The sequence below is a fragment of the Brevibacillus brevis genome (genome assembly GCF_001039275.2).
GTDB classification, from domain to species: Bacteria; Bacillota; Bacilli; order Brevibacillales; family Brevibacillaceae; genus Brevibacillus; species Brevibacillus brevis_C.
On the sequence record NZ_CP030117.1, the window covers coordinates 6206370 to 6321712 of the forward strand.

The window sequence follows — 115343 nt, forward strand, 5'->3', positions numbered from 1 at the left end:
GAGTGAAACTGGCGGAATGGAACCAGCCACACCTGTCGTGACAAACGGAGATTTGCGCGGGGTATGGATATCTACGGTCTACAATTTGGACTGGCCATCTTCCGGTTCTTACACAAACCCAGCGAAACAGCAACAAGAATACATACAACTGCTCGATGAGCTGCAGGCCATGGGAATGAACGCTGTTTTCGTGCAAGTGCGTCCATCTGGAGATGCGCTGTATCCTTCTACACTCACCCCATGGTCGAGATTTTTGACGGGAACCCCGGGGAAAGATCCTGGCTACGACCCGCTTGCATTCATGGTAGAAGAAACGCATAGACGCGGGATGCAATTCCATGCTTGGTTCAACCCGTTCCGTGCCACTACGGATGCCAAAACAGATCAATTGCCAGCGAATCACGTGATCAAGCAGCACCCTGACTGGATTGTGAATGCCAACAAAAAGCTATACATCAATCCGGGTATTCCGGCGGCACGTCAGCAAATTATCAATGAAGTAATGGAAGTCGTGCAGCGCTACGACATCGATGGCGTCCATTTGGATGATTATTTCTATCCTTCCAATGTCGCCTTTGCAGACGATGCAGCATTCAAGGCTTACAACAGCAAAAAAATCGTGTCCAAAGCAGACTGGCGCCGCGATAATATCAATCAGTTTGTTCAACAATTGAATCAGTCCATCAAGAGCGTCAAGCCTCACGTTCAGTTCGGGATCAGTCCATTCGGTGTATGGCGCAACAGCAACGTCGATCCAACCGGCTCCGATACAAAAGCTGGCGTTACTGCGTATGACCACATGTTTGCCGATGTGCGCACATGGATTCAACAAGGCTGGATCGATTATGTAACTCCGCAAATTTATTGGAGCTTTTCCTTCGCCCCTGCCCAATACGACAAGCTCGTTACGTGGTGGGCAAACGAAGTACAAGGGACGAACGTCAAGCTTTACATCGGTCATTCCCCTTACAAGCTGGGAACGGCTGAAGCTGGCTGGCAGAGTGCCCAGGAGATTATCAACCAGTTGAATTACAACGCGATGGTTCCTCAGGTTCAGGGCAGCATTTTCTTTAGTGCCAAGGACTTGCGGAAAAATCCATTAGGTCTGCTCCCAGCTCTTAGCAGCTATTACAACCGCTAGATAAATAGCAAAAACCCCCGAATACTCGTAGCAGGGCAAACTTGCTACATGTGTTTCGGGGGTTTTTGCTTCTACGTTCATTTTTCTACAATAACCTGAGTTGCGCTTCCAAGGAGATCGGATCATTATTGGTGAACGGCTCGATGTTCCTTCGTCCACGCTTTCGATACCATCCAGCTTCCCTTTAAAATACGGGTTTCCCATAGCATGGTCCGAGATACCTAGGGGGGGTGGGACTGTGGATGGTGAGTTATGTCCTGCTTATTTAGTTACTTTGTGAAGACCAAACAGCATGAGGACATCATTATCGCTGGTCTCATACTCTTTTACTTCACCTTTAAAGGAAGTTTCTTTGACAATAATCTTGCTGCCTGTCGCATTTGGTTTCATTTCGATGATATGTGAAGATAGATTAAGATCATCTGCCTTGATACCTAACTTTTCGGAGAGATCTTTAACCGTAGCCTTGAAATCACCTAATTTACTGTCTTTAATGGTTACTCCCTGGCCATCCTCAGAAAAAACGAAAGAAATTCTTAGGTCCAGGTTACTTTTTTCCGTTACGTTTGCTTTAGCATCTGCTGTTGTGGTTGCATACGGTATAACCGTACCAATCACCCCGGTAAGTAACAAAGCTGATGCAGTTGTCATCCATTTCTTTTTCATTGGTCTCGCTCCTTTTCATTTCCTTTTTTGTGTGCAAGTAAATCTCTTACCTGCTAAATCTAGGGTAAGAGGAAATATTAAACAAAATCGTGGGGTAAAACTAAAATTTTCCTTAATTCATCGCGCATTCTTGGTTCTCTGAGATACACTTCACAATTCGCCACAAAAAATGCCGCGAAGCATGTTCGCGACATTGGTAGCTTTATTTTTTCGGCATCATGGCATTTACAAACTCACTGATGTTTCCTTTACTTAATACGTCTCCAGTCGCGACTACTTCATACTGCATTTTCTTTCCAGCATACTCCATCACCCACATGATGCTCTTGTCAGTCCGGTCTTTTTTGGCTTCCTCTGTATAAAGCACCTCGATTTGTCCTACTTTGACTACCTCTTTTTTCTGTTGATCCAGATTGGCTACATAAGTTGTACTTCCTTCTACTCCCTCATAATTCGTGATGTTCAAATTAATATAGCTTTCTCCAGATTGATATGTCGTGTACAGATACTCCAATTCATTTGTCCACGCTAACGGCTGCATGACGTATTCTTTCTTCTCTTTTTCCGCCTGCTGATACAAGGCAGCTTTGTCATATTCGTTCTTGATGCCAAACTCGAGTCGGGCATCCAAAAAAGCATGGCGTCCTGGCAAAGTTTCTGGCAAGAATATCTGCTCTCCCACTTTCTGTTGAACATCAGCCAAAGTCTTATAATCAAATGGAGCCGTCATCGTCACGATTTGTTTTTGAGGATTGTGAGGAACGATGTAGACAGCTGCGACAGTTCCCGGCTCCATATTATCCTCGATTTCCCAACGTTTATTTAAAAAGGCATCCATTTCTTGATCTGGCTCTTTTACTGTTTTGGCGCCTGATTCTTTTACATCTTTCTCTTGATACAACACCTCTCCTTGCGGGCTCTTCAACTGATAGAATTGAACAGCAGCATACCCCGACGAAATACTTGCGATTAATCCGATCGCAACCAAAATACTCACCTTGTATTTCACAAAAAATCTCTCCTTCTCTCGTTTGATTTTTGTCATCACCTGATGGCTAATGTCAATCTCCTGCGGGATGCGCGGGTCGTTGAACAGGTCCTTAATACTCTCGTGCGATTTGTTTGGACTCATCGTGAGCTGACCCTCCCTTCCCTAAAGGAGAATAAGCGGATCGGAACTTCGATGCCGTACGCTCGAATTTTTTGCGCAGACTCGCAGCGTTTTTGTTCATGATCAAGGAAATTTCCTCGTACGTCTTTTCTTCCACGCCTCGCAGTAAGAGAAGCGTTCTTTCCTCTACCGAGAGTGTCTGCATCGCAAGAAATACATCCTCACTGAAATAAACATTTTCAATATGCCGCTCGATGTCAGATTGAGAGTCTTTGTTCTGCATCAAAAATGGTAACATCTTTGTCCATTTCCTTTTTCTGATGAGATCGATGCAATGGTGATAGGCTATTTTATAAAGCCAAGCTGCGAACGGCATGGTTGGACTGTATTGTTTCAAGTTGCGATAAGCCTTGAAGAAGACCTCCTGTGTAGCATCCTCCGCTTCGCATCGATTCCCCAAGATGTGATAGCAGTAGTGAAATATCGGGGTTTGGTAGCTTTTCATGATGGCAGCATAGCGGTCATCTGCTCCCTGAATGATCTCATCCACGAGTTCTTCTATCTGTTTCGTGTCCACTCTCTCCCTCCTTCCAACTGGTATAACGTACCACATCACCCTGTATGTGACATCGCGTGCAAAAAAAATGCCGCGAAGCAAATTCGCGACATGTGAAAGCCTTATTTTTTGCCGAGCTCCGGCTTGTCTTGGTAAAAGAAATTCGGCGTATGGATTGTGTTGTCGTACTGACTATGGAAAATGTGTGTAGCTGTTCCGGAGATCGGCGGAACCAGCCATGTCCAGTCACCAGTAACGGGTCGACCACATTTCTCTTCTCTTTCCTCAAATCGCTTGAATTGCTGGCTCGCCGTATGGTGATCGACTATCGATACTCCTTTTTCCTTGAAGGAATGCAGGACGGCTACGTTCAGCTCGATAAGCGCTTTGTCTCTCCACAGTGTCGCTTCCCTGCTCGTATCAAGCCCCATGACCTCTGCGACCTTTGGCAGCATGTTATATCGTTCTTGGTCAGCGAAATTGCGCGCGCCTATCTCCGTTCCCATGTACCAGCCGTTAAAAGGCGCGGCCAAATAGTCGATACCGCCAATCTCCATGCGCATATTCGAAACAATAGGAACCCCATACCATTGCAATTCCATATCAGCAAAGCCCGGCAAATCGGGATGCACGATCGGCACCTCCAAGACCAGCTCCTGAGGAATCTCAAAAAACTGCGGCGTCCGATCTCCAATCTGCACGACAAGCGGTAAAACGTCGTAGTTTGTGCCTTTCCCTTGCCATCCCAAGCTCTCACATAGCTTCGTCAACGAAAGCGAAATCGGGTCACCCAGTACGCCGTACTCTGTCTCGTATCCCGCGTAGCGAATCAGTTGGTCATTCCAGATGCGCATGGGAGCTCTGCCTGCCACAGCAGGTGCAAAAACCGTGATGGTCGGGCGAATTTTACCGTCATTGGTGGCAAATTCGATGTGGCGGAGCATGGCCTGCGCCATCTCTTCTTCTGTTTCGACGTGCCGCTCATCTATCACAAGTAACGATTCCCAAAAGAATCGCCCAATACATCGATTGCTATTGCGCCAGGCCATTTTCGCTCCGTGACGAAGCTCCTCGGCCGTATGCTCATAGTATCCCTGCTGGTGAATCATCTCTCGTACTTCTTGCAGCCGTTGCTCGGTTTCGTCCGTTGTCTTGTCCAGTTCACGATAGCATGTCCGGATAAATTGCTCTGCCGCTTCCATCAGTTGAATTGGTTCCATATTACCCTCTTTTCACGCTGAAGGGTGTCACTTCGCTGTTATTTTCTTCATCGTAGAATTTTGTTACCTACATTATAAAATTACTCGGGCTTGATTACCAATCATGTAGGCATATGGACACATATCTGTAAGAAACATGGACGAAAGAAAAGACAGGTGCATTCACACCTGTCCATTCTCCTAAACTGTCATATGGTGATTCCACATCTCCGACTTACTCAACGAAACAGCATCTGCTCCACCCTTCAACGCTTCGTTGACCTGCTCCATATTCCAAATCAACCCGCCCAAAATAATCGGCTGCGACAAATGCTCCTTGATATAAGAAATAATAGAAGGCGCTATCCCCGGCATGATTTCAATCGCATCTGGCTGGTTTTCCAAGACGTTTTTGATGGTCGTCGTGAGGGAGGTCGAATCGATCAAAAAGACTCGCTGGATCGTCAGCATCCCTTCCTTTTTGGCTGCGCGAATCATCGGTCCTTTGGTAGTGACAATGCCCGTTGGTTGGATATAGGTCGACAAGAAACGAAAAGCCTCCTTGTCATTGGACAGGCCATTCATGAGGTCTGTGTGCAAAAAGATCGGCTTGCTAGACTGACGGATGGTCTCGGCTTCCTCCATCAGCTTGGTCAGCTTTCCGTACATCAAAAGGATCGCGCATGCCCGGGACGCCATCGCCTCTCCCAAGCGATCCTGTTCGGTCGCCGCAATAACCGGATTCGTTTTCAAAATCGTATGCATGTCCATGTTATTCGCCTCCTGCCCTCAGTAGCCGTTCCACACTTACCTCAGCGCAGCCAAGCTGCTTTGTCTCTACCACCCAATGACCCGCGAATCCGTTGTCTTTTAATAGAGACAGGATCGATTCGAATGGGATCGTTCCATCGCCTATTGCCAAATGATCGTCCAGCTTGCCAAAGTTATCACTCAGGTGAAGAGCGGATAAATAAGGAAGCACCTCCTGCAATGCATCGATCGCATATCCCGGACGAATCAAATGAGCATGGCCTACGTCGTACACGATCCCCACGCGAGATGAGTTTACATGACGGCATATACGCACGAGATCCTCGACGTTCCACCCCAGCACTTTTGGATAAGGAGGAACATTTTCGACCGTCAGTATGGTTTTACCCTCTGCGGACAGCTCGGAGGTCAACACGCGGAGTGCCTGACTCACATTTTCCACACCTCTGGCACGCTCGCCTTCCGCGAGTCGATCTTCTACCTCCCCCGCATGCATCACGACGTGGGTGCAGTCGAGAAAGCTGGCAATCTCCAGGCAGCGTTTCATCGTGTCCATTGTTTGATCCCGGGTTGGTCCTGTATCCGCCGCCAGATTGCAGCCACTAATCGGTGCATGAATCGACCAGGCAATCCCTCTCTCGTCTCCCAGCTTCTTCAACTCTTTCAACTGCTCCCAGGACCAGTCCAAGAGGTCGGCATGATTCTCTTCACACATAATCTCGATGCCCTTCCAATCATGCTGCAAAAGCTGAAAAATAGCATTGCGCAAGGACAGATCAAATAACGCATAAGTGGATACGGCAAACGAGCTTTTGTCTCTCATCTTTCATGACCCTCCCTCTTATTTCACGCCGGAGTGGATGAAGCTGTTGATAAACTGCCGCTGGAACAACAAAAATGCCAGCAACAACGGGAAAATCACCATGACCGTCGCTGCACTTACCTCGGCCCACTGCGCCCCTGTCTCAAACGATTGGGCAAAAATCGCCAGACCGACTGTCAACGGGCGATTTTCCACGGAATTCGTAATAATCAGCGGCCACATGAAGTTGTTCCAATGGTAGCTGACCGAGACCAAACCAAACGCAATGTAGGTCGGCTTCGCTAACGGAACGTACACTCGCCACAAAATCTGGAACCAGGAGCAGCCTTCCATCCGTGCCGCCTCCTCCAGCTCGTGCGGGATTGTCTTGAAGGTTTGTCGCAATAGAAAGACCCCGAAGGCTGAAGCGAAGTACGGCAGCATAATGCCGATTTTCGTATCCAGTAAAGACAAGTCACGCAGGACGTTATAGTTGGGGAAAATCAAGATATCTGCCGGGACCATGAGCTGGATCAGGAACAGGACAAACAGCACATCCTTCCCCCAAAATTGCAGCTTCGCAAAGGCATAGGCAGCCAGTGTAGCCGTAATCATTTGCGCCACCAAAATACCAGTCACGATCAAAAAAGTGTTGATGTAGTACTGGTCAAAGGGCGCTGCATCCCACACCTTCGCAAAGTTATCGAGTGTAAAATCTGTACTGAACGACCACGAAGTCGCCAGCTCTCTCGGGCGAAAGGAAGTCCAGACCGCCCAGAGCAAAGGAAACAACCAGAGAACGGCCAAGCCGTACATTCCAGCCGTTGTGATTTTGCGAAGCATCTGCCATCCCACCCTTAGTTGTAATGAATCTTTTTATCCATACCAAAAAACTGAAATGCAGCGACTAACAGCAGCAGCACGACCATGACAATCGTCAATGCCGAAGCCATTCCTTGATCCCAGAAAGAAAACGCCGTCTCGTATATGTAGTACAGCAAGAGATTGCTGGCATTATCCGGTCCGCCTTTGGTCATGATCACCAAATGATCAACCAGCTTGAAAGAGTTGGTGAAGGCGATAATACTGACAAACATCGTCGTTGGCATAAGCAGCGGAAAGGTGATGCGGCGAAAAACCGTCCACGATGATGCCCCTTCCATGGAGGCGGATTCGTATAGCTCCTGTGAAATGTTTTGAAGCCCGGCCAAATAAAAGATCATGAAATAGCCCGCTTCCTTCCAAATGACCATGAAGATCATCGCCCACATCACATTTTTCTGATCGCCGAGCCAGTTCATGTCGCCTTTTCCGAACCACTCCATCACATGACTAAGTGCTCCGTACTCCGGTGTGTAAATAAACAGCCAGATGTTCGCCACGGCAATCATCGGAACAACTGTCGGGTAAAAATAAGCCGTGCGGATAAAGCTCTTCCCTCGTAATGCCTTGTTGGCGAACAGAGCCATAGCTAGCGCGAGAGCCACACTCGTCGGCACCGTTCCGATGGCAAACCAGATATTATTGGTCAGCACCTTCCAAAACACTTCATCTTCCACCATTTGTTTATAATTATCTATCCCGTTAAAAAACGGCTCTGGAGAACCCAGATCCGCTTGATGAAAACTGAGTATGAACGTTTGTATAACCGGATAGAAGGTAAACAAGAGCAGGAAGATGAGGGAGGGAAGGAGCAAGAGCCAGGCGTACATGTTCACTTTCCATTTTGCGCGTAGTTCCCCCATTGTCGCTCCCCCATTGCCTTGCTTGATTTATTTGTTAAACGGCGCCAGCATCTTGTCCGCTTCTTCCTGCGCTTTTTTCAATGCTTCCGCAGGCTCGGATTGACCAGTGATCACGGATTGTAGCGTGTCGTTCAAGAGCTTTGTCACTTTGCCGTTATTGTGTGTAGACAGCTCAGCATGACCGAATTCCAGTTGGTCGCGAGCCACTGCTGCTGCCGGGAAGTCCTTGACGTATTGCTTCATCGCCTCTTCTTCATAAGCAGACTTGCGTGTAGCAACATAACCTGTATCAACACTCCACTGTGCAGCGCGCTTAGGCTCGGTCATAAAGCGAATGAACTTCCATGCCGCTTCCTGTTTCTTTGCATCCGTTCCTTTAAACATGTAGAAGTTTCCGCCACCTGTCGGGCTGCCGTAGTTCTTTTTCGCTGGCAAAAACGCTACGCCAAAGTCAAACTTCGCGCTTTTCTTCACGTTCGTCAGGTTCCCTGTCGTATGGAACATCATCGCCGTTTTGCCTTCCAAGAAATCAGACGGTACAGTCGCCCACTCGTTGACACCTTCAGGCATGACTTGATGCTTTTTGGACAAATCTACCCAAAATTGCAGAGCTTCTACATTTTCTGGCGTATCAAAAAACACTTTTTTCCCATCTTCGGACATCAAGTTCTTGCCGTTTTGCAGGGCCAACGCTTGGAACATCCAATATGTGAAGCTCGAGGAAGGAATCTCAACACCGTAACGTCCGTCCTTTTTCAATTTGGCCGCGTACGAAACCAGCTCGTCCCATGATGTCGGCGGCTTTTCCGGATCAAGCCCGACTTCCTTGAACGCGTCCTTGTTGTAATAGAGCACGATGGTGCTGCGCTGGAATGGAATGCTGTATGTCTTGCCGTCTACTTGGGAATTCGCCAAGAATCCCGGGAAGAAATCATTTACGTAGTCGCTGCCGCCATCCTTGGCAATGAAGTCGTCCATCGGAAGGATTGCATCCATATCCATCATCGTATGCAGCTCAGTCGAGAGCATCACCGCTACGTCGGGAGGAGTTTTGCCCTGTACAGCTGCCTGTACTTTTGTCGTCGTATCCTGATAGCTGCCCGTATAGACCGGTTTGACTGTGATATCTGGGTTTTCTTTGTTAAATTCCTCTGCCATACCATCCACGATCTTGGTCAAAGGACCGCCAACCGCGACCGGATAATAGAAGGACAGCTCTGTTTTACCTGATGAATTGGCTCCTTGCGCCGCGTTGTTCGTGGACGAAGAATTACCACTGGAGCAACCCGTGATCAGACTCATACTCATAACGACCGCAAACAAGCTTTTGACAACTTTACGCATCGCAGTACCTCTCCCTTTTCTTTTCTCAATTAGTCGTAACTGCTAGATTTTTTCCGGTTTCTCCTTCAAACACGTTCACCTGAGCTGGATCAAAACGAACATGCATGGTTTCGCCTCGTTTGCAATGCCATTGCCCGTTCCATTTGGCCTTCCACAGCTTGTCTCCCACGGTGAATTCCACAATGGTCTCAGAACCGAGAATCTCTACTCCCTGCACAGTGACAGGGAATTGGCAGGAAGCATCAACAGATTGCCCTTCAAGGGCGGGTTGAAGTGACTCTGGACGCAAACCGAGAACGACCGGGGTCTGGTCCTTGATACCGTGAAACATAGGAAGTGGCAAAAAATGCTGACCTGCCAGCTCAATTCCTGCTTGATCGCCTGCCCGCCAAATGGCAGGTACCGTATTCATCGGGGGTGCCCCCGTAAACTCCGCCACGAACAAATTCGCTGGATGGTTGTAAACGTCGAGCGGTTTTCCGACTTGCTGGACCTCGCCGTCGCGCAGGACCATCATGCGGTCTGCCATCGTCATCGCTTCCACCTGATCGTGCGTCACGTAAATCATCGTGATGCCCAGCTCTTGCTGCAAGCGACGGATTTCCGTGCGCATGTGCCCGCGCAGCTTGGCATCCAGATTGGACAAAGGCTCGTCCATCAGGCAGATAGGGTGCTGACTGACGATAGCCCTTCCGAGTGCAACACGCTGTCGTTGTCCCCCGGATAATTCCTTCGGCTTGCGTTGCAAAAGATGCGCGATACCCAGCATCTCTGCTACACGTTCCAACCGCTTGCCCTGCTCCGCTTTGTCTACTTTTCGAACCTGCAAACCAAACAAAATATTATCTTTTACCGTCAAATGCGGATAAAGTGCGTAATTTTGAAACACCATGGAGATGTTTCGCCCGCTCGGAGGGACTTGGTTCATCGGCTTGCCGCCAATCAACAGCTCTCCCGTGCTGATCTCCTCCAGCCCGGCAATCATGCGCAGTGTGGTTGATTTCCCACAACCAGAAGGCCCTACCAGCACGAAAAATTCTCCTGGTAGAATACGAGCACTCACTTCATTGACTACCTTCTGGCCCCCATACATCTTGGAAATGCGCCGCAATTCCACTTCAGCCACGACTTTCCCCCCTGAACCTCTCGCTGTTTTTTACGTATCACTCGACTATAACAATTGCTTACTAAGGTAATATTTGGTCATTGTAAAGTTTCTGTGCATAGTCGGTAATAATCCCGCCGACTCCCGCCTCGGTTGCCCGCTTCATATCTGCTTCCTCGTTAACGGTATACACGGTCAAAATGATTCCCCGATGCTTGGCAAAACGAATTAGCTCTGGCGTGACAATCTGATGGTTGATAAAGTATTGGGCATTCAGTTGAACCGCGTCTGTTACCTGCTTTTCGGCATACTGTTCCAGCTGTTCCTTTGGCTTGGTCCCGCTCAAGGTAAAGCCCAGTCCCAATTCCGGATTGAGCTTGGCGAAACGCTCCAATACTTCTGAGCTGAAGCTGCTGACAATTACATCTTCAACCATGTCGTGCTCCTTGATAGCCTTCGCCATTTCCTTTTCGTACCCAATCCCCTTTGCTTCCAGAATGAGCACCGCTTTGCCCTTGGCCGCTTCCAGCAGTTCATCCATAGTAGGGATGACAGCATCGGTAATCTCAGGCTGGTACCAGGAAGGATTTGCTGGATCGAGCTTGTTCGCGTTCAATTCGCGCAGTTCCTTCAGCGTGAAATCCTTTACCTTCCCTGTACCGTTGGTCGTACGCTCCAGATCAAAGTCGTGGATCAGGACAAGGTGGCCATCCTTTGTTTTGTGAACGTCTGTCTCGATAATTTCCACACCCAGCTCCATCGCTTCTTCAAAGGCGTACATCGTGTTTTCCGGCTTTAAGGAAGGAATACCTCGATGCGCCATCACCATCGGAGGTTGCGTGATGCTTTTCTCCGGGTATGCATTAAGCAGCTCATGTACCTCTTTTGGATCGTGTGAGACAACCCCCGCCACACCCATCTCGATCATTTCACTCGCTTGGCTCTTGTTCGCCCGATCAATTCCCCACACGGACAACCCGCGATTGCGGAAGTAGCGAATGACATCCTCCGTCATCGCCGTTTGCGAGAGAACGATCACATTGGAACGACTGCTCCTGGCTGAGCGCACGAGCTCCTTTTGCTTCTTTTCGTTCAGCTTGCCGTCGATATACACGAGGGCACCACGGTATTCATTGTTTTTCTCCCGCATCTCTTGGACGATTTCCGGTCGGGAAGACACAATGTGCACATCAGTGAGGTTCTCTTTCTGGAGCAGGCGGTCGACCTCCGCTACCAATTTCTTGTCCTCGATATGAATCACCGGGATCGCCTTGCCCTTGATCTGCTCCAGTACCTCGTCCAGTGATGTGCCATCCTGAGTGACGACTCCGTTCTTCCCGGATTTTTTCACCGGAATAAAAATGGACGACGCTTCTGCTTCCAGAATCGCATCGATCTCGGACTTCTTGTCGTACATGGCAATCACCGTCGGCGGAAGGACAATTCCCGTCTTAGGTTCAGGGACAATCAGCACGTCTTCCTTCAGATCAGAGACCGGAATCTTGTCTTTTCGGGCATTCGGTCCAAACAACAACTCACCAGGGGTCGGCTTGGGCTGATCGACAAAATCTCTGGACGCATCATTCGTATCCTTTTCCGTCAGGCGTTCCATCGAGTGTCCGCCAGCTACTCCCGGATGAGAGGTAACTCCCGGAACCTTCGCATCCATATAAGCCATCGAATCCACCACATTGTACTCAGGGTCCATCAAAATGACGTGGTCGCCGCCATTCGCCAAATAAATGCTGCCTGTCGCCCAATCTGTCGGCAATAGCTCAGGGACGTCCTCCATGGAATCGAACAATTCAAAATCAGGCGTGACGTCATGGCGTTCCACGATTCCGTCAGCATAGCGGGAAATGACAATCGTCTGGTAAGGATCAATCATGGTGCCTTCCGGAAACGCATGCATCCCTTCATTTCCTCCACGCTTTTCCTCGTCGCCGATCATGTATCCACTCAAATCAATCGGATCGTCGGAGATATTGGTGATTTCGATAAACTCGCCTGTGCTTTCATCAAAGAGAGGATCATTGACAACTTCTGTGATGAGCAAGGTTTTGCTCACCGCGCTTTGTGCCATCACGGACGGCATACTGCCTGTCACCAGACTTGCTGCCATTAGTGACCACAACCACTTTTTGCTGCTCTTTCCCAACTCCATCTCCCATGCCTCCTCGTTTTCCTACTCGACTTGCACCATGGCTTCCATCGTCGGAAGGATGTAATCTGGCTGAATCTCTGTGGCTTCCAGTTCGCGGCTGGTTGTCACACCTGTCATGACCAGCGCCGTTTTCATGCCGCTGTTTTTCCCAAGTAAAATGTCTGTTTCCAAACGGTCACCCACCATGACGCATCTTTCTGGCTGCACTTGGAGCTGTTGAAAAACCTGATCGGCGTAGTACCGGGACGGCTTGCCAGTCATCGCCCAGACAGAGGCTCCACCAGCCGTTTCAATCGCTCTCGCCAACGCCCATGTATCAGGAATAGCTCCCCCTGGCACCGGACATAGCGGATCGGGGTTCGCTACGATCAGGTGTGCTCCGTTTCGCACAGCGTCAGCAGCCTGTTGCAGCTTTTCATACGTAAATGCACGGTCCATTCCAACCAATACATGCGTTGCTTCCTCCGCATCTTGCACCTGCTTTATATGAAAGCTCGCAATCTCTTCCTCCAAGGCAGGCTCCCCAATGATCAGGACACGCGCTTGCTCCGCATTTTCTTGAAGATACAATCCCGCCGCATAGGCAGCCGTCATGATTTCTTCCCGCCGAGCAGCCAATCCGAGCTTCTGGAGGCGAGTCTGACAAGCTGTTCTTGTCTGTACCGTCGTATTGGTCAAAAACATGATTTTTTTCTGCTTCTCCCGCAGCGCGGCAAGTGTCTTTTCCACCCCAGGAAGCAGTTCATTCCCGAGAAAAATCGTTCCATCCAAATCAAAAAAATACGCATCGTACCTATCTGTATCTAGCAAATCCCCTGCTCGCTCCTTTCATTCGAAAACACAAAAAGCCCTCATACACGGCAATAGCACAAAGAAACAAACCGATCGAACGGTCTTTTTCGAATCTATTGCTGTATGAGGGCTTTCTCCACGTCTCGACCCACTTACAGACGTTATTCATTTGGTTGATAGATCGATCATAACAAGACATTGTTAAGGGATTGTTGAGCTACTTTTGGTTTTATGTGAACAACGCCAAAACTAACCAAGTGATTGATGCCAAAAAAAGATTGCAAACTGTCTAAGAAAGAGTAAAATTCTTTGTGGATGATAATGATATTCATTATCGAAATATAATCATATAATTATACACTCATATCATATGAAGGGATGTCTTTTCATGATTCAAAAATGGGGTTATCCAATCGCCGCAGTTGTTCTCAGCTCTTCCTTGCTCGCCGCTTGCGGAAACGCACAAACACAAACCGAAGAGAAAAAACCAGAAGCCGCTCAGCCTGACAAGCCTGCCGCTGCTGATCAGTCTGCGTCAGCGAGCACTGCTTCTGCTCCTTCTCCTGAGCTGCAAGCTTCTATTGATCAATACCGAAAATGGGTCGTCGACCAAACCGACCAATTCGTAAAAGCAACAGAAAGCTTCACCACCGCCGTCAAAGCAGGCGATATGGAAAAAGCGAAAAAGGAGTATGCTCCAGCCCGTGCGTACTTTGAGAGAATCGAACCTATCGCAGAATCTCTCGGCGATTTTGACCCGTGGATCGATGCTCGCGAAGGCGATGTGCCTGATAACGAATGGCGCGGCTATCATAAATTGGAGAAAGCACTCTGGGAAACCAAATCGGTTGCTGACCAAGGAAAAGTCGCGGATCAACTGCTGCAAGATGTGAAGCAGCTCCGCGTAAAAGTAGAGAGCGTCGAAATCGATGTGCCTATGCTGGTAACGGGTGCGGTCGAGCTCTTGAACGAGGTATCGACAAGCAAGGTGACTGGCGAGGAAGAACGCTATTCCCATACGGACTTGTACGATTTCGCTGCGAACGTGGAAGGCGCTCACGAAATTTACAAAGTATTGAAGCCTGCTGTTACAGCGAAAGACTCTGCTCTTGCTAATGAAATTGAAGCTCGCTTCGCTGATTTGGATAAAGCACTCGCACCATACCGCAAAGGCGACGGCTATGTGCTGTACACGGAATTGAAGGAAGACCAGGTGAAAAAACTGAGTCAGTCCCTCGATGCATTGGCTGAACCATTGTCCAAAATGGGTACGATCGTAGGAGGCTAACAAGATGAATGACAAGCATCTCGCAAACACCACAGCGAACAAATTCACACGTCGAGAAGCTCTGAAGTTGGCTGGTGTCGGGGGGATTGGACTGCTGTTGGGGGCGACTGGGGTCAATAGCCTTTTATCCTCCTCTCCTAAAAATGAGCAGACAAGTGCCACTCCGACCGGTGCAGATGAGGTCATTCCCTTTTATGGCAAGCATCAGTCCGGGATCATTACACCTATGCAGGATTTTATCTGCATGGGTGCTTTTGATTTGACGACGACCTCGCTAGGGGATGTCCGCACCTTGTTTCAAAGCTGGACGCAGGCAGCAGCACGCTTGACTGCCGGCAAAAATGTCGATGAAGAGAGCGATAACACCCTTCTTCCTCCTGTCGACACTGGGGAAGCCATGGGCCTGCGCCCAATGAAATTAACGATCACATTTGGGCTTGGTGCTTCCTTCTTTGATGAGCGCTTTGGCCTTACAGCCAAACGCCCAGCTCCTTTGGTCGATTTACCTCGTTTCAACAGTGATGAAATGCGAAAGGAATGGTCGGGTGGCGACATTGTCGTGCAAGTCTGTGCCAACGATCCACAGGTCGCCTTCCATGCCCTGCGGAACTTGGCCCGGATCGCTCGAGGCAAAGCTGTCCTCCACTGGCTACAGGAAGGCTTCCAGCGTACCAGCGCATCCGACCCGACTGGCTCCACACCGCGAAATCTGATGGGCTTCAAGGATGGCACGAACAATCCGCAGGTGAACGATCCCGCTACCGCAAATGAAGTCGTCTGGGCTAACACTGCTGAAAGTCCCGCGTGGATGGCAGGCGGAAGCTACATGGTCATGCGTCGAATCCGCATGCGGATCGAGGTGTGGGATCGCTCCACCCTCACCGATCAGGAGAATACGTTTGGCCGTCACCGTTTAACCGGAGCTCCGCTTGGCAAAGCAAATGAGTTCGACGAGCTGGAGCTGGATCGCAAGGATGCCAAGGGCAAACCCGTTATTCCTGTGGATTCCCATGTCGCCTTGGCCCATATGGAGGGCAAGGTGAAAATTTTGCGGCGCGGTTACTCCTATTCGAGTGGAATGGATCTCAAAACTGGTCAGCTCGATGCTGGGCTTTTGTTCATTTGCTTCAATCGTGATCCGCGCAAGCAATTCATTCCGATGCAACAAAGGCTCGCATCCGTCGACCTGCTCAATGAATATATCACCCATGTTGGCAGTGGTTTGTACGCCTGTCTTCCTGGTGCAAGTGAGGGCGGATACATCGGGGACACACTATTTTAACCAACTACCAGGGATGGAGTGAACACCTTGAAACGCTATCTGTTTATCATTTGTACCTGCATGCTGCTATGGACATCTGCTCTGTCTGCTGCTGTAGCCGCGCCGCTGGTGCCAGAGCAGCTCAAGCAAATAATCGCCCTCTCTAGCGATGCCCTGATTAGCAGTGGAGATAACAACTGGGAAGAAGCAGCTAAAGCGATCAGCAGTATGAAGAGCATCTGGGAGGGCAATTCGGAAGAAACCTCCGCAGATGCACAAGCATTGACGCAAGCAATCGTGGAAGCAGAACAAGCCCTTGCCCAAGCGAAGGCGAATCCTGACACTGCAAAAGCAGCCATCTCCAATCTGGCAAAAGCAACGGATCGTTACGTCTCATCCAAAGAAGAAGGCGGTCAGCCAAAAGAACGCGCGCACAAGCAAATTGCGGCATTGCTACCTCTCTTGCAAAACAGCATGACAGCCATCACGGAAGGCGATCTGACGAAAGCCAAGCAATCGTACAACAGCTTCGTCACCGGCTGGTACAAGGCAGAGGGTCTTGTACGAGCGGAAAATGCCGCAATCTACGGGGATATGGAAATCAAAATCAGCAGTGCACGCATTGCCTTGAATACAGAACCACCCGACCCTAAAAAGAGCGCAGAGAAAGTACAGGCACTCATTACTACCGTTGACAATTATTTGTCAGGAAAAGCAGGCCAACAGGCAGCTACGAATGCTTCTACTGAGCAGCCGTCCATCTCGTCTCTCCTGGAACTCCTTGCCTCGGTAGAAACAGATATCGCCAATCAGGATGCAACCGCTGCTTCGGACAAAATGGAGACCTTTATCACCGCTTGGCCCTCTGTGGAAGGCGTGGTCATGACGAAATCGCAAGCTACCTACAGCAGCATCGAAGCCAAGATGGTCGCCATCCCGACACTCATCCTGTCCAATCCCCCGCAATGGGAAAAGGCCACGGCTCATCTAGCGGAAATGAAGACAGAGCTGGCGCCGTTTGCGACAACGTCCTCGTACACCGCTTGGGATGCGGGACTCATCTTGTTCCGCGAAGGACTGGAGGCTATCTTGATCATCGTCTCCCTGCTCACTGTCCTGAACAAGTCAGGCAATGCCGACAAGCGCAAATGGATTTGGTCTGGGTCCATTGCCGGGATCGTAGTTTCCGCCATTCTTGCCGTCATCCTCAGTTTCGTTTTCTCTAACCTCTCCACAGGTAACTCGCGAGAAACGATTGAGGGAGTAACTGGACTGATTGCCGTCTTCTTTATGGTGACGATTGGTGCCTGGTTGCATAAGAAGTCCAATTTGCAGGCATGGAATCAGTTTGTCGAGAAATCTATCGGCTCTTCTTTGGCAAAAGGAGCTCTGTTGTCACTCTCATTCACTGCCTTTCTCGCTGTCGCCCGCGAAGGGGCAGAAACGATTATCTTTTATATGGGGATGGCCGCTACAATCTCCATGACAGACCTAGTGATTGGCATTTTGAGCGCACTTGTCGTCCTAGCCGTGATTGGTTTGGTCATCATCAAGCTCAGTGCACGCATTCCGGTTCGTCCGTTCTTTTTTGTAGCCAGTCTCTTGCTCTACTACATGGCGTTTAAATTCGTTGGCGTCAGCATCCATGCTTTACAGGTGACCGGAAGCTTATCTGCACACAGCAGCGATTACTTGTTGTATGCACCAACTCTCGGCATTTACGCGAGCTGGGAAACGACGATCCCGCAATTGATCATACTCGTGATCGTTCTCGTCAATTTGTTCCTGTATTCGCGGAAAAAAGCAGCCACTCCGATTCCGCGGGTAAACTAAAAGAGAGAAAACCTGAAAAACGCAGCTCCTTCATGAGGGCTGCGTTTTCTTGTAAACCCCGATATTATTTTTGGCAATCATTCTTTATCGCAAGTTCACATTTTTTCTGTTATCGTTAAATATTTATGGGACAAGTTATGTTACCATATTACAGGTGTAACCTTCTTTTTACATTTTTCGTCATTAGAAGGTACGAGATTCGATACTAGGATAGGAGTTAGATATGGGGGCAACATCAAATTCTGTTAAAGTTGACGTCAAAACAACGCCACGCGTTCGACAAAATATGGTCTACCTATTAGTGAAGCAGCTTCGTCCACATCAATGGACGAAAAACCTGCTTGTCTTTGCTGCCTTGCTATTTTCCTTGCACAAAGTAAGTCCGGATGTCATTGGAAAATCAGTGCTGGCCTTCCTGCTGTTTTGTTTTGTATCTGGCTGTGTCTACATCCTCAATGATTTTGTCGATATCAAAAATGACCGAAATCACCCGGAAAAACAGTTCCGGCCCATGGCTTCTGGTGCATTGCCTCCAGCGCTCGCATTGGCATTCGGTGCGTTTTTACTACTGGGTTCCCTTTTCAGTGCTTATTACTTTGACCGATTATTCGCGCTCGTACTGCTCGTTTACTTTGTGCTCAATGTCGCTTACTCGTTGAAGCTGAAGCATGTGGTCATTCTGGACGTCATGATTATTTCAGCCGGTTTTGTTTTGCGTGCCATCGGTGGAAGTCTGATGATCCAAACGCCGTTCACCCCGTGGTTTTTGCTCTGTACGATGCTGCTCGCGCTGTTTTTGGCCATCAGCAAACGTCGCCACGAGCTGATTTTGTTGCAGCAGGATAAAGGAACGCATCGCAAAGTGCTCGACAGTTATTCCTCCGAGCTGTTGAATCAGTTGAATACGATTGTGACGACCATGACGATCATCAGCTATTCCTTGTTCACTTTTACATCTGGACGCACGATTCACTTGATGTGGACCATTCCGCTCGTGATCTTTGGTATTTTCCGTTACCTGTATTTGATCACCGTCGCAGGCCAGGGCGGCAGTCCGGAAAAAGTTTTGTTGCAGGACAAGCCGATTCTCATTACGGTGTTCCTGTATGTTGTCATGGTGGCCGGGATTATTTACGTATTTGAATTTAAATAAGGTTATAAGGAAGTTCAAAAAGTTGTCTTTTGATCACGAAGTAGTCTAAAAAGCTATTTCGACAACGAAGATGGCGTTCACCTCCGAAGTCCGGTGCTCATGTAGTTTACCTACACTGCGCTCCTCCTTCGTTCGGTTCTCGCCATCTTCTCGGTGCTGAAAAGCCAGCTTTTTGAACGTGTTTTTAAGTAGGAAGTTACTTGCACAGATAGGTTGTGGATCAGGCTATGCCATCAATTGTTCTAATCATCATTTCCGTGGTCCTCAGTGCGTGTGGACAAGTCGCGATGAAGATGGGCGCATCCTCGCTCACCAGCAACAATGACATGCTGCTACTGAAGTTCCTGCACTATTTCACGAACCTGCCGATTATGGTGGGACTTGCGCTTTACGGACTTTCTGCGTTTATCTGGATTGCTGCGCTGGAAAAGGTGCAGCTCTCCTATGCTTATCCCATGGCAGCACTCGGATACGTGTTGGTAGCTGTGCTGTCCTTCTTGGTCTTCAACGAACCATTGTCCCTTACACGTATTGTCGGTCTGGCGATTATCGTTGTGGGCGTCGTCGTCATTTCCCAGTCGTAATCATCATGTAGAGGAGTTTTACCATGTTATATGCAGTAGCGCCGTTCATCGGCTGGCTTGTGTCCGGAATAACCAAATTTTTGATTAATTACCTCCGTTTTGGGTCCCGGGCCAAAGAAATGGTCGGGAACGGCGGGTTTCCCAGCACGCACACAACTGTTATGGTCACAACTGTGTTTTTGATTGGTTTGCAGGAAGGCTTTACTCATCCTGCATTCGGGCTGGGTGTGGCTGTGACGTTTATTGTGATCATCGATGCGACTGGATTGCGCAGAGCGGTAGGAAAACATGCAGAAGCACTCAACAAGCTCGCAAAGGAACATCCGGACGTGTTTCCCACCAAACCTTTGCGCGAAAGCATGGGACATACCAGATGGGAAATTGCCGGGGGGCTGGTGCTCGGGGTACTGCTTGCGACCATATTGCATCTGCTGGCAGCGAACCTCCCTAACCTCATTGGCTAGTAGATTCGTAGACAGGAGATTATGTTCATGAATAACCGTACAGCTACGTACTCGTTCCTGCTCGGGACGGCTTTGCTATTGTTTATGGCTACGATTGTGCTTAGCACATCGGTTTTATTTTTATTCGGCGTATCCGTGACGGCCGCCAGCTTTTGGATTGGCCTCGTTGCGGCTTTGGCGGCGATGGGCGGGATGGTGTCAGTCTTCGTAAGTTCACGTCGTCGGGCCTGGTTTTTCTCCCTGTTGGCTGGACTGGCGATTGTGTCAGGCATCAGCTACTCTATCAGCGCCAATACGTTTGATCTCTCTTTTGACGGACAAACGTATCATCAAGAAGCAATCGTGAAGATAACCGAAGGCTGGAATCCGGTTCATGACCAGCCTATCCTCAAGCCTCCTGGTTCAAAAGAAGTGGAGGAGATGGATAATAGAGAGGTTCTCTCGGCCTTTCACCTGTGGATCAATCATTACGCCAAAGGTCCTTGGATGCTCGATGCCGTCATGTATAAACTGACTGGTCAGATCGAGGTTAGCAAAATATTTAACCTGTTGTTGATTGCATCGTCCTTTTTCCTGACACTCGCTGCCATCCAGACCGCTTTCCCAGAGAAAAAAGGGACTGCGATTGCCTTCGCCCTGCTCGCAGCGTTCAATCCAGCGGTGATCACGCAATCAACTTCCTTCTATATTGACGGACAGCTCGGGTCACTCGTGCTCATCATCTGCGCTCTCGGCTATCTGCTGTATAAGCGCTACCATGTTTGGACGCTACTAGCGCTGTGCGCAACACTCATGCTGCTGGCACAGATCAAATTCACGGCATTGGGGTATGCCGGATTGCTCGGCTTGGCGATTCTCGTGCTCTTCTTTTTCTACGATCGCCGTCAGCACATCAAGAGCATGCTCGTGTGGCTTTCGGTTAGTCTGGTTATCACGGTAGGGGTTGTTGGGTACAATCCGTATGTCACCAACACGCTAGCAAAGGGACATCCGTTTTATCCGTTGGCGGGTAAAGGCGCCGTTGATATCATGACCTCGAACAGCCCGCATGGCTTCAAAGACAATACGAGCATAGAAAATCTGGCTATTTCCTTATTTTCCAAATCGGAAAACATCGCAACTCCCCATAGCCCTACATGGAAAGTGCCATTTACGGTCACAGGGAAAGAGCTCGCCGTGTTCTACTCTCCTGACGTGCGTGTAGCCGGATTCGGACCGCTTTTCGGAGGAGCTATGATTGTCACATGCCTGATTCTCGTCGCCTTGCTTTTGGGGACTCATCGAAAAAAAGCGGCACCTTTCTTGTGGATCAGTCTGGCGCTCTTCGTGACTGTGCTCATTAATCCGGAAAGCTGGTGGGCGCGCTATGTTCCGCAGCTTTGGGTGATTCCACTCTTGATTGCGCTGGCAGTTTGGGATCTCCAGAAGGGCTTTTTCCGCCATGCGGGCAAGGTTTTGGTCGTCATCTTACTCGCCAATATGGTGATGGTAAATGCTTCTCATATCATTGGACAATCTGGCGCCAATGCGTTTGTGAAAAAGCAGCTTGAAGAGCTTAAGGCAAGCAACAAAACGCTGGTCGTAGACTTCCACCATTTCAATGCGGTGAAAGTACGTCTGCAAGAAGCTGGCATTCCTTTCGTTGAGCAAAAGCTGGATAAAGGCGAAGAAGTCAAAGGATTTATAACTACGCGTGCGGTTTACCTGTTGAAATAAAAGATAGAAAGGGCGTCTCTAAGTCGGGAAATCGACATTTGAGACAGCCCCTTTTTTATTTTTAAGTTTGTGTAGTGGACGAGACATCAGATTGCACAAATGTAAAAATTTTCATAATGGTTTCTGGAAGACTATGGTAAAGTTTACTTGTGTTGATTATCCAGAAGGGAGTGTGCATCATGCCTGTTGAAACATTCAAAGCAACTGCACATCTACAAAAGGGAATGGTTGTGAAGGCCAGTTCCAGAAATTTCGAGATAACCATCGATGAACCGAAAAGCTTGGGGGGAACGGATACTGGGATGAACCCGGTTGAACTGGTACTCTCCGCATTAGGCGCATGCCAATCTATCGTTGCCAGAGTATATGCCAGGAAGTTTTCTATTCAACTCGACGATTTTTGGGTAGAAGTCGAAGGCGATCTCGATACAGATGGCTTCATGAACAAATCTGATGTTCGACGCGGGTATTCCGAGATTCGATACACCTTTCATATCAAAACCGATGCTCCTAGAGAGCAAGTAGAGTCTTTTGTGGAGTTTTTGGAACAGACATGCCCGGTTGGAGATACGATTGCGAATCCTGTTACCCTTAAGTTAAACGGAATTGTTATTGAAAAGCCGAGCGAGATAAAGGCGAATGATTAAAAATAAGGCTCCCTATTGGGAGCCTTTGTCGTATTTTTGATTTTTACATAAACACAAAGTAAATGACCGCTGCCAGCACCAAACGGTAAATCGCAAACGGTGTCAGCTTAATGCGATTGATCAGCTTCAGGAAGAAACGGATCGACAGAAGCGCGAACACAAACGCGCTAATAAAACCGACGACGAAAAACGGAATGCTGTCCATCGTAATCGCATCCCAACGCTTCAACAGCGACAAAAAGCTTGCGCCCGCCATGATCGGCACAGCCATAATAAACGTGAAGTCTGCCGCCGCCCGATGGCTCATACCCAACAGTACGCCCCCCGAGATCGTGGAACCCGAACGGGAAAAGCCAGGCCACAGGGAGAAGCATTGAATAAGTCCGACCAGAAACGCTTGCTTGTACGTAATTTGGTCAACCGACTCGATCTTGGCACGCTTTGGTCGGAACCAATCCGCAGCCAACATGAGCAGAGCGCCCAGCACCAGACCGATTACCACGGTCTTCGTCGAGAACAAATACTCATCGATGTAGTCGTCAAACAAAACACCCAGAATCCCCGCCGGAATCAAACCGACAATGACCGTAGCCAAATTCAGCCGAGGTCCTGCCTGAACCTCACGCTTACCAGCCAGTCTGTTGAGGCCGAGCAAGCTCATGAACCGATCCCACATCAAAACGACAACAGCCAAAATCGAGCCGAGCTGAATGACAATCTTGAAGGTGTTCGCCACTTCTGGTGAAAACATCTCCTTCGTTTGGAACAAAAAGTCATCAACAATGATCATGTGACCCGTAGAGGAAACAGGGGCAAACTCAGTCAAACCTTCTACTAGCCCCAGCACAATCGCGACAAAAGCTTCCCAGAGACCCAAAAATTCCACGCTCCTATGAATGATGTCCAAAATCAATATGCAGCAGCCACCCTGTAAAAGAGCAGACTACTGCTTCTAGCATTATAACGTTCATCTCCGGTACAAAGTTACATTGTGATAGAAAAACATTCTAGTAAATTATTGATGGGATTTCCCACAGTGAAAGCCCTCATGTTTTTCTTTATTCATTTAACTCTACAAGATGTGAATCGAAAAGCTGCGCAGGAAGAAGCGAATTTCCAGTCCAAGCGCCTCTGGAGCCCGCCCCAGCTTCGGAATAAATGGCGGGGAATTTCAGCTTCACTTATGAAGGACATCCTCGAAACTTCTACGTTTGAAGCGCTCCCACCATTTATTCCGAAGCGGACAGTCATACCCCTTGCGGGGCGTAGGCCGAAGCGTAGACTTGAAATTCGCTTCTTCCCCCACCAAAAGCCCCTACCGGTTCACATATTGCAATGTCCCTTCCCCCATGTCACCTAGTCGCCAAAGCGCGATTTTCTCGATGCCCGCCTTCTTCGCAACTGCAACCCATTGAGACAGTGTCTCTTCATCCGCATACCAAACTGTGTGCTTTTGTCCGTCTTCACCCATATAGTCGAAGTACAAACTGCCACTTGCTTTATCCCGCTTTGGCGGCTCGATGCTGGAGATAGCAAAGTCTGCTGCCTGTTTTTCCGTCACAGCCGTCACTTTTCCATCAGAAGCCCAATCAAATCCACCTACAGAAAGGGCCATGATTTTGTCACTCGGCACTTTTTGCATGCGCTGGGCAAGCTCCTCAATAAATGCATGATCGGCTTTGGGACCTGGCTCTGTATTCATACCGTACAAATTATACGCCATCATGACGTAAGTAGGCCCCTTTGGCAATGCCAACTCTTCAATCGGCGCGCGCGGCTCCAATACGATGCGAAGCGACTTTTCCTCCTGCTCCATTTGCTGGTACAAGGTATGGATAAAAGTAAGGAAGTTGTCCCAGTCTTTCTCGTCAATTCTCTCATAATCGATTTCCAAACCATGAAAGCCATTCTGGATCACGGCATTCTTGATCTCCATAATGTGCTTGGTACGGCTATCTTCTGTCGCCATGAGCCTGCTGACAATCGACGGGTCCTTTTGAATCTGCGTACCATCACGGTTAAGACGATCATTCACAATGGTCAAATCGAGATCGACATAGCTGCCCTGCTTCGAGGCTTCCTTGATCTCAGGCATCGCCTTGGTCATGCGGTCTGTAAAATGTAGCTTGTCATTTTCATCAAAATACGCCGCGAAGACTTGCACACTGGACAAGCCATCCGTCATCCTGCGGAAATCCTCCAAGCCGGATTCCCACTGCCAGTCTACTACCCAGGCAGACAATTCCGTCGTTTTGTTGGCAGCATCTACAATCTCCAAGTTTTCAGTATCATTCCATTTCATCATGTACCACACGAGGGTGATACACACTACTATCAGAAGAGCAGTCAAAATGATCGATCGTTTCTTGATGTTTGACACCTTACACGGATCCCCCTTGTTTCGGATTTAAAAGGTGTCGATGACCCAGTCCATTGTGGTAGAAAAAGCTTTCTTGATCGAACTGACGACTCCTGCAAGCCCTGTCTGCACATTACTGAACAGCATCTGCTGGTCACCATTCGGTTGCGCCAAGGACTCTATCTTTACGTCCGCAAACACCCCGTCATAAATGTCGTCCTTTTTGTTCCCTTCACTATAGGCCGCTTCCAATGCGACACCACCGCTGCTAATGCTTGGGCCGATCTGTTGCTTTTCCAAGAGCGGTATCTTGTCCACGGAAACACTGAGATGGTCACCTTGAACCATAATTTCGAATGGACGCGTATTTTTAATGTTGATCGGGTATTTTTCCAGCTCGGGAGCACCAGACTCGCCTTGCTCTCTCGTATAAACTGACGCACGGTCGAAGGTCAAATCCTCAGGATTCCAAATCACTTGGCTCAATTCCGTCTTGAAAAGCTCCTGAACCTCTCCTTTTTCCTTCTTCTGCTCGACGCGCAGCTCATTATCATGCAGGACGACCCGTACAAAGCTACCTTTTTCCTGATCATAGCGCAAATAAATCGACTGTTTGCCGATTACATTCCCTTCCAGCTTGGCAGAAAGCTTGATATCTTCCTGGCTGTCGCTGTTTTTTAAATATAACATGCCAGAGCCAGTAGCTGGAGAGGTCAGGACGATCTGATCCTCCATAAATTGCGCGGCGCCACCGAGACGATCCCACTCTTTAGCCTGCTCTTCATCGCCGCGAACGAAGCGAATCTTTTCGTCGGTGTCTTTTTGGATGCGCATCAACAAATGATTCGTGTACCAGTAAGGCTCTGGCTGCACGCGAGTCAGGTTGTACAGATCACCCTCCCTGTCGTTGTAGGCGTTTCCTTCCCGGTTAAAGTGCATCGTAAAATACTTTTTGATATTCGCGTCGTTCGCATCTGCTACCAAGCGATTCATTCCGCCATACAGGGTGTTCGCATGCATAATCATATAGGCACCCGGGACAAAGCCCAATTGATCCATATACGTATCATTCATCAGCTTGTAGTCTGCGTTGATTCTCGCTTCCATCTTGTTTCTGTCTTCTATCGGGATCATATTGCTGTCACGGATAAAGTCCATCAAGTAGTGGTTATAGTAGCCCACCTTTGCTTTATTCGTTAATTCACTCTCATCCTTTACCCCGATGAAATTACCCTGATCATCAAACACATTGATATACGTCAACCGATAGCCGTTGGAACCGAGCTCCCAGAAGCCATTTTCCATCATTTTTTTCAAGTCTTCCGGCTGCAGGAATTTGTTCTCGCTGTTTCCCATCTTGTTGCCGTAAGACAATGCCGTTGCTTTGAAGTTGTACTTCTCCAAAAACGTCTGCGCAAACAAGCTCGAATCGTTGCGACCATCTTCAAAGGATAAGAACAGTGCCTTGTCAGGAAGTGGCTTATTCTTCTTGTAAAAGTCCAAGATATCTTGTTGCGAGATCGTTTGATAGCCCTGGTCATACAACGCCTGAAGCTGCTCGTCCAATTGCTTCTTGGCTACTAATTTCGGTGTACCTGAACGACCTACGCCAAAATAGGAGATGGCGATAAAGCCTTTTTCATTCGTCCAGCTCGCTTTATTCGGTTCCTCGTACTTTTTCCAATCAAATACGGCATTGAATAACATGACGCCCAAGACGACTAGGATAGCGACCTGGATCAGCGTCTTGATGAATTTATTGCGATCTTTTTTCCGATAGTCCAAGACATCGCTCGTCGTTTTCCCCATAACTCCTGACACCCTCACTCCCTTTGTCTTTCCCTCTTAAAATGGCAGGCCAAAGCCCTTCTTGTTCTTCTTTCGGGCTTCCTTTTTCAGTCTCGCTTCGACATCCTGTGGCGTTTCTCGCGTACCCCAAGTAGATTTCCAGAATGTCACCCAAGCTACTGGCATCTGCCATAACAGCACCAGCTCATAAAACACACAAAAGACAATCCCGAAAACCCACAGCTTGCTTCGACGAAAAAACAGATGGGCCAAGCTCATTAAGAGCGCCATCAACAGCAAGCCTATTAAAAACGTACCCGGGAAAATGTGATGAACGAGCGGAACGTATACGAGGTTGTACAGTACGATGACGGGAGCAGCGATAGGAACAATTAGACCAATGTAAAAGAAGATCGCCATAAAAGGCTCCTTGCGCCAAATAAAACCGCTGGCACGCAAAGATTCTCTCAACCACGAACGCTTCCAGCGCATCTGCTGCTTCAAAAATACGTTCATGTCTGACGGCACAATCGTCGAGCAAATCGCAGAATCCTGATAACCTGTCCGATGTGTTCGCAAAATAAAGTTGGTCATGCTTCGGTCATCGCCAAAAGTGGCGGGCTGCCCGAGAAACTTCTGATTCAGCCATGCTTCAGAATGCTGCAAAATCAATTCCTTGCGATAGCAAGACAGCGGCCCAGACAAGCAAGTGACACTGTCAAACCACGACTCAGCCGCCTTCATGATACGAAAAGCAATGTAGTAACGAACCGTTTGCAGCTTGGTGATCGCGTTGGTGAACTTGTTTTCCACATCCGTACGCCCTGCGACACCACCCATTTTCGGGTCTTGGAAAGGCTGTACGAGGTTGCGAATCGCAGTCGGTTCCAAAAAGCTGTCCGAATCAACGAAGACTACCAAATCGTGCTTGGCCATTTCCACACCTTTTACCAAAGCGACCCGTTTCCCCCCGTTTTCCGGAAGAATGTGCATCTTTACGCGTTCGCGGGTCATATAGCGCTCGGCCTCGTTATGAATCATATCGATGACCTTTTGAATCTCTTCTGCCGATCGGTCCGTCGAGCGGTCGTCTACCACGATGACCTCCAGCTTATCAATCGGGTAGTTCTGATTCACACAACTCAAAATCGTCCGGTGAATCCACTCCTCTTCGTTAAAACACGGAATAATGATGCTCACGCCCGGTGTATAGTCAGGATTGACGGGAACCTCCCGATAAAGAGCACCGAATAAATACCGTGTCAGCAAAAAGGCAGCGGCAATCAAGCTGTACAAATACAAGTACATGTTGTATTTGAAATAAATCACGCTCTCCGCGCGCATGAGCACGATAAACGCCGCAGCGAAAAACAGGGAAGCACTTGCGATATAAATGGCGTATCCCCAGCGCTTTTTGCGAAAATACTCGGTCAGCGGTTTGGAAAACTCAAAGGCGAGCATGAATTTCTGACGCCCGTCCTCTTCCTGCGTAAACCGGCGAACAACAGTTGCATCCAGCTTCACCGTTGACTCATAGCCTTCTGGCATTGTGCCTGGTGGGATCGTGCAATGGATCATAAACACTTGTCCCACCTGGATATCTTCCATCTCCGAATCTAGTTCAACTAATAGGCCCGTCGAAGAAATATCGACGGCTCTGGCCTTGATTCCATCCTGGACCCGCTGTTTCTTGGTCAATAGCGTCACCGGGAAATCCGCCATATAGCGCAGACTCAGCATCCGAATGCGATTCAAATATTCCGGGTCCTCTAGCTGTCCTGGCTCATCCGTATCTTTCGCACCGCGTCGGTCCACTTGGACACGAATTTTCTCCGGGTCTGGCACATTCGATAGCATGCGTCTCTCCGTTTTGGAAACCGTCAGCACCTCTTCGATTTTCTCTTTCTTTTTCGGCTTTATTTTCTCTATCAACTGTTTCATCCCTGTCGCTCTCTCCCCTCCACTGCCTACAAGCTCCAGTAATGAAATCCACTGTTTTCAAAGTCAGCTTTGGAATAAATCTCTTTTATATCGATCATGATTTTCGCTTCGTTCTTGCCGTACATCGCGGCAAAATCAGCGACTTCCATCTGGGCAAAGGGAGTATGCGGTACCGCTACAACCACAATGTCCAAGTCATGGAGAGCCTTCGTTTCTGACAGCTCGATGCCGTATTCCTCGTATGCCTCCCGAGGATCTACCATCGGGTCTACGACTAGTGGGTTGATCCCGTATTCCCTCAGCTCCTCAATGATATCCGTCACCTTGGTATTTCTGATATCCGCGCAATTCTCTTTGTAGGACAGTCCGAGTATGCCAATCCGTACATCCTTGAGGTCGAGCTTTGAACGAACAGCCATTTTGATAATTTGTTGGGCCACATATTTCCCCATGCCATCGTTAATGTGTCTGGCCGCCAAAATAATGCGGGAGCGATAGCCGCTGTCTTCTGCTTTGTATGTTAAATAGTAAGGGTCGATACCGATGCAATGCCCGCCGACCAAGCCCGGTGAAAAAGGGAGGAAGTTCCACTTGGTTCCTGCCGCTTGCAATACTGCTTTCGTCGGAATATCCATCTGGTTGAACAGCATGGCCAGCTCATTCATAAACGCAATATTGACATCCCGCTGAGCATTTTCAATGACTTTCGCCGCTTCCGCTACCTTAATGCTTTCTGCTCGATAAACGCCTGCCTTGATCACGAGCTCGTAGACGCTTGCTACGATTCCCAGTGTTTCTTCATCCATCCCCGATACGATCTTGACGATGTTTTCCAGACGATTTACTTTGTCTCCCGGGTTGATGCGTTCAGGTGAATAGCCGACCTTGAAGTCTAGGCCACAACGCAGGCCCGATTCCGCCTCGATGATTGGCAAGCAGACGTCTTCGGTTGCCCCTGGATAAACGGTGGATTCAAAGACAACGATTGACCCTTTTCTCAACTGTCTGCCAACCATGCGGGATGCACTTTCTACATATTTCAAGTCGGGGACATTGCCGCTTTTGACCGGAGTAGGTACTGCCACGATAAAAAATCGCGCTTCCTGCAATCTATTTTCATCTGAAGTGAATTCAATAGCGGTGTCACTCGTCAGCTCCTGATCCACGTCAGCATCATGAAAGTGTCCCTTTTGATAGGCTGCTACTTTCTCTTTGTTTACATCGAATCCAATCACAGCAGCACGCTGGGATAGTGCCATCGCAATCGGCAAGCCTACGTACCCAAGACCGACGACAGCAATTTTTTCTTTCCTCTCCACAATCCCTTCGTACAAACTCATAAGCTAGCTCCCTCTCCCTGTTCTATTTTGGCTTTATTGGCCAAACATCGCTGTCATGGGTACAAGCGTGTATCCCTTGCTTCTAAGCTGATCAATTACGATTGGTAGCGCCTCTATTGTGTGAATGTCATCGAGCATGTGCAGCAGAATCACACTTCCGCTCCGCGTCTGCTCCATAATGGTTTTGACGATATCGTCGGTACTCCGTTTCTTGTCGTAATCGGACGGCGTCACATCATAAATCGTAATATCCTCGTAGCCCGTCGCTGCAATCGCCTTGAGTGTCTGTTCGTCAAACGCCCCGGTTGGCGGTCTGAAATACATCGTCGGCTTCTGCTGAATCGCTTCGGTAATAATCTGATGGGCTTTGACAATCTCTTTTTGCAATGATTCCGGCGCTATTTTGGTATTCACCGGATGAGAATAGGTGTGGTTGGCTACGTCGTGTCCCGCTTCCGCAATCGCTCTCGCCAAGTTTGGATTTCGCTCTACACCATCTGCACGAAGGAAAAACGAAGCCTTTACTCCTTTTTTGTCCAAGATATCGAGAATCTTCGTAACTGTTTGATCCGTACCCCAATCATCGAAGGACAAGGCAACCATCTTCTTGTCTGTTTCTTTTCGATAGATGAGATTTGGCTTGGACTCGTGATACGCCGCATTCATTTTTGCTGCATCAAAACCCGGAATTTCTTGCAGCGGCTTACGCTCCCGGCCTTGTGCAATCAACTCGTGTAATGGGACGAATCTGTATCCGACATCCGTAGCTGCTTCTGAGAGAAGACGGATGTTTTCGATTACAGACTTGTTCTCTTCTGTGTCCATCGCGATGATACCGCCGCGATTCATGTACTTTCTTAAGTAATGATTTTTTTGCTCTTCCGTCTCTTTTTGCCAATTGTGCAGAAACAGACTGGAGGACACGACCGCTTCTTGTCCATTGTGAGCGGCTGCCAATCGAAGATCGTCGGAGTAATCGCCCGACTTCGTTCTGATATACTGCGGTGTTTTATCGGTCTCTCTTTTGATGACCTCATTAGCCAATTTGATATCTTCGTACATTTTCTCGTAAGGTTGGCCCTGCAAATCCGACTTGTTCAACGTATTGTTTTCGATCTCGTGACCTCTGGCGACAATTTCCCGCGCAATGTCAGGCTCTTCCGCTACTCTCATTCCTGGCATGAAAAAAGCTGCCTTGATGTGGTACTTGTCCAACTCATCGAGCAGTCTTTTCATCGTGTCCTTATCTGCCATCCCATTAAAAGTAAGAGCAAGCTGTCTTTGCGTCGTGTAGACCATAGACACCGCCTTGCTCTTTTCCCCTTGGTAACGCTCGATTTTTTCAGGTTTGGCTGGCGCTGGGCCGTTATCTGCACCGTTTTCTTTCCCCTGAAACGGTGAACAGCCTGCCAACAATGCCACGATCGCTACCAGGGAGATCCAGTGAAATAATTGGAACCCACTGGCCCCTTTTTTATGACTAATCATGATTGTCCCCTTTTCATGTAAGAAATGCCCTTTACGCATAAAAAAACGACTATTTCATCTGCGTAACAAGTAAAGTGTAATCAAACACTCTTCCGCAAAAATGAACATAGTCTACCTCCACACGCTAGACTAACATAACCACCTATACCAAACAACTTTATGAAGCGGTTTCAAATATGACAATTTATGGGGAACATAAAAAAAGACGAGCCTCATCAGGCCCGTCATTCGCTGTTACAGTTTGATCGCGATTAATTTTAGTTCCGTTAACTCCTCGACCGCATACTTGATACCTTCGCGGCCAAAGCCACTGTCTTTTACACCGCCGTACGGCATGTTGTCCACGCGGAACGTCGGAATGTCGTTGATCATCACGCCTCCGACCTCCAGCTCTTCCGCTGCGCGCATAGCCGCGTGAATGTCACTCGTATAGATGCCTGCCTGCAAGCCGAATCGGGAGTCATTTACCGCCTCAATTGCTTCGTCCATCGTCTCAAACGGTGTAACGACAACGATTGGACCGAATACTTCTTGGCAAGAGACAGCAACATGTGCGCCCACATTCGTCAGAATCGTAGGAGCAAAGAGGTTGTCGCTGACAGCCTTCCCGCCAGTAACTACATGTGCCCCTGCTTCTACTGCTTCCTGTACCCATGCTCCCATGCGTTCATGATCCTTGGCGGAGATTACAGAAGACATGTCTGTCTCTTCGTTCAGCGGATCACCCAGCACGAGCTTTCCAGTGCCAGCCTTAAACTTCTCCAGGAACTCTTCGTACTTGCTCTGGTGAATATAGACGCGTTGCAGTGAGATACACACTTGACCACTAAAGGAGAAGGCACCTGTCACACAACGATCAATCAACGCTTGCGTGATTTCCACGTTGTGGTCGATGATTACTGCGGAGTTGGAGCCAAGCTCCAAGGTCACGCGCTTGAGTCCCGCTTTGTTTTTCATCGCAATTCCAACCGCAGGGCTTCCCGTAAAGGTGATCGCGGCAATTCGGCTATCACTGACCAGCTTTTCGCCTACGACTGCGCCTTTTCCAGGCAAAATATTGAGCGCTCCTGCTGGCAAGCCTGCCTCTGCGAAAATATCGGCCAGGATCAGCGAGCTAAGCGGCGTCTGACTCGCTGGCTTCAGCACGACGGTATTTCCTGCGGCAATAGCAGGCCCGACCTTGTGTGCTACGAGGTTAAATGGAAAGTTAAAAGGCGTGATCGCGCCGACTACGCCGATTGGCTTGCGTACCGTAAAAGCAAGACGTCCTTCACCACCCGGTGCTGCATCGAGCGGCACCGTCTCTCCGTGAATACGCTTCGCTTCTTCTGCTGCGAACTTGTAAGTCTGGATTGTCCGAGCGATTTCTACACGACCCGTGCGAAGTGGCTTGGCGGCTTCCTGTGCGAGGATGACCGCCAGTTCCTCCTTTCGTGCTTCCATAATCGCAGCGGCTTTTTCCAGTATCAAGGCGCGCTGACTGGCTGGCATTTTCGCCATGACTTTGGCAGCAGCTTTTGCCGCCTTGATTGCCTCGTCGACATCATGATCGTCTGCCTGAGCGATTTCTGCCAGCAGCTCCCCGGAGTAAGGGGAATAGAGTGACGCGTATTCTTTTGCTTCTTTCCATTGTCCGTTGATGTAGAGATGCTTTTTCATGAGTATGGAGAACCCCCTCGGGCGTTTTAGTTCGTCACGTATTGGCTTTTCAGAACATCTGTCATAATATCCAGTGCCTCTTCCAATTGCTCGTCTGTAATAACCAGTGGAGACAGGAAGCGCAGTACATTGCTGTGGACACCAGCAGAAAGCACGATGACGCCAGACTCGTAGCAGCCTTTGGTCAAGCCAGCAACGAGCTCTTTCGCTGGTTGTTTGGTTGTTGGATCGATAAATTCTACAGCGCACATCGCCCCCAGCCCGCGCACTTCTGCGATCACAGGGAAATCTTTTTGCAACGCGTGGAAATGTGCCTTGATCTTGTCCCCGATCACCTGTGCACGACCAGACAGGTCTTCGCGCTCCATTTTTTCAATGACTGCCAAAGCCGCTACACAGCCAAGCGGGCTTCCTCCATAGGTACCGCCAATCTCACCTGGGTTTGGCGCGTCCATGATTTCTGCGCGTCCCGTAACCGCAGAGATGGGTAAGCCTGCCGCGATGGATTTGGACATGGTGATGAGATCTGGCTCGATACCGAAATGGGTAGAAGCAAACATGGCACCAGTACGACCGAAGCCTGTTTGAATCTCATCGGAAATAAATAGGATTTGATGCTTTTTACAAATGTGATAGACACCTTGAACGAAGGACACAGGCGGAACGATAAAGCCGCCTTCTCCCTGAATCGGTTCCATAATTACAGCAGCCACTTCTTCCGGTGCAACCTCAGTCAAGAGGAAGTCCTCGAACTGACGCACGCAGAATTGCGCGTACTCATCATCTGTCATGGATTCCGGCTTGTTCAGTGGATACGGGAACTGCGCTTTATACGTAGCTGGAGCGAATGGACCCATCTGGAATTTGTACGGCTTCACCTTGGAAGTCAGTGACATGCCCAGAAGCGTACGGCCGTGGAAGCCGCGGCTAAAGGAAATGATGCCTGGGCGTCCTGTGTATTTGCGGGCGATTTTCACCGCGTTCTCGACTGCTTCTGCTCCACTGTTTGCGAGCATCGTCTTCTTTTCAAAGCTGCCTGGCGTGATTTGCGTCAGCTTCTCAGCCAAGGCAACATAAGGCTCATACATCCCTACGTGGAAGCAAGGATGGATGTATTTGTCTAGCTGCGCTTTTAGTGCCTCGACTACTTCCGGCGGACAGTGTCCGGCATTCAGTGTACCGATCGCTCCGGCAAAATCGATGTACGTATTGCCATCTACATCCGTAACCAATGCACCTGAAGCTGACTCTACAAAAACAGGGGTGTTGTTGCCGACACCTTTTGGAACGAACTGCTTTCTTTTTTCAATCAGGGCCGCTCCCTTTGGACCTGGCACACCAGCAGCTACGTTTACAAATTGACGTTGTTTGGACATATCGTTTCCTCTCCTCGTTCGAGATGGTATTAGTTGAATGCTTGCTTGTAAACTCAACCACGATATGTAGCAATACCTATGCCAAACGCCAGAGCTTGATGAAATCGCGTTTCCGGCGCTACGGTCACATCGAATTATTCAAAAATGAATCAAAACACCAGAATGATCGATTCATTTTTGAATTAACGATTCATTTTTGAATTACCTGGAACGAATCCGATATTTTTGCAGCTTGCGTACGACAGAAGGCTGGCTAATGCCGAGAAACTCCGCGATTTCTCCCGTGGTCCGGCAGTGCTCGGATGCATAACGCAGCCATTTTTCCTCTACCTGCTCCAGTGCTTCGCGAAGCGACATCTTGGAAGTAGCCAGATTCGGCTCCATCGCTGCCTGCTCTTCCCCTGCCAACCTGATTTCCGCGGGCAGATGCTGAGAAGTGATCACCTCTTCGTCCGCTGTGACCACCATTCTCTCCAAGACGTTCTCCAGCTCGCGCACATTGCCGGGCCACTCATACTGCATCAAGCCATGTGTTGCAGCAGGGTCCAGACGCTTGTCCATTCCGTATCGTTCATTGAGCGAGCGCACGACGCGCTTCAGGAGAGCGGCGATATCCTCTGGCCGATTTCGCAACGGCGGGACGTGGATCGGGACAACATTCAGGCGAAAATACAGGTCCTGCCGAAACTTCCCTTCCTTTACCATCTTCTCCAAATCGCGATTGGTGGCGGCAATCAAACGAAAATCCACATCGCGGTACTGTGTGCTTCCAACGCGTTGCAACCGTTTTTCTTGAATCACCTTCAACAGCTTTGCCTGCAAGGTCAGCGGCAGTTCCCCCAGCTCGTCCAAGAGGAGAGTCCCCTGGTTCGCCATCTCGATAATCCCTTGCTTGCCCTGCTTGGCGGCGCCTGTAAACGAACCAGCCTCATAGCCAAACAGCTCCGATTCCAGCAAGCCCTCCGGGATCGAGCCACAGTTGATCTCCACGAATTGTCCACCTGCACGACGGCTATTGCGATGAATTTCTTTTGCGATCACGTTTTTCCCGACACCCGATTCCCCGAGGATCAGGACAGTCGAATCGACAGCCGCGACTTTCTTGATGAGACGCTCAATGGCTTGCATCGGCTGACTCACTGCCACAAAGCCCTCCTGATGCTTTTCGCGCAGCTCCTCAATCTCAGTTTCAAACTGCTTGAGCTGCTCTGTCAGACCTTCGTAGCGCCGTTTCAATTCCATAATTTCAGTCAGGTCATGGGAATAGCTGATGATCGAATGCATACTGCCATCCTCGTTCCAGACGGGAAATGCCGTCACCATCAGCTTTCGACCGCCGGGTATTTCCTGCATGATCGTCTGCGGTATCTTGGCATCCATGACTTTTCGCGTGACAGATGGAGAAAAGACCTTCCTTTTTTCCAGCTCGATGACGTTTTTGCCCAAGAGCTCTTGCTTTCCAATGCCGTATATTTCATAGGACGAATCGCCAACCAGCCGGATATAGCCCTCAGGGTCCGTGATTAGCAAATGATCGCGAGACGTTTCAACAATAGCTTCCAATACGCGGCTCATCCACTTCTGTGTGCTCTCTTCTCTCTTCATTTCTTCGCCGCCTCTCGTTGGTCACGACTATTTTATATGAGAGGGACACATGTAAAACCTGCAAACATCCCCCTAATGTTCATCTATATACCCATCAATGTACACGTGCCTTCCTTCATTCTAGCAGAAAATGATTTTCACAAAAAATTCATATTCAAAATTACAATTTATAACATTAATTCAAATGATTTTATTACATTAACGATAGAAAAAAGGGAGGCGATACCATCATTAGAATACTCTTAGTTGTTATTCTTGGGCTTTTGGCATTCCGTTTCTTTGATCTTGACATCAACATGGGAATAGACAGAAAGATTACCGTAAGCATTACAGTCGTTTTGGTTTTTTGGATGACCTATCTTCAATATAAAAATCAAAGGAAAGGCAAATGAATGAAAAACAAAGAAGCTAGGAGAAACCGTTTCGTTTTATCCCAGCTTCTTTTTTGTCCCTTTGGGTTTAATAAAAACCGCAAGAACAACGACAATGTTTGAAAAATATGTAAAAATAACAGTAACAACAGCCTTGCGAGATGGAAAGGATGGTAGGAATGACGCCCACAGTCGGAGACATCTACTGTGTTTTTGTCGAGAAGCTGCAAAAGTACACAGCTTGCCAGGTCACATCGATAAAAGAGCCTGACACGAGCAAATCCAACCTCATCAGTATCCTCGAGCTGGACTGGAGCAGCGATACACTGCCTGATGAATCAGAGCTGCACCAGATGAAGCCCTTATATTGCGATTACTTCTTCTGGAACAACAAGCTCGATCACATCTATGTTGATCCGGCGGTGCCCAAAGGCTACATAAAAGTAGGGAATGTACCACCTCTCGTGACAGAAGAGACAAGGAGTTATGGCAGTTGGGATGTCGGAGGGAGCTTTTACCGTCAACACAAATGGAATCAAATTCCCGAGAAACGTCGCCAGCAGTTCAAACAGGCAGCAAATGATGACAAGATGATTTCGCTGGGCGGGAAGAGCCTGCGCCGATCTAACAACGTCATTCATGCTGATATCCTTCAAAGCCTGACGGACATCTCTGAATTGGAAAAGCTCCCTTGCCTGACACGCATCCATGCAGAGGAGCCCACCGATTCCTTGCTTGCCTTTGTCAAAAGTAATCCGTTTATTCTGGAGCTGCACCTGGAAAAAGCCAATGGCCCCTCACTTGATCTGACAGGAAGCCATCTCAGTAAATTCTCTCTCCAAAACGCGGACGGGCTGGAGTCATTGCATCTGAATGATTGTCTAAAAGAGCTCATACTGGGTAAGTCGCTTTCACCGAACCTGTTCATAGAAGCCGAACAGAATGGATATTGGCTGACCGCCTCATTCTCAGATTCGCTACCGCTTCACCGCGGACTCGACCAGCTAGGAGGACTCCATCTGCGCAATGTGACGGAACTGGACTTGCAGCCACTCGTCCAACGCTATCCCTCGCTTCAGAACATCCGTCTGTGGGGCAAGCCTGGCACCCTCCGCAATCTGGGCAGTATCAAGCACTTGAAGGAGCTACTGACGTTTACGACCTACGATCTGTTTGGCTTCTCCGGGGACGAGTTCCCTTCGCCAGATCAATGTCCCAAGCTCTCCTCGCTCTGGATGACGAGCCTCCCGGCAGAAGCGGCCAAGACCATTAAAGCCGCCTACAAAAAAGAAGTAAAAAATGGGCTGGATTTGTCCATCACCAAGCCGCGTAAGCCCGAATGGCTGGCGAATAATTTGACCAATCCGTTTCGCGATTGGGATGGCAGGGAGCACATCACAACAACCAACGCCAACAAGGCTGCCAGTCTTTATAAAAAAATGAACACCACGATCAGTGCGCTTGAAAAACAAAGCAGCGAAGACGCGACGAATGCGGAAGAAATACAAACCGCTTTGCGTGCATTGGTCAAGGAGTACACAGAGACTTTCAACAAAATGGATCGCCGAACTGGCTTTATCGAAACGGTTGAGCGGGAAGAAATTTTCGTTGTACTCGATGAGCTGCTTCAGTCGGCAAAACGGAATTTGGCTACAGCGGGTGTGGAAGTAGATGTGGACGAGCTTTTTGCTATTTTTGATCAGACACGTGATTTTTGAGTGAGAAAAAAGACGCCGCCTTTCCTACAGGAAGGCGGCTTTTGTGCTTAGGCATTCTTTTTGATTACCCACGTACTCATGCAACGCTGTCCAGCTACGTTCACCGTTTTGATTGGCTCCAGGAACACGCCTTGCAGTTTTTCTGTCATGCCCACCATCGTCCGTTCATTTACGAGAAAACGGGTGCTTCCGTCCGGCAACAAATAACATTCGTTCCCTAGTGGCTGCACAGCATCCTCAATCCCAATCGAGGACGCAAGACGCATGAATAGAATGCCTTCTGGTTTCAGTACCCGCCACAGCTCCTCCAGCATCTGGCGAAAATGCTCTTCGTTTTCAGCAAAATGTAGAACGGCATTACTGATGATGAAATCAAAGCTTTCGTTTTCAAAGCTCATGCTCTCAATCGGTTCCACACGAGCGCGCTCCGCTGACCAGTCCATTGTCAGTTGCGATGCCATTCGCTGTACAGCCTCGATGGCTTTTGCCGATTGGTCAATCGCATACACCGAATAATCATTTCGCAAAAAGTAGACCAAATTCCGCCCCGAACCGCAACCGGCATCGAGTATCTGCATTTCCTTCGTAACCCTTCCCTTTAACAACTGATCAAACAAGTAAATATCCATATCGCCAAACTGCTCGGCCAGATTCATGTTTATCACAGCCTTTATCCGATTTTTCTTCAGTGTACCAATTCGCTCTTCATCTTCCAATGATGGTCACATGGAACGGATTTACAAAAATGATTGTTGACACCCTTTGACTACAAGTGTAATCTTTAAAACAGAATCAACGACTACAAATGTAATCGAAGGAGGTGTCCTACTTGGACGAGCAACCGCGAATCTCGGATGCCGAATGGGAGATTATGAAGGTCATCTGGGCTAAGTCACCCGCTACAGCAGCCGATGTCATCCACGCCCTGCGAGACAACAAGACGTGGAAAGACAACACAATCAAAACCTTGCTCAGCCGCCTATTGCAAAAGGGCATTCTCACTTATGAGCAGGTCAATCGAGTCTACTATTACTCTCCTGTGCTCACTGAGGAAGAATGCAAACGCCAAGAGCGCCATTCCTTTTTGCAGCGCGTGTACGGCGGGGCCTTAAAGCCCATGCTGGTTCACTTTTTAAAAGAGGAAAAGCTCTCGTCCCATGAGATTGACGAGCTGAAAAAAATCCTTTCTGAAAAGGAGAAATAAGCTGGTGGATTGGCAATGGCTCTCACTCACCCTCAATCAAGCATTTACATGGACACTGTATAACTCCATCGAGGCCAGTCTTCTTGTGCTCCTGATCTTGCTCTGCCAGCAGCTCGGCAAAAAGCATTTCCCCATCCGCTGGCACCATGCCGTGTGGTTCCTGCTTCTCTGGAAGCTCGCGGTTCCTTGGTCGATAGACAGCACGATCAGTTTGTATAACTGGCTACCTACTTCGTCCTGGACATCCATGCAGGAAGCACACCCGCCTACAGAACCGATTGTTCTCGCAACTGAGGCACTAAATCGGCATGAATCTGCCTTCCAATCAGATGCCTCTTTAGTAAACAAAGCGAGCTTTTCCTGGATCAGCCTGCTTTCTCTCATCTGGATCTGCGGTGTCACCATTTTCGCTGGCACCATGACTCTCAGTACATACCGATTGCTCTCTCCGCTAAAAAACGATGAGTTCGTACAGGATGTAGCCATTTTGCGCGTCTTTTCCCAATGCCAAAAACAGATGGGCATCTCCAAATCCATTCCCCTGCGCATGAGTCCCCAGATGACAAGCCCTGCCTTGATGGGAATCTGGCGACCGCAAATCTGGCTGCCCACAAATCTTTTGGACAAGCTCAACGAGCATGAGCTGCGCCACATCTTTTTGCATGAGCTGGCGCATTGGAAAAGAAGAGATATTCCTGTAAACAGCGTCATGAGCGTGCTGCTGATCCTCAACTGGTTCAACCCGCTGTTATGGTACGCTGCTTCCCGCATGCGTCAGGATCAGGAAATGGCTTGTGATGCCTTGGCTTTGACTTATTTGCAGGAGACAGAGGTACCCCGCTATGGATACACCATGATCAAAATGCTCGAGCTGTATGCCTGTCCCAAACAGATTCGCTTCACAGCCGGGTTCTCCAGCTCCAAAAAACAGGTGAAAAGGAGAATAGAAATGATTCGTCACTTTCAAAAACGGGCTTATACGTGGACCCTATCTGGTATTGTGGTCGTCTTGGCTTTAGGCGTCTTCACTTTGACTGATGCAAAAAAAGCACTAGGGAACGAGGCTACCTTCGCCGTCCCCGCAGAAGGTACAATCAAAAGCCCTATTGATCAAGCAATCGGCTTGAGAATCGTAAACGACCTGAATACGCCCGTTCAGGCAGCAGCGGCTGGCAAGGTAGTCAAGGCTGAATACGATACAAAGACAGGGAAAGGCAACCAGGTCATTCTGGAGCATGAAGGCGGGTATCAAACCGTTTACTCTCATTTGGAAAAGCTGGAGGTCACCGCTGGAGTTGCTGTGACCCAAGGCCAGCTCATTGGTCTGTTGGGAAGTACGGGACGCAGTACGGGACCGCATCTTGCTTTTCAGATTCTCGAAAATGGTATACCTGTTGATCCGACGAAGCTGTTAGTAGACATAGAAGCAAAAGAATAAAGACCAAAGGCCACAGAAAAAAACATCTGTGGCCTTACTTGTTACGCTTATTGATTCGTAGACAAATCTTGTTTGTTACCTGAAAGCACCTTGTACAGAATAAGTGCAGTCACCAAGGCAATACAACCGTTCAGATAAAAAGAGGTCGCCGCGCCAAACTCTTGCCATACCCAACCGGTAAGAAGGGATGCAGGCAACAAACCGATTCCTGTAACCATCGAGTACATGCCCAGTGATGTTGCTTTCAAATCTTTCGGTGCAGAGGACGCAACCAATGACTTTTCTATTCCCTTCGTCAACGCGATATAAAAACCATACAGAATGAATAACAACCATAAGCCTGTTATCGAGCTCACCATTCCGAATCCAATATATACGAAGCCATAAAGGATATAGCCAACGGTTAAAATGACTTTGTGTCCGAACCGATCGGAAATGGCACCTGATGTGTAGGAAAACAGCGAAGCAACCAAATGAAGGACTAAATACAGCAACAATACACTCGTAGCAGAAAGCCCGAGATCAGTTGCTCGCAGCAATAAAAAAGAATTGGACGAATTGGCAACCGTAAACAGCATAATGATCAAAAGCAATTGCTTGGTCTCACGATTTAACTTCTTCCAGCTTGGTTTTGTTTTCGGTTCACGCGAAATCACCTTCGTATTTTCCCGCTTCTCCTTGATGGCAAAGAGCAGGCAGAAGCCAATGCCGACAGGAACCAATGAATACAAGAAAACACTCTGGAAATCTTTATTTCCATCCATCGTTAATAGGAGATATGCGATGCCGATTCCAATCGCCGCCCCGAGCATATCCATCATTTGATGCAAGCCAAATGAGCGTCCTTGCTTTCGTTTTCCCCCTGCTTCCGAGATGATCGCATCGCGGGGAGCTGTTCGTATTCCCTTACCGGTACGATCGATCAGCTTCCAGACAAAAACACCTACCCATGAACTGGCTATTACAAGGACTATCCTGCCGATCCCGGATAGTCCGTAACCCAGTATGGCTAACGATTTTCGTTTCTTGGAACGATCGGAAACATAACCTGAGACGAACTTGAGCAGACTGGTCAGAGCCTCGGAAACTCCATCGATGATCCCGATAATCATCGGACCCGAAGAGGCAAGAAAGATCGGAATTAACGGGGTAACCATGTATGTACCCATGTCTGTGAAAAAACTGACGAAGCTGAGCAGCCATACGTTATTCATGATTTGTTACAACCCAAAATGCTGTTTCGCCAGCTCTTTGAATCTCGCCTTGTCGATTTCCTCTTTGGTAACGACTCCATCCACCCATTGCGTAAAGGACGTACTCGTCAACGTAACATTGCCTCTCTCTGTCAGTTGCGTAAGCAAAGGGCTTTTGTTGAAGGGAGACTGTTCATGGTTAGCGATAATCGTCTGAATCTCGTTTAATTCCGTTTCATCCGTCACCAGCTTCTGCGAATCAAACGTATAGCCGATCCTCCAGTCCTTATCCTTGTGCCGCAGCTTCATTTCGAGTACATAATCGCCATACTCCGTCTGCTCTTTCTTGATCCGAAACTCACCATTGCGCGAAGAGACGGTCTCTCCGGTTAACGGAACAGGCTTCAACGGCAGGTTCGAACCGAAGCCCGTGTCGAGCAAATACGTTTGCCCCTCATGTGTAAGCAAAATCGTGGCATGCGTCCGACCAATCGTGTAATACTCGCCAACGTCATGCCTGTAAACAACTCCGCGAGTCAGATGGGCGTCAAAGCCATTTTCCAGCAAGAAGAAATAGAGCATCGGATTGAGCTCGTAGCAAAGACCGCCTTCGTTTCTGACCAGTAGCTTCTCCATGACGGACTGTCTGGAGATTACGCTCGTTCGCTCTTCCACAATGCACAGGTTTTCAAAAGGAATCGCCAATGCTGTCAGATCAAGGAGGCGATCCAATGTATCGAAGGTAATTGTTTCGTTTTCTGGCATACCGATTCTTTTCCGAAATAAGGCATTCAGCTCACTCATGCTTCTTCCTCCCACATCGTTTCTCCCACAAGTTTACACCAGGTCCTGCCCGAATGCCTTAAATACCAAGCAGCTTTAGCTTCCGATACAAGGTGCGAAGCCCGATCCCGAGTTCTTCTGCTACCCGCTGCTTTCCTTTCAAATCGCTGCCATGCTTTTGCAGCGAAGCGCGAATGGCGTCCGCTTGTGCATCGGCGACCCTTGCTTTGATAGCTGGACCTGAATGCGAAGGAGCCACTGTAGGACGAGCACGAAGGCGCGGAGGCAAGCTGTCCGCAGTCAGAACCGTGTCTTGCTCCATGTTCATGGCGTACTCGATGGCGTTTTCCAGCTCCCGCACATTGCCCGGCCAGTGATAGTGCGTGAGCAGGCTCATTGCCTCCCGAGCTATTCCGAAGAAGGTACGTCCTGCTTGCTCTCCGTACTTCTCCATAAATGAAACAGCCAAGAGCTCGATGTCTTCCTTGCGCTCTGCGAGTGACGGGACGTGTATTGGAATAACGTTCAACCGATAGAACAAGTCGGCACGAAACGCTTTTTTCTCCACGAGCTCCTCCAGGTTCTGATTCGTCGCCGCGATGATTCGTACATTGATGGGAAACGACCGTGTGCCGCCGATGCGTTCCACGACCTTTTCCTGCAAGACTCGCAGCAGCTTGGCCTGCAACGAGAGTGGCATATCGCCGATCTCATCCAGAAAAAGCGTACCTCCCTCTGCCAATTCGAACCGCCCTGGCTTTCCTCCCTTTTTGGCTCCGGTAAACGCACCGTCCTCGTATCCGAACAATTCGCTCTCGAACAGATTTTCCGGAATGCTGGCGCAATTGATCGCGACAAACGGATAGAATGCTCGCGTGCTTGCCTCGTGAATCGCTTTTGCCAGATGTCCTTTGCCTGTCCCTGTTTCTCCGGTAATCAGTACCGTAGAGCTGCTGTTACCGATTTTCATCGCCATTTCTTTGACCTGTTTGATGGCTGGGCTGTTTCCCACGATTTGAGCCAGGCTATCCGTTTTGCCAGACGAACGACTCCCTTGATGATCGATCAAACGCGGAACAGTTAACGATCCCCTCTGCACGCGAAGCACACCGCCAATGAGCTGATTGTTGACGATAATCGGAGTGGCCTCGGTCGGAGCATCCAGCTTGTCAACGAGACAATTGGCGATCGGCAAGGAATGCGCAGCCATCCCGGATAACGACGGCAGCAGCATCCGTGAAATCTCCGCTGGCAGCAGCTCATGCTGGGACAGCAGTCTACGCGCGCTGGCGTTCGTGTGAATGACATTGCCACTTCGGTCAAAGGTGAAATACGCATCGGCAACGGTATCCAGCGCTCCCTCCAACAGCCGTATAGAGTCATGAGACGATTCGATTTGTCTCGTCGCATGGGACTGTACAATCGCCGTAATCATCTCGCTGACTTCTGTCAGGATTTGCTGGTATCTCTCTGTATGCTTGGACAGGCGATTTTGACCTTCCTTCGTAAAGGATGTGAGGGAAACGACCCCGATTGCATGATTGGCTACCTTAATAGAGGAGAGCAGTTCGACTTTGGCGGGGCAACTGTCGAGAAAACGGCATCCTTTACACATTTCCATGGAGCCGGGTTTGTCTACCACATACTGACCTTTTGCCAACACGAATTCAATCGAGGGCACATGCACGTTTTCGCCTTTTTGTTTCAAATAGCGCTCTGTACTCACGACCAAGAGGCCGCGCTCGTTAATTACCGCAGCATCTACGTTCAATATATCTGAAATGCTTGTAATGACCTTTTCGATGGCTGGTTTGCACAGATCCAACGAAACCATGGATATCCTCCCTGCTTATTGTCCTTGCTCTCTATTTTACGAAATATTTAGATAGTTCACAAACGTTTTACCACTGATGTTTGTCAATAATGACAACTTATTGCCACTTTTGTCACTGTCATGACGGTACGAAACACAGTCGGAACCTCGTAAAATCAGCTTTTTTACGATCAACCAAGGAGCATGTTACCCCGCGCGGTTCATTCCACACTTGGCACAGTGATTGCATTATAAACTTTTCAACTAGGGGGAGTGATCAACCATGGTAAACACGAACGAGGTATTCAATCTGCAAGGAAAGGTAGCCTTGGTGACAGGTGCTGCTTCCGGTATCGGACTTGCAACAGCGAAACGACTGGCCCAATTCGGAGTAAACGTCATGCTGCTTGATATCAACGAGGAGCTCGGGGAAAAGGCGGCACAAGAAATCGTAGCGGATGGCGGGTCAGCCCGTTATTTTACATGCAATGTAGTTTCCCAACAGGATTGTCGTGCAGTAACGCAAGCGATCGAGGAAGCTTACGGTCGCATCGATATTTTGTTCAACAACGCAGGCGTGATCAGAAGAAAGACAGTCGTCGAGCTGGAAGAAGACGATTGGGATCTGGTCGTCGATGTCTCCTTGAAGGGTGCTTACAACCTCTCCAAATTCGTCATTCCTGTCATGGCGAAAACAGGAGGAGGCAGCATCATTAACACAGGCTCTGGCTGGGGCATCAAGGGCGGTGACAAGGCGGCGGCCTACTGCGCGGCAAAAGCAGGCGTCGTCAATCTGACACGGGCAATGGCGATTGACCACGGTCCGGAAAACATCCGTGTGAATTGCGTGTCACCCGGCGATACCGACACACCTCTGTTGCGTGAAGAAGCGCGCCAGCTTGAAAAAGATGAAGGAGCATTCCTCGTCTCCTCCGCCCAAGGGCGTCCGCTGGAGCGTCTCGGTTCTCCGCAAGATATTGCCAATGCTGTCCTATTCTTTGCCAGCGACTTGTCATCCTGGGTGACGGGCTCCGTACTGGTCGTCGACGGCGGCGGTTTGGCTTAATGTATCGTTATTTCGACTGAATATTCCAACGAAGAAATGGAGGAACCATGTGATGAGCGTACAGCGTTATGCCCACCCGTATATTCCGAATTCTGCACCTGCAGTTAAAGAGAAAATGCTTGCCGAAATCGGCTTTTCCAGCATCGAGGATATCTATGCGGACATTCCCGGGGAGCTGCGCCTAAAAGAAAAAATGAACATCCCGAAAGCTTTGACCGAATACGAGCTGGAACGCCACGTCAACCAGCTCATGAACAAAAACCAAACCACAAAAGAAAATATCAGCTTTCTCGGCGCAGGTTGCTGGCCGCATTTTGTTCCGGCTGTTTGTGATGAAATCAACTCCCGCGCAGAGTTCGTGACCGCGTATGCTGGCGAGCCTTACGAAGACAAGGGGCGCTTTCAGGCGCTGTTCGAGTATCAAAGCCTCGTAGCTGAGCTGGTCGATATGGATGTCGTGAATGTTCCGACCTTTGACTGGGCACAGGCCGCTTCGACTGCTCTGCGCATGGCAGCACGCATTACCAACCGTACAGAACTTTTGGTCTCGAAAAATATCCATCCCGACAAGCTCTTGATCATCAAAAACTACACGTCTCCTGATCTTACCGTCACCTTGATCGATTTTGAGAACGAAACAGGCAGACTTGACCTGAATGATCTAAAAGCAAAGCTCAGTGTAGATACAGCAGCAGTTTACTTCGAAAACCCGACCTTCCTCGGCTCCGTGGAAGTACACGGGCAGATGATTGCGGACTTGGCTCATGCAGCCGGTGCCATTTGCGTAGTCGGCGTCGATCCCATCTCTCTTGGCGTGATGGAATCTCCGGCGAATTACGGCGCGGACATCGTGTGCGGAGATTTGCAACCGCTCGGCGTACACATGCATTACGGCGGTGGGCAATCCGGCTTTATCGCGACGCATGACGACCCGACCTACGTCATGGAATATCCGTCCCGCCTTTTTGGAATCGCTCCGACAGAGGTCGAAGGCGAATACGGCTTCGGAGATGTCGCGTACGACCGCACCTCTTTTGCCAAACGCGAAAAAGGCAAGGAGTCCGTCGGAACGCAAACCGCGCTATGGGGCATTACCGCAGGCGTGTACTTGGCGACGATGGGACCCGTGGGCATGGAAGAAGTCGGGCAAGGCATCATGCAGCGCTCCCAATACGCCGCCAAGCAGCTCTCTTCCATTCCCGGCGCCGAGGCCAAATTCTCCGCTCCTTTCTTCAAGGAGTTCGTGATCGACTTTTCGCAAACAGGCAAAACCGTCAAAGACATCAACGCTGCGCTTCTCGCCAAAGGAATTTTCGGCGGAGTTGATTTGACTGAACACTACCCGGAATTGGGTCAATGTGCACTCTACTGCGTCACGGAGGTTCATACCCAGGAGGATATTGATACACTCGTTGCCGCAATAAAAAACATCGTGTAAAAGGAGGAAACCGCCCATGAAAACATCCGAAGGAACAATCGGCAAAATGAAACGGATTCCGAGAGACCATAAGGTACGCCGCTTTCACCAAGCAAAGTGGGATGAGCCTGTCATTTTCGAGCTGAGCCAGCCCGGCGAGCGTGGCGTCGAGGTCCCGCCCGTCGAGCCACAAATTGTGGAGACCGTAGGCGATGGCATCTCTCAGCTACCAGACAGCCTGCGGCGAAAAAAACGGCCGAATCTTCCCGAGATCAGTCAGTACCGCGTGATCCGTCATTACTCCCGCATTTCGCAGGAGGTTCTGGGGTCGGATTTCAACGTAGAGATCGGGCAAGGCACCTGCACGATGAAATACTCCCCGAAAATCAATGAACGCTTCGTGCGCTCGCCGAAAATGGCGGAGCTGCATCCGCTGCAAGACGAATCCACTGTCCAAGGGATGCTGGAGATGACCTATCAGCTCGATCTGTACCTGCGCGAGATTTCGGGAATGGACAAATTCTCGTTCCAACCGGGCAGCGGCACACAGGCGTTGTTTACCCAGGCCTCTATCGTGCGCAAATACCACGAATCTCGCGGCGAAGGAGAGCAGCGCAACGAGTTTATTACCACCCATTTTTCCCACCCGTCCCAAGCCGCGACGGCAGCAGTCAAAGGCTTCAAAATCATTTATGTACCTGCTGACGAAAACGGCTACCCTGATCTGGAAGCGCTAAAGGGCCTCGTCTCGGAGCGCACCGCCGCCTTTGCCGTAGCGAATCCAGAGGATACAGGCATTTACAACTCCCGCATCAAGGAGTTCACAGACGTCGTTCACGCCGCAGGAGGGCTGTGCTGCTACGACCAAGCAAACGCCAACGGCTTGCTCGGCATTACACGCGCGCTGGAAGCAGGCTTTGACATGTGCTTCTTCAACCTGCACAAAACCTTCTCCGTCCCACACGCTTGCGGCGGACCTGCAACAGGTGCCATCGGGGTCACTGCCGAGCTTGCGCCATTCCTGCCAGGACCGATCGTAGACTTCGACGGAGAGCGTTACTTCTATAAGCGTGATTTGAAAAACAGCATCGGGAAAGTCCGCAGCTTTTACGGCGTACCACCTGCTGTCCTGCGCTCCTACGCTTGGGTCCGGGCGCTTGGTGCTGACGGCTTGAGGGAAGTTGCCGAAATCGCTTGCCTCAACAACAACTATCTCTATCACAAAATCCTGCAAATCCGCGGTGCGAGCGCACCCTATATACAAGGCCGACGCCTGGAGCAGGTTCGCTATAGCTGGCAGCAGTTAAAAGAAGACACCGGCATCACGACATACGATGTTCAGCGTCGGATGGTCGACTTTGCCCACCATTACTGGACCAGTCACCACCCGTACGTCGTGCCAGAGCCGTTCACTCTGGAACCGACGGAGTCTTACTCCATGGCAGAGCTCGACGAGTACATTGCGGCACTGACCCATATTTCACAGGAAGCCTATGAGAATCCGGAGATCGTCAAAACAGCACCGCACAATAGTACAGGTCACCGTGTCCTAGAGTCCGTGCTCGATGATCCTGATCAATGGTGTATCACTTGGAGAGCTTATCTGAAAAAGACGGCACAAAATTAGTTCATCTAGGGGCAAGGGCGGCATGTACGCCCTCCCCCTTTTCCTCTAGAGGCAGCATACTTTTTTGTTTCCTAGCTGGGTCAGCAAGACGTTTTGCACACCATATCTGTTAGGGGGATTCTCGTATGAGGAAGAAAGGTTTGTTTCCTGTCACTCTTTTGGTCAGTTCGCTCGTGCTCTCTATTTTGGGAGGCTGTGCTTCCAATGCCGCCCCACCACAATCGCCAACAAATGCAACCCCTTCCACCACTCCCTCTACTCCCTCCACTACACCAGAACAGCCTGCTTCTGATGTGAAACTCAAGCTCGTCCATGAAGGAAAACTGACATTTGCGATGAGCGGTCTGCTCAAGCCACTCAACTACAAAGACACGAATGGCGTACTGACCGGATTCGATGTGGAGATCGGCAATGAGATCGCCAAACGGATCGGACTCGAAGCCAATCCCGTAACCAATCCGTGGGAAACGATTCTGCAAGGGCTGAAGGGCGGGAAATACGATGCCATTATCGGCAGCATGACGCACACAGAAGAACGTGCCAAGCAAGTAGACTTCACCGAGCCCTATTACATCTCCGGCGGGCAAATTTTCATTGCCGAGACCAATGACTCGATCAAAACGCAGGACGATCTGCAAGGCAAAGTCATCGGTGTCGTCCAGGCAAGCACTCACAAGGAGGTAGCCGAAACCTTAACGGATAAGACAAAAGTAAAAGGCTATCCCACAGACATCTACGCCTTGCAGGATCTGGTCCCCGGTCGGGTCGACGCCGTAATCACAGACCGTGTCGTCGGAACCTCTGCGATCAAGAATCAAGGTCTGAAAATCAAAGCGACAGGCGAGGTTTTGAACAAGGAAAACATTGCGATCGCCGTAACCAAAGACAACCCTGAGCTGACCAAAAAAATCAATGAAGCCATCAAAGCCATGATTGAAGACGGCACCTACGAGCAAATCAGCGTGAAATGGTTCGGATCGAACCTGTTGAAATAACGTGGGAGGTTGAGCAGCCATGGGTTTTGTAACCAGTATCATTGATATATTTACGATTCATGGAAAAGCTTTTTTGGAGGCCGCTTGGATTACCGTTTCGCTCACGGCTGTATCCTTGGCGATGGCCTCTGTGATCGGACTCGTCTTCGCCTTTTTCAAAGTATCCGGGATTATCGTCCTGCAAAAGCTGGCCGACACCTATATTTTTATCGTGCGCGGCATGCCGTTAATCGTCCAGCTCATGTTCCTCTACTACGGGATATCCAGTGTCATCGTGCTCTCTGACTTTACGGCAGGGGCACTCGCGCTTGGCATCCACTCTGGCGCTTACATTGCCGAGATTTTCCGGGGAGCCATCCAATCGATTGACCGTGGACAGATGGAGGCAGCACGTTCGCTCGGGATGCCGTATAGCCTGGCGATGCGTCGAATTGTTTTGCCACAAGCCTTCAAACGTGCCATTCCGCCGCTTGGCAATCAATTCATCATCGGACTGAAAGACTCTTCACTCGTCGCGTACATTGCCGTAACAGAGCTGTTTAACCGTGCCTTGTCTGCACAAGCAGAGAACTTCATGCCTTTTGAAACGTATTTCGTCGTCGGACTGTATTACCTCGCACTCGTCGCCATCTTTTCCTTTCTTTTAAACCGTGTGGAAAAACGTCTCGATACTGGTAGGACGTCCGTCAGCACTCCAAAACCAAAAGAGGTGGCAGCATGATCAAGGTACGCAATCTGGCCAAGTCATTCGGGAACCTGCATGTACTTAAAAACATCACGCTGTCGATTCAAAAATCAGAAGTGGTTGTGCTGATCGGAGCGAGTGGGTCAGGGAAAAGCACGCTATTGAGATGTCTGAACTTTCTGGAAATAAAAGACAAAGGTGATATCGAGATCAACAATCAGGTCATCGATGTCAAAAACAGTGACTTGAACAAAGTACGCGAGCATGTCGGCATGGTTTTTCAGCATTTCAATCTGTTCCCGCATATGACCGTGCTGGAAAACGTGATTGAAGCACCGATCTACGTCAAAAGGAAAACCAAGATGGAAGCGACCGCAAAAGCCATGGAGCTATTACGGCGCGTCGGATTGACAGACAAAGCAAACGCCTATCCCGAGCAGCTCTCCGGCGGGCAGAAGCAGCGTGTCGCGATTGCCCGTGCTCTGGCGATGGAGCCGGATGTCATGCTGTTTGATGAGCCTACTTCTGCCCTGGACCCTGAGCTGGTAGGCGAAGTGCTCGCTACAATGAAAGACCTCGCCCGCGATGGCATGACAATGGTCGTCGTAACGCACGAAATGGGCTTTGCCCGCGAAGTAGCTGACCGAGTCATTATGCTAGCGGACGGAGAAATGGTCGAAGAAGCCCATCCCCATGAGCTCTTCACCAATCCAAAGCATGAACGTACCAAGCGGTTTTTACAACAAATTTTGTAAGCCAAAGACGAGGTGGAACCCATGCTACAAAGCCGTGAATCGATCCTGCAATTGACCGATGAATTAGTCAGCATTGAAAGTATCGTGAACACGACCGGAGAAATCGCCGTTGCTACCCATCTATACGAGCATCTGAAGTCATTCCCCTATTTTCAAAAGCATCCAGATCAGTTGATTCTCTCCCGCACGGTCAACGACGAGGTGGAGCGCTACAACGTCCTCGCTTTTGTCAGAGGAACCAAGGAGCCGAGCGCCAAAACCGTTATTTTAATGGGGCACACGGATACGGTCGGCATCGAGGATTACAACCACCTGAAGGACAAAGCCTGCCATCCAACTGCACTCATGGACGCCTTGAAAAACGAGCCACTGCCTGCACTGGTGAGTGAGCAGCTGGAGTCAGGTGATTGGCATTTTGGGCGTGGCGTGCTCGATATGAAAAGCGGCGTAGCGAGCCACGTTTACTTGCTGAAGTACTATTCCGAGCACCCGGAAGAACTGGCGGGCAATCTCATGCTGCTTGCCGAATGCGACGAAGAAGACAGCTCGCATGGCGTCCTCTCCTCCTTGAAGAACTTGAAAAAATGGCGGGAGGAGCACAATTTTGACTATATCGCGCTGATTAACTCCGACTTCGTCGCCCCGCGCTACGATGGGGACCCGAATCGCTATATCTATAAGGGTACTGTCGGCAAGCTGCTGCCCTCCTTTTATATCACGGGCTACGAGACGCATGCGGGCTCTGCTTTTGAGGGACTCGATCCCAACTTTATCGCCGCAGAGCTGACTCGCCAGATCAGTTACAATCCTGACCTGTGCGACGAAGCCTACGGCGAGACACCTGTGCCGCCTGTATCTTTGAAGCAGACAGACTTCAAGCCGACCTACACGATCCAGACCGCCCTGTCAGCCTATGTCTATTACAATTTCTTCATCCATTCCTGGTCTCCGAAACAAGTCTTGGCACTACTAAAGGAGCAAGCCGAGATCGCTTTCGAAAACGCACTGACTCTGTTGCGTGAGCGTCATCGCCGCTTCTGTGAAAAGAGCGGTCAAGCTTGGACTCCACTCCCTTGGAAGACCCGAGTTTTGATCTACGAGGATATGAAAAAAGAGCTGATCGCCGAGCATGGGGACGCCTTCCTCTCGCACATGAAGCAGTTTAAAGAGGCCCTTTTGCAAGACAAAACCTTGGATGTACGCATGTTCTCAGCTCGTGTGGTTGAGGAGGAGGTCAAGTGGATGAAGGACAGAAGCCCCGCCATCATCTTGTTCTATTCCTCACTCTACTCTCCCCGCATCGAACTCGTTGGCAAGGACGACCGGGAGCAAAACTTGATAGAGGCATTGGAACAAGCCGTTGCGGCTGTCCAGCCGGATTATGCACACCCAATCGTGACGCGCAACTTTTTCCCGTACGTTTGCGATATGAGCTGCGTGGCGCTTTCAGACGATGAGGAAGGCATTCTCGCGATCGAAGAGAACAACCCGAGCTGGGGCAGCAAGCATTACGTCGAGTATCAGGACATTCGGGACATCAATGTACCTTGCATCAACATCGGTCCGTATGGGTACGATGCGCATAACCGTTTTGAACGGATGGAGATTACGTATTCGACAGAAGTGGTTCCCTCTGTGACGAACGAGATTATCAAGCGTCTATTGAAATAAGAAAAACGCCAGCTCGGATTGCACCAGGAGCTGGCGTACTTTTTTGGATTGTTGTTAGAACTGATTCGGGAACTGCTTAATGATGCCTGCTGTCAGCACATCAGCGAATGAGATGATATGATCCTCACCTTTATCAAACGCAGCAATATCCGCTTCCCAGTCTTTTTTCAATCTCGCCTGGAGATTATCAGTGAGTAGCTTCAGATGCGTGTACATCATCTCTTTTAGTTCTTTCTCGTTCCAATTGGGGTTGGCACTGCTCAAGAACTTGGCGATCTCATCCGCATTCCGGTGCCAGTCCTTATCGAGCTTTGCCACAGCAGCCTGATCACCTTTTTTAGCTGCGTCAATGATTTTGCCGCCTATGGTAATATGAGCCGTCAGCAATTCGGTAAGCTTTTTACCTGCTTCCTCTCCGTAATACGGCTTGATTGCGTTCCCGATATCCACCTGGTTTTTCAAGAGACGTGCCTGTACGGCGTCTTTGTCTTCCAGCCCTGCCAAGGCGCTGACCATATAGGTGTGATCCCACAGCAAATGGTCGATCCAGAGCCTGCGCATATCACCCTGAAGCTTTACTTCTTTCGGCTTTATACATTCTGCCTGCTGTACATTCCCTTGTGATTCCTTGGCTGCTGCCATACCCGGCACACCAAGTAATGCCATGCAAATCATCAACAATGTTGCTTTCCTGAGCATTGTAGTCATCTATTCCTTCTCCTTTTTTGGTAAGTAGTGAATCCCGCTTGTTATTTTGAGCAAATTTGGCTTTTTCATGCGTTCAACATATCAGCCCTGCAAATTGACACTTGTCGGAACCATCCTTATAGTTGTCTTATCAACAGTTGCCCTGACTGCCTAACCTAGGAGGCTTCGCAATGAAATTGGATGAGTATATCGGCGTCATCGTGAAACGAACGGATTTAAAACTGAACAACTATTACCAAAAAGTATGTAATCCGTATAACATCACCATCGATCAGTGGATGATTTTTGTCGTGTTATGGGAAGAAGAAGGTCTGACCCAAAACGAGTTGGCAGATCGCACCTACAAGGATAAAACGAATATAGCGCGGATGCTTTTTCTCATGGAAGAAAGAGGGTTCATTCATCGCGAAACAGATAAAAAGGATCGCCGCTCCCTTCGTGTCTATCTGACGGAAAAAGGACGACTTTTAAAAGACGAGGTGCTTCCTCCCTCCATTGAAGCGTACGAGAAAACCATTGCAGGATTGACCGAAGAAGAAGTGAACCAATTTCGAAGAACACTCAATATCATTTATGAGAACGTAAAAAACTTGTAAAAATAAAAACCATTGCAGGATGTCACTTTTTGTATATAATTAGTTGTTGTAGCAACAGTTTTTATAACAACTTTCAAAACAAACTATATACAAATAAGGAGTGAAAATAATGAGCACAGAAGGGATTTGGAGCACGCATTACCGAGCGTTGACGATTGGTATTATTCTTGTGGTGACTGCTACTGCATTTGAAGGCTTGGCTGTCACGACAATCGCCCCCGGTCTTTCCCGAGAGCTACAGGGTGAGGATCTTTATGGGTGGGTATTCAGCGCTTATTTGTTGGCTCAACTGATTGGAACCGTAGTCACAGGTCAATTCGTCGATAGAAAAGGGCCTGCCCAGCCTTTTATTGTCACGATCGTGCTCTTTGCTCTTGGCATTGTAGTTGCTGCAATCGCGCCAGACATGCTTACTTTACTGCTTGGGCGAGTGATGCAAGGATTCGGAGCCGGTGCCTTGGTCAATTGCGTGTATACCATGATTACTTTGCGTTACCCTGATTCCCTTCGCCCACAGATTCTTGCTGTCTTCTCCAGCGCTTATATCCTTCCAGGCCTGTTCGGACCGTATGTTGCCGGGATTATTACCGAACAGTTGTCGTGGAGATATGTCTTCTGGTTGATCCTTCCCTTTATCTTTCTGTCTGCACTCTTAACCACCCCCTCTTTCCGAGGCTTACAGCCGCCAAAAGCAAGCGCGGCCAACAATCGTAGTCTTCTTCTGCCTTTTTTCTTGGCCCTAGGGACTGGTGCCTTGCTTTTTGGACTCGGCAAAATTCCCTCGACCTACGGTTTCCTGTTATCCATCGCGGGTTTGCTCACCCTTAGTGTCCCATTGTATAAGCTGATGCCTAAAGGAACGCTCCTCGCACGTCCAGGCTTACCTGCTGTCATCGCGTCCCGGGGGCTTTTTGTCGCTGCCTATTACGGCACACAAACGTATCTCGTCCTGGGACTTACTTCGATTCTAGGATTAACCGCGGACAAAGCTGGTTTAGCGGTTGCCTCGGCAGCAATCAGTTGGTCGCTGGCAGCCAATGTACAAGCAAAGCTGGACAAAAAAGACCAAGGGGCCGGTCGAAAAAAACGAATCATCATCGGTCTCGTCATTATGCTCATCGGAGTCGCTTGCACTGTACCGCTGACGTTGATTCAACAAGACCTTTTCGGTATCGTGGTTGCGATTGTTAGCCAGATCATTATGGGCTTCGGAATCGGTTTGGCTCACCCGACAAGCGGTGCCATTGCGTTTTCTCTTGCAAAGCCTGGTGAAGAAGGAAAAGTATCTGCTGAAATATCTATCGCTGATACGTTCACACCAGCGATTGTCATTGGCGTGGGAGGAGCTATCATATCTGTGATGACCTCCTTTGCGTTTGCACTTTCTGTTGGTATTACCGTTTCCCTGCTCCTTCAGACGTTCATCGTTCTACTCGGGCTGGCATCTGCTGCCCGACTGGCGACTCGTTCCGTACCTGTTCAAGAAAAACGGACACCTTAAAAGGTGTCCTTTACTCGTGTAGAAAGGATATGCCTCCTATTCTTATTTTTCAGGTGGCATGTCTTTCTTTTTTTGTCTGGATATGTACTGTTCTCCGACTCCTATCATCTGCTCCAAGATGGGAGCCAAGCTTTTGCCAAAGTCCGTTAACGAGTATTCTACTTTTGGCGGCACGGTCGGGTACACATGTCGTGCAATGATTTCGCTGTTTTCCAGTTCTCGCAACTGCACGGTGAGCACTTGTCGCGATACTCCCGGGATCAACCTTTGCAATTCTCCAAATCGTCTCTTGTCCTTGAGCAGTTCATAAATAATGCGAGGCTTCCATTTTCCACTCATCAAATGGAGGCCTACCTCGACAGGACATCCAAACTGGTCATCTTGATACGGCATCTCGACCTCCCAATAGTCAGCTTTTTATGACTAGGTCATTTTTTTGTGCGTACTTTTCGCTCTGATTGCCTCGAGCTATGCTTAACAGGCAGCTTAACGATGCCAAAAAGGAGCGTTCCTATGCCATTTTCTCAACGCATTCAACCAGTCATAAACCCGGAAGATATGAACCCTGCCTTCGCAGAAGCGTTCAATTCCGGGGACATCATGAATCTTCTTACTCTCTATGAACCGCAGGCTATCCTCATTACGCAAGACAACGAGCAGAGCCAAGGAATCGAGCCAATCCGCCAAAAACTGGAGCAATTACTCCAAGTACAAGGTAAGATGGTTTCCACCAATGTATTTTGTATTCCGTTTGAAAATATTGCTTTATTACGGGCTCACTTTATCATTCATACCACAGATGACGCAGGCAATGCCATGAAAATAGAAGGGCACACCTCTGAAATCGTACGAAAGCAGCCAGATGGTAGTTGGCTGTATGTTGTCGATCATCCATTTGGCGTGAATCAGCCTATCTAATAAAAAAAGATGAGGGCACCAGCAGTAGGTGTCCTCTTACCAATTTGTACAACTATATCCGTGTATCCTTTACCCAATAATCTTGGTCTTCTTCGCATTCTCCATCGACTTTTCAATGATTCCGCTCAACGGACGCTTCAGCACGAGCGCCACAAACAGGCTGATACCGATAAAGCCGAATAGTACGAGTATATCCCGGATCGCCGTTTCCCAGAGGATGCCGCCCACCCCTTCACGCAACAGGCTGATTGCATACGTGAAAGGCATGTATGGGTTCAGTGCTTGGAAAAACGGTGAAGTCATGCTGATCGGGAACGTGCCCCCCGAACTGGAGAATTGGAAAACCATGAAGATGATCGCTATGCCTTTACCCACGTTGCCGAACACGGACACCAGCGTGTACGTAATCGTGACGAACACCAGGCTGATCAGCATACCGAATAACACAAACGGAGCTTTATCCGCTACATAGGCCCCCAGAATGTAAATATCACCGAGCGTGACGAACAACGCCTGAAGCAGCCCGATGGTCGCAAAAGTTCCCAAGCGACCCAGGTACAACTGATACGGCTTGTACACTCCGTCTGGATTTTCCGCATTCGGCTTCAGCAAGGAAATCAACAAGGTCGCACCTACCCAAAGAGAGAGCACACCGTAAAACGGTGACATGGCTGAACCATAATTCGGTATCGGGTAGAGGCGGTTTTCCTTGATCTGCACGGGACTTGCGAGGAATTCGCTCTCTTTTTTAATGTCGCCGCGCAATAGCTTGGCAAGGTCGGCGAAGTTGTTGTTCGCCTCGACCTCTCTCAGCTTGTCTGCTGCTTGCCCAATGGCACTCTCCAGCTTAGGCAGATCATCGCGAACCAATGCAGCAACTCTGTGGACTCCTGCCTCCACCTCCGGGAGCTTGTAGCGCACAAAATCAGCCAGCTTGGTCAAATCCGCCTCCGCTTTGGGCAGATCGTTCTGGACAAATGCCGCTGCCTCGTCGAGCTTTTTCCCAATTGTAGGAAGATTCCCCTTCAGGAATGGCGCTGCTACGCGAATGGCATTTGCAAAAGCATCCGACTTGCTTCGGAGCGTTTGGGCCAGCTCGTGGACTTGCGCCCGTATTTGCGGCATCTCCTGCTGGATTCGTTTCAATTCTGCCAATCCCAGCTCCAAGCCCGTTTTTGTCTCTTGGAGAATCGCTTCGATATCCGGAAGTTTTTCTTGGGCCTTATGCAGTAGATCGGCGGATTCTCCTGTGATCACCTTCAGCCTATCAATGCCCTCGGATATTTTCGGGACGATTTCACTATCGTAACGGGACAGAATGTCTCCCAATTCCGCGCTGGTGTTTTTCGAGAGCTGATTCAAGCTCTCCACCAAATCTTTCGCTGGCTGCTTGCCGTTTTCCAGCGCGCTTGCAATCATGCCGAGAATCTCGATTTGCCGGTTCATTCTGTTCTCAATCGTGCGCAGCCTCTCTGTGAAATGACTCAATGGCTGTCCAGGAATATAACTATTTACTTTCTCTACAAGCGATGCGGTATGCCCCAGAACATTCACAGCTCTGGATAACCTGTCTTTTACGGCATTTACCTCACTCGCAGTAGGCAGGCGATCCGGATTGATTTGCAACAGCCTGTCTGTGAGTTGTGTGAGCGCATCCGATGCTTGCTGAGCTAAGATGAGATTTTGCTTGATCAGCGGTGCAATCGTTTCAAAGGCACCATCATGCTTCGCAAAAAAGTCATTGAGCTGATCGGCAACAGCCGCGCCCTTATCAGTCAGATCAGCGATACGCGGCAACGCTTGTTGCGCAGCCGAAACGATCTCAATAGCCTTATTCGCTTTTTCTGTGGCCGTAGTCACGGCGTTTGCGACTTTATCAAAATTTTGATCCAGCTCTTCCATTCGTCCAACGGCTTGCTCAATTACCGGCAGCTTGTCTTCCATCGCGATAATGACAGACGCCGCTTCATTGATTTTCGGCCAGTTTTGCTGAATTTTGAGCACGGCCTGCCCAGCTTGATTGATCTCGGGGATTCTTTTTTCCACTTCCAGAATGATCTGCGCTTTCTCGTGAATCTCAGGAAGTTTCTGTTCAATCTCCAATACTTTTTGCCCTGCGGCACGAATCTCGGGTAGGTTCTTTTCCAGTTGGAAAACGCCACTCTCGATTTTGCGGATGGTCGGCAATTGCTCTTCAATTTTAATGCCGATCTCTGTAAGCTTCGTCAGCAAAGCTTCACTGACGCTTTCCGTAAAACTCTCGTTGATCTGCTTGGCAATCGCTGAAACACCTGACGAGGTGATTTTAGGTGCGACGGCGTTCACTTTTTCATTGACTGTATAGATCACTTCGGGCTTGTTCAGGTTGCCATGGACAATTCCGGTGATCTTTGTGGAAAAATCAGCCGGGATCAGGATGCTGGCATAGTAATCGCCCCGCTCCACTCCCCGTCTGGCCTCTTCTTTATCCACAAAGGTCCACCCTAGTTTCTGGTTGTTATGCAAGCTTTTTACGAGCTCGTCTCCGATGTTGACCTTTTGATCACCAACCGTGGCTCCCTGATCCTCGCTTGTCACCGCCACCTTGACACCTTGCGTATTGGCGTAAGGGTCCCATACTGATTTGATGTTGATCCAGTCGTATAAACAAGGCAGGAGAATGATGGCGATGATCAGAAAAATCCCGGTTGGGACCTTGAAAATGTTAATCCAGTCCGTTTTGTAAATCTTCCATATAGACCGCATGTATGTACCACCTGGTAGGAAAGAATGGATGAAGCATGACACTTACATGACAGTTTACCATGAAAGGAAATGGTCGGGAATGAGCTGTCAGTAGTAGCATGATCTGCTGCACGCCAATTTATAATGGAAAAAAGCCCAACCATCACTGGTCGGGCTTTTCCTAGTAAATCGGTACCTCTATTTTCTCACTTTTAACTTGTACTCGCTCGTATGACCATCGTTCTGTGCAACAATCGTCAACGTGGTTTTTTCTGGTGCATCCTCATGAACTGTTACCAGACCATCCTCGCTAATCACCGCATATTCTTCCTCTACTACATGGTAAGTTGTTCCTGTGCTTTCCTTAGTCATTTCTCGTCCACTGCGGTCTGTCATGTTAGCCCACACGATCATTTGAACCGTATCACCAGGCTTCACTGAACTCTTTTTGGTGGATAGATTGATACTTTTGATTTCCGCAATCGAGAAGGTCACTTTGGACGATTTTTCTCCGTTTGTCACCTTGACTGTAAATTTCTTGCCCGGTCGCGCATCCTCGGAAACCTCAATCAAGCCGTTTTCATCAACAGTGACGCTATCGTTGTCAGATTCATAAACCGTTCCGCTCTCGCCATCGGTCAGATCCTGCCTGGTGCGGTTCGAGAACGATCCTGTTACTTGAAGCTGGAGATTCTCTCCTGGCAACAGTGTTGCTTTGCTTGGCGTAACTCTCACGCTTTGCAGACCTGCACTCGCTACCATGTAGATACCTGGCTTTTCGATATCAAAGCTTGCGCGGTCCCCCGTTTTGATAACCTCTACTGTTTTTCCTTTGGAAGTCTTGAGGCTGCTCCATTCTTTCTCCGCTTCATCATAATGATGAGCCGTCAAATATTTATCCTTTTTCTCGTAAGGCAAAATCATGCGGACAGTCTCGCTGTCAAAGCGCTTCAATTCCTTGTTGTCTGCTTCCAGGCGAACTTCGTACATGTCGCTGGCATTGCCCGATTTCGAAGGCTTTTTGATGTCTTCCGGCTTCGATATCTCGACGTGGATATCCGCACCGTCATGCTCTGCGAGAAGCTCGCTGGACAGCCACACACCTGCGTCATCCTTGTTCACCAAGGCTACATTGATTTGTTTTTGTGCCAATGCATCTACGATATCACCACTTAGTGTCAGCGAAGATTTTTCTTCTTCCTTCGATTTTCTCGCTGCACGCACTTCATGACGAGTACCGTCCATGCGAATCTCGATTGTCTTCTCCAAACCAAACAGTGATGCTTGCTCGTCCAGTGCTGTCTCAAGTGTCTCTACTGCTTGGGCAAAACGTTCGATCTGAGCGACTACCTTCTCCGTATTTTCGCTATCGTCTGCTTCGATTGTGCTGACTTGTGTCAAAAGCTCCGCGATCGGTTCTTTCAGCTTTTTCACCCATTTTCCAGAGAGATCGTCTTTATCCAGCTTGGCAATCGTCGTCTCTGCTACATGAGCCATGACTTTGACTGCTTGCTCCCATTGTTCTTGATCGTTTTTCTCGATCTCATCTACCACTGGCAAGAAAGCATCCTTCAACAACGAGTAGGTCTGTTCTAACACTTGATCCTCATCGATGATATCCTCTTTCCATTTGGAAACCATTGCGGCCAACACAGTATTCGTTGCGTCGGAAACCAAAGCAAGATGCGTAGAATCACTGAGCTGGTCGTCCTTGATCAGCTTGGACAATTGCTTGATCGCATTCTCTGCTTGCTTCTCTACTACATCTTCATCTGTCGCATTCTTAATCACCTCAGCAGCAGCGCGATTGGCTTGGCGCAACTGCTCATCTGGCGTGAGGACAGGCGGTTCTACTGGTGGTGTGACTGGTGGTACTTGGGTAAAAGCATCCTTCAGAGCTGTTTGGGCAAAGTCCTCAGACTCTGTGTCCTTTTGCTTGGAGAAAGCGAGAATTTTCGTCGCGCCATTTGGGATCGCCGTACCATTCGGGATCGCGTAGACGACCTTATCGCCTGTCTTGGCTACAGATGCGATTGCAGATTGCCCGGACAGCTTGCCTTCATCGCTGCCCCAGTAAAGTACATACTCGTCAATGTTCGTTTCATTTGCCACAGGAGTGATCGTGACATCCCCGCCAATCACGCCCTTGTTCGTGTCCGCATCGGTGAAGGATACCGCCTGTGGTGCTTGTGCCTGCGTCTCATCGATAATAGTAAAGGTGACGCGGCCCAGCTCCAGATTGTCGTTATCTGTTCGATACTCTGCTTCCCCGACATAAACGGCATCGTACTTGCCAGGAGCCAAATTCAAATCCTTGAACGAAATCGTTCCATCCGGCTGCTTGACGCTTTTCGTTTTTTGCATCGCGATTGGTTTAACATTTTTCCCGAGCTTGGTTCCTACAGGGAAAATACCGATCCAGTCTTCTAGTACAGAGCTGGTATAAGCAACCTCAACAGCTTCTGTTGGCAGATATTTTTCTTTGACCATATGAACGGTAGGATTGCTGATGGTCAAATCCGGGTCGGTAGCCGGGTCTACCACTGGTATTTTCTCGGAAAGATCGATTTCGAATTGCGCATTGGCGATCCATGTGTCGTTTTTAAAATCTCTTCCTTTTACCAGCACTTTATCTTCGTACACTTCCACGAAAAAGCCTTGGCTTCCGTCCTTGCCTGTATTGGCGTCTGTCCACAAATAAGAGGTAGCGCCCGCATTAAACATCGTAGCGTATTTGGCGTTGTACATCGTATCCTTCGCACCCAGCTCCCAGTGCGTATGTCCGCTGAACAGGAAGGCCCCTGGATGCTTGGACAAGATCGTCTTCATTTCCTTATCCTGTCTGACACCATACCAGTAATTGCTTTTGAGATAGCCAACGTTCGCACCTGCTACCGTATTTTTCAACGGTTGATGGTGGAAGATGAAGGTCGGCTTGCCCCCAGACTCGGACAGTTTTTCGTCCAGCCATTTCAACTGTGCTTCTGATAAGTACGAGTAGTCCTTTAACCCTTTTTCCGTGCCCAGGAAAATGAATTGGTAGCCATTAATCCATACATTGTAGTAGCTAGACTTCATGTTGGTGTACTTGTGGAACAGCTCGGAAAATTGCGTCCAGTCCCCCCAGCGAACATCGTGGTTCCCTTGCACAAAATACGTTTCCGGGAGTTGGTCCTTGTACATGTTAAAAATCCGGGCCAGCTCCATATATTGCGCTTCGGTTCCGTTCTCCGTATTGTCCCCGATGGTCATGAGACCGTCACTGTCCGGATTCAGCGCAATCATATCTTTGAAGGCATCTTCGAGGTTTTTATTATGAACGTGATCCTTGCTGGTTTGCACATGCATGTCAGTGATGACTTCAAAGCTGACCAATGGCTTCTCTTTCACCATTCCCGGGATCGTAAACTCTGCGCTCGCAGTCGTTTCACCCGCAGTTGAATCCGAGTAAGCGAGGAGCTTCGTCGCGCCCTTTGGAATGACCGTGTTAGCTGGGATTGTATAGGTCGCATACGTTTCACCAGGCATAGTTGGAGGCTGCACTTGTGCGATAATCGGCTCTCCTGGCAGCTTTCCGACATCATTTCCCCAGTACAGATTGTAATGAGTCACATTCGCAGGATCGGCAGGGATTTTGATTTTCACATCGCCTGCGATCTGGTCTGCATCGTCATCTGTATCGACAAAAGTAATGCCCGCAGGAGGATTCAAGGTAATGATCGAAAAAGGAGCCCGCTGAAAAATGTTGTAGCCGTCATTTTGCATGTACAGTGCCTCGTACTCACCTGCTGGCAATGACTTCGTAAAGCTCATCGCACCATTTGGCTGACCGTTTGCACTCGTGTATTGCCAAGTGAGAGAAGGATTGCTTCCCTGTGGAATGGCACCTGCTTTATACAGTCCGATCCAATCCTTCAGAGAAGCTCCTGTATACGCCAAGGAAATCGGTTGACCATACAAATAGGTTTGCTTGTCCATCGTGACGGTTTGCTCTCCTGCTGCCTGAACGCCTTGGATCATAAAAGGTTGAGTCATTCCCATGAAGGCAACCGTAACACCCAGTACCATTGACATCGTTTTGTTTATCACTTTCATAATAAACGCACACCTCATTTCGATCAGATTGATAGAGTCCGACTGATGATTTTTACACGACCTTGCTGCTGACTTTCAGACCAATGACACCAATCACAATGAGTGACATCCAGAGCATTTGCTGAAGATTGATCATTTCTTTGAATAAGAAAATACTGACGAATGTAATTAAAACAATCCCGACACCAGACCAGATCGCATAAGCGACTCCGACCTGTATATAGCTGAGTGCGAAATTAAGCAGAGTAAAGCTGGCACCGTACAACAGAAACATCAGAATGGATGGCCACAGCTTGGTAAAGCCCGCAGATAGCTTCATCGAAGTCGTACCTGCTAGCTCCAACAGAATAGCGAATGCGAGGAGAACCCATCCCCACCCGATCCCCTCATTCATGCCGCGATGCCTCAACCTTCAGTTGCGCATAGGAGGAAATCACCGCTTCTGCTTCCTCCAGGATTTGCATACGGTCAGACGAGTCTTCCTTGCTCACAATGCCAATGGTCACCAAGACCCCTGCACTTTTCCCCATGCGTATGTCGCCGCTCGTATCACCGATAACAGCGACCTCTCTCGGCTTCAAGCCCAATTGGGTACAAGCTTTTAGCACCATGTCCGGATAAGGCTTGCCACGCTCTACCTGATCATTCCCGATAATGACTGGAAAATAAGAGCGAATGCCCATCCATTCCATATGCTTGATCGCTTCCTCTGTTTCGTCTGCGGTTACAATCCCCATAAACATGCCGTGGTCGCGACATTGTTCGAGGAACGGGATCAGCCCCCCAATGGGATAGGCAGGACGAGTCTGCTCCATATCCTGATAAGCTCGGTCCTTGCACTCTCTAGCGAGTCGCATGGATTCTCCCCACGATAGTCCCTGACGATATCCCTGCCATGCCAGGATCGCAAGCAAATCGCCAGTCGAGCCCATCGCTAACGGACCATTGATGCTGTAGTCGCATACGTGCCCGTCTTCGTCGTGAACAGTTCCCCACAGCTCTGCAAGAGGAGCGATCTGGCTCGGCTGCGGTAGCTGGCTGGCAAAATGACGATGTACGGATTCGCTCCAGTACCCCCAGAGCCGCACAAACTCCAGCAAAGTACCATCCTTATCGAACAAAATCGCTTTGACCGTATATCTCTTGTTGTTAACAAGTAAGTCGGGCATCTTTTTTCCACCTGCATTCCATTTTGAATCGGATTTGGCTCTACTCTTTCGTCCTGACAAGAAGCGCATCCGTTCTTTTCTGAATCTTGCCTGAAATCCACATGATCGCGGTACGTACCAGCAGATTCGCTACGATGATTAACGTAGACATCGCAGCAGCTTGCGCGATATCGCCTGAGTCCTCCTTATTCACAATCGCAACGGCAGCCGGTTTCAGGTCTGGGGCATACAAGAAAATAATGGCCGAGACTGTCACCATGCTGTTGATGAAATAGTAGAGGAACACCTCCAAAATCGTCGGCAATGACAGCGGAACTGTAACGCGCAGCAATGTCCGATACCAAGGCACATTCATCGATTCCGATGCAGCCTCGAACTCGCTATCCAGCTTCTTCAGACCGGACGTCATCGTCAGGAAGGAAACCGAGTAGAAGTGAACGATGTTACACAAAATGACGATCCAAATCGTGCCGTAAATGCCGTGCAGCGGTTGATTCGGATTGTTGAAAAAGAATACGTAGATCAAACCGAGCACGAGTCCTGGCAATGCAAGCGGCAGCATGGACAGAAAATACGCTGACTGACGCAGCAGACGATGCCCGCGTGACTTCTCGATGAGATACGCGAACAAAAAAGTAGCGACTGTGCCCATCAAAGCCGTGGCAAACGCGATAAGCAAGCTCGTCACAAACGGTCCTTCACTATCCAAAAAGTCTTCGTAGTGCGCAAAGGAAATGGATAGATTATACGGCCACACTTTTACAAGGGAGCCGTAAATAGCAACCAGGATCATGCTAATAATTACAGCGGACACGGCGGAGCAAAGCACGTAAAACAACCCATCACGCAGTTTGTTGCGTTCAATTCGGTAAGGGATGGACTTCGCGCTCAACCAACCGCTCTGTTTACGCTGGGAGATGCGATCGATCACGAATGAAATCACAGCCGGTATCAACAGCAGCACCCCAACTGCCGCACCCATTTGCATGTTTTGTTGCCCGATAACCTGCTTGTACAAATCTGTCGCCAGCACGTTATACTGCCCGCCGACCACTTTGGGAGCCCCGAAGTCGGTAAAGGTCAAGACGAAGCAGACAAAAATGGCACTGATCAGCGCAAACCTCGTACCCGGTACCGTAACCGTCCAAAATCTGCGCCACTTGGACGCCCCGAGCGTCTCTGCCGCTTCATACATCCGGTAATCTGCACTTGCGAGTGCCACAGACAGCATCAGAAACGCCTGCGGAAACGTATAGAGTACTTCCGCCATCACAATCCCGATAGGCCCGTAGAGCTCTATGCGGAATTCCGGCAACAGACCAAAAAATCCGGTAGAAATCAGACCTTGATTGCCAAACAAGTAGGTGAGCGCCAAGCCGTGCAGCATAGAGGGTGCGAATAGCGGCAAGAGCGCAACAGACCGATAAAACCATTTGCCGCGAATCGCACTTCTCTCCAGTGCGTAAGCAAATCCGAAGCCTAGCGTAACGGCAATAATCGTCGTGACCGTCGACACCTTAATGGAATTCCACAATGACATCACGAGGGCCGGGGTCGAGAAGTAATTCGCAAAGTGCATGATCCCAATGAAGTTTCCGTCCTGATCCGTAACTGCCTTGATTACCAGCTCACCAAGCGGCAGCAGGATGGCGAACAACAGCGCGATGGTCATGCAGACGATGATCGCGTTTTGGCTCCATTGGTTGGCATCAGGGCGTATTCGTTTTAACCAGGTGTCCATATCGTGTACGCTCCTTAGCCAACAGCCAGGTCTGCCGTATCATCAAAACGGATGACATGCTCTGGCGGCAGAGTGAAGGCAATTTTTTGATCCGGCCAAACATGATGAGACACCATAGCATGTGCCGGGACATCAATCGTGACAAACTGTTGCAACAACGTACCTTGTGGACCGATCAACTCTGCCACAATCCGATAATGCGTACCGCGATATTCCAGCTCGCGCACGATCCCTTGTCTGCCTTTTTCATGACCGTCACGCAGCAACTGGACATGTTCCGGGCGGATGGCGAGCATAGCCTGTTCCGAATGCTTATCCGACCGGATAAAGCTGATAGCTCCGATAAAATCAGCGACAAATGGCGTTTTGGGACGCTCGTACACTTCTTTTGGCGTACCGACCTGAATGATGCGCGACTGGTTCATCACCACGATGCGATCCGCCATCGTCAACGCTTCCTCCTGATCGTGCGTCACCATAATCGTCGTCATCCCGAATTGATGATGGAGCCGACGAATTTCGTTCCTGAGTTTGGTACGAACCTTGGCGTCCAGCGCAGATAATGGCTCGTCCAATAGCAAGCAGTCCGGCGAAAACGCCAAGGCCCTCGCCAGCGCTACCCGCTGCTGCTGCCCTCCTGATAATTGAGCCGGGACTTTGTTGCGGTGTTCTACCAGCTCAACCAGTTGAAGCATTTCCTCTACCCGATCAGCAATTTGTGCCTTGGAGAAGCGATTACGCAATCCGTAAGCAATGTTTTCACTGACCGTCAAATTCGGAAACAAAGCGTATGATTGAAACATCATGCCAAAATTCCGTTTCCCTGCTGGCAGCGAGGTAATGTCTTTCCCGGCTATGACGACGCTCCCTTGATCCGCTTTTTCCAGTCCTGCGAGGATGCGCAACAACGTTGTTTTACCGCAGCCGCTCGGTCCGAGCAGACAGATGAATTCATTCTTGGCAATGTCCAGTTGAATGTCCTGAAGCGCTGTGTGCTTCCCGAATCGCTTGGCGAGATTGCGTAATGACAAATAGCCTTGCTCCATCACAAATGCCCCTTTATTCTTTACTTTTTCGGTTCAGCCTTGGAGCCGTACTTCTGCTCCCACTCTTTCAAAATGCCTTCGCGGTCTCTTGCTGCTTGATACAAGTCCAGCTTGGTCAACTGCGATACAGGGTCTTGTTTGTAGCCTTCCGGAATTTGACTTCCTTCTTGCTTGATGCTCAAAATCGCGTAGTTTTTGTTGTATTCCTTCATCGGCTCATCGCTGATCGCCCAGTCCAGGAACAATTTAGCTTCTGGCTTGATGTCCTTTTTCATTACGAGCGCGCTCGCTTCCATATCCCAGCCCGATCCCTCTTTCGGGAACACGACTTCGACTGGAGCTCCTTTTTTCTGTTCCTGAATGCCGCTGTATCCATAAGAGATACCAATTGGCGCTTCACCTGCGGACGCCATCTTCGCTGGCTTGGAGCCAGAGTGCGTGTAGACCATCATGTTTTCATGCAGCTTGTCCATGTATGCCCAAGCCTTGTCTTTGCCGTACAACTGATGCAGGGCGTTGACGGTCAGGTAGCCTGTTCCAGAAGAAGCAGGGTGAGGCATCGCGATTAAGCCTTTGTATTCTGGTTTGACCAAATCTTCGTACGACTGTGGGATAGCCAGATTGCGTTTTTCCATCTCTGCTTTGTTGACAATAATGGCTGTCTCCCAAATATCCATGCCTACCCATTTTGGCGGGTTGGCCTTGTCTTTGAATTCAGGCAGTACACGATCTACGCCTTTGGGTGCATATGGTGCAAGCATTTGCATATCATCCATCACCAAGAGACTCGTAGCAGCCAGTCCCCAGATCACATCAGCCTGCGGGTTGTCCTTCTCGGCAATCAGCTTGGCTGTCATGATGCCAGTGGAGTCACGAACGATGTTTACTTTGATATCCGGATACTGCTCTTTGAAAGAAGTCAGATACGTCTTGATCTGTTCATCTTCAATTGCTACACATTGATTTCTCCAGATGCGTTAGCTACAGCAGCCTCCGAACCGTTTTGCCCACTGCTCGATGCTGTTCCCTCTGTCTTCGGTGCTCCGCAGCCTGCCAACAAACTCGTAACGACCAAAGTTGCTGCCATCACATTCCACTTGATTTTCATGGTGATTCTCCTTTTCTGAAAAAAAGTATCGGATAAAAACCATCTCTGTTCAAAAAATATTGTACATTCGCATTGTGTTTCGCCCATGAAACCACTGTTAATTGAGCATTAAGATTACGTAAATACTCCTAACAATAGCTTTATCACTGTGTAGTAAAACTTTTTGCTATAATGGAAGTATCATACAAAAAGAATTGAACGAAATGATGATGACGGTGGCACGAGAGGGAAGTGAATAATCGAATGTCTTTGAACGAGGAAAATGTACCAGAAGAAAAACGCCTCCATATCCGTAAGCAAATGATCGAAGCCATTGCAGAAACGATGGACTTGTATGGAGCCACTCATTCTTCTGGTCAGCTTTACGGTGTCATGTTCTTCGAGAATCGTCCGATGACGCTCGACGAAATGAAAATACAGATGAACATGAGCAAAAGCAACATGAGCTATGCGGTGAGATCCTTAATGGAATCTCGCATGGTCAAAAAGCTCGAGGAAAAACAGGAGCGAAAAGAGCTATATGCGGCGGAGACCAACTTCTTCACAGCGTTTCAAAACTTCTTCACATTCAAGCTACAGCGTGAAGTCGATGTGATGACCGGTGCCATCGACCAAGCACTGCCTGAATTAACCGAGCTAGTCCTTCAGGAAAGTACCTCTGATGAGGAACGAAAGCTCGCCCTCCAAGATTTGCACAAACTCAGACATGCAAAAAAGTATTACGAATGGTTGCAAAACTTTGTGTACGCCTTGGAACAAGGTGATTTTTTCGAAGAAGAGCCCGAATAGAAAAAAGCCATCTTTCTCTCCAAAGCTAGAGGAAAAGATGGCTTTTCATTTTACTTTTTCTTCTCTTGACGCACCAAATACAAGAAGTAAGGAACACCGATGACCGCCGTCACAATACCCGCAGGAATCTCGATCGGAGGATTCAGTCCCCTCCCCAATGCATCTGCAATGACGAGAATCAACGCTCCCAAAACAGCCGCACCTGGCAACAGATAACGATGCTGATGACCGAACAGCTTCCTCGCCATATGTGGCGCAATTAATCCCACAAAGCCGATCGAGCCGATCGCCGCTACACAGGCGCCTGCCAATGCAACGGCGAGCAGCAAGAGTACATAGCGTGTTCGCACGACATTCAGTCCGAGCCCCGTGGAGCTGCCTTCATCCAGACTGATAATGTCCAGCTTTCGATGCATAGCAAAGCTGATGGGAATGAATACGAGCAACCACGGCAGCAAAGCGTAAATTTCATCCCAGCCTTTCCCCCACAAGCTCCCTGCCAGCCAAACAAGAGAATCATTGGCTTGCATCGGATACTTCACCATGATGAATTCCGTCAACGCTTGACAGATCGCCCCTACTCCCATGCCGACCAAGGCAAACGTAGTTGGCTGTGCACCGCTTTTCCGAGCGAAGTAGATGAGGGCGATCGCTACTGCCAGTGCTCCCAAAAACGCGACAATCGGGAGAAGTAGCGGTGAAGCGGTCGGAAACAGAATGATGACCACAACCGCGAACAAGCCCGCGCCTTTGGTTACCCCTACGACATCTGGAGATGCCAGCGGATTACGGATCATTCCTTGCAAAATCACACCAGCGATCGCGAAGCCCGCTCCGGCAAGAATCGCGAGCAACGCCCGCGGCAATCGATAGTTTTCAATCATAAACGTAAGCGACGATGATTCTCCCATGATCACCCGGATCATTTGATCAGGGCTGATAAAGATCGGGCCGATTCCCATGCTAAGCAATGCTGCCACTAAGACTAAGGCACCGAGGCCCATCAGGAGCAGGGAGCTTTTTCTCGAAGTCATACCATTTCCCTCCCCTTTTTTCTCGCCAAGTACAGGAAGAACGGGGTTCCCAGAAGAGCCGTTACAATTCCTACAGGAGACTCAAACGGATAGGAAATCAAGCGAGCCAGGACATCGGAATAAGTAACCAAGACAGCGCCACCAAGCGCAGACACAGGGATAACGACCCGATAGTCCGTACCCACGAGCCTCCTTGCGATATGCGGAACCATCAGTCCGACGAATCCGACAGCTCCGGCGACAGCAACAGAGGCACCTGCCAAAATAACGACCACACCATAAGACAGCAGTCGGACGCGGGCGATTTTTTGTCCCAACCCCATCGCGACTTCCTCCCCCAGTCGAAACACAGACAAAGAGCCGGAAAGCCAAATCGCCAGCAGGAGTCCCGCCATCGACCACGGCAAAATCAATTGCACATCCGTCCAAGCCGCTCCGCTGATGGAGCCAGACAACCAGTACAATACATTCGAGATGTGTTCGTTAAAAATAATCATTCCCTTCGTAATGGAGGTGAGCAGCAGGTGGATGGCCATTCCTACCAAAGCGATCTTGAGATTGGTCATCCCGCGGGAAGCTGCAAATCCAAAGACAACAAGTCCCCCGAGAATCGCTCCAGCAAATGCAAAATAGATGAGATTGGCCTTCCCGATATCCGGTAAAAACACAATCGCGAGTACGACCACCAGACAAGCCCCTGCATTCACGCCAAATACTTGCGGGGATGCCAGTGGATTGCGGGTAACGGCCTGCATCACGGCTCCTGCCACAGCCAAATTCGCCCCGATGATGGCTCCCAGCACAGCTCTCGGAACGCGGATGGTTTGGAAAATCAAGAGCTCCTTGGAGTATTCACCCGATAGCCAATGCGTCACCAATGATCGAATTTGCAACGAAGCTACTCCGGTAAACAAGCTCAGCAACAACCCAATGAACAAGAGGATTGCCAACCCGATTGTAACGAGGACAAAGGTACCTTTTCGTTGTCGTGTTGTTGTTTTCTGCAATACAAGCCACCTCGATCAACTACCACGTGCAGGAACACGGAAAAGACCAGATCAAAGATCGGTCTTTCCAGAATTTGCATCGTATGTTATTTTGCCTTGCTATATAAGAGATTCACTGCCTCTTCCACAATGCGTTCTGCGGATTTCAGTCCGCGATAGCGTGTCCAGAGGTCACGATTTACTTTGTGTACTTCCTGATTTTTGACAGCGGTGATATTGTTCCAGAGCGGATTTTGCTTCCACTCGTTCAACAGCGCATCATCAGCCTCCGCCAGGAAAATCACATCTGGGTCCCACTGCACCATTTGCTCCAGACTGATTTTTACCGTTGGTTCTGCCGCATCCTGAATCGCATTTTTGATTCCAATCATTTCAAGCAATTCGCCATCAAACGATTTCGCACCATGTGCAGACAGCGAATCTGCGCGGAATACACCCAGCATGACATTGCGGGAATCCCCGGCAGGTACTCTCTTCTTAAACTCTGCGATGATCTCCTTGTGCTTGATCAGGCGTTGTTCTGCTTCTTTTTGCTTGTTCAGCGCTTCCCCAATCGTGGCAAACGAGCTCAAGTTTTCCTGATATGTCGAGTTGCGGCTTTTCAAAATGATCGTCGGTGCGATTTTTTGCAACTCCTTGTAAATGTCCTTGTGTCGATTCAAATCACCGATAATCAAATCCGGCTGCAACGAGCTGATGACTTCCAGACTCGGCTGCTGGCGAGTCCCCACAGGGGTATACTCGATTTTTTTGCCGATCAATCCTTCTACGTCCTTATCCTTCTCCTGCGCGATTCCTACAGGCGTCACTCCCAGCTCCCATAGCCCGTCTACAAAGGAGTACTCCAACGCGACGACTCTTTTCGGGTCTCCCGTAATTTCCGTTTCGCCCAGCTCGTGTTTCACGATGCGCTTTTGTGCGGTTTGTGCACTATCTTGACCTGCTGCTGGCTGTTTTTGCTCTGCGCTGCCGCACCCGGTCAGCAATACCGTACCTGCCAGTGCAAGCGTCCAAAGCATATGACCGAGACGTTTTATTCCGTTTGTTCGCTTCATCTTTTGTCCCTCACTCGATGTAATTGATAATGATTATTATTACCGACGAAATGCGTTTTTTATTGTAACAATCCACTCCCGCAAATGAAACATTATGCTAATTAAACCTTTTACCGCAATAAAGGTGATTAACGTCATTTTGTTCACGCTCTGCCATTACGAAAAAAAGCCGTTACGCCTGAACCATCGACGTAAACGGCTTTTCGCCACGATACTATTTGTTGTTTGGCGTATAACTTACTTTAGTCGTCGCGCTCAGCTTCTCCAGTGCTTCCTTGGCAGGCGCATGATTCCCCGCCATCGCCATCGCCGACTGATAAGCTGCCACAGCCTCCTTCACTTGACCCAATCCTTCGTAGCAAAGCCCTTTGTAATACCAGGCGTGAAAACTTCCCGATCCCCTCAAGGTCAGATGCCGAATGTTGCTCTCACCTAGCTCCAAGCAATGATCGAACGTCATCAATGCTCGTTTATAGTCCTTTTTCAAATACTGAATGATCCCTTTGTACAAATGCAAATCAACGTAGTCAGGATAAATCTCGATGGCCTTTTCAATTCCTGGCCACGCTCCCTCAGCACTGCCGATCGAGATCAACGTAGAGTATTTGAGCTTATAAAGAAGCGAAGGCGGCATCATATGGTTTTCGAGAAACCCGATAATAGACAGATTCACGAACTTGAACGTTTTCTCATGCTCCTGGATCCGTGAGAATTCACTGGCAAGATGATACTCAATCCATGGAGAGTGGTTCTCCTTTTCCAATTCTTTCATGAGTAGCTGAATATTGCGCTCGAATTTGTTCTTTCTGCCAGTAAATTCATTCATGTAGCCGTAATGGTATATCCGTACAGGCAAGATTTGAATATGGAGATCTTCAGTCAGATTGGGAAGAACCTCTTCTACGTTGAGCGTTTCATGGATGGGAAAATGGAAGCGAAAACCGATGCCATTGCGAAACAAACGTGAGTGAGCGATATGAAAAGCATCGTCTTCATTTAATTCATCTCCAATGTAATTGATTAGATGGATATAAAAAAGAGAATCCTCTTGACCGCGAAGCAGCTCTTTTAATTTCGTGCTGTCTTGCTTATTCATTTCCTCATCGGCATCCATCCACAAAATCCAGTCGCCTGTTGCTTTTTCCAGTCCAAAGTTTCGCGCTTCTGCGAAGTTATCCTGCCACTCATACGAATGCACGACCGCTCCGAATGACTTGCCTATCTCTACCGTTTTGTCGGTACTCCCCGTGTCTACGATAATCATTTCATCCACAAGATCTTTCACGCTTTCCAAGCACTTGTGAAGGCACTCTTCTTCGTTTTTTACAATCATACATAAGGAAATTTTGGGCGCCTCAGACATGCTGCTCATCTCCTTTGACCCACATCACTGAGATCGTGTCTATCCCCCCTTTACTCTATGAGCGGACTGCCCCTTTCAGAACGGCACCATTCCCTTGGTTTTCGAACCATTTGCTGGAGCCGCGCATAGGCAGTTGTAGGCAGATATCACAAGAAAGCAGGGATCGTATCCATGCATGACTCATGTCCTTTGTGCAACAGCTCTCAGGTTGCGCTTTTCCACCAGTACGCTACCTTCTCGCTACTTACGTGCAAAGATTGTGATCTCGTTTTTCAACCTCACCTCGATCAAGTCAACGTGACACAGCTGGTTGCCGACATTTATGATGCGAGTAGGGTTTCCATGCGGGATCAATACGCCAAAAATACATTTACGGAACATGCGATCTTTCATACATTGCTGCTCGATATGTGGTTTGCGGAAAAAGGGAAGCTGCTCGAAATAGGTCCAGGAACAGGAGAGTTGTTATTCCTTGCTCGTGAGGCTGGGTGGGAGGTTGTTGGAGTGGAGCCGTCACACCAATCATGCGCATACGCCCAAGACCGGTATGGGTTACAACTGGTTCATTCGTTATGGAACTCCTCTGTTCTCGCCCCCGAACACATGGGTACGTTTGATGCCATCGTTTTTTGTCACGTCTTTGAGCATATTTCGCATCCGAAGCAATACCTTGAAGAATTGAAGGGGTTTCTGAAACCAGGAGGAAAGATCATTTTTAGTGTGCCGAATAAAAATTCGTTCACCAATAAATTGTTTGGGGTGTATTCCCCGCTGTATACCGAGAATGACCACCTCTTTCATTACTCCCGTGACAATCTGATCTCACTGCTTCATCAAGGTGGCTGGGAGATTCTCTCCATCTTTTCTCGAGAAGAAACAAACCGCTTGGAAAACCATCTGCGCAAGACCACGCAAACACCTTTACCGATCCATGAAATCTTCTGCATTGCAACACGACAAGCGCAGGAGGTGCAGCACGTAGATGACCAGAGCCAAACTAACTCTTTCCATGATTGTGAAAAATGAAGACAATCGCTATTTGAGACGCGCGTTGGAAGCACATAAAGATTTTATTGACGCAGCCGTCATCATCGACGATGGCAGTACCGATCATACCGTGGATCTCTGTAGAGAGGTTCTCAAGGGCATTCCGCTTCATCTGGTTCAAAACGCTACCTCTCAGTTTTCCAATGAGGTCACCTTGCGCAAACAACAATGGCAAGAAACGATCCAGACTGATCCAGGATGGATTTTGAATCTGGACGCCGATGAAATCATGGATAGCTCCTTCCCTTCGAAGGTTTCCGATATTTTGGAACAGCAGACATACGAGGCGATCTACTTTCGTTTGTACGATATGTGGAGCGAGGCGCATTATCGCGAAGATGAGTATTGGAACGCCCATCATTACTACCGTCCTTTTATGGTCAAGTACCGCCCTGACTTCCTATATATATGGAGGGAAACCTCTCAGCATTGCGGCAGATTTCCTCTCTCGATCAACCAGTTCCCTTACCTGTGCCATCCATCACGCGTGAAACATTTCGGCTGGGCCCGACTCGAAGACAGACAAAGCAAATACAACCGTTATCAGCTCCTCGATCCCGACGCCAGATATGGCTGGAAGGAACAGTATGAATCCATCTTGGATCAACATCCCAATTTGCTGGAATGGGTGGAATGAAGATGATCATTCGCGATATTGAAAAAGCCTTGCAGCAGTCCAATTGTAATCACTGGCGATACAACTCACTCACGTTGAATAAACAGGCACTCGTACATGCATGCCGTCATATCAACAAAGAAAATGAGGAGTGCCAGGTGCTTCAGTTGGGTGGGGGTGACTCCGCTCTGTTTTGGAAATCACTTGGCGAGCTTAAGCTGCTCCGGGTCCAAGCAACTATTGTGGAGCATCATCCGATTCGTGCAAAGGAAATCAAGGAGAGCCTAGGGGATGTACCGCATGTCGCTTTGGTGACCAGCTCTTTGAAGCAACTATCCGAAGAGGAATGGAACAAGGTCTACGACAATCCTGCAAAGAGCAGGAGCTTGTGGCCTGCCATCGGACAGCGTGTGCCCGAGAATCAATTCGATCATTTTTCCATTCAAAATGCCTTTTACGCCGATTTGGACCAACTATCGCTTTCCGGTCATTCTGTAGATGTCATGGTTGTAGACGGTCCGCATGGCAACGGTCGCTCTCTTGCCTATCCACTATTTGTTGACACGCTCAAACCAGATGCGCTTGTGCTCGTAGATGATTTTGATCACTATCCCTTTCTGGCTCATCTCGGAAAAATCTATCACTACGAAGAACTTTTTCGCGAGATAGTCGGAAATCGTCGCTGGGTATTGGTAAGGCTCCAGGGCTCGAACCAGCCGCAACACTTTCCGACATCCTGCTCGTCAATGCAAGCGTTCGTCAAACGATACAAAATATCATAAAAAAAAGATATGCTCCTGCCATTCAAATTGGAAACTATCAGAATACCACTGGTCCGGGTCAATCGATCCGGGCTTTTCCTTTTCCTCTCTTCCTTGCGCATGGTGTACCAATAAACAGTTCAGTGGGACACACACCTATGCATACACTTACCGTAGTTAAAACGAAGGGGGGAATAGCTAGCGCTCACGTTTTAGAAATAAGCGATAGCCGAACGAGTAAAATAGTTACCCATTACTTCAAAGAGGTGATCTCATGTCTCAACCTACCATTCCTAACATTACCCCCACAATTTCCGTTACGATTGAGCAATCCGTCTCTTTACTGCTGACATCCATTGCTCTGGAAGAATTGGCTTTGGCGCAAATCATAAATGCAGAGGCAGAAAAACTCCAATTTGTGGTAGGTACATTAGGGATTACGCCTGGGGTCGTCCCCACCATCTCTGACATTCTTGCCGTTAACAACAGTGTTCACAGAACGCTGCAAGATGTCATCAAAAAAGATATGCTCTCGCAATTCAAGCTGGAAAGTGTGGTTAACATTATCCCGGGCACCTGAATACGATTAAGTTGTCATATTAAGATCGCGGTTACATAACATGTACTGCGAGGAAGTTTCCATTTATTCACTATCAATCACGCGATCCTATGACGATTCTATCGTTTTTGTTGCAAGAAACTTGCCCGAAGGCGTTCTGTGCAAATAAAGGGAAGCAGATCGCCTTCTTCTTTGGGCTAGTCTTATTTTGTATCCAAAATCATACACATAAAGGATGTAGATAACGGATGACAATGCCCACGGTCCCTAATATAACACCGGAAATCATATTGAAACGAAACGAAGTATTAAATTTGCTTCTCACCTCCATTGCGCTGGAGGAAATCGGACTTTCTCACATTATTAATGCAGAGGGAGAAAAGATCCAAAAGATAGTGAAGGAGCAATGCCTCTCGCTCAATGATGCGCTTACCTTAAACAACAGCGTAGAACGAATGCTGCGCAATGTCATCAAGACCGAGATGCTCCTACAATTCAGGCTGGAGGATATTATCAAGCTGGAGCAGATGCAACAGATGCAAAATAATCATGATCATCAGCACGATGACTTACCTGACTTACCCGACCTTCCATGCCTTTAAAGAATAGCCCTCACTACTTACACTGCTTTTCACGGGATCATAATTTTATTGAAGAGGGATGATGATGACCTTACGGGATAAAGTTCCATCAAACGATGTGCCTACACGCGAAGAAGCTTTGAGTCATTTGCTGCAATCTATTGCCCTAGAGGAAGAAGCCTTGTCCAGATTGCTAAACGCCGAAGCTGACAAAGCCCTTGCTTTCGTTGGCAAAAATCTGGACTTCCCCAACACCCCCTCTAATGATGAGATCATCACCTTTAATCGTACAGTCATTTCGATTCTGGATTCGGTTCTGATGGCTGAGTGGCTTTTGTTAAAAAAGCTGGATGCAGCCATTCACATGTACCCTGTGGCGCTTACATCAAATTTTGAGATGGAAGAATCCGATTTCGGGGATGAATTGGAAGACGACTTCACCATCGACTATTAACGATTGATCATTTCAGAATTCGAGGTCAATTGCCATGAAGAACAGAGGTATCGATGACCAAACCGTTCTAAAGCTGACCTATTCCATCGTCCAGTTGGTCAAAGGATTGGAATCCCGCTTTCATCATGCCAAAGATTACGAGCTCATGCTGTTTGGCTACCAAATATCAACGATGTTCAATCTGCTCGTCAGACTGCATACCCACATACATAACAAGCAGATTGCTCACAGCCTCCTATTTGAATCGCGTAACCCTTTCCATCCCACTAGTGAAATGTACACACATGTCCTTGCTGCGATTGCCCAGTTATCGGAATTGGTAAAGACATGGGGGTTTCCACATAAACAAATCGCCACCTTGATTGAAAATCATCTGCGGCAATTACAATCGTTTTACTCGATAGAAGTCCATTCCCATCACCAAGCAAAGTCTATGGAACCGGAAGAGAATTCCCACTACGACAAGCCGATCCAATTGGAGCTGGAAGAAGAATTACCATGCGACGAACCGATACTGCTGGATCCAGGTGAGCAAACGAAAACTACTGACGCTCCACCTATGCCTCCCCCAACCCCTCCATTGCTCACAAACAACGCACGCATTGATACAGCCAACAACCGGAAATCAGTACGTTCAAAACCCCCATTAGTAGCACAGGCTGCCTCCATCCCTACTCCCGATAAAAACAAAAGCAAACCCAAGCGTCCCAAGCCTGTAACAAACGTGGCGAAAATGCGAGGCCAGAAAAAAATGCAGGCAAAGCGAGTGTCTGCACCTGCAAAGCCTCCCTTTGTACCGAACTCCGTAAAAGTACGTATCGGCAATGTCACCAAGGTCATCCACATATGAACCTGAATCTAATGAAGGAGTAAGGGATATGGATCGTTTGGAATTGATCGAAGTGGCCGGCAATAGTTATGTAGTCTCCGGTAAATACGGGATCGGTGTCTATTTGGATAGGTCCAGCAAAACCGCTGTTTGCATTGATAGCGGACCGAATGCCACTGTTATCGAGAAAGTATGTACGAAAATCAGCGATCGAGGGTATCAAATCCTTGCCGTAGTTCATACACATGGTCACGCTGTTAATTATGGTGGCAATCTCTATTTGAAAAAGAGGTTCCCCAACCTTCGCATCTACGCGACACATCTCGCCTCCTATCTCATTGAAAATCCGCATCTCGAGCCTTTCGTTTTCGACGCAGGTAGAGGGGCTGATACGGAGCCTGATCAAAACAAAAGGAATGCTCATGCGCTAGTAACAGATTATCTGCCATCTACCGATGGTATCTTTCACGTCCATTCCATTCCATTCAAAATCGTCTCCTTGCCTGGACATTCGCCGGGAATGGTCGGCATTATTACCCCTGATCATGTCCTTTATTGCGGCGATGCCTTATTTGGTCCCAAAACATTGAACAAGCAGGATCTCCTTTTTTTTAACGATCCGAGTGCTGCCAGAAGAAGCTTCAAGAAGCTCTCGACGATGAAATTGAACGCTTATGTGCTGTACCATGGTGGACCCTTTAAGACAGTCACAGGTTTAATTAACAAGCATCTCACCCTTATGAAAGACACCTCTGCTTTTCTTGAAGCATGGATTCATGAGCAGCCAAGCACTCTCGAACAAGTAGTCCAAAAAGTCATGAAAAAGTATGAGTTTGAAGATGACTTGCACCGCTACGGTTTGACTACTTCGATTATCCGTTCTTATTTAAAAGAGCTACAGCAAGAGAACCGAATTGTCGCAAAAGTGGACAATGGTTTACTGCTATTTAGCAAACCTGCGGCAACCACGTGAACAAAGGCTATATATGGGGGTGTACCATGGGAAAAAAACGTATTTTAATCGGTAGTCCCATTCAACAATTCCCGATCATTTTGGAGGAATTCCTTCCATCCCTCACGGAGCTGACTACCAAAAACGAACTGGTTCATTACATGTTCATTGACGATAACAAAGACCCACTATCCAGTTCACTCTTGGCTGATTTCGAGAAGGAGAACAAACGAACCGTCATCCTCAAAAACACAGACGATGACACGTATGTCCGAAATGAAATGACTCATTATTGGACGGAACGAAATATTTGGAAAGTAGCGGAAATGAAAGATACGATTATCTCCTATGCGCTCAAAGAGGGGTTCGATTATTTGTTTTTGATCGATTCCGATCTCGTTTTACACCCTCATACCCTGCAACAATTGCTTCAAGCCAATAAAGATATTATCTCCAACATTTACTGGACACGTTGGCAGCCTGATACGATTGAGCTTCCTCAAGTTTGGCTGATGGACCAATACACGTTGACACGTGAAGGCGCAACTGAATCAGCGGAGAACCAAAACTTTTTAGAGATGCTGCGTAAACCGGGTGTGTATGAGGTAGGCGGCCTCGGTGCATGCACGTTAATCCATCGAAAGGTCTTGGAGGCAGGCGTCAGCTTTAAACAAATAGCGAACTTGTCGTTCTGGGGAGAAGATCGGCATTTTTGCGTTCGGGCTGTAGCTATGGGCTTTTCTTTACATGTGGATACGCATCTTCCTGGGTACCACATCTACCGTCAGTCGGATCTGGCAGGAGTAAGTGAGTATCGCAAAAAAAATGGTATGACAGCGGGGAAATCGAGTCAGATTTCAATCAGTTTATGCATGATCGTCAAAAATGAAGAAGACGCTCTGGAGCGTTGCCTCTCAACCGTTGCGGATCTCGTCGAGGAAATCATTATCGTCGACACGGGTTCAACAGACCGCACGAAAGAAATTGCGTCCAACTATGGCTGCACCCTTTATGATTTTGAGTGGATTGATGATTTTTCAGCCGCACGCAACTATGCGTTCAGCAAGGCAACATGCCCCTATATTTTGTGGCTGGATGCAGACGATATCCTTCTGGAGAAAGATCGGCAGCTCTTCCGCGAGTTGAAGTTTACGTTGAATTACAGCATCGACAGTGTCACGATGAACTACAACCTTTCTGTAGACAGCAATGGGAATGTGGCATACAGCATTCGCCGCAATCGCCTCGTAAAACGCGACCGCGGTTTTCGCTGGATCGGACCTGTCCATGAGTATTTGGAAGTGAGCGGAAACGTCATCAACAGTGACATATCCATCACGCATAATAAGCAGAAGGAATACACGGACCGCAATCTGCAAATCTATCGACGCAGGGATGCCAAAGGGGAAGAATTCTCTCCACGGGACTTGTACTATTATGCGAATGAATTACGCGACAATCAGTATCATGAAGAAGCCATTACTTTTTACACGAAGTTCCTGAACACCCAACAAGGCTGGGTAGAGGACAACATTAACGCTTGCTTGAAGTTGGCGAGTTGCTATTCCCATCTATACGAGAGACAAAATGTTCTGTCGTCGCTCTATCGTACGTTCAACTACGATCGCCCACGGGCGGAAGCGTGCTGTCAGATCGGAGCCTTTCACGTCGAAGATAAAAATTGGCCGCTGGCAATTTTTTGGTATGATCTCGCTACAAAAGTAGAGCGACCTGCCGAAAAGCTCGCACACATCGACCACGTTTCCTGGACCTGGCTACCTCATCTTCAACTCTGCTTGTGCTATTCTCAAATGGGGGATAACGAGAAATCACGTCACCACAATGATATTGCCTACTCTTATAACCCAACTCACCCTAGCATTCTTTACAACAAAAGATATTTTGAGTCTCTGACCTAACTCCCCTCGTGACCATGAAAAAGTTACCCACCCTGTGGGTGAATGCAATGGTGGTCTATTTTTTGATGAGCACGGTGCTTACCGGTTAATACAACAGCCAAACTGGAAATCGGATTGGCTTTTTTCTGTTTCTATACAGCCAGGCACGCGCACAGATAAGGCTTCATACCATAGTGATGAGTTTTTGAACAGGAAGGATGAATGCCATGTCTCAAGCCAATATTCCCAATATTACTCCCACCATTACTGTAACGAGAGACGATGCTATCAATCTCCTCCTTACTTCCATCGCCATCGAAGAGCTTAGCCTCGGGCATATTATTCATGCAGAAGCAGAAAGATTGCAATATGCCATTGGTACACTACCAGGCTTGACTGTTCCTGCTTCGTTAAGTGATCTTCTTCTGGTGAATGCAAGTGTACGCCAAACCTTGCAAGACGTTACGAGAAAAGAAATGCTATTGCAATCGAAACTGGACAATATCCTGTCTGTTCCATCCAGCAGCACAGTTGGCATAACGGGGGATACGGGGGCCACAGGGCCGACGGGCGTTGGTACTATTGGAGCGACGGGCACGACAGGGGCCACGGGCGTTGGTATTACTGGAGCGACGGGCACGACAGGGGCCACAGGCGTTGGTATTACTGGAGCGACGGGCGTGACAGGGGCCACAGGCATTAGTGTGACGGGTGCCACCGGGGATACAGGTGCGACGGGGATTACTGGAGCGACTGGTGCCACCGGAGAAACTGGCGCTACCGGGGCAACAGGGGCAACTGGACCTGCTTTCACCACTGAAAACTTCTCCGCCTTCTTATCAACGGTAACCCTTAGCGCATCTTCCCAATTAGTTAACTGGTCAACAGCGAGCCCCTACTATAGTAGTCCAGGTTTCAACCCTGTGACTGGCACTTACACCGTACCAGCGACTGGAACTTACGCCATCAAAGCAACCATTAACTATGAAACAAGCGCAGCTATTACCGTTAGTTTAGACCCGGAAATCACCCCTGCATTTGAAGTACGGAGACTTACCCCTACTGCAACAAGTCTCATTATCGGTGATTTCCCTGTTCTCAACGTAAACATTGCGCTCGTACTCACATTAAGAACCATTCTGGGGACAGGAACCGTCACACTCGCGGGTGACGTTCAACTCAATGCAGATGATACACTCGGTTTGTTCTATGTTGCCAATGGATTGACCATCAACCTCAACTTAGGTGGAGGCGGCGAGGGTATCGTCTGGTCCATTCATCGTCTCACTTAACGAGGCCCTGCCATTATGAAAAAAGCTGACTGCACTCTACCATGCAGTCAGCTTTTCCTCGTCCATTACACCTTTTTCACAAATTCCGATTTTAATTTCATCGCGCCAAAACCATCGATTTTACAATCAATATCATGGTCTCCATCAATCAGGCGAATGTTTTTTACCTTTGTTCCTATTTTTACAACTAATGAAGTTCCTTTTACCTTGAGGTCTTTAATGACCGTTACTGTGTCGCCATCGTTAAGGACATTTCCATTCGCATCCTTGATGACCTTGTTATCTTCACCGTTATCGTTGCCTGCTTGGAGCGTCCACTCATGGCTGCATTCCGGGCATACCAAGGAGCTTCCATCTTCGTACGTGTATTCTGAATGACATTTTGGGCAATTTGGCAATTGACTCATCTTTGATATAACCTCCATTCGATACTGTCCATTCTATCATAAACTAGCCTGAAAACCTGGCCTAACCAGTAAGCCCTTCGTCCCGTGCTTTTTTAACGGCCTCTTCGCGATTCTTAACACCCAGTTTTGCATAAATCACTGTGGTACAATTGCGTACCGTTCCTTCAGAAAGAAAGATTTTCTCCGCGATTGTTTTCATGCGAAGCCCCTCTACTAACGAGGCCAGTATGCCTCTTTCCCGTTCCGTCAACCCATAGGGACACTCGCGTCCTTGCTTTTGGCGAAGTCCATTCAGCTCTTCTTGCTGCAAGCGCATTTCTTTAAAAAGGACATCCGCAATCTTATGGTTAATCAACGCTTCCCCCTGATGAACAACTCGTATCGCCTCTACGAGCTCGACCGGACTAACCGATTTTAACAAGTAGCCATTCGCGCCACTCCCTAGCGTTTCCGTCGCAAGGGCTGTTTCTTCGAAGGTCGTCAACATAATGACACGCATGTCTGGCCACCGCTCACGTATCGCTTGTAATGTCTTCGCCCCGTCCATGACAGGCATTTGAACGTCCAAAAGCACGACGTCGGGCTTTTCTTTTGGAATGATGTCTAGTGCCATCAAGCCGTTCTCTGCGACCCCGACAACTTGCAAATCTTGCTGATTCTGTAAAACAAGCTGCAAACTTTCCCTCACAAAGGGCTGATCATCGACGATCAGGATACGTATGCCTGCACTTGGTACAGCCTGCATAGCTGGCAGACTACAAATGACCGTCACACCTCCCTCGTCCATACAATGGATCGATAATCGTCCCTGAAGTGCTTCCAGCCTTTCCTTCATCGATTGCAAACCAAATCCGAATTCGATCGTCCCATTTCCTTCCCCATTATCTTCTACCTGCAACCGAATCTGGGCTTCTTCAAAGTATAGCCCCACTTGAATTTGTGATGCTTTTCCGTGGCGCACAGCATTGGTCAGTGTTTCTTGCAAGCAGCGGTACAAAGTCAGCTTCATGGAACGGCTCAACGCATACTCAGCGCCGTACATACGCAGCTTGACGGACACCCCTGTAGCCACCGGAAATTGCCCGATCAATTCAACGAAGGCGGACTCCATGGTCGTAGCAGATTCATAGCCATTCTGAGCCCATTTGTGGAAAATCCCTCTGGACTCGTCCAAACCTTGTCGGGCCATCTGCAAAAGCATGTCCAGCCGGCTAGCCTCCGTATCCGGTATTTTAGACCGAAGCATCTCCATCCCCATAATGAGCGATGTCATCGTATGTCCGATCGTGTCATGCAGCTCTCTGGACATTTTGTTTCGTTCTTCCAGCAGCGTGATTTCCTCCACCTGGGAAGCGTATTGCTCCAATATCTGGTTCTGGTTTTGAATAATCAGGCTCTGCTTGTGCATACGGCTAAGCAATTGAAAGGCAAAACCAAGTGCATATGCCGCGAAATGGTACACAATGAGATCGCTTACGGCTATAGGCTCGAAATCAAACCCAATTGCCTCGCCCACAAGAAACGGAATCGCCAAAATCGCCAATGGTCCCGTCCAGCGATAAGATCGTCCCACACTGTGATATCCGATGAGAAAAGCGATGGGGATAAACTGCCATCTTACTCCCTCAAAAAAGAAGTTCAAGGCAATACACAAGCCTCCACTCAAAATAATCTCAGCGAACAAATATAGGTTACGAGAGTATCGACGCAAACAACTGGGGACGACAAGCACGAAGAACAAAACGATCAATGTCATCACTAGCGGATAAGGCAATTGATCGTGATGGCGGACAAAACCGAGAATAATCGTCAATCCCCACATAAAGTGGATGGTGAAGATCATCCAGTCGACCCATAACCATCGTTTAACAAATGCAAGCAATTCGCACACCTCATCTACACCCAAACTTTCTCTCTATTATATTCCCAGATGACGCCCAGCTACTATCACGATAAACCATGACATTCTGTTACTTCTCACCGTGACACTCATCGTCCTATACTCATCCCTGTCGCTGGCTTACAACAATTGACTGACGCAAAACGCGAAAGGTGATGAAACATGACATTATTTGCTCTACGAAAATGGTTTGCCGTTTTGCTCGTATCCTGCCTCATGCTGATACAGCCCCTATCTGTGGTCAATGCTCGCTCCCCTCTTACTACTCCTTCCATCGAACAAGTAGTTGATCCCCTCATGAAAAAGGAAATGCACAACTTGCATATCCCAGGTGCAGCCATTGTCATTACCCAGGGAGATCGCATCATTTTTAAAAAAGGCTATGGTTTTGCCGACGTCGAACAGCAAATCCCCGTTGATCCTGAGCGTACGGTGTTTCGAATCGGTTCCGTGACCAAGTCGCTTACTGCTACTGCAGCGATGCAGCTCGTGGAAAAAGGCAAGCTTTCCTTACGCGAAGATTTGAATACTGTCCTAAAAGACTACAAAATTACCAATACTCGTTACGGCCTGATCACACTTCACCACCTGCTCACACATACAGCCGGTCTAGATGAAAAGATTTATAAAAGAGACAACCGCCAGAGTGTGATACCGGAATTCTCGACCGAGACCGTAAATGAAACGCTTCAGATGCAGGAGACGATTTTCACGCCAGGGAGCAAATTTCAATACAGTAATGCGGGCACCGGATTGTTAGGAAGTGTAATCGAACAAGCTTCCGGCCAATCTTTGCATGACTATATGCGGGAGAATATCTTCCGCCCGCTAGGTATGGATTCCGCCGAATTGTATCTCCCACAAGACAGTAGCAAGCTGGCTAAAAGCTATTATTACGACGGAAACGGCTATCAAACGATTCCTTACTCGGGGATTATTTTCCCAGGGAGTGGTGCTGCTAATATGACACCCGTCGACTTCGCCCCCTATATGATCGCCCATCTTTCTGGCGGCAGCTATAACGGCACATCTCTGCTCAAACCAGAAACTGTCCAGCTTATGCATGCCCAGCAATTCGCGGCCCATAAGCGCATGTACGGAATCGGCTACGGCTTTTTTAAAGGAGAGACGAAAAACGGCATTCCTACCCTATGGGCAAACGGTGGGATTGATGGCTTTATCTCGAAAATGGTGCTAATTCCTTCAGAATCAATCGGCATCTTTGTTACGGTGAACGCCACGCATCCGGGCTTGGAGCTGCACGGCAAGGTCGTGAACGCGTTTACCGACAAGCTACTGACCGAGCAAGTCCGCAAGCCCCTAACTCCTGTTGCTGGAACCATAGACGAAATAAAAAAGCTGGAAGGTCAATATCTGCTTACCCTGACGCCTGAGAATGGCTGGGGCAAAGGGCTTCGGCTGCTCAGTAGCTACCCGTACACAGTGAAGGCATTGGATGGGCAGACGATATCCGTGACTGGTTTATTCCAGAATGAAGGACAGCAATCCCTTGAGAAAAAGTTTGTACAGGTAGACGATCATTTCTTTCAAGAGATCGGCGGCGAGGAGCAGCTATATTTTCATGAGGAACAAGGGACATTTTATATGACAGGACCGATGAACTTTTCGCTCCCTCGTATCTCCTTCATCGAAAGTCCACCTGTTCTCCTGGCTCTGTATGTGATTCCCGGAATCGTGTTCATCCTTCTTTCGCTCGTCTGGATCGCTCGTTACGGGCTACGCAAATGGCGCAAACAATCGCACGCCATTTCGAAGATCGTTCCGATTATGGCTCTGCTTCATGGCATATTTTTTATCATCCAATTCACCTATGCAAACGCAGAGCTTGTCTATGGCTATCCGGCCTTCTACCAAGTCGTGGTTGCATCCCTACCGATTGTTTCGTTGGCCGCCGCCGCATATTTGATCCTGCGAATCGGAACAGCCAAGGAGCGCGATCGCTGGAAGGTAGCGAATGGCGCAGCAGCGGTACTCTCTATCCTGTATACTGGCTATTTATTTTACTGGAACTTTCTTTCGATTCATTACTCATAAGACTCCGAGGCCGCAACTGAGCTTTACAGTTGCGGCATTTTTTTAAGCATAATGTTTGATCCAAGGAACTACCATTAAACTAAGCCGCATAAGGAGGAACGAACTATGAGTACTTCTAGCTTAAAAATCGGGATTATTCTGGGCAGCTCTCGCCCAGGCCGAGTCAGTCCCCAAGTAGGTGCGTGGCTCAAAGGAGTTGCCGATCAACGAGGAGACGCAGCGTATGAGATCGTTGATATTGCGGACTTTCACTTACCGTTCTTTGGCGATCCGAGCGGTGAGCAACAAGTAGCCGCATGGGCGGCAAAGCTATCCAGTCTGGATGGATTCGTATTCGTTACCGCCGAATACAACCACAGCATCACAGGGGTATTAAAAAACGCACTCGACCTCGCCCGCAAGGAATGGTACAACAAGGCGGCCGGTATCGTCAGCTATGGTTCATCAGGCGGAACTCGTGCAGCAGAGCACTTACGTGGAATCCTGGGGGAATTGCAGGTTGCCGATGTTCGTACACAACCTGCCTTCAATCTATTTACGGATTTTGAAAATTACACGGTCTTTAAACCATCCGAATTGCACATCCCACATGTAAACGACATGTTAAATCAAGTGATCAGTTGGTCAACGGCATTACAATCGGTTCGGGACTAATAAGAAAACCTCTATCGAGGCCTTTACAAGGAGGAGCGACCGCGTTTTAGCGGAAAGTTTCCATGCGCTCCGGAATTTATTTTATAAATTCCTATACGTTAGAAAAATGACTAGCAGCGATATCTGCTAGTCATTTCTTTTTCGTTCCTCACTCATATCGCAACGCATCAATCGGATGGAGCCTCGCTGCCTTATGAGCCGGGTAGAGCCCAAAGAAAATACCGATGGCACTGGAGAACCCGAAGGCGATTACGATACTTTCCCACGATAGTAGCGGCGGCACTTCGACATATTGCGAGGCAAACATGGCTGTCCCGATGCCGAGCAGCACGCCAATCGTTCCACCAATCAGACAGACGATCATCGATTCGATCAAAAACTGTAGCATAATATCTCCGTAACGCGCCCCTAACGCCTTGCGAATGCCGATTTCCCGCGTCCGCTCCGTGACGGATACGAGCATGATGTTCATGACGCCAATCCCACCGACAAACAGCGCAATCCCAGCTGCGACGCTAAAGATCGTGGTGAGCGTACCGGAAAAGGAATCCATCTCCCCCAGTGCGTTCTCGATACTATCGATTTGGTAGTAATTTTCGCGATCGTGCCTGCGGTTTAAGTACTTCTCTGTCTGCCTCTTGGCTGCTTCCATCGTTTCCTTCGACTTGGCTTTTACGGTTATCGTATGAACCATCTTCAACCCGTCTTTATTGTGCAGAAAGGTAATCGGCACATAGGCACCCTCGGATCGACCATTGTCAACCATCAGCTTGGCTTCCCTTACCACGCCAATAACGACGACTGATGCTGTTTCATAAGTCAAACGCTTGCCAATCGGGTCTTCACGCCCGAAAAGCCCTGCCGCTAACTTTTCGGTTAAAACGATAACAGGCTTCCCCTCTCTTACTTCCCTCTTAGTAAAATATCTGCCTGCAACTATTTTCAAGTTTGGTTGAACCTTTAACAAATCCTCATTTGTTCCTTGTATATTTGCGTCCTGCCCCTTTTTTGGGCCACGAATCGTTCCATAATAAGAGGCGAACGGCACGGCCGCTTCAATGTAGGGCGATTGTTGGGGAAGTGCATAAGCATCCTCCACTGTCAAATCAGTAAGTTTGCTTCCTTGCCTCGGGTCCCAGCCAAAATAAACGCTGAAATTAGTTGCACCCAGCTTCTCCAACTGATCGTTATAGGCCTGTTGACTGCCGTTTCCTAGTGTAATCACAGCAATAACAGACATGATTCCGATGATGATCCCAGACATCGTCAAGGTAGCACGCAGCTTATTTGTCCCAATCCCTTCTAGAGCCGTACGAAAGCTTTCGAGTAAATTCACGTGAGGATCACCTCCTCGGACGGAGTAGCAAACAAGCGCTTCTCCACTCGCTCATCTCGGATGATATGACCATCTCGAAACGTAATGACGCGCTCGGCATGCTGAGCGATATCCGCCTCGTGCGTGACGAGGAGAATCGTTACCCCTTGCGCATGCAACTCCTGAAAAATCGCCATGATCTCGATGCTGGAACGACTGTCCAGATTCCCTGTCGGCTCGTCAGCAAGTAAAATGGCTGGCTGGTTAACCAACGCTCTGGCGATAGCTACCCGCTGTCTTTGACCGCCGGACAGTTGCGTTGGTTTATGATCCATCCGCTGGCCGAGTCCGACACGCTGCAACGCCGCTTTCGCTCTTTTTTTGCGTTCTGTCATGCCGATGCCCGCATACATCATCGGCAACTCTACGTTTCGCAGCGAAGTAGCACGTGGCAACAGATGAAACGATTGAAAGACAAAGCCGATTTTTTGATTGCGTACTTGCGCCAGCCCACTATCCTTCAACTGCGTAACATCAATTCCATCCAAGACATACGCTCCGGAGGTTGGCCGATCCAGACAGCCCAGCATGTTCATAAACGTCGATTTTCCGGAACCAGAAGGTCCCACGATCGCCACGAATTCACCTTGAGCCACGTGGATATTGATATTTTGCAAAGCGAACAGCTCCAGCTCATCCGTCTTGTACTGTTTGGTTAACCCCTCAATGTTCAGCATATGTATCCTCCTTTACCCCGCAAACTCTTCGGGAGATGCTTGGAAGATCACTTCATTTTCTTGCAAGGTTTCCGGTGGATTCGCTACCAGCTCTTCACTGCCATCCAATCCGCTTTCAATTTGGATAAACAATTCACTTTCAATTCCAGTCGTCACTTTTTTCTTCTTGGCCTTGCCATTTTCCGCTACCCAGACAAAAGAAGATCCATCTTGGTCCGTCACGACCGCCTCAATGGGGACTTGCATGGCGTTTGCTGCTTTTTGCAGGACGATGTTCACATCCACGTGAAAACCTGGCTTCAAATACTCCCTCGTCTCATTCAGATTGACAGCGACCGGCACTCTCGTACTCTCTCCATCCCGCTCTTTGCTGGTTACAGCTATAGGAGATATGCGCGACACCTTACCTTGCAACTGTTCTCCGCCTAAGGAAATGCCTGAGACCACCGCATCCTGTCCGATTTTGATTTTACGCAAGTCAGATTCTCCGACTCCTGCTTCGACCATAACATCATTGGTATCTCCAACCGTGAGAATTTCCTCGCCTTTACTTAGGTACTTCCCTTGTTTCACCTTCATGGAGAGCACCGTCCCGTCAATCGGAGACACGATGCTGCTTTGCACACGTTGCTTTTCATATTTTGCTTTTTCCAAATTCAGCTTTTGAATTTGCGCCTCGTAGGAGCGAATCTCTGCCTTGTCTGGCCCTTTTTGCTTCAAAAGTAAATCTTGCTTCGCGACTCTTACTCTTGATTCCGCAGTCTGGAGCTTTTGCTTCGCCTCCTCTACAGCCTGTTGGGTAGACACGCCTGCGGTAAACAGCGATTGCGTTCGCTGGTAATCTTTTAATGCCGTTTGGTACTCGCGTTCATGCTGGGCAAGCTGCTCCTGCATTTTCGTGACTTCCTCAGGCTCCACACCTTTGGAGAGCCTTGCGATATTCGCTTCCTGAATGGTGATTTGCGCCTCGATATCCATGATTTCATTGCTGACATCGGACATGTCGATATTGCCGATCACCTGCCCTTTCGTCACTTTGTCTCCCTCCTTGATGGAGAAATTCCGCAGATCGCCTGCATAGTTGGCGAACAATGTATGTTCATTTCGTACTTTGACCATGCCCGACGTCAAAATCGTGCTTTCCAAATCGGCCGTTACCACCGTTGATAACATGACAGGAATGCCATTCTTCTTTTCTCCCGAAGAAGCTGCATAGCCGCCGAACCCGGCCACAAGCACGCCCACACCCAGCCAGATCCACAAACGTTTTTTCATATTCCTTACCTCCCCAAAAACTTTAAACCCCGATCATTCTTAGCCAATCAAAAAACCCCACTTTTTCTATTACAGGTTCCACCCTGGCTCGTCACCCGATCAGGATAAGAAAAACTGTTAAAAGAAAAAGTGGGGTAATCCTTAAATTTTTTTAAAGTGAGGTCGTCTGTTCGTAAGGTAAGCGTATTTCAAAAACGGTGCGGATCAAATTGCTTTGCGCAGAAATCGTCCCTTCGTGGCGCTCGACGATATTTTTGGCGATAAACAGCCCAAGACCTGTGCTTCCGTTTTGATGACTTCGGGCCTTGTCACCCGTGTAAAACATCTCAAAAAGATGCGGCAGCTCTTCCTCGGGAATTTCGTTTCCATAATTGATAATCTGTACAACGACCTCGTCACCCGCAAGAAAACCGTTGATATCAACAAACTGACCATCGTGCCCGTAACGGATGGCATTGGTCATGATGTTCTCGAAAACACGTGCCAAGAGCTCGCCATCCCCGCAAACCGTCAATCGTGAAGCCACATTCATTCTGGTTTCCAACTGATTTTTTTCCAAAGAAGGATATAGCTCCTCGTTTAACTGCATGAGTAATTCACTCAGGTCAATCAGATTCTGTTGGATGGTGAGCATGCCGTAGTTCATTCTCGTAATTTCGAAGAGCTCATCGATCAGTTTTTCCAAACGCTGCGACTTGGTAAAAGCAATATTCGTGTAATGTCGGGCTTGTTCCATTGTCAACTGCTCGTCCCGCAAAATGATGTCCAAATACCCTAAAACAGAAGTCAGTGGCGTCCGCAGGTCATGCGCCAGGTTTAAAACCAACTGATCCTTGCTGCTTTCGGCAAAATCTCCTCTTTGTACGGCTTCTTGCAATTTTTCACCCGCCAGATTGATGTCCTTGGCAATATCTCCGAACTCATCGTTCGACGGTATTTGAACATGGTGGGTAAAGTCGCCGTTTGCAAGATGATGAATTCCTCTGGAAATCTCCTGAAAGTAGACGGCATACCGTTTGGTTAGCAAGAAGAAAAACAGTATGGCTAGTGGAACAAAAATAATCAGAAAGAAGTAAATGTCCCCTATTTCTCGCATAAAATAGCGAATCGGCGTCAACAAGCTTTCAAACCTTACCTGTGTTCGATAGTAAAACTGTAGCGTTTTAAAAATCACATACGTAACCGCACCAGATAGAAGCAGACTTAGGCCCAGAAGCTTGACCATTTGGAACCGAAAGCTCCGTATCATCTTAGCCATGAAAGGAATACCCTACTCCCCAGACCGTTTTAATCCACTTGTTTTTGGTTTTTTCTTCTCCCAGCTTCTTTCGCAAGGTGCGAATGTGCACCATGACTGTATTGCAGCCTTCATAGTACGCTTCGCCCCACACCTGCTGGAAAATATTATCCGCGCTAAACACCTTCTTTGGATAGCTGGCCAGCAGGTAGAGAATATCAAACTCTTTCGGTGTTAACTCAATCGTTTCTCCGTACAGGCTCACGGTTCGCTGCTCTGGATAAATGATAAGTCCACCTGCCTCTACGACCTTGTTACTCGCTACTGCTACTGCTGGTTGATTCAACTGCTTAAAGCGCCGCAGTTGGGCATTCACACGAGCGACTAATTCCATTGGATTGAATGGCTTGGTCATATAATCATCTGCGCCCATCACCAAGCCCGAGATTTTATCCAGATCGGATGTCTTGGCACTCAAAAAGATGATCGGCATATTGTGCTGTTCGCGAATGAGCCGGGTGACCTCATAGCCATCCAGCCCAGGCATCATGATATCGAGGATCGCCAAATCAATCGAATGGGTCTGTACAGCTTGGAGTGCTGCCTTTCCATCCGCTGCGATTATTGTGTGGTAACCTTCTTTTTTCACATGCAAGGCAACGAGCTCAGCAATCTCCGCTTCATCGTCGGCGATCAATATGGTGACGTGCTTCATCGTTTTTCCCATCCCTTGTATACATTTCCTACCATTATAGCAGGTATGAAATAACTTTTCTGTTATCACACGTAGAGCTTGATCATACAATTATGGGTAATAATTACTTTCAGTTTCTTTTGACTTTGCAGACTTTTCTATATTACTATATTCATGTCCATATCATATCTATCATAAATATACTTGGGGGTAATTTATGAAAAAACTAATGTTTGCTGTTGTTTCTGGTTTGTTGGCACTAACGGTAAGTGCGTGTGGCACTGGCACGGATCAAGCGGCCTCGACATCTGGGCAATCCGGTGCGACGAAGTACGTGTTTGGTACAGATGCAACATACCCACCCTTTGAGTTTGAAAAAGACGGAAAATACGTGGGAATTGACATCGACCTGATCAATGCAATCGCCAAAGAAGAAGGCTTTGAGGTAGAAATTAAGCCGATGGACTTCAAAGGAATCATTCCGGCTGTTCAAGCGAAGCAATTGGACGGTGCCATTGCAGGGATCAGCATCAATGATAAGCGCAAAGAAATTTTGGATTTCTCTGAACCTTACTATCAAGCAGGTCTTTCCTTGGTCGTACGTGAGGACAACACAACGATCAATGGAGAGGCAGACTTGGCTGGCAAAACGATTGCGATCAAAAAAGGCACGACTGGCGCGACCTTTGCTGATGAGCTCGGGAAAAAGTACGGAGCGACTGTCAAATACTTTGACGATAGCCCTTCCATGTTCCAAGAGGTTCAGAACGGCAACGCTGATGTAACCATCGAAGACTATCCGGTTATCTCTTATAAAATTGCGGTAGACCCTGCTTCCAAACTAAAAATTGTAGGCGATCGTCTCAATGGTGACCACTACGGCATCGCGGTATTAAAAGGGAACAAAGATCTGCAGGACAAACTCAACTCCGGTCTGAAGAAGCTGAAAGAGAACGGGAAATACGACGAAATCATCAACACATACTTGAACACGAAAAAGTAAAAGGCGCAAGACGCGCCTTTTTTTCACCTTAGAAAGAATGGAGTTGTCCAAATGAGCAGTAGTTGGGATGTCATTGTCGATGCTCTTCCTGTCTTGGCCCAAGGCTCTGTGGTCACGTTAAAAATAACGGTCATTTCCCTGTTTTTTGCTCTCTTAATCGGATTGCTTTTTGGTTTAATGAGCACCAGCCGCTCCAAAATACTCCGTGGCATTGCAACCGCTTACGTTGACTTTCTCCGCGGCACACCGCTGTTGGTTCAAATCTTCTTTATTTATTTTGGCTTGCCGCCCGTCCTTGATATCAAAATTCCAGAGACAACCGCAGGTATTCTTGCGCTCAGCCTCAATGCCGGAGCCTACCTGGCTGAAATTTTCCGCGGAGGGATTCTCTCCATCGATAAAGGGCAGATGGAAGCAGCTCGCTCCCTCGGACTCACGCACGGAAAAGCCATGCGCCTGGTTATCTTGCCTCAGGCTGTTCGCCGCATGATTCCTGCCTTCGTCAACCAATTCATCGTGACGCTAAAAGACACCTCGCTCCTAACGGTCATTGGTATCCGTGAACTGATGAACAGTGGTGAGATTATCATTTCTAGCAACTTCCGTTCATTCGAAATTTGGGCTGTAGTAGCGGTCTTCTATTTCCTGATGATATACATCCTCAGTCTGCTATCCCGTTCCCTTGAGAGGAGGTTCGCGAAATGATTCATGTAGAGAATTTGAAAAAGAGCTTTGGCTCGCTGGAAGTCTTAAAAGACATCTCAACTACCATTGAAGAGCGCGAAGTTGTCTGTGTCATTGGTCCCTCCGGCTCGGGAAAAAGTACGTTTCTGCGCTGCCTGAACCAGTTGGAGGAGGTGACATCCGGCAAAATCACCATTGAGGGCATGGAGGTTACCTCCCCCAAAGTGGACATTAACAAGCTGCGAGAGCGTGTCGGCATGGTGTTTCAGCGGTTCAATCTCTTCCCGCATCTCACTGTTTTGGAAAACATTATGCTCGCACCCAAGCACGTCAAAAATTCAGAGCGCCAGCAAAATGAACAAAAGGCGCTGCAACTCCTCAAAAAAGTAGATTTGGCGGACAAGCGAGACGTGTATCCAGATCGGTTGTCTGGTGGTCAACAGCAGCGCGTAGCCATTACCCGTGCGCTCGCCATGGACCCTCATATCATGCTGTTCGATGAACCTACCTCTGCACTCGACCCGGAAATGGTAGGCGAAGTTCTTCAGGTGATGAAGGATTTGGCCAAAGAAGGAATGACGATGGTCGTGGTTACGCATGAGATGGGCTTCGCCCGTGAAGTAGCCGATCGCGTGATCTTCATGGATGGCGGATACATCGTAGAAGAAGGCACGCCTGCCGAGATTTTTGACAATCCCCAGCATGAGAGAACCAAGGCGTTTCTCAGTAAGGTGCTATAGACAAGCAACGGGCATGATGCGATTTTTCATCCATCATGCCCGCTTGTTTTTTCTATGAAACTACCTCACACATACTCATGCGCCAGCATCAAAAACACGCTGGACGTCCATGTAAATGCCCGATCCCTCAAGCCATCACCTGTCAGTGCATCGAAGTTTTCCGCCATGCCACTGCGTGCTGCCATTCGGCAAAAACGTCTGGCAATCTCCTGGGAAAACTCTACTTCACCTGCTCGCCGCAATCCATCGACCAATAGCATCGTTACTGGCGCCCAGATCGGGCCTAACCAGTAGCCATCAGCGCGGTAGAAGGAGCTGGTTGGACTCTCCGTAGCCAGACCATTCTCGGTCAAAAATCGCTCCTGCAAGTCCGCAATCAGCTTGGCCCGGATGTCTTTTGGCAGCTTTTCACCAAGCACCAGAGGCATATAACGAATCAAGCTGTCTCCTTGGGTAGGCTGATCGCTGCCAGAGTGGGTCGCGAAGAAGTTTTCGCCATTCCAGTGCTTCTCTAGGAGGCGTTGCAGCGTCATTTCCGCCTTTTCCTGCCACTTCGCTGCCTCTTCAGGACAGCCCAATCTCTTCGCCAAATCCGCCAGCACATCCATTTGCAGAATCAAATACGCAGGCAAGTCCGGGCTTTCAATCGGTGCCCCATCGAGGAAAATCGTGCTGTTGTCCCAGCCGCAGTCATAGCCATGATTGTACTGCGGAATTCCGTCCTGATCATCATCGCGATAACGGAACCACCAGTCGGTCCAGCGACAAAGCGGCTCGTACACCTCTTCTAGCATCTCGTTTGTAATCGCTTCGTTCCGATCCAGCATCCAGCGCAGCGTCCAGCCGTGAATCGGAGGCTTGCAGCAATTCCACAGCGCATACCGATCATTGATAAAATCGGGGAAGACACCACTTTCGTCCTGCCTGTCGATAAAGATCATGAGCTGATCCCACGCCAGCGGCAGGTTTGCTCGCGTCAGTGCCATCGCATTGAAGCAATGATCCCAGCTCCAGATATTCGTCATCCAGTTTTTGGACATGTACATCGCAGACCGCGGCAGATAGCCTTCAGGTCTCACCACACAAGACCAGGTGATGTACGCCGCGAGCTCTCGTGCTTCACTCAAGCCCTCGCGATGCTCCTCAGATACAGAAAGGGTCCGTTCCAGCCACTCGTCGTACTCTTTTTTTACCTGCTCCCATCCATCGGCAAAGGCAGGATAGCTGCGCTCCTTCCATACCGTGTGGAACTCCTCCCATACGCCTTCCAGTACACCAGTTTCCTCGTCGGGAAGAAAGGTTACGCTCACTTGCTGTTCACGTGATGCCTTCGTAGGGTTGACCACCAGCGCTCCAGCAAGCGGAGTCACTCGCAAGCGAATTTCCGTGGAAAAGTGATTGATTTCCCAGCATCCGGCTCCTGCTTGAATCGCGTAGTCTGCTGCCGTCGATTCCAGCACGAGTCGCAAACCAACGCCTTGACCACGCATCTGCACCACCTGCGGCTCGCTCATGCACAGCTTCACTTCGCCTTTATCCCCGTAGAGACGCAGCAAGGTTGGCGTAGCCTCCGTCTCAAATGGAACCGCCACACCATCGGCTACCATTTCTATTCGAAAAATCGCGCCATCGTGGTTGTCTCCTCCACGAATATTGCGCAAATACAGCCCTTCTGCTCGTTTGGTGTTACCCAGACGCGAGAGTACGAGATATGACCCGTATCGGCTAAAAGGAACGATTCCCAAATCAAACTGCATATGTCTCACCTCGAGGTTGCTTCGTCGATCGTTTACGATCGCGCTTTTCCAGCAGACGATTCATTCTGGCGTTCAACCACCAGACAGGCAGGCTCGCTCCCAGCAAGATCGGCAAAACGGGAATCGCCAGCAAGAGAATCAAGAGAAGGAGCAAGCCTCCCATCGTGACGAGCGAATGCACCGGAAAGGCCGCAACCAGCCAAAACGATTGCTTGAGCGTCCTCTTCACGTCTGAATTCTCCCGAACAAGCAGGGAAAAAGCGTGGCAAGAGGTAGCCGCATGCAAGAATCCGATCCCCGCAAAAACAGCCGCAATCGAGAGCCCCCACAGTGTACCAAAGCGAAGGAAAAACACCACATCGCCCCACAGGATGGCCCCCGTTAGCACCGTCCCTGCACCAAGCCATTGGCTCCTCCAGAAGTAGTGGCGAAAAGCATGCCAGAAGGCGGACAAAAGCCCACGGTCATTCCACTTGCCGCTAAGTACGTCGTACAGAGCGGCTGTCGCTGGGAAAATTCCAAAGACGATGCCTCCCATGAGCGTACATGCCACCCACATGAGATGCGCTGCCGCCATCCGCAACAATCGCTCACCAAATTGATGAAATGACCATGCCCATCCTTCCCATTTCGCCCGATTCCCCACTGTAGCTCCCTCCTTACTTGATAGCCTCTTACTTAATAGCAACGCCGGCTGAATTGTCTACGATATATCGTTGTGCGAGGAAAAAGAGGAGTAACGGCGGAAGCGAGATCAATAATGTTACCGCCATCAGCCCGGTAGCCTCTACTTCATACATCCCTTTAAATTGCGCCAGTCCCAGCGTCAGCGTGTACTGGCTTTGGTCATTCAAGAAAATGAGTGGACCCAAGTAGTCGTTCCATGTGCCCAAGATGTTGAATACACTCACCAAAATCAGAGCAGGCATCATCAACGGCATAATAATCCGTGCGTAAATCTGAAACGAACCGGCACCATCAATACGCGCCGCTTCATCCAGCTCACGAGGAATGGTCAAAATAAACTGTCGCATGAGGAAAATATAAAACGCTGACCCGAAGAACGAAGGAACAATCAACGGCTTGAGCGTGTTGATCCAGCCCAGATAGTTGAATTCCATGTACAGCGGGATCATCGTCACTTCCCACGGAATCATCATCGTGGCCAAAACGACCATGAACAGAAAATCTCTCCCTTTAAACGTAAACCGGGCAAAGCCGTACGCGACCAGCGAAGACGAAATCAACTGACCAATCGTGGTCAGGATCGTCACCGTCAACGAGTTTTCCAAATACAGATGAAACGGCTGCGACATCCACGCATTCCCGAAGTTCTCCCAATGCAACACATCCGGAATCCATTTGGGTGGATACTGCAAAATCTCAGTATCTGACTTGAGCGCAGTAGAGATCATCCAGTAAAACGGTGCGAGAAACAGGAAAGAGAAAAAGATCAAGCTCGCATAAGCGACCGTTTTGCGTATCAAGCTTCCTCCCCTCCCCTGCGATTGTCGCCCTCGTAGTACACCCATTTGCCGGACGTTTTAAATACGAGGAAGGTCAATACCAAAATGATCACAAACATAAACCAGGAGTTCGCCGAAGCATATCCCATCTTGAAGTATTTGAAGGCGTTGTCATACGCGAACATGGCATAGAAATACGTAGACTGCAACGGTCCGCCTCCTGTGAGCAAGAGTGCTAGACTCAACTGCTGGAACGCACTAATGATCGTCATAATCAGGTTGAACAAAATCGTTGGGCTAACCATCGGCAGTGTAATCCGGAAAAACTTTTGCACCGCCCCTGCCCCATCAATCGAAGCCGCTTCATACAAGCTCTCCGGGATGCTTTTGAGCCCCGCCAGGAAAATCAATACCATGGAGCCTTGCCCCCACAGACTGGCGATTACCATGGCAACAAGTGCCCATGACGTATCGTTTAGCCAATTTGGACCTGTAATCCCAACCAGACTGAGCAAATAGTTGAAAATACCGTATTCCCCGTCGTACACCCACGCCCAAATCATCGCCAGCGCCACACCAGAAATCACGCTCGGCAAGTAAAACACTGTGCGGAAAAAGCCGCTGCCTCTTACCTTCTGATTCAGCATCATGGCCAAAAATAACGCGATGAACAAATTTAACGGTACAAACAACAGCGCAAATTTAATGGTGACCCAGAGTGATTGCCAAAACAGTGGATCATCCGTAAACATATTGACGTAGTTGTCCAAGCCGACGAACGTAACCTCACCAACGACAGGCCAATCAAAAAAGCTCATGACGAGCGAAAACAACATCGGTCCCAGCGTAAAAGCGAGAAAGCCGAGAATCCAAGGCAAGATAAAAAGATAGGGCGTAAGAAACGCCCTTCCCTTGAGTTTTTTCGGTTGAACGGTCATGGCAGGCTGTTTATGTGTCACGACACTCTCTGTATTCAAATTCCTGACCCCTTCCCGTTATTTCAAGAATTTCTGGGAGTCTTTGACTGCCTTGTTCAGTAATTCCTCGGCATTTTGTCCCATCATGATCGCATTGACTGCTGCGGAAAGGTTCCGATTGATTTCGTTCCAGTGTGGATTCAACAGGAAGGCTGGCGTGTCAGTCGATTGCTCCAATGTCTTGTAGAACGGCGCGTAGAGCGGGTCCTGATCGAGCTTCTTCTCTTGTACGACACTAATACGCACAGGCAAGTCAGATGTACGCATCTTGATCGCATCACTGGAAACGAAGAACTTCAAAAACTCCCAAGCCAGTTCTTTGTTTTTGGAATCCTTGGCGATCGATACTGAGGAGGTTGCAATGACACCCTTACCAGGCTTGCCAGGGAATTGCGGCATTACGACCGTACCAAAGTCGACATTTGCCTTCTTGTACGACTCGAGCGACCAGACACCGTTGTCATACATCGCGAGCTTGCCAGCTTTGAACAAGTCGTTTCCGCTCTGCTGGTTTTTGCCACCGACGAGCAAAGCACTCTTGTCCTTGGCCAAGTCACTGAAAATTTGCAGGGCTTCTGCTGTTTCCTTGCTGTTCATGTAGCCTTCGATGGCTTTTCCGTCAGGGCTGATGAAGCTGCTGCCATTGCTCCACACGAACTGCTGCAAATCGTACGTATCCGGCTCCGAACGAACAGCGAAGCCGTACTGCTTCTTGTCGCGAACGGTCAGTTGTTTGGCTGCCGATTTGAAATCGTCCCACGTCCAGTTGTCTGTTGGAAGCGGTACATTTGCTTCGTTAAACAGCTTTTTGTTGTAGAAGACGACCCGCGTCGAGAAGCCCGCTGGGAGACCGAACAATTTTCCATCGAAGCGATTATAGTTTAAGAGGCCTTGGTAAAAGTCGTCGATTGCCACTGATGGGTCCTTCTTTACGTACTCATCCAATGGCTCGAGCGAGGCGTTGTACGTTGGGAAATCCCACATGTACATGACATCTGGCGGGTTTTTCGCTCCGAATGCCGCTACCAGCTTCTGATCAAATCCATCTGCATATGCCTCGACTTGTACCTTCACACCCGGGTTTTTCTGTTCGAATTGTTTCGCGATATCTTGTTGGATCTTCAGCATTTGGTCCGTATCCCATGTCGCGAAACGCAATGTAACCGTTTCCTTTTTATCAGACGATGCTGGCGTTGTCGTACCTGTGTTACTAGACGTGCCGTCTGTACCTGATGGCTGGGCTTGTGAACAACCAGCCGCGACGGCCAAAAGTAGTGCCATGCCAGCTGCCATCCATTTTGACGCAACCTTTTTCATCTGTGATCCCCCCTAGATTTACCCCTCATTTTTCTTTATTTTAATGAAGGGAAAAAAACGGTGAAACCGCCAACTGTTCGCAATAGTGTGTGAATTTGTTTCCTTTTTTTCGCTTTGTTCAGGTTTGCGCGGTGGAGTGGACGATTGTTCGACTGGACTCCTCCTTTTGTTTGAAACGGTAGTGACTCGGGGTCATCCCTGTATATTTTTTAAACCATTTGCTAAAGTATTTCGCGTCAGGAAGACCAACTCGCTCCGCTACCTCCTGAATGGACAGAGCGGTTTCATCCAGCATCGCTCGAGCCATTTTTACCCGGCGCTTGTCGAGAAACTCGCCAAAGCTCTCGCCCACTCCCTTTTTAAACATCACGCTAAAATGACTGCGGCTCAGCCCCACCTGTGAAGCTACCTCACTAACCGTCAATGGCGTATCCAGACGATCGAGCGCGTAATGAACGGCCTGCTTGATCGGTTCCTGCCACGGGTCTTGAATGACGCCATACTTGCGCGCCCGCTCCTTGCGTTGGTAGAGCATCCGTACTGTCTGCATCCACGGTTCGAGTCCAGCAAACGGGCTTGTTGTCTCCCAGCTCGTCACCTTCCCAGCTAGCTTCCATTCCACGAGCAAGGATTCTACCTGCCTGCCGGTACTTGCGGGAGTCAACAAAAATCGGATATCGCCACATGCGATCCATTCCCATTGGCTGTCCAGCTCCCGTGTAATCCATGCCCGCTCCTGCTCCTCGCTATTTGCACTGCTGCCCATCCCTTCCAAGAGCCATACACGCATGGAATCGTTCATCCACGACCAGTGTGATTGCAGGAGGGAGGACAAGCTTTGCTCGAAATCCCGGCTCAAACCAGTCAACCACGCACCGAATTCCCGCTTCCATTCATCAGGGCGTTCATGGATTTTTTCAGGTCGCGTACTCTCGCCTGCCAACTCCGTCCGCAGCTTCTCCAACAACGTACCCCATTCCTCATCCTGAAACTCGGTCTTCAACAAATACCCGGACACCCCGAGAGAGATTCCCTGCTGGGCAAAAGAAAAATCGCGGTGACAGCTCAGCAGAAGCACCTTTGTTTGTGGAGCGTGCTCCTTCACCCGCCTGCACAGCTCCAGTCCATCCATTTCCGGCATAACGATGTCCGTAATCACCAACTCGGGCTGTATTTGCAGGAAAGCCTCCCAGCCTTTCCGACCATTCGGTGCATCCGCTACCACTTCCATCCCGTAGCGACTCCACGGCACCATTGCCTTCAGTCCTCTTCGCACCAGCACTTCGTCATCCACAATCATTACCTTGATGCTCATCAGGAAGTTCCTCCCTTTTCGGCCATGTGATTTGAATTGTGGTTCCTTCTCCTCTGACAGATGAAATCTTCATGCCGTGCTCCATACGGAAATGAAGTTTGAACTTCTGATCGACGTTGTACACGCCGAGTCCTCGTTTGCTAGAACGCTCCAGATCAGGATCGAGAAGTTTGGCCAATCGCTCCGGCACAATTCCTGCGCCGTCATCTTGCAACAGCAGCGTCACAAGCCCTTCTTTTTCACTGACACTGATCCGGATCGTTCCATGCCCGTCTTCGAATGCGTGGAAAAAGATATTTTCCAATAGCGGCTGAAGAGTCATTCGCGGGATCAAATAGCGACCGCAAGCCTCTACGCCCGTCTGTTCATATTGAAAAACAGGCCCGTACCGCAGCTCTTGGATTTGCAGAAAATGCTCGACGGTTTGCAGTTCCTTATCCAACGGGACGAGCTCCTGCGTGATGTCGAGGTTGCCCTCTAGCACTTTGATAAGATGATAGAGCATATTGCCGATTTCATTGGCACCTGATAATCTTGCTTTCCACTGGATGGAATTGAGTGTATTGAACAACAGATGCGGGTTGATCTGGTAGTGAACGGCTCGCAGCTCTGCTTCCTTTTTCAACTGCTCGGTTCGACTCACCTCGGCGATTAGCGTCTGAATCCGCCTCACCATTTGGTTGAAGCTCACCCCTAACCGCCCCAGCTCGTCTTCCGTGTCTACCTCTGCGCGCGTCTGTAGCTCGCCTGTTCCGACCAGACGCATCGTTTCTTGCAGTCGTTTGATTTTGCCTGTAATCCGTCTGGAAAATAAATACGCCAAAAGGAGTGCCAGCACTGCCGAAAGAATCAGCGCCGCGATAAAAAAGGATTGAATCACTTCCGCAGAGCGGTTCATTTGCTCGTACGGCAAGCGCACCTGAATCATCCAGTTGTTGGACTCCAGTGGCTTGTTCCAGACGACATCGCTCTCTTTCTGAACAAACGTACCCGCAGTCTGATAAATCAGCTCGCCATTTTTGGCTGTAATCGTCACATGCGCGCTCATGTCCTCTTCTAGCTGCGAAAACAATTGAAACAGCTTGCCTGCCTTCATCTCGATCAAAATCCGGCTGTCCTTCAACACGCCATAACCACTGAGAACAGGAACGACCAGACCGAGCACCTTCTCCTGATTGCGCAGCTCCGCCTCATCCTGAAATCCGACATAATGCCGTGGTGTGTAAAAACCGATCCATCGCTCCTCATCCAGCTTGGCGGGCAGTGCCTTCCACCACGATTCTCGCATCAAATCCTGTCCATTGATCACATTTTCCCCGAAAAAATAACCGGAGGGCGTCACGATAAAAATGCCTTTTGTATCAAGGTTGCGGTGCGCCCCCAGGTATCTCTCGAAGTTTTTTTGTTCCAGGAAGCCTGTGTACGTCTTCGGCTGTTCCTCCCGTATGACGACCAACGTCGGGTCTGACACGTACGTATTGATGTCATAAGCCATGTATCTCATTTGACTCAGGTAATTGTCGATCTGGATTTGCAGTTGCGTAGCAATATACTCACCTGACTTGCTAAATTGCTCGCGAACGACCATCGACGACTTCCAATACGCCATACTCCCCAGAGTAATCAGCGGAATAATGGCTGCAATCAGCATAAAAGCGAGCAGCTTGGCATGAATGCTTCTGCGCGGAAAGAGCGACCATGACTTCATGTGACAGAACCACCACCGGTTTTTGATTAGTTGCACTATTCAATCTTTAGCTAAATTGTACAACGTTTCGGCGATGCCTTCGAGAACAATCAGCGGTTAATCCCACAAATTCCGCTTATACAATTGAACCGGAGAAATTGCATCCTTCGAAAAAGGCGTTAACCTCATCTGGAAGAAAAACTCCTCTGGACGCAAGGCATGCTGCTCCGATTGCTTGGGTCCACAGCTATTGCTACCCAGCCCGTTTTGTCGATAATCGAGATGCAGTGTGACATACTCTCGTTTTACAAGATCTGTCGTGTGCTTCGCTTGCTCCAGATCGTCCGTATCATAGCGAAGTGCGCTAAATTCCAGGGTCGGTTGACCCATCGCGAAAAGTCCAATGCCTCGCTGATCCGTGATGGACATCCATTTTACGTCCGTGCGATTGCCATTTTCCTGTGGAAATACATATGGCGTGTACAGCTCATCCACGCTCGCGTGATATACCCCGATGCGATTGGCTTCCTTGCTGTCGATATACGCCTCTCCCGGTCCACGCCCATACCACGAGACACGCTCCATGTCTTTGGCGACCAATAGCTTCAAGCCTATTCGTGGCAACATAGCTGGCGGGGTGCCTTTGGGTGTGCCTTGAACATCTACCTGCACTTCGCCATTTCCAAACACGGTATACGTGTAGCGGCACGCAAATCCCCAGTCGTATACAGGCGGAGCAATCCGTACATCGCAGGTAATAACCACACGATCTTCTCGCTCCTGCTGGATGCTTACATGCTCCACCCGGTTTTGCAGTCGATCGAGGTACACCTTGCGCCACTCTTCCACTACGTACATGTCATTGTCAATCGGAGCACGCCAAAACGTGAGACGAGGTCCTGCCACCAACAGCTCTTTGCCTGCAAACACCCAGCTCGTCGGTACACCGCTCACTTTGTCAAAAACGAACTGAAAATCTGCTCCTGTAAGGGTGACCTCGGTTTTCGTTTCTTTCGTATCTACCCTCCTGAACACAGGCTGATAGGGTGCGAGCGTAACCTGTTGGGCAACGGTCACTGGCAAGGCAAATTGTGCCCAAGCCAGCTCATGTCCAGCCTGTACCCAGCTCTCATCTTGGTCCAGCACAAAGCAGAGCGTCAGCCAATAGTCGGTTCGATCCTGTACTTGCGCAGGCAAGGTATAAGGTACAGATATAATGTTGCTACTTCCTGCTTCTGTATGTGGCAGCGACATCGATCCGCTCTGCACCACATGTCCGTCTGCTGTCACACTCCAAACCATTTTCACGTGCGCAAGCGTGCGGAAATCATAGCGGTTCGTAATGGTGACGAGCCCGCTTTCCAAATCAGTCGCTTCTACGACGATCGGTTCAATCACTTTTTTGTATTCGAGCAATCCAGGGGATGGGGTGCTATCTGGACGAATCAGTCCGTCGATGACGAAGTTGCCATTCGTCGGGTAGTCCCCGAAGTCTCCTCCGTAGGCATAATACTCTCGCCCATCCGGTGTATATTGGCGCAAGCCGTGATCAATCCATTCCCACACAAAGCCACCCTGCAAGCGTTGATATTTGTCAAACACATTGGCGTAGTCGCGCAAGCCACCGGGTCCATTTCCCATGGCATGAGCATACTCGCACATGATATGCGGCTTTTGTAGATGCTCATTTTCACCGTGCTGGATCATTTTTTCAATCGAGGAGTACATGGTGGAAAATACGTCGCACACTTCTGCTTCGCGATCCTCCTCGTAGTGAATGAGGCGAGTCGGGTCCGCTTGTCTGCACCAAGCAGCCATCGCTCGGAAGTTACAGCCGAAGCCAGATTCGTTGCCAAGCGACCACATGATGATCGACGGATGGTTTTTGTCCCGCTCCACCATGCGCTCCATGCGCTCCACATACGTCTGCTCCCACTCTGGATCATCGCTTAACTGGCTAATATTGCCCGTTAACTGAAAACCATGTGTCTCCAAATCGGTTTCGTCCATGACATACAATCCGTACTGGTCGCACAAATCATAAAAACGAGGATCGTTCGGGTAATGCGCGGTACGAACGGCGTTGATGTTGTAACGCTTCATCATAAGCACATCTTCACGCATCGTTTCATACGGGACTGCCCGCCCGAGGTCAGGATGATGATCATGACGATTCACACCGTTTAGGCGAATCGCTACACCGTTCACGAAGAAGTTGTTTCCTTTTACTTCGATACGTCGGAAGCCGACGCGGATCGGGATGACTTCTGTCTTTTCACCCGACTCCTGCTCAATCGCAAGCAGCAGGTGATACAGGTTCGGCTCCTCCGCCGACCATTTTTTCGGCTCCTGCACCGGAAGCTCCAAATTCACGACCTTTTCCTGTCCGGCTGTCAGCTCGCCTGCTCCCGTGTCGGTCAGCGAAGCGATAAGCTTGTAGGATTGATCCAGCAGCTTTGCGGTCACGCTCACCCCGTCACAGGCAGCAGCGGAACTGTTTTCTACATGGACACGTACGCGCAGCACACCATGGCGGAATTCATCATCCAGATCAGTCACGACTGCCAGATCTCTCACATGCAGCTTCGGTCTGGCAATCAGGGAAACATCCCGGAAAATTCCGCTTAAGTACCACATATCCTGATCCTCGACATACGTACCGTCCGACCATTGGTACACTTGAACAGCCAAGCGGTTGCTGCCTTCCTGCAACAGCTCCGTCACATCAAACTCAGATGGCAAACGGCTTCCCTGGCTATAGCCGACTTCCTTCCCGTTCAGCCATACATGAAAAGCGCTGTCGACCCCTTCAAATCGTAGGATCACCTGATGATTTTGCCAAGCAGACGCAACCGTAAACTCTCGCAAATAGCAGCCTGTCGGGTTATCTGATGGAACATGCGGCGGATCGACCGGAAACGGATAGTACAAGTCCGTGTAATGCGGTTTACCGTACCCTTGGAGCTGCCAATGCCCTGGTACCTGAATTCGAGCCCACTCCGTCGCATCATAATCGGCGGCAAAAAAGTTTTTTGGCACACGCAGTGGAGATTCTGCGTAAGCAAACTGCCAATGCCCATTCAACAATTGAAACCACGGTGTCGCGCCTCTTTCATATGTCAGTGCTCCCGATTCTTCCGGGTAAGACAAAAAGTAAGCCCGCGCCGCCAAGCGATTTCGCTCTAGCAACTGATGATTTGCCCAGTCATACCGTTGATGCATCGATGTACACTCCTCTTTTTACAATTTCACGATTTCACGGTTCCTTGTTTCCTGTTCGTTGCTTGCAGGGCCAAGGCGCCAGCACCGAGCATGCCTGCATCTGCACCGAGCTCGGCCAAGACGATCTTTGTCTGTTGATGTACGACTTCCATGGCGTGCCGTTGTACACTCGCTTGTACAGGGACCAGCAATAGCTCCCCAGCTCGGCAAACGCCACCCCCAATTACTACGAGCTGCGGGTTGCACACGTTCACCAGTACAGACAAAGCCCAGCCAGTTACTTCACAAGCTTCGTTCCATGCGCAGGTCGCCACCGCATCACCTTGTTCCACGGCCGTAGCCACCTGCTCAGCCGTAATCCGCTCAATCTGTCCATCGCACAAAGTAAACAGAGGAGAGGCCTTTGCTTGCCGCGGATTTGCATCGAGCTCCTTGTCCAAGCGTTCACGGGCCAATCTAGCAATACCTGTGGCAGATGCGACCGTCTCTACACAACCGAGCTTGCCGCAATTGCATGGAGCCGTAAGCCCTGGGTAACGCACATGACCAATCTCTCCCGCAAAACCGTGACTGCCGCGAACGAGTTTGCCTTCGTTTACAATCCCTGCCCCCACCCCCGTACCAAGCGGCACGAAAACGAGGTGACTAACCTCCCGGCCCGCACCGAATATGGCTTCTCCGAGCGCAGCCGTCCGTAAATCGTTTTCAAAAAAAAGCGGCAGCTCCACCAGCTTCGCGAGTGGTGTCCGCAAGTCTGCCTGATGCAATTGAAAGTTGGGCGAGTGAACCGATATCCCATTTTCCGCATCAAAAGGACCAGGAAAGCCGATCCCTACTGACTCTATTGGAACGGGTGATTGATCCCGCAGTTCTTTAATCAAAGCAGCCATTCGCTCGATCAAGATGGGCAAGTTGTTATGAACTTTTGTCTCCTTGGCAGCCCGGAGGAGAATTCGCCCATTCTCGTCCATGACCGCCCCTTTCATTGTCGTACCACCGACATCGAGGCCAATTACATGGCGCATGCTGCTCCTCCCTTCTGAACCAGTTATTCTACTCGACTCGCTCCACATGCATCGGCTGACTCCTCAACCGCTGCACATCGTCGGGCGCGATCATGCCTGCTCCAAATGACCGTGTATTAGCGGCCCCGCATGCCATCCCTAGCCAAATCGCATCTGGCCAAGCCAAGCCTCGCATACGTCCGACAAGGACACCCGCAAGCATGGAATCACCGCAGCCCACCGTATTTTTCACTTCGGTATCTGCTAATGGGATCGCGGAAATACGCCACGTCTCCTGGCTATCGCCAAACCACGCGCCCTCCTCGCCCAACGAGAGAAGGACTCGCTGGGCACCCCGCTCACGGAGCTCGCGTATCGCTCTGCATCGGGCCTCGTCGTTATCCAGCGAAAATCCGAGAATCGCTTCTGCTTCCGGTCGATTGGGCTTGATGAGCGAGGGTGTTGCTTTTATTCCTTCCAGCAGGGCCTGACCGCTCGTATCGAGCACGCATGCGATTCCTTTCCCTGCGACACTTCGGATGAGCGCAGCGTAAGTTTCGGCTGGAACGCCACCTGGCAAGCTTCCGGAAAAAACCATGTACTGTGCCTGATCCGCCAGCTCGATCAAACGCGTTTGCAAGCGACTGATCTCTTCTTCACTGGGCGAGGGACCCTGCTCTAGCACTTCTGTCACCGTTTTTTCCTGTTCGTCGAGAAAAGCGAGGCACAGTCGGGATTCTCCGCTCGTTTCGATAAAGGAGGACGCAATCCCCTCACGTTCGCAGCCTTCCACGATGAACCTCCCGTTGTGACCGGCTATAAAACCACTTGCGACTACATCCTGCCCCAATGCTTTCGCTACACGTGCTACATTTATCCCTTTTCCGCCGGGCAAGCTCAGTACATCAGCCGTGCGATGCTGCTCCCCAGAACGAAAATGCGAGAGGCGATACGTCTTATCGATGGCCGCGTTCAGTGTGACCGTTACGAGCATGCTACCTCACCTGCACAGTAACGAGCGGCTGCCCCATTTTTTGTTTGAACAAATTGATCACTTCTACAGGGGTTGGATCAACGCCGCGAATCAGAGCAGCGTACAGCGACACGAAGTCAGCCAGGTACACGATAGAAAACAACCGAGCCATCCGGGATACGCCGTGAGAATGTACCACCCTTACCCCACCAGCGCGCTCACGTAAAATGTCGGCACTGATTTCTACACGTTGGGTCGTCTTCTCGCTGTCCTCCAGATCGCGAATGAGTGTAAAATGAACACCCTTCAGCAGCGCAGACGGCGAATCCCAACCCACAGCTTCATCGTGGTGAAGGCTCGGAATGGCGTTCCAAAATGCCATCAGCTTGCTGTTTTCCCCTAGCTGATTTTTCCACCGCCATGCAGGGGCATCGAAAAACGGTAGTGTTCCGTATACGACAGGTATCAGTCCATCCATCTCGATGGCGATTTGTTTGGCTTCATTTTTCTCGATCGGAGAGTCCGTTCCGTAGATGTGCTTCCACTCCTCGAACAGGGCAATCGTCTCCTCGACCTCCGCGCGCTTGTCGGAAATCAGCCCGAGCTTCGTCAAGATGGCGAGAATCGGCAGGAAAATGTAACCGAGTACGATCCGCGGCATCATTCCGCCCGGCACGAGCAAGCACGCATGATTGTGTTCACGAGCCATCTCCAATACTTTTCCACCCGCCGTAATGACCGCGCTCTGTGCTCCTTTGGCGATCGCTGCTTCGTAGCCGCTGACGACTTCTTCTGTATTGCCGGAGTGGCTAACGACGATGACGAGCGTCTTCTCATCCACAAAAGCCGGGATGGTGTAGCCTTGATTTAATTGAAGCGGCACTTGCAGCTCGTCAAACAAATACGACTTGATCAAATTGACGCTCGCAGCCGAACCACCACCAGTGCCAAGCACTACAATATTTTCAATTTTAACAGAAATATTAGATACATCTAAACTATCAGATAATTTTAGGCCCGTTTTAAATTGTTCATCGTAGCTTTCCGTATCTTGCAGAGCAGAAATCGTGTCCAGCTCGCGCAAGGCTTTTGCATCATTGAGGTTTATACGCATGTAAAATCGTCCCTTTCCCATTTTTTTGATTAACGTCCACTAGCTTTCCCAATACAACCGCACATCTCCATCTTGGCGAGTGCAACTTCTTTGACCGCCTGCTTGGCCTGCTTCATATAGGTGCGCGGGTCGTTTTCCTGCGGGTTGTTGTCAAATACGCCCTTGATCGCTTGTGAAAACGCGATACGCAGCTCTGTCGCTACGTTCATTTTTGCCATGCCGAGCTGAACTGCCCGCTTCACCTGCTCCACGGGAATTCCCGAGCCGCCATGCAACACAAGCGGCACAGAAACACGACGGGCAATCTCTTCGATGCGGGCAAAATCAATGCGCGGCTCCCCCTTGTAAATCCCGTGAGCCGTACCAATAGCCGGAGCCAACGTATCCACGCCCGTCAACTCGATAAATCTCTCGCACTCAATCGGGTCAGCCAGTGCAGCATCTGCATCGTCGACGACGAGATCATCCTCCACGCCCCCGACCTTGCCGAGCTCTGCCTCCACATTGACACCGCGTTCCCTAGCCAGCTCCACTACACGCCGCGTCATCTCCGCATTTTCCGCAAAAGGATGCATCGACGCATCGATCATGACCGATGTATATCCCGCTTCGATACATCGCATGATCAGCTCCTCTTCATGGCAATGATCCAAATGCAGGGCAATCGGCACCCGGGCCTCTTCTGAGGCTACCCGGGCGATTGCTGCTACATACTCCGGTCCGAGATGCCGGACCGTTCCGACTGTGGTCTGTAAAATGAGTGGTGCGTTTGCTTCGCAAGCCGCCTCCACTACTGCTTGGAGCATTTCCATCGTGTGCACGTTGAATGCTCCCACACAATATCCTTGCTCTCTCGCTGTGCGCAGCATCTGTGTCGATGATACCAACGCCATATCGATCCCCCCGTTTCCTTTTTGATCTGGTATTTTACCTGCTCACGCCCTGCAAGCTCGCCAGCTCCAGGTTGATGCCCAGCTCCGCATACTTACTGACAAGATGCTGTGCCGCCGCATCTGTAATAATCCGATCGACATCGGACACCCCGGCGAACTTCGCCAAATGTGTCTCTCCGAACTTGCTATGGTCAGCGAGCACGTAGACTTTTCTGGCGCGTTCCATCATGACCTGGTTGATTTGCGCTTCGGCCAGATTGAGCGTCGTCAGCCCATTTTCCGGATGAACCCCATCTGCCCCGATAAAACATTTGAAGACAGAAAGTCCTCGCAAATTGTCGGCTGCGACAGAACCAACGAGCGCAAAGGATTTGTGGCGCATCTCTCCACCGATCAAGATGACGTGATGCTTGCCTTGACTGTTCAGCTCCATCGCGATGTTGACCGCATTCGTCACGACCGTCAGATCATTCAAGCCGCGCAGCAGCTTGGCGAGCTCCATCATCGTTGTCCCTGCTCCGAGAATAACCGTGTCCCCCGGCTGAATGTGCGACAGCGCTTGATAGGCGATCGCTTGCTTTTCTTCGCTTCTCTCTTCCAGCTTTTCCGTAAAACTGCGCTCCAATGGCAAGAAATTCGTAATCGTCGCTCCTCCGTGAATGCGGGTCAGCAGGCCATCGTTTTCGAGCTTGATCAAATCTTTTCGGATCGTTACTTCAGACACATCCAGGGCCAGACTCAATTGGCTGACGGTTACGCTCTGTTCTGCCTTCAATTGTTCGAGAATCTTGCTGTGCCGTTCGGCTGCCAGCATAGGACTTCACTTCCTTACGATCATGAATTATCTCGTTTCGTTTTATTTCTATTTACCTTTCGTTTACTTTCATTTCGATCTTAGCATTGCAGAAAAACGAATGTCAAACAAGATGTGAAATTTTCCGAAAATAAAACCAGCCTGCTCTGGTTCTCGACCAAAACAGACTGGTTGGTTGCCGCTTTACCCGATATCCCGACTTTCCAGCATGAAATCAATAAATTTCTTATGCGCCCGTGAGAGCCACTTGTTTTTATGGTAGGCAATTTGCGCATAGAACAATAGCTCTTCCTCGCACGCTATCATTTTCACTTTTTGCTCATTCAACAAGGCTTCGACGCTAATATGCGGCATCAAGCTCACGCCTAGCCCGTTCGCCACACTCTGCTTGATCGCTTCCATACTGGAGAATTCCAGGTGGTGTTTCGGCTTGATCTCTCTTTTTTCCAAGAATCGTTGAAAAAACCGCCGCAGAGCACAATGCTCTCCGCTGAAAATCATACATTCCTCGCCAGCATCCTCTATTTTTTCAAACGAATGATCGCGCCCTCCTATAAAAACCAGGCGCTCGGTCGAGAACGGCTCCACGACCAGATTCGGATCATCGAGCTTTGGCTCCAGCGTGATCACGATATCCAATAGACCTTCATGCAGCTTTTCCCGCAAGCGACTACAATCATCCATCACAAATGAAATATTTACGCCCGGGTAGCTCGCTCTGTACTTGGACAAAATGTCCCCCAACCGATAGATCGTAATCGTCTCCGAGGCTCCGATGCGCAGCTCGCCTTGCAGTGATTGCTCATTCGCCGATATATCCTTGATCTTCGCATACGAAACCAGCAGCTCCTCGACATACGTGTACAGCTCGCGGCCATAGGCGGTTAACTGGATTTTCTTTCCCAGTCGATCAAACAGAGGAACTCCCATTCCTTCTTCCAATTGCTGAATATGGGACGTAATCGTCGCCTGTGAATATTGCAGTGCTTGTGCGGCCTTCGTAAAGCTGTTGAAATCGACGACTGCCTTAAAGGTTTGAAATTGGCGAATCTCCATGCCGCTCCCCCTTGCCCGCATGTTTTATTATCAGAAATCCTGAAGATCAGCTTCAGAACTTTCATTTTTACTAATAACTAATGATAGCATATCATTCTTGGTAAGTACCGGTACGGCTTGAACGATTCGAACAGAGGAGCTGATTTTCGATGAAAAAAGTGTGCTTGTTATTACCGAATGGCTTTGAAGCAGTAGAGGCTAGCGTATTTACAGATGTGATCGGCTGGAACAAGGAAGAGGGCGACGGAACAACGGAGCTGGTGACGGTAGGCACGCGCAAAGAATTGAAATGCACGTGGAATTTTACCGTAATCCCCGAAATGGTGATCGACGATGCGGATGTAAATGACTTCGATGCATTGGCATTGCCTGGCGGTTTTGAGCAGGCGGGCTTTTATGAAGATGCTTATCGCGAGGACGTTCTCGCTTTCATACGTGAATTTGAAAAGCAAGGCAAAGTGATCGCCTCCATCTGTGTCGGCGCACTGCCGCTCGGGAAAAGTGGGATTTTGCAAGGACGGAAAGCAACGACCTACAACCTGAACAACCAGCTACGGCAAAAGCAACTAGCTGCGATGGGTGCCCATGTCATCCCTGACCAATCCATCGTCATCGACAACAACATCATCACCTCGTACAACCCTTCGACCGCTTTTGATGTGGCATTCACCTTGCTGGAGTCGCTGACATCCCGCGAAAACACCGATAATGTGAAGCGCTTGATGGGGTTTCTTTCTGCTATTTAACGAACAAGCTCGCCAGCGCTCACTGTGTCTAAATGAATGAGAATATCAAATGCTTGCCCAAGCGAGGTTGTTATCGTGTTTGGTTTGCTTGGATCAGCAGAACCGAATCCGATCAAAAACGGCTGTTCTTCCTCTAACCATTTTTGGGTGAGACCTGTAGCATTCCGTAAATCAACAAAGTATTGATCCTTTGAGACTTGATCCAGAGTATGATTGAATGTTTTTGGATCATTCAATTGAATGGTAGCTGGAACAATTTTATTTTCAAGGTTAAACGCGTTATAATCGCCTTTCCCGAATGAAGTTCCAATCGTTACATATTCCTTTCCATAATGCTCCAGTAAATGCTGACCGGCGAGCTTCGGGTATACCTCTTGCAACATATTGTTCTTTGCGATGTGCCCATTGTGACCCCATACGATTGTTTTTCCCAGCTGTTCATGAGCCCACTTCGCATTCTCAAACATCGCGATATCATGCTTCAAAAATAATTCAGATGGATTCTCTGAGAAGTTGAAATACATGCCAGTAAATTGCTCAATGACCTTGGCGTGTTGCTTAATCCTTGCGAACTCCTTGGATTGGCCGTTCAAACTGCTTTTGTTTTGTTCCAATATTTCCGTGATTTCTTTCGCTTGCTCCTGATGTTTTTCCTGAATGGCCTGTGGCAAAGCTGAATAGGTTTCCAGGTCCTTCGTAGCTTCGGCAAGTTCCTTCATTTTATTATTCACACGGGGCAGCAGGTCAGGCTTATATTTTTTTATATACTGTCTGATCTCATCGTATACATTTTCGCTGACATTTTGTACATCCATTCCGACCACCCGTAGTTTCTCTTCGTTCTCGGGATCGGCATTGTACTCACGCATCCATTCCAGCATGTCTACGATTTCTTTTGTTTGAAATATAGGCATTAGGAATTTACTCGGATTCCCTTCTCCTGTGAGAACGTAATGATCAAGTTTCAATGCGTTGCCCCAGTTTTCTTCTAATACAAGGGTGGTAAAGCCCATTTCCATGACGAGAAATTCAACAAACCGGTGTTTCATCGTAAAAATTTCACGACTTCCATGATTTGCCTCACCTAAACCTACGATTGAAGCAGAACCGATCATTTGGCGCAGCGGTTCAATATCTTTAAGATCAGTCCCAGGCTCAGCGCTATTCAATTGAAAAGAGTTCAGCTCTAACCATTCTTTTGGACTTAGATTTTCTGCCTTCTTCCCTTGTTGTTCGCTGTCCATCTCGGTTAATGGAGCTGTATTCGTGCATCCTGTTATGAGTAGACCACAAATCGATACCGCGACGATGATACTTCTGTAAAAGTTCATTTCTCTTTCCTCCTAAAAGCTTCCTTGGCGCAAAGTATGGCATGGGCACTGCCTGTACAACAAGTAGCGTTTTGTCATAAGTTTCAGACGCCCTGTTACCAACGGTTTCTCCCTGCCCCATATGACAATTTGTCATCAAAAAAAGCACCGGATCTTGAAGATCGGTACTTTTGAAATAGCATTTACGATGTCATATGCTGCAATCGGGGATAAGAATAAGCCATCCATCACACCCTACTGGCAAAAGGAGTGGTGAATCATGGAGAAAAAGCGAGGTTCTGCCGAGCACGAGCCTTCAGTAGCGCCAAGCATGTATGGTCATGATCCTTTGGAAGAAAAGGCAACGGAAGAAGAAGTGGAAAAAGGGGATTACACAAAGGTAACGCGGCTGTTCCTGGATCGAACGCCGGAAGAGTAAAGACGGGATTTCTCCCGTCTTTTTGTCTTCTATAGGATATTCTCGGTTCTCGCCAGTTCAATGGCTTCTTCCCGG

100 protein-coding genes and 1 pseudogene (2 of these 101 cut by a window edge) are annotated in these 115343 nt (G+C 49.0%); 40 read left to right on the forward strand and 61 right to left on the reverse strand.

All coding sequences use genetic code 11. The features are described from left to right. Positions 1-1141, forward strand: the 3' portion of a protein-coding gene (locus AB432_RS29360) for a family 10 glycosylhydrolase (protein ID WP_048035998.1). It extends 482 nt beyond the left edge of the window; 1141 of the gene's 1623 nt are visible here — the last part of the coding sequence; its start codon lies off the left edge, out of view; its stop codon occupies positions 1139-1141. 261 nt (positions 1142-1402) lie between these two features. On the opposite strand, the gene AB432_RS29370 is transcribed toward AB432_RS29360, so the two are convergent. The 12 genes from AB432_RS29370 to AB432_RS29425 all read right to left on the reverse strand — a co-directional run bounded on the left by AB432_RS29370 (position 1403) and on the right by AB432_RS29425 (position 13414). After that, positions 1403-1807: a hypothetical protein gene (locus tag AB432_RS29370; RefSeq protein ID WP_048035314.1), complete on the reverse strand. Its 405-nt coding sequence runs from the start codon at positions 1805-1807 to the stop codon at positions 1403-1405. Between the two features lie 202 nt (positions 1808-2009). Then, complete coding sequence (locus AB432_RS29375; protein WP_048035315.1) at positions 2010-2939, reverse strand: hypothetical protein; 930 nt, start codon at positions 2937-2939, stop codon at positions 2010-2012. Further along, positions 2908-3495, reverse strand: a complete 588-nt coding sequence (locus AB432_RS29380; RefSeq protein ID WP_048035316.1) for an RNA polymerase sigma factor — start codon at positions 3493-3495, stop codon at positions 2908-2910. The genes AB432_RS29375 and AB432_RS29380 overlap by 32 nt, the downstream gene beginning before the upstream one ends. Before the next feature lie 101 nt (positions 3496-3596). Beyond that, positions 3597-4694 carry a nitric oxide synthase oxygenase gene (locus AB432_RS29385; RefSeq protein ID WP_048035317.1) on the reverse strand — a complete coding sequence of 366 codons (1098 nt, stop codon included), beginning with the start codon at positions 4692-4694 and terminating at the stop codon, positions 3597-3599. A 180-nt stretch (positions 4695-4874) separates the two neighbouring features. Beyond that, positions 4875-5444, reverse strand: a complete 570-nt coding sequence (locus AB432_RS29390) for a glycerol-3-phosphate responsive antiterminator (protein ID WP_048035318.1) — start codon at positions 5442-5444, stop codon at positions 4875-4877. Between the two features lies 1 nt (position 5445). Continuing rightward, complete coding sequence (locus tag AB432_RS29395) at positions 5446-6267, reverse strand: sugar phosphate isomerase/epimerase family protein (RefSeq protein ID WP_048035319.1); 822 nt, start codon at positions 6265-6267, stop codon at positions 5446-5448. Positions 6268-6285: 18 nt separating this feature from the next. Continuing rightward, the gene (locus tag AB432_RS29400) at positions 6286-7089 is read right to left on the reverse strand and encodes a carbohydrate ABC transporter permease (RefSeq protein ID WP_048035320.1); all 804 of its coding nucleotides are present in this window, start codon (positions 7087-7089) and stop codon (positions 6286-6288) included. A 14-nt stretch (positions 7090-7103) separates the two neighbouring features. Beyond that, positions 7104-7991, reverse strand: a complete 888-nt coding sequence (locus AB432_RS29405; protein ID WP_007717821.1) for a carbohydrate ABC transporter permease — start codon at positions 7989-7991, stop codon at positions 7104-7106. A gap of 27 nt (positions 7992-8018) precedes the next feature. Next, complete coding sequence (locus tag AB432_RS29410; RefSeq protein WP_048035321.1) at positions 8019-9335, reverse strand: ABC transporter substrate-binding protein; 1317 nt, start codon at positions 9333-9335, stop codon at positions 8019-8021. Between the two features lie 25 nt (positions 9336-9360). After that, positions 9361-10461, reverse strand: coding sequence for an ABC transporter ATP-binding protein (locus tag AB432_RS29415; RefSeq protein ID WP_048035322.1), 1101 nt, complete (start codon positions 10459-10461; stop codon positions 9361-9363). Positions 10462-10522: 61 nt separating this feature from the next. Next, positions 10523-12604 (reverse strand): glycerophosphodiester phosphodiesterase family protein, encoded by a 2082-nt coding sequence (locus AB432_RS29420; protein WP_048035323.1) that lies wholly within the window; start codon positions 12602-12604, stop codon positions 10523-10525. Between the two features lie 21 nt (positions 12605-12625). Next, positions 12626-13414 (reverse strand): HAD-IIA family hydrolase, encoded by a 789-nt coding sequence (locus AB432_RS29425; RefSeq protein ID WP_048035324.1) that lies wholly within the window; start codon positions 13412-13414, stop codon positions 12626-12628. Positions 13415-13784: 370 nt separating this feature from the next. Here AB432_RS29425 and efeO point away from each other — a divergent pair, with 370 nt between their 5' ends. The 8 genes from efeO to AB432_RS29465 all read left to right on the forward strand — a co-directional run bounded on the left by efeO (position 13785) and on the right by AB432_RS29465 (position 22342). Further along, positions 13785-14684 carry an iron uptake system protein EfeO gene (gene efeO / locus AB432_RS29430; protein ID WP_048035325.1) on the forward strand — a complete coding sequence of 300 codons (900 nt, stop codon included), beginning with the start codon at positions 13785-13787 and terminating at the stop codon, positions 14682-14684. A gap of 4 nt (positions 14685-14688) precedes the next feature. After that, the gene (gene efeB, locus AB432_RS29435; RefSeq protein ID WP_048035326.1) at positions 14689-15966 is read left to right on the forward strand and encodes an iron uptake transporter deferrochelatase/peroxidase subunit; all 1278 of its coding nucleotides are present in this window, start codon (positions 14689-14691) and stop codon (positions 15964-15966) included. A gap of 27 nt (positions 15967-15993) precedes the next feature. Further along, complete coding sequence (locus AB432_RS29440; protein ID WP_048035327.1) at positions 15994-17778, forward strand: FTR1 family iron permease; 1785 nt, start codon at positions 15994-15996, stop codon at positions 17776-17778. Between the two features lie 223 nt (positions 17779-18001). After that, entirely contained in the window at positions 18002-18931 is a 930-nt protein-coding gene (locus tag AB432_RS29445; protein ID WP_048035328.1) for a decaprenyl-phosphate phosphoribosyltransferase, read from the forward strand. Between the two features lie 227 nt (positions 18932-19158). Further along, positions 19159-19515, forward strand: coding sequence for an SMR family transporter (locus AB432_RS29450; protein WP_048035329.1), 357 nt, complete (start codon positions 19159-19161; stop codon positions 19513-19515). Positions 19516-19538: 23 nt separating this feature from the next. After that, on the forward strand, positions 19539-19979 hold the full coding sequence (locus AB432_RS29455) for a divergent PAP2 family protein (protein ID WP_048035330.1): 441 nt from the start codon (positions 19539-19541) through the stop codon (positions 19977-19979). A 27-nt stretch (positions 19980-20006) separates the two neighbouring features. Further along, positions 20007-21695, forward strand: a complete 1689-nt coding sequence (locus AB432_RS29460; protein ID WP_048035331.1) for a hypothetical protein — start codon at positions 20007-20009, stop codon at positions 21693-21695. A 179-nt stretch (positions 21696-21874) separates the two neighbouring features. After that, positions 21875-22342: an OsmC family protein gene (locus tag AB432_RS29465; RefSeq protein WP_048035332.1), complete on the forward strand. Its 468-nt coding sequence runs from the start codon at positions 21875-21877 to the stop codon at positions 22340-22342. 43 nt (positions 22343-22385) lie between these two features. Here AB432_RS29465 and AB432_RS29470 read toward each other — a convergent pair whose 3' ends face one another. From AB432_RS29470 to AB432_RS29515, 9 genes are all read right to left on the reverse strand, one after another. Next, positions 22386-23219, reverse strand: coding sequence for an undecaprenyl-diphosphate phosphatase (locus AB432_RS29470; RefSeq protein WP_048035999.1), 834 nt, complete (start codon positions 23217-23219; stop codon positions 22386-22388). A 438-nt stretch (positions 23220-23657) separates the two neighbouring features. Next, positions 23658-24722, reverse strand: coding sequence for a glycosyl hydrolase family 18 protein (locus AB432_RS29480; protein ID WP_048035333.1), 1065 nt, complete (start codon positions 24720-24722; stop codon positions 23658-23660). Positions 24723-24749: 27 nt separating this feature from the next. Beyond that, positions 24750-26510: a polysaccharide deacetylase family protein gene (locus AB432_RS29485; RefSeq protein ID WP_048035334.1), complete on the reverse strand. Its 1761-nt coding sequence runs from the start codon at positions 26508-26510 to the stop codon at positions 24750-24752. Positions 26511-26546: 36 nt separating this feature from the next. Further along, entirely contained in the window at positions 26547-28430 is a 1884-nt protein-coding gene (locus tag AB432_RS29490) for a glycosyltransferase (RefSeq protein WP_048035335.1), read from the reverse strand. Between the two features lie 26 nt (positions 28431-28456). Beyond that, entirely contained in the window at positions 28457-29770 is a 1314-nt protein-coding gene (locus tag AB432_RS29495; RefSeq protein WP_048035336.1) for a nucleotide sugar dehydrogenase, read from the reverse strand. 33 nt (positions 29771-29803) lie between these two features. Continuing rightward, positions 29804-31258 carry a polysaccharide deacetylase family protein gene (locus AB432_RS29500; protein ID WP_048035337.1) on the reverse strand — a complete coding sequence of 485 codons (1455 nt, stop codon included), beginning with the start codon at positions 31256-31258 and terminating at the stop codon, positions 29804-29806. A gap of 234 nt (positions 31259-31492) precedes the next feature. Continuing rightward, positions 31493-32917, reverse strand: a complete 1425-nt coding sequence (locus tag AB432_RS29505; protein ID WP_048035338.1) for an aldehyde dehydrogenase family protein — start codon at positions 32915-32917, stop codon at positions 31493-31495. A gap of 26 nt (positions 32918-32943) precedes the next feature. After that, positions 32944-34293 (reverse strand): 4-aminobutyrate--2-oxoglutarate transaminase, encoded by a 1350-nt coding sequence (gene gabT / locus AB432_RS29510; protein WP_048035339.1) that lies wholly within the window; start codon positions 34291-34293, stop codon positions 32944-32946. 201 nt (positions 34294-34494) lie between these two features. Further along, positions 34495-35898 carry a sigma-54 interaction domain-containing protein gene (locus tag AB432_RS29515; RefSeq protein ID WP_048035340.1) on the reverse strand — a complete coding sequence of 468 codons (1404 nt, stop codon included), beginning with the start codon at positions 35896-35898 and terminating at the stop codon, positions 34495-34497. Between the two features lie 550 nt (positions 35899-36448). On the opposite strand from AB432_RS29515, the gene AB432_RS29520 reads away from it, so the two are divergent. Further along, on the forward strand, positions 36449-37987 hold the full coding sequence (locus AB432_RS29520) for a hypothetical protein (RefSeq protein ID WP_048035341.1): 1539 nt from the start codon (positions 36449-36451) through the stop codon (positions 37985-37987). Positions 37988-38034: 47 nt separating this feature from the next. On the opposite strand, the gene AB432_RS29525 is transcribed toward AB432_RS29520, so the two are convergent. Continuing rightward, a complete protein-coding gene (locus tag AB432_RS29525) occupies positions 38035-38643 on the reverse strand; it encodes a class I SAM-dependent methyltransferase (protein ID WP_048036000.1) in 609 nt (202 codons plus the stop codon). 173 nt (positions 38644-38816) lie between these two features. On the opposite strand from AB432_RS29525, the gene AB432_RS29530 reads away from it, so the two are divergent. Beyond that, positions 38817-39191 carry a BlaI/MecI/CopY family transcriptional regulator gene (locus AB432_RS29530; RefSeq protein WP_048035342.1) on the forward strand — a complete coding sequence of 125 codons (375 nt, stop codon included), beginning with the start codon at positions 38817-38819 and terminating at the stop codon, positions 39189-39191. A 4-nt stretch (positions 39192-39195) separates the two neighbouring features. Then, on the forward strand, positions 39196-40629 hold the full coding sequence (locus tag AB432_RS29535; protein ID WP_048035343.1) for a M23/M56 family metallopeptidase: 1434 nt from the start codon (positions 39196-39198) through the stop codon (positions 40627-40629). A gap of 47 nt (positions 40630-40676) precedes the next feature. Here AB432_RS29535 and AB432_RS29540 read toward each other — a convergent pair whose 3' ends face one another. From AB432_RS29540 to AB432_RS29550, 3 genes are read right to left on the reverse strand one after another with little or no spacing between them, the layout of a single operon-like run. Further along, complete coding sequence (locus tag AB432_RS29540) at positions 40677-41843, reverse strand: MFS transporter (protein ID WP_048035344.1); 1167 nt, start codon at positions 41841-41843, stop codon at positions 40677-40679. A gap of 6 nt (positions 41844-41849) precedes the next feature. Next, on the reverse strand, positions 41850-42626 hold the full coding sequence (locus AB432_RS29545; RefSeq protein WP_048035345.1) for an arylamine N-acetyltransferase family protein: 777 nt from the start codon (positions 42624-42626) through the stop codon (positions 41850-41852). A gap of 58 nt (positions 42627-42684) precedes the next feature. Then, complete coding sequence (locus AB432_RS29550; RefSeq protein WP_048035346.1) at positions 42685-44439, reverse strand: sigma-54 interaction domain-containing protein; 1755 nt, start codon at positions 44437-44439, stop codon at positions 42685-42687. Between the two features lie 262 nt (positions 44440-44701). On the opposite strand from AB432_RS29550, the gene AB432_RS29555 reads away from it, so the two are divergent. The 7 genes from AB432_RS29555 (at position 44702) to AB432_RS29585 (ending at position 52634) form a co-directional block, all read left to right on the forward strand. Then, positions 44702-45484, forward strand: a complete 783-nt coding sequence (locus AB432_RS29555) for an SDR family NAD(P)-dependent oxidoreductase (RefSeq protein WP_048035347.1) — start codon at positions 44702-44704, stop codon at positions 45482-45484. Positions 45485-45536: 52 nt separating this feature from the next. After that, positions 45537-46922, forward strand: coding sequence for an aminomethyl-transferring glycine dehydrogenase subunit GcvPA (gene gcvPA / locus AB432_RS29560; protein ID WP_048035348.1), 1386 nt, complete (start codon positions 45537-45539; stop codon positions 46920-46922). A gap of 16 nt (positions 46923-46938) precedes the next feature. Beyond that, positions 46939-48528: an aminomethyl-transferring glycine dehydrogenase subunit GcvPB gene (gene gcvPB / locus AB432_RS29565; RefSeq protein ID WP_048035349.1), complete on the forward strand. Its 1590-nt coding sequence runs from the start codon at positions 46939-46941 to the stop codon at positions 48526-48528. A 125-nt stretch (positions 48529-48653) separates the two neighbouring features. Further along, positions 48654-49523, forward strand: a complete 870-nt coding sequence (locus AB432_RS29570) for an ABC transporter substrate-binding protein (RefSeq protein WP_048035350.1) — start codon at positions 48654-48656, stop codon at positions 49521-49523. Between the two features lie 19 nt (positions 49524-49542). Further along, positions 49543-50244: an amino acid ABC transporter permease gene (locus AB432_RS29575; protein ID WP_048035351.1), complete on the forward strand. Its 702-nt coding sequence runs from the start codon at positions 49543-49545 to the stop codon at positions 50242-50244. Further along, positions 50241-50963, forward strand: a complete 723-nt coding sequence (locus AB432_RS29580) for an amino acid ABC transporter ATP-binding protein (protein WP_048035352.1) — start codon at positions 50241-50243, stop codon at positions 50961-50963. Before AB432_RS29575 ends, AB432_RS29580 begins: the two co-directional genes overlap by 4 nt. A gap of 21 nt (positions 50964-50984) precedes the next feature. Further along, a complete protein-coding gene (locus AB432_RS29585) occupies positions 50985-52634 on the forward strand; it encodes a M20/M25/M40 family metallo-hydrolase (RefSeq protein WP_048035353.1) in 1650 nt (549 codons plus the stop codon). A gap of 54 nt (positions 52635-52688) precedes the next feature. On the opposite strand, the gene AB432_RS29590 is transcribed toward AB432_RS29585, so the two are convergent. Beyond that, positions 52689-53342, reverse strand: coding sequence for a hypothetical protein (locus AB432_RS29590; protein WP_048035354.1), 654 nt, complete (start codon positions 53340-53342; stop codon positions 52689-52691). A gap of 170 nt (positions 53343-53512) precedes the next feature. Between AB432_RS29590 and AB432_RS29595 the strand changes: the two genes are divergently transcribed. Together AB432_RS29595 and AB432_RS29600 are read left to right on the forward strand one after the other, a co-directional pair. Then, on the forward strand, positions 53513-53938 hold the full coding sequence (locus tag AB432_RS29595) for a MarR family winged helix-turn-helix transcriptional regulator (RefSeq protein ID WP_048035355.1): 426 nt from the start codon (positions 53513-53515) through the stop codon (positions 53936-53938). Between the two features lie 109 nt (positions 53939-54047). After that, positions 54048-55439 (forward strand): MFS transporter, encoded by a 1392-nt coding sequence (locus AB432_RS29600; RefSeq protein ID WP_048035356.1) that lies wholly within the window; start codon positions 54048-54050, stop codon positions 55437-55439. Between the two features lie 42 nt (positions 55440-55481). Here the strand turns inward: AB432_RS29600 and AB432_RS29605 are convergent, their stop codons facing one another. Then, entirely contained in the window at positions 55482-55832 is a 351-nt protein-coding gene (locus tag AB432_RS29605) for a winged helix-turn-helix transcriptional regulator (protein WP_048035357.1), read from the reverse strand. Between the two features lie 120 nt (positions 55833-55952). Here AB432_RS29605 and AB432_RS29610 point away from each other — a divergent pair, with 120 nt between their 5' ends. Then, positions 55953-56357, forward strand: a complete 405-nt coding sequence (locus AB432_RS29610) for a YybH family protein (protein WP_048035358.1) — start codon at positions 55953-55955, stop codon at positions 56355-56357. Between the two features lie 69 nt (positions 56358-56426). Here the strand turns inward: AB432_RS29610 and AB432_RS29615 are convergent, their stop codons facing one another. From AB432_RS29615 to AB432_RS29645, 7 genes and pseudogenes are all read right to left on the reverse strand, one after another. Beyond that, a complete protein-coding gene (locus AB432_RS29615) occupies positions 56427-59102 on the reverse strand; it encodes a YhgE/Pip domain-containing protein (RefSeq protein ID WP_048035359.1) in 2676 nt (891 codons plus the stop codon). 177 nt (positions 59103-59279) lie between these two features. Then, positions 59280-63176: a metallophosphoesterase gene (locus AB432_RS29620; RefSeq protein WP_048035360.1), complete on the reverse strand. Its 3897-nt coding sequence runs from the start codon at positions 63174-63176 to the stop codon at positions 59280-59282. Between the two features lie 52 nt (positions 63177-63228). After that, positions 63229-63570, reverse strand: a complete 342-nt coding sequence (locus AB432_RS29625) for a DMT family transporter (protein ID WP_048035361.1) — start codon at positions 63568-63570, stop codon at positions 63229-63231. Continuing rightward, positions 63563-64345: an HAD family hydrolase gene (locus AB432_RS29630; RefSeq protein ID WP_048035362.1), complete on the reverse strand. Its 783-nt coding sequence runs from the start codon at positions 64343-64345 to the stop codon at positions 63563-63565. Before AB432_RS29630 ends, AB432_RS29625 begins: the two co-directional genes overlap by 8 nt. A 40-nt stretch (positions 64346-64385) precedes the next feature. Continuing rightward, the gene (locus AB432_RS29635) at positions 64386-66086 is read right to left on the reverse strand and encodes a putative 2-aminoethylphosphonate ABC transporter permease subunit (RefSeq protein ID WP_048035363.1); all 1701 of its coding nucleotides are present in this window, start codon (positions 66084-66086) and stop codon (positions 64386-64388) included. Between the two features lie 14 nt (positions 66087-66100). Then, entirely contained in the window at positions 66101-67132 is a 1032-nt protein-coding gene (locus AB432_RS29640) for an ABC transporter ATP-binding protein (protein ID WP_048035364.1), read from the reverse strand. A 20-nt stretch (positions 67133-67152) separates the two neighbouring features. Further along, a pseudogene (locus AB432_RS29645) lies at positions 67153-68240 on the reverse strand (putative 2-aminoethylphosphonate ABC transporter substrate-binding protein). A gap of 243 nt (positions 68241-68483) precedes the next feature. Between AB432_RS29645 and AB432_RS29650 the strand changes: the two are divergent. After that, positions 68484-69029 carry a GbsR/MarR family transcriptional regulator gene (locus AB432_RS29650; protein ID WP_048035365.1) on the forward strand — a complete coding sequence of 182 codons (546 nt, stop codon included), beginning with the start codon at positions 68484-68486 and terminating at the stop codon, positions 69027-69029. 50 nt (positions 69030-69079) lie between these two features. Here AB432_RS29650 and AB432_RS29655 read toward each other — a convergent pair whose 3' ends face one another. The 4 genes from AB432_RS29655 to AB432_RS29670 all read right to left on the reverse strand — a co-directional run bounded on the left by AB432_RS29655 (position 69080) and on the right by AB432_RS29670 (position 73488). Further along, a complete protein-coding gene (locus tag AB432_RS29655; RefSeq protein WP_048035366.1) occupies positions 69080-70063 on the reverse strand; it encodes a FecCD family ABC transporter permease in 984 nt (327 codons plus the stop codon). Further along, the gene (locus AB432_RS29660; RefSeq protein ID WP_048035367.1) at positions 70060-71070 is read right to left on the reverse strand and encodes a FecCD family ABC transporter permease; all 1011 of its coding nucleotides are present in this window, start codon (positions 71068-71070) and stop codon (positions 70060-70062) included. The genes AB432_RS29655 and AB432_RS29660 overlap by 4 nt, the downstream gene beginning before the upstream one ends. An 86-nt stretch (positions 71071-71156) precedes the next feature. After that, positions 71157-72125 (reverse strand): ABC transporter substrate-binding protein, encoded by a 969-nt coding sequence (locus tag AB432_RS29665; protein ID WP_048035368.1) that lies wholly within the window; start codon positions 72123-72125, stop codon positions 71157-71159. A gap of 214 nt (positions 72126-72339) precedes the next feature. Then, positions 72340-73488 (reverse strand): glycosyltransferase, encoded by a 1149-nt coding sequence (locus AB432_RS29670; RefSeq protein ID WP_048035369.1) that lies wholly within the window; start codon positions 73486-73488, stop codon positions 72340-72342. Positions 73489-73659: 171 nt separating this feature from the next. Here AB432_RS29670 and AB432_RS29675 point away from each other — a divergent pair, with 171 nt between their 5' ends. The 10 genes from AB432_RS29675 (at position 73660) to AB432_RS29720 (ending at position 82477) form a co-directional block, all read left to right on the forward strand. Then, the gene (locus tag AB432_RS29675) at positions 73660-74514 is read left to right on the forward strand and encodes a class I SAM-dependent methyltransferase (RefSeq protein WP_048035370.1); all 855 of its coding nucleotides are present in this window, start codon (positions 73660-73662) and stop codon (positions 74512-74514) included. Further along, entirely contained in the window at positions 74471-75172 is a 702-nt protein-coding gene (locus AB432_RS29680) for a glycosyltransferase family 2 protein (RefSeq protein WP_048035371.1), read from the forward strand. The genes AB432_RS29675 and AB432_RS29680 overlap by 44 nt, the downstream gene beginning before the upstream one ends. Before the next feature lie 2 nt (positions 75173-75174). Next, positions 75175-75933 carry a hypothetical protein gene (locus tag AB432_RS29685; RefSeq protein WP_235617577.1) on the forward strand — a complete coding sequence of 253 codons (759 nt, stop codon included), beginning with the start codon at positions 75175-75177 and terminating at the stop codon, positions 75931-75933. 253 nt (positions 75934-76186) lie between these two features. Next, positions 76187-76492, forward strand: coding sequence for an alpha-helical endospore appendage domain-containing protein (locus AB432_RS29690; protein ID WP_048035372.1), 306 nt, complete (start codon positions 76187-76189; stop codon positions 76490-76492). A gap of 227 nt (positions 76493-76719) precedes the next feature. Then, positions 76720-77073, forward strand: coding sequence for an alpha-helical endospore appendage domain-containing protein (locus AB432_RS29695; RefSeq protein ID WP_048035373.1), 354 nt, complete (start codon positions 76720-76722; stop codon positions 77071-77073). Positions 77074-77131: 58 nt separating this feature from the next. Next, entirely contained in the window at positions 77132-77506 is a 375-nt protein-coding gene (locus AB432_RS29700; protein WP_235617578.1) for an alpha-helical endospore appendage domain-containing protein, read from the forward strand. Positions 77507-77540: 34 nt separating this feature from the next. Then, entirely contained in the window at positions 77541-78356 is an 816-nt protein-coding gene (locus AB432_RS29705; protein WP_048035375.1) for a hypothetical protein, read from the forward strand. Positions 78357-78384: 28 nt separating this feature from the next. After that, positions 78385-79308 carry an MBL fold metallo-hydrolase gene (locus AB432_RS29710; RefSeq protein WP_048035376.1) on the forward strand — a complete coding sequence of 308 codons (924 nt, stop codon included), beginning with the start codon at positions 78385-78387 and terminating at the stop codon, positions 79306-79308. A gap of 26 nt (positions 79309-79334) precedes the next feature. Next, a complete protein-coding gene (locus AB432_RS29715; RefSeq protein ID WP_048035377.1) occupies positions 79335-81206 on the forward strand; it encodes a glycosyltransferase in 1872 nt (623 codons plus the stop codon). 206 nt (positions 81207-81412) lie between these two features. Next, positions 81413-82477, forward strand: a complete 1065-nt coding sequence (locus AB432_RS29720) for an alpha-helical endospore appendage domain-containing protein (protein WP_048035378.1) — start codon at positions 81413-81415, stop codon at positions 82475-82477. Positions 82478-82542: 65 nt separating this feature from the next. On the opposite strand, the gene AB432_RS29725 is transcribed toward AB432_RS29720, so the two are convergent. After that, complete coding sequence (locus AB432_RS29725; RefSeq protein ID WP_007720328.1) at positions 82543-82884, reverse strand: zinc ribbon domain-containing protein YjdM; 342 nt, start codon at positions 82882-82884, stop codon at positions 82543-82545. A gap of 61 nt (positions 82885-82945) precedes the next feature. Then, positions 82946-84727 carry a helix-turn-helix transcriptional regulator gene (locus AB432_RS29730; protein ID WP_048036002.1) on the reverse strand — a complete coding sequence of 594 codons (1782 nt, stop codon included), beginning with the start codon at positions 84725-84727 and terminating at the stop codon, positions 82946-82948. 219 nt (positions 84728-84946) lie between these two features. Between AB432_RS29730 and AB432_RS29735 the strand changes: the two genes are divergently transcribed. Beyond that, on the forward strand, positions 84947-86839 hold the full coding sequence (locus AB432_RS29735) for a serine hydrolase domain-containing protein (protein WP_048035379.1): 1893 nt from the start codon (positions 84947-84949) through the stop codon (positions 86837-86839). 105 nt (positions 86840-86944) lie between these two features. Then, complete coding sequence (locus tag AB432_RS29740) at positions 86945-87493, forward strand: NADPH-dependent FMN reductase (RefSeq protein WP_048035380.1); 549 nt, start codon at positions 86945-86947, stop codon at positions 87491-87493. Positions 87494-87641: 148 nt separating this feature from the next. Here the strand turns inward: AB432_RS29740 and AB432_RS29745 are convergent, their stop codons facing one another. From AB432_RS29745 to AB432_RS29765, 5 genes are all read right to left on the reverse strand, one after another. Further along, a complete protein-coding gene (locus AB432_RS29745) occupies positions 87642-88829 on the reverse strand; it encodes an ABC transporter permease (RefSeq protein WP_048035381.1) in 1188 nt (395 codons plus the stop codon). Further along, complete coding sequence (locus AB432_RS29750) at positions 88826-89545, reverse strand: ABC transporter ATP-binding protein (RefSeq protein WP_048035382.1); 720 nt, start codon at positions 89543-89545, stop codon at positions 88826-88828. The genes AB432_RS29745 and AB432_RS29750 overlap by 4 nt, the downstream gene beginning before the upstream one ends. Positions 89546-89557: 12 nt before the next feature. Then, the gene (locus AB432_RS29755; RefSeq protein WP_048035383.1) at positions 89558-90820 is read right to left on the reverse strand and encodes an efflux RND transporter periplasmic adaptor subunit; all 1263 of its coding nucleotides are present in this window, start codon (positions 90818-90820) and stop codon (positions 89558-89560) included. A 151-nt stretch (positions 90821-90971) separates the two neighbouring features. Continuing rightward, on the reverse strand, positions 90972-92078 hold the full coding sequence (locus AB432_RS29760) for a sensor histidine kinase (protein WP_048035384.1): 1107 nt from the start codon (positions 92076-92078) through the stop codon (positions 90972-90974). Continuing rightward, on the reverse strand, positions 92071-92772 hold the full coding sequence (locus AB432_RS29765) for a response regulator transcription factor (protein ID WP_048036003.1): 702 nt from the start codon (positions 92770-92772) through the stop codon (positions 92071-92073). The genes AB432_RS29760 and AB432_RS29765 overlap by 8 nt, the downstream gene beginning before the upstream one ends. A 196-nt stretch (positions 92773-92968) precedes the next feature. Here AB432_RS29765 and AB432_RS29770 point away from each other — a divergent pair, with 196 nt between their 5' ends. Genes AB432_RS29770 through AB432_RS29780 form a run of 3 tightly spaced genes read left to right on the forward strand, consistent with a single transcriptional unit; the run spans position 92969 to position 95178 of the window. Beyond that, positions 92969-93754: a transporter substrate-binding domain-containing protein gene (locus AB432_RS29770; RefSeq protein ID WP_048035385.1), complete on the forward strand. Its 786-nt coding sequence runs from the start codon at positions 92969-92971 to the stop codon at positions 93752-93754. 51 nt (positions 93755-93805) lie between these two features. Next, positions 93806-94459, forward strand: coding sequence for an amino acid ABC transporter permease (locus AB432_RS29775; protein WP_007720310.1), 654 nt, complete (start codon positions 93806-93808; stop codon positions 94457-94459). After that, positions 94456-95178 (forward strand): amino acid ABC transporter ATP-binding protein, encoded by a 723-nt coding sequence (locus tag AB432_RS29780; RefSeq protein ID WP_048035386.1) that lies wholly within the window; start codon positions 94456-94458, stop codon positions 95176-95178. The genes AB432_RS29775 and AB432_RS29780 overlap by 4 nt, the downstream gene beginning before the upstream one ends. Before the next feature lie 65 nt (positions 95179-95243). Here the strand turns inward: AB432_RS29780 and AB432_RS29785 are convergent, their stop codons facing one another. The 14 genes from AB432_RS29785 to AB432_RS29850 all read right to left on the reverse strand — a co-directional run bounded on the left by AB432_RS29785 (position 95244) and on the right by AB432_RS29850 (position 112773). Next, positions 95244-96935 (reverse strand): amylo-alpha-1,6-glucosidase, encoded by a 1692-nt coding sequence (locus AB432_RS29785; RefSeq protein ID WP_048035387.1) that lies wholly within the window; start codon positions 96933-96935, stop codon positions 95244-95246. Further along, positions 96925-97581, reverse strand: a complete 657-nt coding sequence (locus AB432_RS29790; protein WP_048035388.1) for a YesL family protein — start codon at positions 97579-97581, stop codon at positions 96925-96927. The genes AB432_RS29785 and AB432_RS29790 overlap by 11 nt, the downstream gene beginning before the upstream one ends. Before the next feature lie 28 nt (positions 97582-97609). Beyond that, on the reverse strand, positions 97610-98467 hold the full coding sequence (locus AB432_RS29795) for a carbohydrate ABC transporter permease (protein ID WP_201265907.1): 858 nt from the start codon (positions 98465-98467) through the stop codon (positions 97610-97612). Next, positions 98419-99339, reverse strand: coding sequence for a carbohydrate ABC transporter permease (locus tag AB432_RS29800; RefSeq protein WP_173629826.1), 921 nt, complete (start codon positions 99337-99339; stop codon positions 98419-98421). The genes AB432_RS29795 and AB432_RS29800 overlap by 49 nt, the downstream gene beginning before the upstream one ends. A 57-nt stretch (positions 99340-99396) precedes the next feature. Beyond that, complete coding sequence (locus AB432_RS29805) at positions 99397-100695, reverse strand: ABC transporter substrate-binding protein (RefSeq protein ID WP_048035390.1); 1299 nt, start codon at positions 100693-100695, stop codon at positions 99397-99399. A 118-nt stretch (positions 100696-100813) separates the two neighbouring features. Continuing rightward, positions 100814-102010 carry a response regulator transcription factor gene (locus AB432_RS29810; protein ID WP_048035391.1) on the reverse strand — a complete coding sequence of 399 codons (1197 nt, stop codon included), beginning with the start codon at positions 102008-102010 and terminating at the stop codon, positions 100814-100816. Beyond that, positions 101982-103718 (reverse strand): cache domain-containing sensor histidine kinase, encoded by a 1737-nt coding sequence (locus tag AB432_RS29815; protein WP_048035392.1) that lies wholly within the window; start codon positions 103716-103718, stop codon positions 101982-101984. The genes AB432_RS29810 and AB432_RS29815 overlap by 29 nt, the downstream gene beginning before the upstream one ends. A gap of 96 nt (positions 103719-103814) precedes the next feature. Then, positions 103815-106919 (reverse strand): beta-galactosidase subunit alpha, encoded by a 3105-nt coding sequence (gene ebgA / locus AB432_RS29820; protein ID WP_048035393.1) that lies wholly within the window; start codon positions 106917-106919, stop codon positions 103815-103817. A gap of 26 nt (positions 106920-106945) precedes the next feature. Continuing rightward, the gene (locus AB432_RS29825) at positions 106946-107944 is read right to left on the reverse strand and encodes an ROK family protein (protein WP_048035394.1); all 999 of its coding nucleotides are present in this window, start codon (positions 107942-107944) and stop codon (positions 106946-106948) included. Positions 107945-107972: 28 nt separating this feature from the next. Then, positions 107973-108917, reverse strand: a complete 945-nt coding sequence (locus AB432_RS29830; RefSeq protein ID WP_048035395.1) for a 1-phosphofructokinase family hexose kinase — start codon at positions 108915-108917, stop codon at positions 107973-107975. Between the two features lies 1 nt (position 108918). Next, positions 108919-110010, reverse strand: a complete 1092-nt coding sequence (locus AB432_RS29835) for a bifunctional phosphoglucose/phosphomannose isomerase (RefSeq protein WP_048035396.1) — start codon at positions 110008-110010, stop codon at positions 108919-108921. A 29-nt stretch (positions 110011-110039) separates the two neighbouring features. Continuing rightward, positions 110040-110903, reverse strand: a complete 864-nt coding sequence (locus tag AB432_RS29840) for a class II fructose-bisphosphate aldolase (protein WP_048035397.1) — start codon at positions 110901-110903, stop codon at positions 110040-110042. A 34-nt stretch (positions 110904-110937) separates the two neighbouring features. Next, complete coding sequence (locus AB432_RS29845; RefSeq protein ID WP_048035398.1) at positions 110938-111717, reverse strand: DeoR/GlpR family DNA-binding transcription regulator; 780 nt, start codon at positions 111715-111717, stop codon at positions 110938-110940. Positions 111718-111900: 183 nt separating this feature from the next. Next, the gene (locus AB432_RS29850; protein ID WP_048035399.1) at positions 111901-112773 is read right to left on the reverse strand and encodes a LysR family transcriptional regulator; all 873 of its coding nucleotides are present in this window, start codon (positions 112771-112773) and stop codon (positions 111901-111903) included. Between the two features lie 149 nt (positions 112774-112922). On the opposite strand from AB432_RS29850, the gene AB432_RS29855 reads away from it, so the two are divergent. Continuing rightward, a complete protein-coding gene (locus tag AB432_RS29855) occupies positions 112923-113519 on the forward strand; it encodes a DJ-1/PfpI family protein (RefSeq protein WP_048035400.1) in 597 nt (198 codons plus the stop codon). Here the strand turns inward: AB432_RS29855 and AB432_RS29860 are convergent. After that, positions 113516-114850, reverse strand: coding sequence for an erythromycin esterase family protein (locus AB432_RS29860; RefSeq protein WP_048035401.1), 1335 nt, complete (start codon positions 114848-114850; stop codon positions 113516-113518). The two genes, AB432_RS29855 and AB432_RS29860, sit on opposite strands and share 4 nt — an antisense overlap. 259 nt (positions 114851-115109) lie before the next feature. Between AB432_RS29860 and AB432_RS30925 the strand changes: the two genes are divergently transcribed. Beyond that, on the forward strand, positions 115110-115268 hold the full coding sequence (locus AB432_RS30925; protein ID WP_173630783.1) for a hypothetical protein: 159 nt from the start codon (positions 115110-115112) through the stop codon (positions 115266-115268). A gap of 29 nt (positions 115269-115297) precedes the next feature. On the opposite strand, the gene AB432_RS29865 is transcribed toward AB432_RS30925, so the two are convergent. Then, positions 115298-115343 carry the end of a helix-turn-helix transcriptional regulator gene (locus tag AB432_RS29865; RefSeq protein ID WP_048035402.1) on the reverse strand. Its footprint extends 1745 nt past the window's final position, so only the last 46 of its 1791 coding nucleotides appear in the window; the start codon falls outside the window, past its right edge; its stop codon occupies positions 115298-115300.

Excerpts from the sequence above, each read along its gene's own strand:
- AB432_RS29400 (WP_048035320.1), bottom strand. The coding sequence starts at position 7,089 with ATGCTTCGCAAAATCACAACGGCTGGAATGTACGGCTTGGCCGTTCTC.
- AB432_RS29620 (WP_048035360.1), bottom strand. The coding sequence starts at position 63,176 with ATGAAAGTGATAAACAAAACGATGTCAATGGTACTGGGTGTTACGGTT.
- AB432_RS29710 (WP_048035376.1), top strand. The coding sequence starts at position 78,385 with ATGGATCGTTTGGAATTGATCGAAGTGGCCGGCAATAGTTATGTAGTC.
- AB432_RS29600 (WP_048035356.1), top strand. The coding sequence starts at position 54,048 with ATGAGCACAGAAGGGATTTGGAGCACGCATTACCGAGCGTTGACGATT.
- AB432_RS29690 (WP_048035372.1), top strand. The coding sequence starts at position 76,187 with ATGTCTCAACCTACCATTCCTAACATTACCCCCACAATTTCCGTTACG.
- AB432_RS29550 (WP_048035346.1), bottom strand. The coding sequence starts at position 44,439 with ATGGTTTCGTTGGATCTGTGCAAACCAGCCATCGAAAAGGTCATTACA.
- AB432_RS29845 (WP_048035398.1), bottom strand. The coding sequence starts at position 111,717 with ATGCTGGCAGCCGAACGGCACAGCAAGATTCTCGAACAATTGAAGGCA.
- AB432_RS29570 (WP_048035350.1), top strand. The coding sequence starts at position 48,654 with ATGAGGAAGAAAGGTTTGTTTCCTGTCACTCTTTTGGTCAGTTCGCTC.
- AB432_RS29610 (WP_048035358.1), top strand. The coding sequence starts at position 55,953 with ATGCCATTTTCTCAACGCATTCAACCAGTCATAAACCCGGAAGATATG.
- gabT (WP_048035339.1), bottom strand. The coding sequence starts at position 34,293 with ATGTCCAAACAACGTCAATTTGTAAACGTAGCTGCTGGTGTGCCAGGT.
- AB432_RS30925 (WP_173630783.1), top strand. The coding sequence starts at position 115,110 with ATGGAGAAAAAGCGAGGTTCTGCCGAGCACGAGCCTTCAGTAGCGCCA.
- AB432_RS29605 (WP_048035357.1), bottom strand. The coding sequence starts at position 55,832 with ATGCCGTATCAAGATGACCAGTTTGGATGTCCTGTCGAGGTAGGCCTC.
- AB432_RS29445 (WP_048035328.1), top strand. The coding sequence starts at position 18,002 with ATGGGGGCAACATCAAATTCTGTTAAAGTTGACGTCAAAACAACGCCA.
- AB432_RS29625 (WP_048035361.1), bottom strand. The coding sequence starts at position 63,570 with ATGAATGAGGGGATCGGGTGGGGATGGGTTCTCCTCGCATTCGCTATT.
- AB432_RS29505 (WP_048035338.1), bottom strand. The coding sequence starts at position 32,917 with ATGAAAAAGCATCTCTACATCAACGGACAATGGAAAGAAGCAAAAGAA.
- AB432_RS29490 (WP_048035335.1), bottom strand. The coding sequence starts at position 28,430 with ATGAAACAGTTGATAGAGAAAATAAAGCCGAAAAAGAAAGAGAAAATC.
- AB432_RS29370 (WP_048035314.1), bottom strand. The coding sequence starts at position 1,807 with ATGAAAAAGAAATGGATGACAACTGCATCAGCTTTGTTACTTACCGGG.
- AB432_RS29405 (WP_007717821.1), bottom strand. The coding sequence starts at position 7,991 with ATGGGGGAACTACGCGCAAAATGGAAAGTGAACATGTACGCCTGGCTC.
- AB432_RS29850 (WP_048035399.1), bottom strand. The coding sequence starts at position 112,773 with ATGGAGATTCGCCAATTTCAAACCTTTAAGGCAGTCGTCGATTTCAAC.
- AB432_RS29800 (WP_173629826.1), bottom strand. The coding sequence starts at position 99,339 with ATGACCGTTCAACCGAAAAAACTCAAGGGAAGGGCGTTTCTTACGCCC.
- AB432_RS29700 (WP_235617578.1), top strand. The coding sequence starts at position 77,132 with ATGATGATGACCTTACGGGATAAAGTTCCATCAAACGATGTGCCTACA.
- AB432_RS29860 (WP_048035401.1), bottom strand. The coding sequence starts at position 114,850 with ATGAACTTTTACAGAAGTATCATCGTCGCGGTATCGATTTGTGGTCTA.
- AB432_RS29695 (WP_048035373.1), top strand. The coding sequence starts at position 76,720 with ATGACAATGCCCACGGTCCCTAATATAACACCGGAAATCATATTGAAA.
- AB432_RS29795 (WP_201265907.1), bottom strand. The coding sequence starts at position 98,467 with ATGGGTGTACTACGAGGGCGACAATCGCAGGGGAGGGGAGGAAGCTTG.
- ebgA (WP_048035393.1), bottom strand. The coding sequence starts at position 106,919 with ATGCATCAACGGTATGACTGGGCAAATCATCAGTTGCTAGAGCGAAAT.
- AB432_RS29410 (WP_048035321.1), bottom strand. The coding sequence starts at position 9,335 with ATGCGTAAAGTTGTCAAAAGCTTGTTTGCGGTCGTTATGAGTATGAGT.
- efeO (WP_048035325.1), top strand. The coding sequence starts at position 13,785 with ATGATTCAAAAATGGGGTTATCCAATCGCCGCAGTTGTTCTCAGCTCT.
- AB432_RS29775 (WP_007720310.1), top strand. The coding sequence starts at position 93,806 with ATGAGCAGTAGTTGGGATGTCATTGTCGATGCTCTTCCTGTCTTGGCC.
- AB432_RS29675 (WP_048035370.1), top strand. The coding sequence starts at position 73,660 with ATGCATGACTCATGTCCTTTGTGCAACAGCTCTCAGGTTGCGCTTTTC.
- AB432_RS29575 (WP_048035351.1), top strand. The coding sequence starts at position 49,543 with ATGGGTTTTGTAACCAGTATCATTGATATATTTACGATTCATGGAAAA.
- efeB (WP_048035326.1), top strand. The coding sequence starts at position 14,689 with ATGAATGACAAGCATCTCGCAAACACCACAGCGAACAAATTCACACGT.
- AB432_RS29545 (WP_048035345.1), bottom strand. The coding sequence starts at position 42,626 with ATGAGTGAGCTGAATGCCTTATTTCGGAAAAGAATCGGTATGCCAGAA.
- AB432_RS29765 (WP_048036003.1), bottom strand. The coding sequence starts at position 92,772 with ATGAAGCACGTCACCATATTGATCGCCGACGATGAAGCGGAGATTGCT.
- AB432_RS29830 (WP_048035395.1), bottom strand. The coding sequence starts at position 108,917 with ATGCTCGTAACGGTCACACTGAACGCGGCCATCGATAAGACGTATCGC.
- AB432_RS29595 (WP_048035355.1), top strand. The coding sequence starts at position 53,513 with ATGAAATTGGATGAGTATATCGGCGTCATCGTGAAACGAACGGATTTA.
- AB432_RS29590 (WP_048035354.1), bottom strand. The coding sequence starts at position 53,342 with ATGACTACAATGCTCAGGAAAGCAACATTGTTGATGATTTGCATGGCA.
- AB432_RS29815 (WP_048035392.1), bottom strand. The coding sequence starts at position 103,718 with ATGAAGTCATGGTCGCTCTTTCCGCGCAGAAGCATTCATGCCAAGCTG.
- AB432_RS29780 (WP_048035386.1), top strand. The coding sequence starts at position 94,456 with ATGATTCATGTAGAGAATTTGAAAAAGAGCTTTGGCTCGCTGGAAGTC.
- AB432_RS29760 (WP_048035384.1), bottom strand. The coding sequence starts at position 92,078 with ATGGCTAAGATGATACGGAGCTTTCGGTTCCAAATGGTCAAGCTTCTG.
- AB432_RS29685 (WP_235617577.1), top strand. The coding sequence starts at position 75,175 with ATGATCATTCGCGATATTGAAAAAGCCTTGCAGCAGTCCAATTGTAAT.
- AB432_RS29455 (WP_048035330.1), top strand. The coding sequence starts at position 19,539 with ATGTTATATGCAGTAGCGCCGTTCATCGGCTGGCTTGTGTCCGGAATA.
- AB432_RS29810 (WP_048035391.1), bottom strand. The coding sequence starts at position 102,010 with ATGAGCATCAAGGTAATGATTGTGGATGACGAAGTGCTGGTGCGAAGA.
- AB432_RS29375 (WP_048035315.1), bottom strand. The coding sequence starts at position 2,939 with ATGAGTCCAAACAAATCGCACGAGAGTATTAAGGACCTGTTCAACGAC.
- AB432_RS29420 (WP_048035323.1), bottom strand. The coding sequence starts at position 12,604 with ATGGAGTTGGGAAAGAGCAGCAAAAAGTGGTTGTGGTCACTAATGGCA.
- AB432_RS29855 (WP_048035400.1), top strand. The coding sequence starts at position 112,923 with ATGAAAAAAGTGTGCTTGTTATTACCGAATGGCTTTGAAGCAGTAGAG.
- AB432_RS29385 (WP_048035317.1), bottom strand. The coding sequence starts at position 4,694 with ATGGAACCAATTCAACTGATGGAAGCGGCAGAGCAATTTATCCGGACA.
- AB432_RS29840 (WP_048035397.1), bottom strand. The coding sequence starts at position 110,903 with ATGGCGTTGGTATCATCGACACAGATGCTGCGCACAGCGAGAGAGCAA.
- gcvPA (WP_048035348.1), top strand. The coding sequence starts at position 45,537 with ATGAGCGTACAGCGTTATGCCCACCCGTATATTCCGAATTCTGCACCT.
- AB432_RS29715 (WP_048035377.1), top strand. The coding sequence starts at position 79,335 with ATGGGAAAAAAACGTATTTTAATCGGTAGTCCCATTCAACAATTCCCG.
- AB432_RS29755 (WP_048035383.1), bottom strand. The coding sequence starts at position 90,820 with ATGAAAAAACGTTTGTGGATCTGGCTGGGTGTGGGCGTGCTTGTGGCC.
- AB432_RS29540 (WP_048035344.1), bottom strand. The coding sequence starts at position 41,843 with ATGAATAACGTATGGCTGCTCAGCTTCGTCAGTTTTTTCACAGACATG.
- AB432_RS29615 (WP_048035359.1), bottom strand. The coding sequence starts at position 59,102 with ATGCGGTCTATATGGAAGATTTACAAAACGGACTGGATTAACATTTTC.
- AB432_RS29750 (WP_048035382.1), bottom strand. The coding sequence starts at position 89,545 with ATGCTGAACATTGAGGGGTTAACCAAACAGTACAAGACGGATGAGCTG.
- AB432_RS29500 (WP_048035337.1), bottom strand. The coding sequence starts at position 31,258 with ATGATTAGTCATAAAAAAGGGGCCAGTGGGTTCCAATTATTTCACTGG.
- AB432_RS29785 (WP_048035387.1), bottom strand. The coding sequence starts at position 96,935 with ATGCAGTTTGATTTGGGAATCGTTCCTTTTAGCCGATACGGGTCATAT.
- AB432_RS29630 (WP_048035362.1), bottom strand. The coding sequence starts at position 64,345 with ATGCCCGACTTACTTGTTAACAACAAGAGATATACGGTCAAAGCGATT.
- AB432_RS29735 (WP_048035379.1), top strand. The coding sequence starts at position 84,947 with ATGACATTATTTGCTCTACGAAAATGGTTTGCCGTTTTGCTCGTATCC.
- AB432_RS29805 (WP_048035390.1), bottom strand. The coding sequence starts at position 100,695 with ATGAAAAAGGTTGCGTCAAAATGGATGGCAGCTGGCATGGCACTACTT.
- AB432_RS29520 (WP_048035341.1), top strand. The coding sequence starts at position 36,449 with ATGACGCCCACAGTCGGAGACATCTACTGTGTTTTTGTCGAGAAGCTG.
- AB432_RS29665 (WP_048035368.1), bottom strand. The coding sequence starts at position 72,125 with ATGAAGCGAACAAACGGAATAAAACGTCTCGGTCATATGCTTTGGACG.
- gcvPB (WP_048035349.1), top strand. The coding sequence starts at position 46,939 with ATGAAAACATCCGAAGGAACAATCGGCAAAATGAAACGGATTCCGAGA.
- AB432_RS29705 (WP_048035375.1), top strand. The coding sequence starts at position 77,541 with ATGAAGAACAGAGGTATCGATGACCAAACCGTTCTAAAGCTGACCTAT.
- AB432_RS29725 (WP_007720328.1), bottom strand. The coding sequence starts at position 82,884 with ATGAGTCAATTGCCAAATTGCCCAAAATGTCATTCAGAATACACGTAC.
- AB432_RS29525 (WP_048036000.1), bottom strand. The coding sequence starts at position 38,643 with ATGAATCTGGCCGAGCAGTTTGGCGATATGGATATTTACTTGTTTGAT.
- AB432_RS29680 (WP_048035371.1), top strand. The coding sequence starts at position 74,471 with ATGACCAGAGCCAAACTAACTCTTTCCATGATTGTGAAAAATGAAGAC.
- AB432_RS29585 (WP_048035353.1), top strand. The coding sequence starts at position 50,985 with ATGCTACAAAGCCGTGAATCGATCCTGCAATTGACCGATGAATTAGTC.
- AB432_RS29670 (WP_048035369.1), bottom strand. The coding sequence starts at position 73,488 with ATGTCTGAGGCGCCCAAAATTTCCTTATGTATGATTGTAAAAAACGAA.
- AB432_RS29465 (WP_048035332.1), top strand. The coding sequence starts at position 21,875 with ATGCCTGTTGAAACATTCAAAGCAACTGCACATCTACAAAAGGGAATG.
- AB432_RS29730 (WP_048036002.1), bottom strand. The coding sequence starts at position 84,727 with ATGATCTTCACCATCCACTTTATGTGGGGATTGACGATTATTCTCGGT.
- AB432_RS29580 (WP_048035352.1), top strand. The coding sequence starts at position 50,241 with ATGATCAAGGTACGCAATCTGGCCAAGTCATTCGGGAACCTGCATGTA.
- AB432_RS29555 (WP_048035347.1), top strand. The coding sequence starts at position 44,702 with ATGGTAAACACGAACGAGGTATTCAATCTGCAAGGAAAGGTAGCCTTG.
- AB432_RS29770 (WP_048035385.1), top strand. The coding sequence starts at position 92,969 with ATGAAAAAACTAATGTTTGCTGTTGTTTCTGGTTTGTTGGCACTAACG.
- AB432_RS29485 (WP_048035334.1), bottom strand. The coding sequence starts at position 26,510 with ATGGGGAAAACGACGAGCGATGTCTTGGACTATCGGAAAAAAGATCGC.
- AB432_RS29720 (WP_048035378.1), top strand. The coding sequence starts at position 81,413 with ATGTCTCAAGCCAATATTCCCAATATTACTCCCACCATTACTGTAACG.
- AB432_RS29655 (WP_048035366.1), bottom strand. The coding sequence starts at position 70,063 with ATGACTTCGAGAAAAAGCTCCCTGCTCCTGATGGGCCTCGGTGCCTTA.
- AB432_RS29635 (WP_048035363.1), bottom strand. The coding sequence starts at position 66,086 with ATGGACACCTGGTTAAAACGAATACGCCCTGATGCCAACCAATGGAGC.
- AB432_RS29825 (WP_048035394.1), bottom strand. The coding sequence starts at position 107,944 with ATGCGCCATGTAATTGGCCTCGATGTCGGTGGTACGACAATGAAAGGG.
- AB432_RS29450 (WP_048035329.1), top strand. The coding sequence starts at position 19,159 with ATGCCATCAATTGTTCTAATCATCATTTCCGTGGTCCTCAGTGCGTGT.
- AB432_RS29640 (WP_048035364.1), bottom strand. The coding sequence starts at position 67,132 with ATGGAGCAAGGCTATTTGTCATTACGCAATCTCGCCAAGCGATTCGGG.
- AB432_RS29740 (WP_048035380.1), top strand. The coding sequence starts at position 86,945 with ATGAGTACTTCTAGCTTAAAAATCGGGATTATTCTGGGCAGCTCTCGC.
- AB432_RS29650 (WP_048035365.1), top strand. The coding sequence starts at position 68,484 with ATGTCTTTGAACGAGGAAAATGTACCAGAAGAAAAACGCCTCCATATC.
- AB432_RS29460 (WP_048035331.1), top strand. The coding sequence starts at position 20,007 with ATGAATAACCGTACAGCTACGTACTCGTTCCTGCTCGGGACGGCTTTG.
- AB432_RS29835 (WP_048035396.1), bottom strand. The coding sequence starts at position 110,010 with ATGCGTATAAACCTCAATGATGCAAAAGCCTTGCGCGAGCTGGACACG.
- AB432_RS29495 (WP_048035336.1), bottom strand. The coding sequence starts at position 29,770 with ATGAGTTTGTACGAAGGGATTGTGGAGAGGAAAGAAAAAATTGCTGTC.
- AB432_RS29515 (WP_048035340.1), bottom strand. The coding sequence starts at position 35,898 with ATGAAGAGAGAAGAGAGCACACAGAAGTGGATGAGCCGCGTATTGGAA.
- AB432_RS29395 (WP_048035319.1), bottom strand. The coding sequence starts at position 6,267 with ATGAGAGACAAAAGCTCGTTTGCCGTATCCACTTATGCGTTATTTGAT.
- AB432_RS29390 (WP_048035318.1), bottom strand. The coding sequence starts at position 5,444 with ATGGACATGCATACGATTTTGAAAACGAATCCGGTTATTGCGGCGACC.